Origin of the sequence: Caballeronia sp. LZ065 (genome assembly GCF_031450975.1) — a bacterium.
In the GTDB taxonomy this organism is placed as follows: domain Bacteria; phylum Pseudomonadota; class Gammaproteobacteria; order Burkholderiales; family Burkholderiaceae; genus Caballeronia.
Genome location: NZ_JARUXV010000001.1, coordinates 1409009 through 1520091, shown reverse-complemented (window position 1 = coordinate 1520091; position 111083 = coordinate 1409009). Strand labels below are relative to the sequence as shown.

The window sequence follows — 111083 nt, the reverse complement described above, 5'->3', positions numbered from 1 at the left end:
GCGCGCGGAAGGCCGGAGCCAGGAGATCCTCGAGAACCATCTCGATCGCGAGCGCGTGCGACGCCGCGCCGTGCTCGAAACGCCGCACTTCATGAGCCTGCCGTTCATCCTGTCGCGCACCGACCTGATCGCGACGGTGCCGCATGCGATCGGCTTCGCGTACGTTGCCGAACACGCCTCGATCACGCTCGCCGAGCCGCCGCTCGCGCTGCCGCGCTTCGATCTCAAACAGCATTGGCATCGCAAGTTCCATAACGACGCGCGCACGCAATGGCTGCGTGGCGTCGTCGCCGCCCTGTTCAACGATGAACTCGACGAATGGCCAAAGTAGCCTGCTCTCGGTGGATGATGAATCCCGCTAACATCGCAGTTTTATCGCCCGGCAGGAATGATCGATGGATGCGCTGACCAGTCTGCGGGTGTTTCGCGAGGTCGTCGAGGCGGGCAGCTTCGTGAAGGCCGCCGAGCGCCTCGACATGTCGACCGCCATGACCAGCAAGCACGTCGCGAATCTGGAGCGGCAGTTGGGCGTGCGTCTCTTGAACCGGACGACGCGACATCTCAGTCTCACCGAAGCCGGCAGCGTGTACTTCGAGCAATGCAGCGAGGCGCTCGATATCCTGCAGGCCGCGGAGGCGGCCGTCGGCGCGCAGACGGCGCAGCCCCAGGGCGTGCTCAAGGTGACCGCGCCGGGCTGGTTTGCCAATCCCACTTTCGCTGAACTCCTGGTGGCGTATCAGGCGCGCTATCCGGGCGTGCTGGTGGATCTGCGGCTGGAGAACCGCTTCGTCGATCTCGTCGAGGAAGGTTATGACATGGCCTTGCGGGCGACCTCCGACCCTTCTCCCTCGCTGATCGTGCGACCGCTGTGCAGGATGCCTTTCATGCTCGCGGGCGCGCGCGCCTATCTTGAGCGCCAGGGCCACCCGCGTCACCCCGACGATCTCGCTCGGCACCGCTTGGTGTTGCCGACCTACACCAATATCGAATCGGTGACGCTGAGCGGGCCAGACGGCGCGTTCACCGTCAAGCATCAGGCCGTCCTCAAGACCAACGACACCGCGATGGCGCTGCAACTCGTGCGCGCCGGGCTCGGGCTCGCGTATTTTCCGGCTTGGATCGTGGAACCGGAGCTTGCATCCGGAACGCTGCTGCGGGTGTTGCCGGACTATTCGGCGTTCTCGCCATCCGTGTATGCGGCGTACACCAGCCGCAAGTTCATGACGAGCAAGGTGCGGACCTTCATCGACTTTCTCTCCGACGCGCTGAGCGATCGCCCGCCTTATTAGGATTACTCGTATTCGTGCTTGAGGGCCGACGTGCCATCATCGCGCCGCTTCCCGCAGCGTGCGCGCGACGTGGTGCGTCGCGAGTGTGTCGCGATCTCGCGCAGCGCCGGGACCTTCCCTCACTTCGTCTGTCACGAGGTTTGCGCGACATGGATTTTCCCTGGTTTCCCCTGGCGTTCGGGCTGTGCCTGCTGACGTTCGTGATGTTCGTTTGCCGCACGGTCAATGCAGCTTGCGGCGTTCCGCGCTGGAACGGCGCGCTGTTCTTCTTTGCACTGTGTTGTCTGGCCATGCTGCTGGACTTCGCGCTCACGATGATCTTTGCTTCGGCCAGCTTCTACGAACGGACCGAGTATGAGCGCTACACATCCCGCAGCGACTGGGGTGAACGGGCCGTGACTTACCTGATTCAGTTGACCATCGCACTGGCGCTGGCCGTGCGGTTCCGAAGGCGTCAGCGATTTGCGCGCTGTCGTGCGGCCGGACGTGCGAGGGCTTGCGCGAAGTGTCCGGTGGAGCGACGCGCGCAGTGCAAGCAGCGCGATGTCGTGCAGATCCAGACGTCGGCTTATACGCGGTCGGAGTTGCCGCTGTAGCGGTGGTTGAGCAGTGATTGTTGGTGCGCGTTGAATCGCTATTCCTGAAGCAAATTTCACATCTACAACAGAGACATGCAATGAGACGCCATTCATCTGTCGCCGCCGCGTCGGCCGCGATCATCCTGACCGCATGCGGCGGCGGTGGAAGCGACAACAGCCCGTCCACGCCCGCTCCCACGCCGTCTGCGGCAGGGCTCTATACAGGGGAGACGGACAACAACCGGCAAGCCTCCGTGCTCATTCTGGACGACGGACGCCTGTATTCGATTTACTCCGTCGCGGGCAACGTGAACTTCATCGCCGGCGGGGTCATCGGTGCGGTCGCGTCGAGCAACGGCAAGTTGTCGAATGGCAGCGGCATCGACGACAACCTCGAAGGTCAGGGCAGCAATGCAGTTACGCTCTCAGGCGCTTACTCTGCGAAAGTCTCCATCAACACGACGATCCTTTACGCGAACGGGGCGAAGACCACCTTTGCGGGCGCCTACGATCCGAATTACGACACCGTGCCCATGCAGGCCACGGTGACGGGTACCTTCAAGGGCGAGAGCATGACCAACGGCGGACGCGACCCGAACGTCACGTTGACGGCGGACGCCACCGGGTCGATCACGGGCACAGGCGCGGGATGCACCTTCACTGGGTCGATCAAGCCGCATGCGTCGGGCAACGTCTACGACCTGACGATCAGCTTCGGTGGCGGAACCTGCGCGTATCCGAACGCTACGGCGTCGGGTGTCGCGGTCATGTCTGGAACAACCATGCGCGCGGAACTTCAGACTCTTCAGTCACCGACGAAAGCGGGCGTGCTCTTCGTCGGCGCAAGACAATAAGCAGTAAGTAGCCGTGGCACGAAGGGATGGACCGCGGCCCGCTTGCGGGCCGCCCGCCGCCACGCTACAATCGCCGTTCTTTGCTACACACCCTGCTGCCACGCAGCGCAGTTCGGGATCGTGGCGGAGGGTCAGACGGCAACGCCAGACTTTTCGCAAAGGCAATCGGGGCGTAGCGCAGCCTGGTAGCGTACCTGCATGGGGTGCAGGTGGTCGGAGGTTCAAATCCTCAGTGGCCTAGCTGCTAAGTGATTGTTTCTGCTACGTTTCCTCTCTCCTTCAGTCCGGCTGTTCGATGTGGTCGTTACACATCCGAGGCCAGCATGTGTACCCATCTCATCCGCCGTGGTGCTCGTTACAGCATTCGCCGTCGCGTCCCTTCTGACCTAATCGCCGTCATCGGTAAGCATGAACTTGTGCGCGCCCTCGGCACTGCCGACCGAAGCGAAGCTGTGCGCCGCTGTCGCCTTGAAGGCGTACGCATCGACGCAGAATGGTCGGCACTGCGCGCCGGGACGCCGCAGCCGGGACTGCCTGATCTGCCGCACACAGAAACCATCGTGCCGCAGCCGCACAAGCAACCTGCTCGGACGGGCCGCAGCCTGTCGGAAGTGCTTGCCGCATGGGCGAAGGAACGCCAGCCGCAGCCGCGCACGGTCACGACAGTTACGAAGGTAGTCAACAGGTTCCGGCAGATGGTCGGCAACATCCCGCTCGCCACCATCGAGCGAAAACACGTCGTCGCCTTCAAGAACGCCCTCATTGAGTCCGGGCAAACAGCAGTAAACACCGATAAGCAACTGGTCATGCTTCGGACACTGCTCGCTTACGCCGCGAATCAAGGGTGGATGTCAGTGGACCCTTCGAAGGGAGTCCGCGTCGGTGAGCGGCGTAACGCGAAAGCAGTGCGCCTACCGTTCGACCTCCCAGCACTGAAGCGCATCTTCTCCTCACAGGTGTACACCGAGGGTCATCGTCCCGCAGGCGGCGGTGGGGCGGCGACTTACTGGATGCCGCTGCTTGCGCTTTACACTGGCGCTCGCCTCGAAGAACTCGCGCAGCTTCGTCCGGAGGATGTTCAGCAGTCCGCGTACGTGGATGCCAGTGGCGTGCAGCAAAGTGCGTGGATCCTACGCATTAGCGACATTGGGGAGGGGCAAGAAGTGAAGACCGCAGCTTCTCGCCGCCGTGTGCCGATCCACGCTGACCTTATTTCCCTTGGCTTCATCGAATATGCGCAGAGCGTGCGCGGCGCACGCCTATTCCCGCTGCTCAAGATGGATTCAGACGGACGCGAGGGCGGTCTGTTCGGAAAGTGGTTCGGCAAGCAAATCCGCAAGCTCGGTATCTCGGACAGGCGGATGGTGTTTCATTCGTTCCGACACCTCCTCAAGCACGCGATGCGGGAATGTGGGATCAGCGAGGAAGTCTCCGACGCGATCACCGGCCACACGTCGGGATCAGTCGGGCGTCGGTACGGTGCGACTCTGTACCCGCTTGCACCCTTGGTAGATGCGATGCAGCGTTACCGCGTGCATGGCCTGGTATTGCCTGAACGCTGGCGCGCTTGAGCGACCGCACCGCCGCCCTTGCAGCGTTCGCATGCTCGTTGCATGAGCGAATCCAGGAACCCTCGCCCGCCGCATCGCGGGCAAAGGCGCTCGCCTTCTTTTAACTCTGGCGGTTGCATGATGTAGTCCCTCCTAGCAGCAGCATAGCTTATGAACTGAGGTGCTTCCAGCGCAGGCCGCGTGCCGCAGTGCTCACTGCGTTCGCAGACACACCGAGTTTGCGTGCCAAAGCAGCAGGGCCGTGCTTGCGGCTGTACGGCGTGTACACCGACCGGATGTACCTGACCTGATCGGCAGTCAGCTTCGCATGGGCGCTGCTTTCGCCTCGGCTGTCCGTCCTGTCGCGAGCGCGGTCGCGCTGATTCCCGCTAGGCGTCTTCCACGATAGGTGCGCCGGGTTGCAGCAATGCCGCGTGTGACAGGCACCGTGCGCTGCCTGATGCTCCGGCGTAGGCGCTGGACCCGCAGCCAGTGTGAGTACGAGTCGATGCAATTCGGTTGCGCGGCCCTCGTGTTTCGCGCAGCCGTATCCGTGTCGGTTTCGATAGCCAGTCCAAAGCCAACAGTTCAATTCATTTGTGAGACATCGTGATTCGATGTCCTTAATTGTGAGTCTCTGCAATTGGCGATTCTCCTTATTAGGGCGGAATTGAAAATGAGAAAAGGTTCGTCCAGACTGTCTCCGCTGAGTGGCACGCGACACTGACCTGCCTGCACCCGCATTCGATCAACTATCGGAGAGCAGGTATGGGCACCCTTCAGAAACGTCCGAATGGCAATTGGACTGGCAAGATTCGACGGCACGGCTATCCAGCCCAGTCGAGAACATTCCTTACGAAGAAAGACGCGCAGCGTTGGATCGCAGAGACAGAAGCCGAGATGTCTCGGGACTGCTTTGTGGACACCGCACTCGCTCGCAAGATGCTTTTGCGAGACGCTTTCGCACGTTATGCCGACGAGGTGTCGTCGGGTAAGCGCGGCGCTGCTGATGAGCGAATCCGGCTAACCGCGATGCGACGCGACCCTCTGGCGGATTATTCGTTCTCGGCGTTGAAGCCTTCGGTCATCGCAGCATGGCGACAGAGGCGGCTGCAATGTGTCTCCGGCTCGACTGTCAACCGCGAGATGAACATCCTTCGGCATGTCATCGACACTGCGCGGAAGGAGTGGGACGTTGCGATGCGGATCAATCCATGCGACGACGTAAGGCGTCCGAGATCGAATCCACCACGCGAGCGTCGCCTTCCTGCCGACGAGCAAGCCGTGCTGATGACCGAATGCCACCGCGCACGGTCATGGTGGCTCGCTGCAATGGTCGAAATAGCACTTCAAACAGGGATGCGGCAATCCGAGATTCGTACGCTGCAATGGGAGAACGTCGACCTGGCGGATCATGTCGCGCTCCTGCCCGCCGCTGCGACCAAGACTCTCACCACACGGACGGTGCCGCTCGACACGACATGCATGAAGGTACTCGAAGCGCTGCATCGCAAACAGGGTGAGCCAAAGAACGGGCCAGTCTTTCCTGGCGTCACGCGAAACGCCGTCAAGCTGGCCTTCAGGCGAGCATTGAAGCGTGCCGGTCTAAAGGACTTTCGGTTCCATGACACGCGCCACGAGGCCACATCGCGGCTTACAGAACTTGGATTAAGCCCAATCGAGGTCGCGCAGATTACCGGACATAAGACCCTCTCAATGCTCCAGCGGTACACCCACTTGCGCGCCAAAGAACTCGTTAAGAAGCTCGGCTAGAGAACGCCAGCGCGGCAGCAGCCTCGTGTGAAGCCGCTGCCGCGCCGCGCTTAGAAGACGCCCGCTACCGGGTCGCCAATTACGTCGCCCTGCTTGTTGCCGTACGACGAGTCGAGCGACTTCTTCGCCATACGCTTGCCGAAGCTCGCGGCATCGAGTGTGATGTTCAGCGGCGCGTGATCGCCCTTGCGCATCAGGTTGAGGTTCAGGTGCCCGCCACCGAGGTACGTGCCCCACTGAACGTGATAGTCGTCCGGGTCGAAGTTCGCCATGTCGCCGCCCTTGCCCTTCACGGCATCGCGTGCCAGGCCGCTGATCTCCTCGCGCATCGAGTCCTGATAGAGCTTCGAGTCCTGCGAGGCAGTCGCACCGGGAACCTTCGTCACGAAGTCCTTGAACGTCTGGCCGGGACCGAAGCGCCCCCTGTCCTCCGGGATCAGCGCGCCTGGCACAGCCGTGGCCGAGCCGACGACTTCCTGGTACGCCATGCGCGCCGCGTCATCGTCCGACAGACCGAACGCTGCCTGCTTCGACGCCATGCGGTCAGCGATCTTGCCCGCGAGCATCTGCTTGTTGCCGTCGCTGATGTCCCACGCCGAGAGGTTGCCCTGACGGAACGGGTTCCACCACGGACCCGACTGCTTCTGCACGTACGACAGCGCCTCCTTCTTGTCGAGTGCGCTGGCCTGCGCGAGCTTGCCGCGAGTGCGCTGCGTGCGCAGCATGTCGAACTGCTGCGGGTCTGTGATGTCCGCACCGCTGTCGAGGATGGCGAGGACCGACTCGGCGTTGTCACCGAAGTACGACTTCACCGCGCCTGCGCCGCCCGGACCTTCGCGGAGCTTCTGCGCGATGCTGATAACGTCCTGCTGCTGCGGATTAGCCGGGCCAGTGCCGTCGAACATAGTGCCCATCGTGCTGTTGATGTAGCCAGCCAGCATTGGTGGGTGCATGTCCTTCTCGCGGGCCGTCGCGCTGGCGTGCTGCCAGAACGTGTTCCACGTCGGGTCGTTCTCACCGCCCGCTGCCTTGGCCTTCAGCGCGTCCTGCCACACGCCGTTCAGCAGCGACACCTGCGCGCCTTCCGGGATCGGGATGCCCTTCAGCGCTTCCGGCTTGTCGGAGGCCCATGCGCTCGCCACGAGCGTCTGCCCCTGCTCGAAGTTCAGCAGCCCTCGCTGCGCCCGCTGCAAGGCCCGGTCTTGGCGCAGGTTATTCAAGTCCATCTTCTGCAACGTCTCCGCGATCTTCTCCGGCGCGAACGGCACGGTCGCATCTCCGTTCTTCAGCCGCCAGGCGTCGTTCACCTTCTCCATCTGTGCCGTGGCCGCTGCGTGGCCCTCTGCCGATGTGGCGTACGGACTGACGCCCTGCGTCATGCGGAACTCCAGCGTGTGAACGTCCTCCAGCCCTCGCGTGTTGTCCGGATTCTTCATGGCCCATTGCGCCTCAAGCCGTGGAATCTTGTCCGCAAGCTCGGCCTTCATGCCAGCGTCCAGCGTCTGATACTCAGGCTGCTGCTGGATGGCGCGCACCGCCTGCCAGTTCCCGGTCATCGCGTTCGACACGGTGACATCGCGCAGGCCACGCTGATACGAGGCCAGGTCCATGTTCTCGGGGCGCTGAATCTGCTGCCTGAAGTTCTCATGGGCCTGCGCCACGTCATCGGCCGTCATGTTCGGATTCGCGCCTAGGGTCGCCTGCATCGACTTGGCCGCAGTCGTCGCCATGTTCGTGAAGCCGTTGTAGTTCTGCTCCTGCGTGTACTGTACGTACTGCTGCATGTGCTGCTAAAGCATCTGCGGCATCTGCTCGGCCAGCTTCTGCTGCACCATCGCGTCCGTCCACTGGTCGCCCGTCTGCGGCACCTGAGACATCTTCTGCACGATGTAGCCTCGCACCTGATCCGGCGACTTCTCGCGCAACTGCGGCATGGCCTGCATGAACTGCGTCTGCGCGTCGTTCATCGCAGCGTTCACGTTGAACATCTGCGCGCCCTGCACCGTGGCGTCCGGGCCGTACAGCTTCGTGTACCACGGCTGGTCGTTCTCGATGTCGATGAGCGACTTGCCCTGCGCGGCCTGTGCCATGCCGTCTGCGTACTGCTCCTTCTTGGCGCGGTCGATGTACGGCTGGATCATGCCCTGCGTCAGCTTGTTGAAGCTGTCGATGTCGATGCCAGACCCGAGCACGCCCTGCCGCCGCTGTCCTGCCGCGAACGCGGCGATGTCAGTACCGCCTTGCGCCACCTGCCCGCTGGACTGCGAGCCGCCTGCGGAACCACCGCCGAAAGTGGTGGAGCTTCCGCTCGTGCCGCTGCCCTGCTGGACGACTACACCGCCGTCATTGCCGAGGCTGAAATTAATTCCCATCGTAATCCTTATCGTTAGTCTGTTAGTTAGAACGTTTGGTTGCGCGAGCGATCAGACGTCGCCAGACAGCGTGAAGTTGAATCCGCCGTCGTTACTACTGTTGTCGCTGCCGCCGAGGTTCCAATCGCTGCTGGAGGAGCCGCTGCTGAAGCCGTACTTATTGCCGCCGCTGGCGTTCGTGCTCGTCCATGTGTCGCCTACGGAGTTGACGCCATTGATGATTGCATTGGACGAGTAGTTCTGCGTCTGCCCGACTGTGCCACTGCCGTTGCTGTTGTCCGAGCCGCCGATAGACACCCCAGTGGAGCCGCCGCCATTGCGGAACTGGCTGAAGCCGCCGCCACCCGCCGCGCCCATCAGCGCCATCTGCGCCGCCGTGAGGTCCGGAGACTTCGCGGGTGCGATGTACGTGGTGGGAATCGCCGCCTGGTAGTTCATGTTCGCGACCGTCTCGCCGTAGTCCTGCGACATGATCAGATTCGAGCGCAGACCGCTGTTTTGCATCGCGGCATCGAAGGACACCTGCTGCGTCTTCGTCGCCTGATTGACGCCGAGCCGCGCATTGCGGCCCTTCATCGCAGCGCGCATCATTTCAGAGCTTGTACCACCGACACCCCGCGCCGCGTTGTCGGCGTTGATCGCGCCAAGCGCCTGTGCAGCTTGAATCTGCTGCTCGACGTTGCCTCGGATCATCGAGTCGAGCACGCGAGCCTGATTCACCTGCGCCGTGTTCCAAGCCGAGCCTGCGGCTGCTGCCCGCGTGCTGTTGCCGATTGACCGCTGTGTATTGGCGAGGTTCGCCTGCGCCGCTGCGAAGCCGTTACCGGCCTGGCGCAGCTTGTTCGCGTTGTCTGCCTGATCCTGCGAGAGCAAGTTCGCCGCGTCGGTCTTAGCCGTGTCCACGGTGTTCTGCGCGTTGTTCTGCGCGTTGAGGATCGTGCCTTGGTACACGCCCGACACTGCGCCCGCGATCATCTGTACGAATTGACACATAAGGTTCTCCCTATTTAATGGATTGTTGGCGAAGCGATGACCGGGATCAACCCAATCATCGCGCCCTGTCCGTACCGGGTGAGATAGGTCAGCACCTCCGAACGAGCGGGATGGCCTGGTCGCATGATGACCAGCCCCATGAATTCAGCCAGCTTGGCGACGCCTGCTCCAGGGTCGCAAGTGCGCTCGTTCGCTTCTCTCGCGAGTTCCGCCAACGTGCGGCCTGACGGCATGCCGGAAGGCGCGCCGATGTATTCGATGCTCATAGCTGCTCCTATTAGATAGACCAGCCCGCCAGTCGAAGCAAGGCGATGAGGTCCGGATTCTGTCTGCACAATGCGAAGATGCGCTCGTGCGGTACGCTGGCGAAGTCGGGGTTGTCGATGTGCAGTGACGGGCAGCGCACCGCAAGCCGCCCGGTTGGATACTGCCGCGCCGCCCATTCGCCGCTCTGGTGCTCGATGTATTCGCCTGCCGCCTCTCGGCGTCGCTCCTCCTGCCGGGAGAGATAGCCAGCGCGGGACTGGTTCGCCGTCCACCGCGTGATGCACCGGCCACGTCCGTCCGTCTCGAAATGCGTGCGCTTCCGCTGGCATGTCCAGCACGAGGAGTTGTAGACCCTTCGCCGGGTCGTGCCGCACCGCTCGCACAGCCTGCCATCGAACCACGTTCGGCCTGCGATCAGCGCGTCAATGCGAGCCTGGTATCGAGTCTGCTCGCGCAGCGCCCGCTCGAAGGCGTGATCCGCACGAGCGATCTGGCGGTGGCGCGCCGTCAGCTTCGCGGCGTACGGTGCAATGGACCAAAGCCCGCGCTCGCGGTGCCGCCGTGCGCCCGCTGGTCGCGCCATGTCAGCGCCCGACCTTGCGCGCCGCAATCTCGGCGGTGAAGTAGTCGCGCACCTGCCGCTTGGTGAGAGCAAGCGCCTCCTCGCCGGTCATGGTCCGACGAATGGCAACACGCTGGCAGCAGTCGAGGACGGCAAGGAGGCCGCGCTGCGTCTGTTGGAGAATGCGCTTCTCGGCTGTCATCTCGGTCTTTAGCGCGTCGTCGTACAGTGCGCTCATGCCAACGCGTCCTCGACGCGACGCCAGATCAACGCGCCTCGGATCGTCTTGTGTACGGCGGTCGCTGTCGTGCCGATGTCAGAAACGATGTCTGCGAACCGATCCCCCGCGATGTAGCGATCCAGGATCGTGTCGCGCTCCTCGGCTGTCAGGCTTTCAAAGGCCATGGCACGTTGCACATCGAACGGATGCACACGGAGACGGCACGCGGTTACGTCGAAGCGTTCGGAAGTGTTACCGACTCGTGCTGCGCGAATTTGATTAGGCGTCAACTTAACCATTGCAGTAGCCTCGTCCATGGTCGGCCCTGTGCTTGATGAGCGCGTTATGAGGGTCGGCGGGATCGCGCTGCAAAACCGCAGCGGGGATAAGTTCGGGGCAGCGTGCCACAGCAAGCAGGAAGATGCGGTCCTGATTGTTCAAGGGCTGCTGGATCGGACTACCGCGATGGGTGCCATGCACGGTGAAGGACGGCAAGCCACCGTTGCGAGCGTCGCCTACCAGCGTGATGCCGGTGATCTCGTACTCGCGGACAGCGCGATCATCGTCGGCAGCGCGGATACCATTCAGGTGTTCATTGATAAATGCCGCCTCGGCGGCAGCGGCTTGCAGAATTTCACCCGCCGCTTGCAGGCGCTTCAACTGTGCCACCAGCGGTTCAGCGTCCCGGATAATCCCGCCGAGGTGGATCAAACGGTCGCGTGCCTCCGCTTCTGTGGTGGGCAGCGGGAATTGGTTCTCGGTCTTCTTTGCCATGTGTTACTCCTTAGTCTGTTGGTGGAAGCCCGGATGACGCTCCGGGCGTGCGGTCAAACTCATGCCGTCTTTTCGCCTGCGCTGCGATCTGCTGCTCTCTCAGCAGCCGAGGACTGGCCTGCGCCTACGCGTGCTCGGAAGGCCGCTGCATGACGAGCCAAAGCCTCCTCGTACATACGGACGCGCAATTCGGCGGGAATCGCCTCACCGTCGATGTGGGTCGGCACGTGCTCCATCACCAGTCGATATTCGTGTAAGAGGCCGCCTGCGGGCCGTGCATGCCGCCTCGCCGTACGCCTGCGATCCACGCAGCCGCTTGAGTCGCGACAGTCGCCCATCCGAGGCTGCTTGCCGCAGTAACGATGTCAGGGGGCAGCTTCGCCGCGACGAGCGCGACGCTTGCCGTGTCTCGCGGGTCGATGTGTTCGAGCCGCATGGTGCGTGCAACGCCCTCGCTATCGGTGTACGAGACGGTGCGCGAGCGCAGCAGGTGCGTCTCGCCTTCGATGGTCGTCGTGATGCTGCTTACGGTTGAAATGCTCATTGTTTTCTCCTGTGTGATTAGCCGAGCAAATGTGATGCGATTGCGAACATCGCTTTACGTCCGCGATAGTCGCTGCCTGTTGCGGTCGTTGCCCGTACGCGACCGCCGCTTGCGCGGGCCATGCTCATCTGTTTTCCCATATCCACAATCGCGGCGCGCACGATGTCAGGCGACTCGTGGACTGCGTCGATGCTGGCTTGATCGGTGACTGTCAGGCCATTGAGTTCCGCGAAGCGGATCGGGTCGTCGTACAGGTTTACGCCGTACATCGTCGTCAGCACACGTTCCAATTGATCGTCGTGCGTGATGGCGGACACCGAACCGCCGCCGAGACGCGAACGATTGGTGTTCATTCCATGCCCGCGAGACGGAAGGTTTCCGCCGAATTGCCGAACTTCATTACCTTGTGCGTCCATACGGACGACTCGTGCTCCGCCTGCCATAGTAAAGACTCCTCATTGAATTCTCGTGAAGAAGGCCACGAGTTAGCCTATGACTACTGCTGAATTCCCCTTGCTGCCCCCGTCTTAACGCGAGCAGCGCGCTGTCGCGCCGCCCATGTCGGCAAGCTGCCGGTCAGTGTCTCCACTGCTTCGCGCCAGACGACGACAGCGCCCTTTGACTTGCGCGCCGCCAGCCGGTCGTAGTAGTCGCGGGCGACGACGTTATTCTCCAAAGGATGTGCGATGTTCTTCATGTCTCATTCCTTCGACGCGTTCAGAGCGTCACTTCTTGAGTTCGAACGGTAGCGAGAAGTCAGCCTCGGCCTCTCGCGCCTCCTTGATACGCCTAGCGTGATCCTCGTCGCGGATCATGGCGGGCGTCATGCTGCGGCCATTGACCTCGCGGTCGCTGACCCACTGCCTCCATTGCTGTCGGCGGTTCGTCTGGTTCATGCCGTGGCCTCCAGGCTATACATGCCGCGATGCTTGGTCAGCAGGTCGATTGCCGACAGCAGCGCCGCTTCCTTCGTTCGCGTCAGACGCGGTTGCGGGGCCAGGATCGTTGGCGCTGTGCCACCCCATGCGACGGCGACTTCGTTCTCTGCGTCAACGACTTCGGCCCATTCCGGTGTGCTCGCCAGTTCGTCGGTCAGCTCAACCATCAGCCGTTTGCACTCGAAGCTAAGACCCGCGCCCCGCTGCACAATCAGATCACCGAAGATGCGCCCGGCATTCGGGTCTTCGTTCAGATGCGAGGCCGCATTCGTCTTGCTGCCACTCACCTGCCATTCGACGCCAACCAACGATTCACCGGCCATGACACCGGCCTTACGCAGCGACGGCAACAGTCGGCGGACGTTATCGGGCCGCTTGTTCGCATAGGCCGCGTACCAGTGGCAGAGCTTGTCGAAGCCGGGAGTTACGCCTCGACGCTTGTTCCTGAACTTGAGGCAGAATTGGGCGAACGCTCGCGCCTCGGGCCGCATACCGGTCAGGACGATCTCACGACGCAGCGCCTTCTCACCGATATGGCCTGCGATGGTAATCCCGAGCTTCGGCGCTTCCTGGGCTGTGACGATTTCACCAGTAACCAGATTCACGTAGCTCAGGGCTTCTCGCACCCGGTATCGGGTGATGATGTGACCGTTCACCTTGAGGCCCGTTGAGAGCCGCCGCCACTTCACAGCCGTCTGGAAGACAGCCCAGTCATCTACGGAATCTGTGCGACTGCTGCAAGTGATCAAGTCCGAGAAGCATCGACCGTTCTCGTATAGCGAATTACTGACTCTCTGCATCGATCCTCCTTTTGATAATTGCCGCTAGTGGCCGGATGGGCGCATGAGGCGGCGGGTCTGCATCACGTTAGTCATCTTATTGCGATACCTCGCAAACCATTGATTTACAAGGGTTTTCATCAGCGAAATGTGAGTTATTCCCTCCTACTCCCCTTCGCTGGACACTCACAGGAATCCAGTTCGCTTGATGGATCAGAGCTAGTCGAAGGATCGGCACGTCTCCCGACGTTCCACGCCCCTCGCTGCATACCACTGCCGCCTTCGGTCGGCCTCAATCAGCCTGTCCCGGTCCTTCTTCCGCACTCCCGCCGATGCGGGGCGTAAACGCAAAAAGGCGGGTTCTGCGACCCACCGAAACGCCGTACTGGCAATCTCGACACGTCTAAGAACCCGCCTTCCTACCGACACGAGAGATTGACGTCTCATGCGGTCGCTGCACTGGTGCGGTTCGGGAGAACTAGTCTCGCCAATCAGTGCAGCGGGACGGATTCTGTCAGACGGTTTCCGGGCTGTCAAGCGGTTTCAAGGGCCTCCGAAAGTGCCGCGCCTGGGCGCGCTCCCGCGCCGAGTACGGACGCCGTAGCCGCATGGCCCGCGCTATCTGTCCAAAGAGTCATGCGAATTTGGTCATTAAGCCAAACGCCGACTTTCCGGCCTCGGTTTAGGGCGCGGTTTCTTCGTCTTTTAAGTCGTCCAAAATCGGTCACTAGGCCAGAAACGGAGAAGCCCACACGGTGGCGGGCCTCGTCTCTGGCTGTTGCGGCCTGCGCCGCGCCGATCAATGGGCGTATTCGACGCCTGCTTCCACGTACCGGCAATCCAGCGAGCACTCGCCCGCCGCTTCCGCCCGGATCACCGCGTCGATTGCTCGAAGCTCGTCAGCCTTAGCACCGGTGGCCTCGGCTACGGCCTGCCACGCAGCAGCACCTGCCCACGCTGCCCGGACGGCCCGCAGCGCCTTCTCGCCGTCGCTGGCCGCCGCCGCCCACGGCGCGCCCTGAAGCTGCCAGCCTGCGGTGTCCGCCAGCGTCCCGGCCTCGGCCAGCGCCTCATACCCTGCCTCGCCCGCGTCGGCAAGCTCGCTCGCCCGGTCCTCATAGCCGACATAGAACTCCGCCTGGGCGTCCATGTCGCCCTGCCAGGCCGGGCATACCTCGCTGGAAACGAACGCCCACGACAGCGCACAGTGCTCGGCCATGCTAGCCGGGCGGTGGCCGATCATCTCGGCTTCCTCCTCGGTCGGCTCATCACCAATGGTCATCAACCAGCCCCAATCGACTTCAGCGAAGAATGCGCCCTCGTTGTAAGCCTCGTTCGGCGTGGAAATCATGATGGACGGATCGAAGGTTCCTGCATTGTTCTGGTTCATGGTCTTCTTTTACGGTATCGTGCGAGCGCGCTGGCCCGCGTGGTCAAGGTTGCCCGGTCGGTCTTGGCGGATAGGCCGGGTTGCTACGGTGTGCGGTGCCAGCGCCCTATTCAGCGGATGCCTCCTTAGCCGCCTTCATGATGGTGACGTGCGTAGTGCCGTACTCCTTCGCCAAACCTCGCGCCGTAGCGCCTGCGTCCAGCCGTGCCTTGATAGCGCGCTTCTCCTCCAGCGTGAAGCGCTCCGGCCTGCCACCGATGCGACCCGAAGCGCGTGCTCGCTCCAGCCCCGCGTGCGTCCGCTCCACGATCAGATCGCGTTCGAACTGAGCGAAGGCGGCGAACATGCGGCGCACTAGATCACCGGCAGCGCTCGTCACCTCCTGCACCGGTAAGTCCAAAACGACGACGCGCACGCCTGCGGCGCGCAGGTTCGTCACGGTCGAGTCCACGTCAGCCGCGTTGCGACCGAGACGGTCGAGCTTCGCCACGACCAGCGTATCGCCCGCCTCCAGCTTCTCGAACAGCTTGCGGAACACTGGCCGCTCCATAGCTGGCACGGTGCCGCTGATCGTCTCCGCATGCACTCGACGCGGCTCTACGTCATACCCTGCTTGCCGCGCCGCAAGCTGCTGATTCATGGTGTCTTGATCCTGCGTAGATACGCGGCTGTAAAGGAAGGTGCGCGACATCTTGATCCCCAGTTAGAAAACGTGGATAGAATGCTCGCATGGATAGAAACCGAATGCAAGGAGTTTCTTACCAACGCTACGCGAAGTTGCTAGGTGGATGCTTAACGAACGTTTTCTATCCGCATCGACTGCTGTCTTTGAGCGAACGGCGCATTCTGCTGCGCCTCGCTCGCCAGTCATTCAGCGAGATGAAGGCATGTGTGGCGGCTGTTCGATAGGTCACTGTCACCGGACCGGCGCTCACCCGCGTCCCGGCGCGGGCTGTCACCTGCCGTGCGGCGTCTGCTCAGAGGAGCATTCGTGCGCGCACCCGCGCCTCTTGAACGCGCTCGCGGGCGTACGGGGGCGCAGGCAGGCGCGTGGGCGGCGTAAGTGCCCGCGAATAAGTGGAGCATTTTTCGGGTCGGGCGATAAACTCACCGATCCATACATGAGCCAAGATGAGCAATGGAAGACCTACCAGAACGCCACCGCCGCTGGGTGGCTAATGCATACAGCGGCAAGATCAACGAGTTACATCATCAATTGGCTGTCGTGGTGGCTGCGTGCGACCGGTCACTTCACATGTTCTCTACACAGATGCATGTGCCCAATGAGAATCACCGCAGCGTGACGTTTGGATTTTCAGCATTCTTGAACGCTGTACAGACCCTCAAGGATTCGGTGCAGATCATTACTCGGCAGCAGCTTCCGTGGTCGAAGATAGAAGGTTTGCGTCACGGCAGTTTCATACGCGGTGCTCGTAACGCGACTACGCATGACGGACATCCAGTAGTGGATGGTTGGGCTGACGGGCGTTACTTCGTCCCAGCAAAGATAGTTCGAATCGACAACCGGGGAGACGTGATCCAGATTGAGGCACCGAAAAAAGACATTCGGACCGTATCTCTAGACTTTGCCAAAGACTTCTGTGTGTTGCTGAAGGACACATTGGCCGAAACGGAGAACGTGAAGGACTTGATCGGTACGCCCTTTAGCATCACCGAGCTAGACGAGACTTTTGCGAACTCAACGTTTATACCGGAGTTCGCCGCGCAGCTTTTCTTTAACAATCGGCAGGCGTTCGAAGCCGGTCTCGAAGTGGCGCGGCACGACCCAATCGCTAAAGCAAACAAAAGCCTTGAAGACGCAATTCGATACTGCGAAGCCATGCGGAAAGGGTGACGGTTGCGGCACTGACAGATGGACTTCCGCCCCGTGAATTCGTCTGCTACAATCGCCTCTCTTTGCTACACAGACCGCTTCCACATGGACAGCCGGGACAGTGAGGCAAGGCACAGTGGAATCTCGCAAAGCCTTGCCGGAAGGCAATCGGGGCGTAGCGCAGCCTGGTAGCGTACCTGCATGGGGTGCAGGTGGTCGGAGGTTCAAATCCTCTCGCCCCGACCAGTACAAAAAAGGCTCTCTGGTCTCGACCAGAGAGCCTTTTTCTTTGCCGCTCCAACCTGGCTTGAAAAGAACCCGCTTGGGAATCTGAAGAACCGTTACGTACACACGGCGAGCAAGAACAATGGCGTATAACAAGCTCAACAACCCACGCGCTTTTCCCGGCAATACGAACTTAGGGATGTCGCTTCGAGACTATTTCGCGGGTCAAGCCTTGGCGGGCGACATGGCAGACGATTCCCTGCCGAACGATGCCTCCTCCGATTTCCTCGACGAGCGCGCGCAGCTTTACTACCGTCTCGCCGATGCCATGCTCAAGGCCCGCGCGGAACAGGAAGCGCTCTCCAGCACCAGCGCAATGATGGGCTTCAGCGTCTGACATTCAACCGCCTTTTCGCGGCCGCCGAACATCGCTGCTTCAGGGCTCAATGCTCATACGTTAAGCCAGAGAAAAAGCTTGTCGATCAGCTATTTAAGCTCTAATCTTAACGTGACGCATAAGGATTCGCGCGCCATGCCCTCGACCGTTTCCACGCCCTTGCAATCCGGGCGCATCTCGTCCCATCGACCTTTCTCCCGTCTGCGCGAGGAAGTCTCGAGATGGTTCGATTCCACGAGTCACGCACGCGTTTCGCGCTACGGGCGCATCTATCCCGGCGGCAGCCGCTATGTCTGTCTGAGCGCGCCGAAGCCCGGCGGACGATACGCGCTCTACTTCTTCCATCACGGTGACGACGACTGGCGCATCTATCCGCCCTCGGGCGTCGGGCCGAGCATTGTTTATTGCTCTGTCGAAGCCAAAGTGCCCGCCGTTCGCGCCGCGCTTCGGCCCAAGCGTCGCTTGCCCGCCGCTCTCAAGTTCTAAGTTCCAGCAGGCCCTTAGCTCCTGACCGCAAGCAGCGTCTGCCCGGTGATGGCCTCGTCGATGGCACGCTTGTAGACCTTGGCGACATCCGCGGCGGCAATGCCCTGCGACGGATCCTTGCCCATCGATTGGAGCGTCTCCGCCACCCACCCCGGACTCACCGCGTTCACGCGCAACGTGCCTTGCAGTTCCAGTGCCGCGACCCGCACGAAGCCCTCCAAGCCTGCATTGACGATGCTCACCGCGGCCGCGCCGACCATGGGTTCCTGTGCCAGTGTGCCACTCGTCAGTGTGACCGAGCCACCAGCCTCCACATGTCCGCTCGCGCAGCGCACGAGGTTCACCTGACCCATCAGTTTGTTGGCGAGACTGAAGGCAAAGCCCTCGTCGTCGAGCGCGTCGAGGGGCGCGAACTTCGCCGCTCCGCCGACGCACACCACGGCACCCACCTGTCCCACGCGTTCATACAGGGCGACGATACTCGCCTTATCCGATAGATCGACAGCCACATCAGAGCCCTTGCGGCTTGCAGTGATCACGTCGTGGTGGGGTTCGAGGATCCGCTTGATTTCGGTGCCCAGCAGACCGGTTGCGCCAACGAGCAGTACTCGCATAAAGCCTCCTGAATCGATAGGACGGGATGGGATCGAGCAGGCGTTCATCGTACTGCGCCACTGTGCGGCACGCAGCGCATGGATGAAACACCGCGCTCTGCACAGACGAAAAAATGCCGCGACGAAGCGCGGCATTTCTCTGCTTTCCCGACCCAGACACGTCGATCATCCGCACACGGCCTTCAGCCGCCTAACAGGCCGATCACCTGAAGAATCTCCTTGCGCAACTGATCGACATCCACCGAGGCGTGTGCCGTCTGCGGCTCATTCGACACGCTCTCGCCTTCAGCTTCGTCAGCGCTTGCACGGCCTTGCGAGTCGAGGCGATTGCGCGCTCCATTGATCGTGAAGCCCTGCTCGTACAGCAGGTCGCGGATGCGCCGGATCAGCAGAACCTCGTGATGCTGATAGTAACGGCGATTGCCCCGCCGCTTCACCGGCCTCAGCTGCGTGAACTCCTGTTCCCAATAGCGCAGCACGTGCGGCTTGACGCCGCACAGTTCGCTGACTTCGCCAATCGTGAAATAACGCTTGGCCGGGATAGGAGGCAAGACGACTTTTTCCATCGTCGATCAACCATCTTGGTTATTGATGTCGATTGAAGCGCGGTGGTCAACAGCAGCAGAAAGCGCGGACGATGCCGCATGCTTTCCGTGAATCAGGGATCAACGTGCGAGATCCGTCTCCGCTCCCGTTTCAACCAGCGCCTTCAGCTTCTGACTTGCATGAAACGTGACGACCCGTCGCGCCGCAATGGGAATGGCCTCGCCGGTCTTCGGATTACGCCCGGGACGCTGAGGCTTGTCGCGCAACTGAAAATTGCCGAAGCCGGAGAGCTTGACGCTCTCGCCGCTCTCCAGCGCGTCGCGAATGACTTCGAAGAAAGCTTCGACCATGTCTTTCGCCTCGCGCTTGTTCAAGCCGACGTGGTCGAACAGCATTTCCGCCAGTTCGGCTTTCGTGAGCGTGGGCGTATCGCCGGGCGCGCTCGAGGTCGGGATATCTCGGGTCATGGCGCTGCGCTGCGCCGAAAGAAGGGCTTCGAAATCACTCGAGTTCATTTGGTTCATATCGGTAAAACGGCGCGTAACACGCTTGAGACCTTGGGCGTTGTGCGGATGGGCCACTCCAGAAGAAGGCTATCCACGCAATCGCGCGCCGTGTACTCGAGTCAGACGATCCACCAGTGTCTTGATGGCCGTATCGACTGTTTCGTCCTGAAGCGTGCCGCCAGTATCTTGCAACGTTACACGGAAGGCAAGACTTTTCTCGTGCGCGCCCAACCCTCCGGAAGTATTTGATTTTGGACGAAATTCGTCGAAAAGCGCAACCCTCGTGACGTGCCTGCAAGCAGGTTCCGAGCGGGCGTTTTCGAGCTCGTCGAGCAGCGCCCGAACCGGCACGTTCTGATCCACGACGACCGCGATATCGCGACGCACCGGAGGGAATTTCGACACCTCGGAGGTCGTCGGCAGCGCGCGTTCCATCAACGCTTCGGCATCGACTTCGAAGACGACCGGTGCATGCGGAAGATCATACTTTTGCTGCCAGCGGGGATGCAGTTCGCCGATCCAGCCCACCGCGCGCCCTGCCACTTCAATGCGCGCGGAACGTCCCGGATGCAGCGCCGGATGCTCGGCCTTCACGAAACGCGGCACGACCGGCGCGAACAGCGCCTCGACGTCGCCCTTGGCGTCGAAGAAGTCGACGTTGCGCGTCGCCGCGCCCCACTGCTCCTCGATGACCGGACCATACGCCAGGCCGCCGATCATCTTCGGCTGCGCATAGCCCTGCACGGTGAGTTCGCCCGCCTGCACGGACGCATCGCGATGAAACACGCGGCCCGCCTCAAAGACACGGATACGCTCGGCGCGACGGTTCAGGTTATGGCGCAGCACTTCGATCAGGCTGCCGAAGAGCGTCGTGCGCATGACCGAGAGCTGGCTCGCGATCGGGTTCAGCAGCTTGATGGGCTGCTCGTTGCCGGCGAAGTCCTTCTCCCACTCGGCATCGACGAAACTGAAGTTCACCGTCTCCGAGTAATCGCGCGCGGCAACCGCGTGACGCAGCACATGGATCGAACGACGGGTCTCGTCGGTGCGGCGCATTTCGCTGTGCGCAACCGGCGGACGCGCCGGGATCTTCTCGAATCCATAGATGCGCGCGACTTCCTCGATCAGGTCTTCCTCGATCTCGATGTCGAAGCGATACGGCGGCGGCGTGACCTTGAAGGTATCGCCGTCGCGCTCGAACGCGAGGTTCAGGCGCGTGAAGATCTGCGCGATCTCCTCGGCGCCGATCTCCACGCCGATGATGCGATGCGCACGCGACACGCGCATGGCCACCGGATTACGCTCGGGCACGTTGACGATCTGGTCGTCGACCGGACCCGCCGCGCCGCCACAGATGTCCAGGATCAGGCGCGAGATGATTTCGATGTGCTCGACGGTCGTCGAATAATCGACGCCGCGCTCGAAGCGATGCGCGGCATCGGTCGAGAAGTTGTACTTGCGCGCGCGGCCGCGAATGGCGTCGGGCCACCAGAATGCGGCTTCGAGATAGATGTTCGTGGTATCCAGCGACACCGCCGTGCTGTCGCCGCCCATGATGCCCGCGAGGCTTTCGACATGACGGTCATCGGCGATCACGCCGATGGTTTCATCGAGCTCGACGGTGTTGCCGTTCAAGAGCTTCAGCGACTCTCCCGGTTTGCCCCAGCGCACTTCGATCGCGCCGTGGATCTTGTCGAGGTCGAACACGTGCGACGGACGGCCGAGCTCCAGCATCACGTAGTTCGAGATATCGACGAGCGCGGAAATGCTGCGCTGGCCCGCGCGTTCGAGCCGCTCGACCATCCATTGCGGCGTCTTCGCGTGCGCGTTCACGCCGCGAATCACGCGGCCTGAAAAACGCCCGCACAGGTCCGGCGCGAGAATCTTCACGCGCAGCTTTTCGTCGAGCGTGGCCTCGACTGCCGGCACGTCGAGCGCCTTCAGCGGCGCACCGGTGATCGCGGCGGTTTCGCGCGCGACGCCATACACCGACAGACAATCCGCCTTGTTCGGCGTGAGCTTGATCTCGAAGACGGTGTCGTCGAGATTGAGCGCTTCGCGAATGTCCTGACCGACCGGTGCATCGGCGGGCAGGATCAGCAGGCCGCTGTGATCTTCCGACAGCTTCAGTTCGCGCGCGGAACACAGCATGCCCTGACTATCGACGCCGCGCAGCTTGGCGGGCTTGATCACGAACGGCTCGCCGCCCGCTTCGGCCGGCGGCAGCACGGCGCCCATCAGCGCGACCGGCACCTTGATGCCCGGCGCCACATTCGGCGCGCCGCACACGATGTTCAGTTGCTCGCCCGTGCCGGCATCGACCTGGCAGACGTTAAGCTTGTCCGCGTTCGGATGCTTCGCGACTTCGAGCACCTGGCCCACCACGATCTTCGTGGTGGGCGGGGCGACCGGCCGCAGGTCTTCGACTTCGAGGCCGGCCATGGTCAGCGCGTGCGCGAGTTCGTCGGTGGAGAGCTTCGGATCGACGAAACTGCGGAGCCAGGATTCTGGGAATTGCATGGATGTCTACGTTCGAAATGTTTGGAGTCTCTGGTCCGGCTTCCGCTAGTGCGAGCCGCCGGACGTCGCGGGCGCTGCGTGCGTCAGGCGAACTGGCGCAGGAAACGCAGGTCGTTCTCGAAGAACAGACGCAGGTCCTGCACGCCGTAGCGCAGCATCGTCAGGCGCTCGAGGCCGCTGCCGAACGCAAAGCCGATATAGCGCTCCGGGTCGAGGCCCATGTTACGGATGACGGTGGGGTGCACTTGGCCCGAACCGGAGATTTCCAGCCATTTGCCCGCGTTCTTGCCGTGTTCGAACATCATGTCGATCTCGGCCGACGGCTCCGTGAACGGAAAATACGACGGACGGAAGCGCACGAGAATGTCGTCGCGCTCGAAGAACTTCTTCAGGAAATCGGTGTAGGCGCCCTTCAGGTCGGCAAAGCTGATGTTCTCTTCGATCCACAGGCCTTCGACCTGATTGAACATCGGCGAGTGCGTGGCGTCGCTGTCCACCCGGTACGTGCGGCCCGGCACGATCACCTTGATGGGCGGCTTGTTCATGCGCGCGTAACGCACCTGCATCGGGCTCGTGTGCGTGCGCAGCAGGAGCGGCCGGCCGTCGGCATCCTGGCCGTCGACGTAGAACGTGTCCTGCATCGAGCGCGCCGGATGGTTTTCCGGGCTGTTCAACGCGGTGAAGTTGTACCAGTCGGTTTCGATCTCAGGACCGTCGGCGACATCGAAGCCGATCGAGCGGAACACCTGCTCGACGCGTTCCCACGTGCGCATCACCGGATGCAGCGTGCCGGCGCCGGCGCCGCGGCCGGGCAACGTGACGTCGATGGCTTCCGACGCGAGACGCTGGTTGAGCAACGCATCGGCCAGCGCCTGGCGGCGGGCGTTCAGCGCGGCTTCGACTTGCTGCTTCGCCTGGTTGATGCGCGCGCCTTCGGTCTTCTTCGCTTCGGGATCGAGCTTGCCCAAGCCCTTCAGCAAGTCGGTCAGCGCGCCCGACTTGCCGAGAAAGCGCGCTTTCTCGTTTTCGAGCGTGTTGGCGTCGGTGGCGTGTTCAAAGGCGCTTTTCGCGTCCGCGACAATCTGATCCAGATCCATTGATCCCATCTTCTTAACGTCGAAGTTCAAACAGAGGTTCGGTTTTGCTCATCCACGCCGATCCGCGCGCATGCGATGTGCAAAACCGTCCGACCAACAAAAACGGGGCTCGGTGAGAGCCCCGTTTTCTGCCTTCGTGCCGCCGTCAACAACCCGGCGACGAGAAGGCGAACCACGCAGTACTAATTTCGCAATTAGGCTGCAACGGCGGCTTTCACCTGCTTCACGATCGCAGCAAAAGCAGCCTTGTCGAACACAGCCATGTCAGCCAGCACCTTGCGGTCGAGTTCGATCGACGCCTTCTTCAGGCCGTTGATGAACACGCTGTAGGTCATGTCGTGCTGACGCACCGCCGCGTTGATACGCGTGATCCACAGTGCGCGGAACACGCGCTTCTTGTTGCGGCGATCGCGGTAGGCGTATTGGCCTGCGCGCATGACCGCCTGCTTGGCGATGCGATAGACGTTATTGCGACGGCCGCGGTAACCCTTGGCCAGACGGATGATCTTCTTGTGACGGGCCCGTGCGGTAACCCCACGTTTTACTCGAGGCATGTTGCGCTCCTTTGAGTGTTAGTTGAGGTTAGGCGAACGGCAGCATTGCGCGGACGGAGTTCAGATCGGAATCATGAACGGCCGTGGAGCCACGCAGATGGCGTTTGTTCTTGGTGGTTTTCTTGGTAAGAATGTGGCGCTTGAACGCTTGACCGCGCTTGACGGTACCGCCCGGACGCACCACGAAGCGCTTCGCAGCACTCTTCTTGGTCTTCATCTTCGGCATGAAACTACTCCAGTTTATTAGATGGTCATGGGTGTGCGGCTGATCCTTCCATGCTGGCCAAGACCCCTTCCCGCCCTTCGAAACCCACGCGCCACTTGTTTGCAGACGACTCGGTGAAGAATCGCCGCTTTTCATGACTGGCGTCACCGAGATGACGCCGGCCTGAAACTGCCGGCAATGCCGCGCCAACCGCCATTCGACGGCGCGCGATCCATTGCATGTTGCTTGAGGTTACTTGCCCTTCTTCTTCGGGGCCAGCACCATGATCATCTGACGCCCTTCCATCTTCGGCATCTGTTCGACCTGGCCGAATTCGTCGAGATCCGACTTCAACCGTTCCAGCATGCGCATGCCGATTTCCTGATGCGCCATTTCCCGACCGCGGAAACGCAATGTGATTTTCGTCTTGTCGCCGTCTTCGAGGAAGCGGGTGAGGTTGCGCAGCTTGACGTTGTAGTCACCGTCATCCGTACCGGGGCGGAATTTGACTTCCTTCACCTGCACGATCTTCTGCTTCAACTTCGCCTCGTGTAGCTTCTTCGCTTCCGAGTATTTGAACTTGCCGTAATCCATCAAACGGCAGACAGGCGGAGAAGCCTGCGGCGCGATTTCGACGAGATCCACATCGAGCTGTTCCGATTGACGGAACGCCTCGGCCAGTTTCACGATTCCGAGCGGCTCGTTGTCCACTCCGACCAAGCGCACTTCCGGCGCAGTAATTTCACCGTTGATGCGATGTGACGACTTATCAGTAGCGATGTTACGTTTCCTCTAAAAATTAAAAAACAAGCCGCGCTGCGAGTGACTTACCTGAACGCCCGCACATCCTGCTGCAGACGCTCCAGAAAAGCGTCGACCGGCATCACGCCCAGATCGACACCGCCACGAGCACGCACGGCTACGGTTTGTGCATCACGCTCCTTGTCGCCGACAACCAGCAAATACGGCACCTTCTGCAGCGTGTGCTCGCGTATTTTATAGCTAATCTTCTCATTGCGCAAATCGCACTCGACTCTAAGCCCTTGTTTTTGCAACGATTGGGCCAGATTCGCGGCATATTCTGCCTGACTTTCGGCAATATTGAGCACGACTGCCTGCGTCGGCGCGAGCCACGACGGCATGGCGCCGGCGTGGTGTTCGATCAGAATCCCGAGAAAACGCTCCATTGATCCGACGATTGCGCGATGGAGCATCACCGGACGCCGGCGGCTGTTGTCCTCAGCGACATATTCGGCGCCCAGCCGCTCAGGCAACACCATGTCGAGCTGCAAGGTGCCGCATTGCCACGAACGGCCCAGCGCATCCTTGATGTGGTACTCGATCTTCGGACCATAGAACGCGCCCTCGCCTTCGAGCTCCTCCCATTCCAGACCGCACGCGGTCAGCGCCTCACGCAGACCTTGCTCGGCGCGGTCCCAGGTTTCGTCGCTGCCCGCGCGCTGCTCAGGCCGCAGCGACAGCTTGATGGCGATGTGATCGAAGCCGAAATCCTTGTACACGCTCATGGCCAGCGTGTTGAACGCAATGGACTCGGCGATGAACTGGTCTTCGGTGCAGAAAATGTGCGCATCGTCCTGAACAAAGCCGCGCACGCGCATCAGGCCGTGCAGCGCGCCCGACGGCTCGTTACGGTGACACGACCCGAACTCCGCGTAACGCAACGGCAGATCGCGGTACGAGCGCAGGCCGTGATTGAACACCTGGACGTGACCCGGGCAGTTCATCGGCTTGATGGCGTAGTCGCGTTTCTCGGACTCGGTCGTGAACATGTTTTCACGATAGTTCTGCCAGTGACCCGAGGCTTCCCACAGCGATCGGTCCATGACCATCGGGGTCTTGATCTCGAGATAGCCGGCCTCGTTCACGCGACGGCGCATGTATTGCTCGACCTGCTGCCACAGCGACCAGCCCTTCGGATGCCAGAACACCATGCCGGGCGCCTCATCCTGCAGATGGAACAGGTCGAGTTGCTTGCCGAGCTTGCGGTGATCGCGCTTCTCGGCTTCTTCCAGCATGTGCAGATAGGCTTCCTGGTCTTCCTTCTTGGTCCAGGCGGTGCCGTAGATGCGCTGCAGCTGCTCGTTCTTCGAGTCGCCGCGCCAGTAGGCGCCCGCAAGCTTCATCAGCTTGAAGACCTTGAGCTTGCCGGTGGACGGCACGTGCGGACCGCGGCACAGGTCGGTGAATCCGCCATGCGAGTACAGCTTGATCTCGTCGCTTTCCGGGATCGACTCGATGATCTCGGCCTTGTACTTCTCGCCGATGCTCTTGAAGTACTCAACCGCCTCGTTGCGCGACACCACGCGGCGCGACACCGGCTCGTCCTTCTTGACGAGTTCCTGCATGCGTTTTTCGATCTTCTCCAGATCTTCGGGCGTAAACGGCCGGCTGTAGGAGAAGTCGTAGTAGAAGCCGTTGTCGATGACCGGTCCGATGGTCACCTGCGCCTCAGGGAACAGGTCCTTCACCGCATACGCCAGCAAATGCGCGGTGGAGTGGCGCACGACATCGACGCCTTCCGGGTCCTTGTCCGTGATGATGGCAAGCGATGCATCGCGGTCGATCAGGAAGGAGGTATCGACGAGTTCGCCGTTGAGCTTGCCGGCGAGCGCGGCCTTCGCGAGGCCCGCACCGATCGATGCCGCGACTTCCGCGACGGTCACCGGGTGGTCGTATTGACGGACCGACCCATCAGGCAAACGTACCGAAACCATATCGTTCTCCAGAACGCCGGCGCACGCCAGGCGATGTCGTTTGAGACTTGCCTCACGATTTCACGCGGAAAATCGGGAGACAAAAAAAATGCGGCCCCGCTATCGAGGGGCCGCATTCACTTTTCACACTGACCGCGAAACAATTTGGCAGAAGGCGAATTAGGTCCTCGACTAGCGTCGTTCCGAAACTGTTTCGGTCAACGTTCGACGTGCCATTTTCATTCGCCTTTTGCACCGAGCGCCGCCTGCGCGCCCTTCGCGGTTCGAAAACCCACGAACCGAAATTCGCAAGCCTTCTTTTTCGTTGGTAGGCTCGATTGGACTCGAACCAACGACCCCCACCATGTCAAGGTGGTGCTCTAACCAGCTGAGCTACGAGCCTGAAAGAAGTGAGATTATATGGAGTATTTCGAACCTTGGCAAGGGTTTGCCCGAGGAAACTTCAAGTTTATTCGGCGATCCGCGGATCTTTCGGTGATTTCCGCTTCGGCACGTCAGGCGGAAAACATCGAGCCGGCATGTCACGCACGCCGCGACGCGCGGATCACGCCCGGCACTTCGCCCAGCAATGTGCAGGCGCGCTGGATCTGCGCGGCGCTCGACACTTCCACCGTGAACTGCATGTACGCGACATTTCGGCGGCTCTGGCTCTTCACGCCGATCACATTGATCTTCTCGCGCGCGAACACTTCCGAGATATCCCGCAGCAAGCCTTGCCGGTCGGTCGACTCCACGGACAAATCCACCGGATAAACCGACGAGCCGCGCCCATTCATCACCTCCGCCGACCAGGTCGTGTGCAGCACGCGCTCCGGCGAGCGCTGCGCCATGCGCTTGAAGGTCGTGCAGTCGGTGCGATGGACCGACATGCCTTTGCCGCGCGTCACGAATCCGGCGATCGGGTCCGGCGGCGCGGGGCGGCAGCAGCGCGCCAGTTGCGTCAGCAAGGCATCGACGCCAACGACGAGCACGCCCGTCGACGCGCCATGAGCCACGCTCTGCCCACTGCTGCGCTTCTCGAACTGCTCGGGCGCTTCCGGTTCGGGCTCGGGTGGCGGCGCGTCGGAGAGCGCCTGCTCGATATTGCGCAGGCTGAACTCGTCCTTGCCGACGACCGCGTACAGCTCCTCCGGCGTCTTGAAGCCGAGCTTCGTGGCGAGTTGATCGAGGCTGACGGACGTCTTGCCTTCGCGCTGCAGCGTCTTTTCAACGATCGTCCGGCCCGCGGCGATGGTCTCTGCCGCGTCCGCCGCGAGGAACCACGAGCGCACCTTCTGCCGCGCCCGCGGGCTGTGCAGATAGCCGAGCTGCGGGTTGAGCCAGTCGCGCGACGGACCGCCCTCCTTCACCGCGACGATCTCGACCGTCTGTCCGTTCTGCAGTTGCGTATTCAGAGGCACCATTGCGCCGTCGACACGTGCGCCACGACAACGATGCCCCAGCTCGCTGTGCAGGTGATAGGCGAAATCCACAGGCGTCGCGCCGTGCGGCAGCGCGATCACGCGGGCCTGTGGCGTCAGCACGTAGATGTGGTCGTCGTCGAGGGTGGCGTCGCGCAGATGCTGCCAGCCGCGCTTTTCAGATTCCGCATCGCCTTCGCCGTCGCCTTCTACATCGTCCTTCCAGGCCAGCAGCTGACGCAGCCACGCGATCTTCTCGTCGTATTTCTCGCTCGCGGTCACCTGGCCCGCGTAACCGCGTGCGCCCGCTTCCTTGTAGCGCCAGTGCGCCGCCACGCCGTATTCGGCGAACTGATGCATTTCCTGCGTGCGGATCTGCACTTCGAACGCGCGCCCGTCGTCGCCGATCACGACCGTGTGCAGCGACTTGTAGCCGTTCGGCTTGGGGCGTGAAATGTAGTCGTCGAATTCGCGCGGAACCGGCTGCCACAGGTTGTGCACGATGCCGAGCACGGTGTAGCAATCCTTGATGTCGCCGACGATCACCCGAAACGCACGCACGTCGTTCAGCTCGGAGAAGTCGAGATGCTTGCCGCGCATCTTCTTCCAGATGCTGTAGATGTGCTTCGGCCGGCCGCTCACTTCGGCCTTGATGTGCGCGGTGTCCAGCTCGCGCTGCAAGCGCGCGATCGCCTCGGTCACATAGGTTTCGCGTTCGACGCGCTTTTCGTCGAGCAGCTTGGCGATGCGCTTGTAGGTAACCGGATCCTGGAAGCGGAACGAGAGGTCCTCCAGCTCCCACTTCAGTTGCCAGATACCGAGCCGGTTGGCGAGCGGCGCATAGATTTCGAGCGTCTCGCGCGGCACGTCCGGCGGCGGATCGGTCTTGTGTGCGGCATGAAAGCGCAAGGTCTGCACCCGCGACGCCAGCCGGATCAACACCACGCGAATGTCCTGCGCGAACGCCAGCAGCATCTTGCGCAGCGACTCGACCTGCGCGCGACGGGCGGCCTGCGCGTCGCGGGTATCGGGAAACTCGGCCAGCGTGGCGCGCGAGCTGACCGAGCCCAGCCGCAACAGCTTGCGGACATCGCCGACAAGACGCTGCACTTCCGGGCCGAAGCGCTCGGTGATCAGCTTCTCGGGATCGTCCAGATGCGGCGCCAGCGCGAACAACGCCGCCGCCGCGACCGCGTGCGCATCGACATTGAGCGTCTGCATGATGCGCGCGGTACCCACCGCGTGCTCCGCGAGCAGTTCGCCCGTGGACAGCCGGGCGTCCCGCGCGTGCTCGCGCACGAACGCGAGCGCGTCGTCGATCGACGGCTCGGGCCAGGTCTCGGTGGGAACGGCGGTTTCGCTCATGCGGGAAATGCGACTGCTTCAGCCGATACGAAGGTTCAGGTGCGCTGCGCCGCAACCACAACGACTTCGACGAGGCAAGCCGGATTGGCCAGCTTGGCCTCGACGGTGGCGCGCGGCGGCGCGTTGCCGTCGGCGACCCATGCATCCCACACCGCGTTCATGCCGGAGAAATGCACGAGATCGGAGATATAGATCTGCACCGACAGCAAATGCGCCTTGTCGCTGTTCGCCTCTTCCAGCAAGCGGTCGATGTGACCGAGCACCTCACGCGTCTGGCCGGTGATGTCCTGGTCCGTGTCCTCGGCGATCTGGCCGGCGAGATAGACCGTACCGTTGTGAATCGCGGTTTCGGACAGACGCGGGCCGACGTGATGACGAATGACTGCCATGATGGTTTCCTGACGATGATGGATGGAGAAGGATGATCGATGAAGCCGGGCGGGTCCGGCCAAGCCCGATATTATGCCCCGCTGCTGCCGCCGCCCAGAAAGAACCCTCTGGCAATGGCGATTTGATCCTCGGCAAGAAACGCCGGCGCGTGGCCCACGCCCGGAATCTCGACGCTCGTCACCGATTGTCCCGTTTTCACCATCCGCTCGACGGTTTCGCGCGAGAGCAGATCGGACGCCTCGCCGCGCACGACCAGCACCGGCGAGGCGATGGACGCTACCGAATGCCACAGGAAAGCCTCATACGCGGCCGCCTGCTCCTCGGTCACCGACGAAAAAGGCGTGGCAATGGCCGGATCGTAGTGGAAGGTCCACGCGCCGTCGCGCTCGCGCAGCAGCGGCGTGTTGATGCTGGTCCATTCCGCGTCGCTGAGCGGCCCGAAGGTCGCCGCGAGTTCCGCCGCGCGCCGCACGCCCTCCTCGAGCGAAGCGAAGCGCGCCGGCTTGCCCAGGTATTCGCCGATGCGCCCGAGCGCGACCGGTTCGATATGCGGCCCGACATCGTTCAGCAGCAACTTGCGGACGGGCGAATCCGGGAGTCCGCCGAGCGCCATGCCGATCAGTCCGCCCATCGACGTGCCGAACCAGTCCACCGTCTCCACGTTGAGCCGCGCGATCAGCGTGACCATGTCCGCGACATATTGCGGCACGCCGTAGTAACGCGGATCCGCCAGCCAGCCCGAGAGCCCGCGCCCGACCACATCCGGACACACGACCCGGTACTCGTGAGCGAACGCCTTCGCGAGTTTGTCGAAGTCGCGCGCCGAGCGCGTGAGGCCATGCACGCACACCAGGACGTGCGGGTTCGACGGATCGCCCCATTCCGTGTACGTCATGCGATGCAGGCCCGCCGGGCTCGCACATTGCACGAAGCGCTGGCGCGGCTCGCTCAGGTCCGAGTGAACGGGTTCGACGACGATCGGTGCGGTCATGAAACGGTCCTCGTGAATGAGAGTGCGGGTAGTGACTTGGATTGCAACGATTGTACGGCGCGTCATGCTCACCCGAAGCCCTCCGGAATCCCGCTGGCCGAACGGACGACCCTGGCGCTCCTGCACTGCAAATCGCAAACTGTACAATGCAAAGCGGGCGCAGCCCGAAAGCCGCGCCCGCTCGAGATCCGGCGCTTAAACCGCTTGCCCGCGCGTCACTTCACGCCCGATACATCCAGCGGCGCGCCCGTCTTCCGCTGAATTTCCTCGACCGACACGCCGTCCGCCAGCTCGACCAGCCGCAGTCCGTTCTCGGTGACGTCGATCACGCCGAGGTCCGTGATAATGCGGTCCACGACGCCCACGCCCGTCAGCGGCAACGAGCATTCTTCGAGGATCTTGTGCTGGTCGCCCTTGGCGACGTGCTCCATCAGCACGACCACCTTCTTGACGCCGGCGACCAGGTCCATCGCGCCGCCCATGCCCTTGATCATCTTGCCGGGGATCATCCAGTTGGCCAGGTCGCCCTTCTTGCTGATCTGCATGGCGCCCAGGATCGCCAGGTTGATGTGGCCGCCGCGAATCATCGCGAACGAATCCGCCGACGAAAAAATCGACGAGCCCGGCAAGGTAGTCACGGTCTGCTTGCCGGCGTTGATGAGATCGGCGTCCACTTCGTCTTCATATGGCGACGGGCCGATGCCCAGCAAGCCGTTCTCCGATTGCAGCCACACTTCCATGCCGTCCGGCACATGATTGGCGACGAGCGTCGGCAGGCCGATGCCGAGGTTCACATAAAAGCCGTCCTGCAGTTCCTGCGCCGCGCGCGCGGCCATCTGGTCACGATTCCAAGCCATGATTACTCTCCTTTCGCGCGGACGATGCGTTGTTCGATGCGCTTCTCGGGCTCTGCGTTCAGCACGAGGCGCTGCACGAAGATGCCGGGCGTGTGGATGGCGTCCGGATCGAGCTCGCCCACCTCGACGATCTCTTCCACTTCCACCACCGTGGTCTTGCCGGCCATCGCGCACATCGGGTTGAAATTGCGCGCCGTGCGGCGGTAGATCAGGTTGCCGGATTTGTCGGCCTTCCACGCCTTCACGAGCGCGACATCCGCCGTCAGCGAATGTTCGAGCACGTAATGGTTCTCGCCGAACTGGCGCGTTTCCTTGCCATCGGCGATCACGGTGCCGAAACCGGTGTTGGTGAAGAAGGCCGGAATGCCCGCGCCGCCCGCGCGCAGCTTCTCGGCCAGCGTGCCCTGCGGCGTGAATTCGAGTTCGAGTTCGCCGGCCAGATATTGCCGTTCGAACTCCTTGTTCTCGCCGACGTAGGACGAAATCATCTTCTTGACCTGGCGCGTTTCGAGCAGTTGCCCGAGCCCGAAGCCGTCGACGCCCGCGTTATTGCTGATGCAGGTGATGCCCTTCACGCCGGTGTCGCGCAATGCGGCGATCAGCGCCTCGGGAATCCCGCACAGCCCGAAACCGCCGACGGCGAATGTCTGCCCGTCCTTGACGATGTCCTCGAGCGCGGCTTTCGCGCTGGGATAGACCTTGTTCATCTGTGTGTCCCTTCCATGTGTGAAACCAACTGAGAAACGGCGGTTGAGCGGCTTTGCACCCGCTTTGATCCGTCGGCTTGATGTACCGTCACGACGCTGTCACCCGACGCGCGGACGGCCTGTTGGCGTCGCAAAAGAGTACGCTGCCCGGCTGATCCGGCACAATACGCAAAAATACATAAGTCATTGCCCGCGCGCGTTTGGTTCCCGGCCTCATCGGCCACGCCGCGCCACCCGCCCGGGCGCCCGGATCACATGCCTGCACTGGACTATCAAACCGCGTTTCATCTCGCGCCCGTCGGGCTCGTGCTCTCGCGCGATCGCACGATCGAGGACTGCAACGCGCAACTCTGCGCGATCTTCGGCGCCACGCGCGAGGCGCTCATCGGCCAGTCGTTCGAGGTGCTGTATCCGTCGCCGGATGAATTTGCGCGGATCGACGAACGGATCGCCGCGCATATCAGCCGCGAAGGCACCTATAGCGACGACCGCATCATGAAGCGCAACAACGGCGAACTCTTCTGGTGCCACGTGACCGGCCGCGCGCTCGACCGCGCCACGCCGCACGCAGCGGGCGTCTGGACTTTCGAGGACCTGAGCGCGACGCGGCGGGTCGCCATCGAACTGACGCCGCGCGAGCGCGAGATCGCCGCGCAGCTCGTGACAGGCAAGACCAGCAAGCAGATTGGCCGCGTGCTCGACATCAGCCCGCGCACCGTCGACATCTACCGCGCGCGCCTCATGCGCAAGTACGACACCGGCAACGCCACCGAACTGCTGCAGCGGCTGCTCGGCACCTGAAGACGCGGCCTCACAGCGCGACGGACGCGCCGGTCTCGATCACGCGGCGCAGCGCATCCGGCAGCGGCGCCGACTTGCCCGCGGCGTACTCGATCCATACGATCTTCGCCGCGCCGCGCGCGATCAGCGTGTCGGGCGTATCGGCGCGCACCAGCTCGAAGTGCGTGTCGAAGCTGCTGCGTCCCGGCTGACCCACCGACATCCGGCCGATCACGTCGCCGGGATAGTGCAGTTGCCTGAGAAATTCCATCGACGCGTTCACGATGACCGGCCCCTGCCCCGCGCCGTGGCCGCCGACGATGCCGAGCTGCTCGAACCACGAGATCCGCACCTGCTCCATGTAGCGGAAATAGACGGTGTTGTTGACGTGCCCGAAGGCGTCCATGTCGCCCCAGCGGATCGGCATCGACAATTCGATAACCGTGTGGAAGGTCTGCTCGCTGCTCATTGACTGCATTACCTGTTGCCGTGTGACGGCCTGCTTGACTGGATGGAAGCGCCGCGCTCAGATCGAGAAACCGTCGTCCGCCGAGATCACGGCGCCGTTCATGAACTGCGATTCGTCGGCCGCGAGCAGGAGCAGCAGCCCGTCGAGATCGTTCGGCGTGCCGAGGCGGCGGCGCGGCAGCATCGAGATGAGCTTCTGCCCCTGCTCGGTCTTCCAGTGATGATGATTGATCTCGGTGTCGATATAACCCGGGCAGATCGCGTTGACATTGATGCCGTGGCGGCCCCATTCGAGCGCCATCGACTTCGTCATCTGCACGACGGCGGCCTTGCTCATCGAATAGACGCCGATCTGCGGAAACACCCGCAGGCCCGCCACCGAGGCGATGTTGATGATGCGGTACGCCGGTTTCGCGGCGCCGTTGCCGCGCATGATCATGCGCTTGGCCACTTCCTGCGCGACGAAGAACGCCCCGCGCACATTCGTGCCGAAGACGAATTCGAAGTCGGCGGGCGTGACGTCGGTGAGTTTCTGCGTGGTGGAGACGCCCGAGTTGTTCACCAGAATGTCGATGGTGCCCGCTTCGGTCTCGGCATGCGCCACGGCCGACTTCACGCTCTGGTAATCCGTCACGTCGAGCGAGACCACATGCGCCGCGCCGCCCGATGCCTCGATCTCCGCGCGCAATTCCTTCAGCCGCTCCGTGCGGCGGCTCGCCAGCACCACCTTGGCGCCCGCCTGCGACAGCACCTGCGCGAAGCGTTTGCCCAAGCCACTGGACGCGCCGGTAATCAGCGCGACCTTGCCTTCCAGGTTGATCGAACGGCCCATTGTGCTTCCTTTTCCACGGTGGATTCAGCCTCGACGGCGCACCGGGCGCGCGCCGCCAGTCATCGGCGTCGGCACCGATGGCACAGGCGCCGCCATAATAGTACGTTCGTGCGAATATGACGAGCATCGGTTGCGGGCTGCCGGAGCTTCCCCGACAATACGCGATCCCCGAACCCGAAAGGGCATTCTAAAGTACAGAGGAGCATTGATGACCCCGGCGAGCCTCATCGAGCAGTACGGTCCCCGCGAATCGATGGAATACGACGTCGTGATCGTCGGCGGTGGACCAGCCGGTTTGTCGGCGGCCATCCGGTTGAAGCAACTGGCGGAAGAAAAAGGCGTCGAGATCGGCGTGTGCGTGCTGGAGAAAGGCTCCGAGGTCGGCGCGCACATCCTGTCCGGCGCGGTGATGGACCCGCGCGGGCTCGCAGAACTGATTCCCGACTGGAAGGAAAAAGGCGCGCCGCTCGACGTCGAGGTGACCGAGGACCGCTTCCTGTTCCTGTCCCAGAACGACGCCAAGCAGGTGCCGAACTGGCTGCTCCCCGACAACTTCAAGAATCACGGCAACTACGTGATTTCGCTCGCGAACGTCACGCGCTGGTTGGGCCAGCAGGCCGAGGCGCTGGGCGTGGAGATCTTCCCGGGCTTCCCCGCAGCCGAAGTGCTGTATGCGGAAGACGGCTCGGTGCGCGGCGTGGTCACGGGCAATATGGGCGTGGGCAAGGACGGCCAGCCGACCGAGAACTTCCAGCTCGGCATGGAGTTGCACGCGAGGTACACGTTGTTCTGCGAAGGCGCGCGCGGGCATCTCGGCCGCCAGCTGATCGACAAGTACAAGCTGAACCGCGATGCCGATCCGCAGGTGTACGGCCTCGGCATCAAGGAGCTGTGGGAGATCGATCCGGTCAAGCACAAGCCCGGCCTCGTGATCCACACGGCCGGCTGGCCGCTCGAACCCGACACCTACGGCGGCTCGTTCCTCTATCACATGGACAACAACCAGGTGGTGGTGGGCTTTGTCGTCGGGCTGGGATATTCGAATCCGTATCTGTCGCCGTTCGAGGAATTCCAGCGCTACAAGACGCATCCGTCGATCCGCGCGTTCCTCGAAGGCGGCAAGCGCATTTCCTACGGCGCGCGCGCGATCACCGCGGGCGGGCTGATGTCGCTGCCGAAGCTGAGCTTTCCCGGCGGCGCGCTGGCGGGCGACGACGCCGGCTTCCTGAACGCCTCGCGCATCAAGGGCAGCCACGCGGCGATCAAGTCCGGCAAGATGGCCGCCGAAGCCGCATTCGACGCCGTGCAGGCCGGCCGCCAGAACGACGAACTCACGGCCTATCCGGAAGCCTTCGAGAGCTCGTGGCTCAAGACGGAACTGTATCGCGCGCGCAATTTCAAGCAGTGGATGAGCAAGGGCCTGTACCTCGGCACCTTCATGGTGGGCCTGGAGCAGAAGGTGATGGGCGGCAACGTGCCCTGGACGCTGCATCATCAGCACTGGGATCACGAGATGCTGAAGCCGGCTTCGCAGTGCAAGCCGATCGTCTATCCGAAGCCCGACGGCAAGCTCACCTTCGACCGGCTCTCGTCCGTGTTCATCTCGAACACGAATCACGAGGAGAACCAGCCGGCGCACCTGACGCTCAAGGATCCGAAGGTGCCGGTGGATGTCAACCTGCGCACCTATGCGGGTCCGGAAAGCCGTTATTGTCCGGCGGCCGTGTATGAATTCGTGAAGGCCGACGACGGCAACGAACGCCTGCAGATCAACGCGCAGAACTGCGTGCACTGCAAGACCTGCGACATCAAGGATCCGACGCAGAACATCGTGTGGGTCACGCCGGAAGGCGGCGGCGGGCCGAACTATCCGAACATGTGAGGGCGTGCGGCCGGGTTCCGGCCGTAGGGTTCGACCTATGACAACGGGCGCCAGTGTGGCGCCCGTTTTTCATTGCGGGATTCGAGTCCGCTCGCGCCGCCTGCCTGGACGGCGCCCGAGCCTCATCGCGCGCGGTACCGCGACGCGTGGTCAGGCTTCGAGTCCGCTCGCGCCGTCTACTTCGCGGGCGCCTGGGCCGCGATCTTCGGCGTGCCCACCACGACGTCGCCGCATTGCGCGCGATGCCGCAGCGCGTGGTCCATCAGCACCAGCGCGAGCAGCGCTTCGGCGATCGGCGTCGCGCGGATGCCGACGCACGGATCATGACGGCCAAAGGTTTCGACGGTCGCGGGCGCGCCGTCCTTGTCAATCGACTGGCGCGGCGTGCGAATGCTCGACGTCGGCTTGATCGCGATGGACACCGTGATGTCCTGCCCGCTCGAAATCCCGCCGAGGATGCCGCCCGCATTGTTGGTGGCGAAGCCTTCAGGCGACATCTCGTCGCCGTGCTGCGAGCCGCGTTGCGCGACGCTCGCAAAGCCCGCGCCGATCTCCACGGCCTTCACGGCATTGAGGCCCATCATCGCGTGCGCGATGTCCGCGTCGAGCCGGTCGTACAGCGGCTCGCCGAGTCCCACGGGCACGCCGCTCGCCACCACCTCGATGCGCGCGCCGACCGAATCGCCGTCGCGACGCAGGTTGTCCATGTATTCCTCGAGCTGCGGCACGATCTGCGCGTTCGGCGAGAAGAACGGGTTCTCGCGCACGTGGTCCCAGCTCTCGAACGGAATCGCCACTTCGCCCAGCGCGCTCATGCAGCCGCGCGTCTCAAGGCCGAACTTCTCGCGCAGCCATTTCTTCGCGACAGCGCCCGCGGCCACGGTCGGTGCGGTGAGACGCGCCGACGAACGGCCGCCGCCCCGATAGTCGCGCACGCCGTATTTCTGCAAGTAGGTGTAGTCCGCGTGACCGGGACGGAAGCTCTGCGCGATGTTGCCGTAGTCCTTGCTGCGCTGGTCGGTATTGCGGATCAGCAGCGCGATGGGCGTGCCCGTGGTCACGCCTTCGAACACGCCGGAGAGAATCTCGACCTGATCCGGTTCCTGGCGCTGCGTGACGTGCCGCGACGTGCCGGGGCGGCGGCGATCCAGTTCGATCTGGATATCGGCTTCCGTGAGCGCCATGCCGGGCGGGCAGCCGTCGATCACGCAGCCGATCGCCGGACCATGCGACTCGCCGAAATTCGTGACGGTAAAGAGCGTGCCAAGGGTATTGCCGGACATGAGCGTCGACCTGAGAAAAAAGTGTCGGGGGAAACCGCCATTATGCCAGCGCCGCCCGCAGACGCGCCCTAGCGACGCGCCCCGCGCAAGGCCGACACCACCTCCTGCAGTTGCTGCGGCGTCGCGTCTTCGGGCGCGATGGGCTCGCCCACCGCAAGCGTCAGGCGCGTCATCGCGCCGCGCCGGATCGGCCGCGGCCATTGCGCGTCTTCGTGACGCGAGAACACGCTGCCCCACAGGCCGCGCAGCGCCATCGGCACGACGGGCGCCGGATGGCGCCGCAGAATCTCGGCGATGCCATGCCGGAACGGATTCAGCTCGCCGGTACGCGTGAGCTTGCCTTCCGGGAAGATGCACACGAGATCGCCCTCTTCCAGCGCCTGGGCGCATGCATCGTAGGCGCGTTCGAGCATGGCGGCGTTCTCGTGCGCGGGCGCGATCGGAATCGCCTTCACGTGGCGGAACATCCAGCCGAACAGCGGCGTGCGAAAGATGCGGTGGTCCATCACGAAGCGGATGGGCCGCGGACTTTCGGCCATGATCACCACGGCGTCGACGAAACTCACGTGATTGCACACCAGCACGGCCGCGCCTTGCGCGGGAATGCGCTCGGCGTCGACCAGCCGGATGCGATAGAACGTATGCACCAGCAGCCACGCGATAAAGCGCAGCAGGAATTCCGGGACGAGCGAATAGATATATACGGCGATGACCACATTCAGCAGCGCGGTCGTCAGGAACAACCCCGGAATGCCGACGCCGAAGGACGTAAGCGCCAACGCCATCAGCGCCGACACGATCATGAAGAACGCGTTGAGGATGTTGTTCGCCGCGATGATGCGCGCACGATGCGTGGGCTGGCTGCGCGCCTGGATCAGCGCGTAGAGCGGCACGCTGTAGAAGCCGCCGAACATCGCGAGCAGGAACAGGTCCGCGAGAATGCGCCAGTGCGGCAGCGCGCGCAGGAACTCGCCGACGCCGAGCAGATGCTCGGCCGGCATCATCCGGTGGCTGGCGAAGAACAGATCGACCGCGAACACGCTGATGCCGATGGACCCGAGCGGCACGAGCCCGATCTCCACGCGCCGTTTCGACAAGCGCTCGCACAGCAGGGAACCCGTGCCGATGCCGATGGAAAACGTCGCGAGCAGGACGGTGACGACGTCGGGATCGGCGGACAGCACGTCCTTGGCGAAATTGAAGAACGAGGTCAGAAAGGTCGCGCCGACGAACCAGAGCCAGGAGATGCCGAGCAGGCTGAGGAACACGGTGCGGTCGGATTTCGCGAGCCGCAGGTTGCGCCAGGTTTCCGAGAACGGATTCCAGTTGATGCGCAGCCCGGATTGCGACGGCGCCGATGCCGGCACGAACGCGGCCGCCACCCGTCCGACCACTGCGAACGCAAAGCACGCGCAGGCGAGCAGCAGCGTGCCGTGTTCGGACGCGCCTGCTGCCGCGCCGCCGATGATCGTGCCGATCAGGATGGCGACGAAGGTGCCCATCTCGACCAGCCCGTTGCCGCCGACCAGTTCATGTGAGTCGAGATGCTGCGGCAGATAGGCATATTTCACCGGGCCGAACACAGTGGAATGCACGCCCATCAGGAAGGTGCAGGCGTACAGCAGCGGCGCGCTGTGCCACAGGAAACCCGCGCCGCCGATCAGCATCACGACGATCTCGAAGCTCTTCACGAGGCGCGCGAGCACGGCCTTGTCGTATTTGTCGGCGATCTGGCCGGAGGTGGCGGAGAACAACACGAACGGCACGATGAAGATGGCGGAAATCAGGAACGCGGCTGTCTTCGGATCGACGCCGGAAAAGCGGGCCGCCTGGAACGTCACCAGCGACGTGAAGCCGACCTTGAAGACGTTGTCGTTCATCGCGCCCAGGAATTGCGTCCAGAAGAACGGCGCGAAGCGGCGCTCGCGCAGCAGGCGGAACTGGCTTTCGCCGGCTGCATGCGCACGTCGGGATTCGCGCTCTCGGGTGCGCGGCGGATGGTCGCTCATGTTTTACGGGTAGGTCGGGTATCGGGCGAGGCGGAAAAAAAGCGCGCCGGTCGGGCGCGCTTTTGGGGGCGCGGGCTTCAGGCACGTCGCTCAGGCAAATCGCTCAGGCAAGTCGCTCAGGCAAGTCGCTCAAGCAGTCGCCCGAGCCGTTCCGCGTTCACTGTCCGAAGCTCCGCTGCGAGACGATGACGCGCTCAGCGCGCCTCTTCCTGCTGCTCGGGCCAGTCGCGGATATAGGCCTTCAGCATGCGGTTCTCGAAACCCTGCTCCTCCACCACCGCCTTCGCGACGTCATAGAACGAGATCACGCCCATCAACTGGCGCTTCTCCATGACCGGCAGATAGCGCACGTGATGCTCGAGCATCATGCGGCGGACTTCGTTCACGTCGGTTTCCGGCGTGCAGGTGACCGGATGGTCGTCCATGATCTTGCGGATGGTGGACGTGCCCACCGAGCCGCCGTTGTCGCGCAAGGTCACGATGATTTCGCGAAAGGTCAGCATGCCGACCAGGTCGCCGTACTCCATGACCACCAGCGAGCCGATGTCATGCGCCGCCATGGTGTCGACGGCCTCGCCGAGCGGGGTGTCCGGTGTGACGGTGAAGAGGGTGTTGCCCTTCACCTTGAGAATGTCGCTGACTCGCATGGTTGTCTCCTCGCGAATGGCCGCACGATACCTGCACGATACCTGCTGCGGCCTGAAACGTTGACGCCGCCGGCGTTGCTCGCAGCGTGCAGCCGCGGTGCAAACAAGGTGGCAAAGATGGATCGATGCTATCGGAAAGGCTCGCAAAAGAAAAGGCGAACGACCCGGTAAAGCGCCCGCACTGGCCGGATGGACAAGGCTTTGCGCGGTTTCGGCTGTGTGCTTTGGAGCAGGGATTCGGGCACGTATGTGGCCCGCGCCCCGTTGAGCATCGCGCGGTGGCATTTGCCCTGACGTTCGCCCTGACGTTCGCCCTGACGTTCGCCCTGACGTTCGCCCTGACGTTAGCCCTGACGTTCGCCCTAACGTTCGCCCTAACGTTCGCCCTAACGTTCGCCCTAACGTTCGCCCTGACGTTAGCCCTAACGTTCGCCCTAAGTTTGAACGCCCGGCCCCGATGTTACGATGAAAGGCCCTTGTTCCGCCGCCCGCCGGCACCCTGCGCGCCGGCCGTCCACGATGCCAGCCAACCGTTTCGACACGCTCGCGCTGCACGCGGGCGCCGCGCCCGACCCCGCCACCGGCGCCCGCGCGACGCCCATTTATCAGACCACCTCGTTCACCTTCCGCGACAGCGATCACGCCGCCGCGCTTTTCAACATGGAGCGCTCCGGGCACGTCTACTCGCGCATCTCGAACCCGACCGTCGCGGTGTTCGAGGAACGGGTCGCGGCGCTCGAAGGCGGCGTTGGCGCGATCGGCACCGCGAGCGGCCAGGCCGCGCTGCATCTCGCCATCGCCACGCTGATGGGCGCGGGCTCGCATGTCGTCGCGTCCAGCGCGCTCTACGGCGGCTCGCACAATCTGCTGCATTACACCTTGCGGCGTTTCGGCATCGACACCACCTTCGTCGCGCCGCACGATCTCGACGCCTGGCGCGCGGCCGCGCGGCCCGAAACACGCCTGTTCTTTGGCGAGACGCTCGGCAATCCGGGGCTCGACGTGCTCGATATCGCGAGCGTCGCAGAAATCGCCCACGCGCACGGCGCGCCGCTGCTGGTCGATTCCACCTTCACGACGCCCTATCTGCTGCGCCCCTTCGAGCACGGCGCGGACCTCGTCTACCACTCGGCGACCAAGTTCCTCGGCGGCCACGGGACGACCATCGGCGGCGTGCTCGTCGACGGGGGCACCTTCGACTTCGCGGCCAACGGCCGCTTCCCCGAATTCACCGAGCCTTACGACGGCTTTCACGGCATGGTGTTCGCCGAGGAAAGCACTGTCGCGCCGTTCCTGCTGCGCGCCCGCCGCGAAGGCCTGCGCGACTTCGGCGCCTGCCTGCATCCGCAAGCCGCGTGGCAACTGCTGCAAGGCATCGAAACCTTGCCGTTGCGCATGGACCGGCATGTCGCGAACACGCGCAAGATGATTGAATTCTTGCTGGGTTCTCCGGCGGTCGAGGGCGTGGCCTATCCCGAACTGCCGACCCACCGCGACCACGCGCTCGCCCAGCGCCTGTTGCCGCGCGGCGCGGGGGCGGTGTTCAGCTTCGACATCAAGGGCGGCGTGCCGGCGGCGCGCAGCTTCATCGAGACGCTTACGCTGTTTTCGCATCTCGCGAATGTCGGCGATGCTCGCTCGCTCGTCATCCATCCCGCCTCCACGACACATTTCCGTATGGACGCCGCCGCGCTCGCCGCGGCGGGCATCGGGCCGGGGCGCATCCGTCTGTCGATCGGCCTGGAGGATCCGGACGATCTGATCGATGACCTGAAGCGCGGACTCAAGGCGGCGCAGAAGGCCGCCGAGAATGCCAGCGCCGGCGCACCGCTGGGGAGCCGCGCATGATCATCGATCACCACGGCAAGGCCGCCTACGCCTACACCGGCGGCAAGGCGTTCGACGCCGCGCGGCCGGCCGTCGTGTTCATTCACGGTGCGGAGCACGATCACAGCGTGTGGGCGTTGCAGACGCGCTATTTCGCGCATCACGGCTTCGGCGTGCTGGCCCTCGATCTTCCGGGGCATGGACGCAGCGCCGGGCCGCCGTTGTCCAGCATTGCCGCACTGACCGACTGGGTGATCGGCGTGCTCGATGCGGCCGGCGTGCGGCAAGCGGTCTTCGTCGGCCACAGCATGGGGTCGCTGATCGCGCTCGACACCGCCGCGCGCCACCCGGAGCGTGCGCTGGGTCTCGCGCTGCTCGCGACCGCCGCGCCGATGACCGTCTCCGCGACGCTGCTCGACGCCGCGCGCGAGCACGAGCCGGAGGCCATCGAGATGGTCAACCAGTGGTCGCATTCGACGCTTGCCGCGAAGCCTTCGAGCCCCGCGCCCGGCTTCTGGCTGCAAGGGGCGAACCGGCGGCTGATGGAACGCGTGAGCCTGCTGGGCGAAGCCCTGCTCTTCCATACCGACTTCAGCGCGTGCAATGCCTACGCGGCGGCGCTCGAACGGGCCGCCGCGGTGCGCTGTCCGGTGTGCGTGCTGAGCGGCCGACGCGACATCATGACGCCGCCGCGCGCGGCGCGTCCGCTCGTCGATGCCATGAGAAAAGCCGGCACGGCGGTGCGGACCGTGGAACTGGACGCCGGTCACGCGATGATGACCGAGCAGCCGGATGCGACGCTCGACACGCTGTTCGAGTTCGCGCTCGATTGCGCCCGCGCCGGTCACGGAAAGGCTTGAAACGAACCCCGGAACCCCCGCTTGCGCCGCGCCTGCCGCCGCCGCAGAATGAATCTTGCTGGTGTCGGGAAGCCGGCGCGCCACGCGCCGCAGCATATCAGCCAAGCATGACAGGGAGGCCGTCATGGCGTACACCGCACACGGGGAGCATTTCGCGAACTTCGCCCAGTTCTACCCCTTCTATCTCGAAGAGCATCGCAATGTCGTGTCGCGCAGGCTGCATTTCATCGGCTCGCTCGGCGTGATCGGCTGTCTTGCCATGGCGATCGCCACCGGCGACTGGCTCGGGCTGCCGGCGGCCGTCGTCTGCGGCTATGGCTTTGCATGGGTCGGCCACTTCTTCTTCGAGAAGAACCGGCCGGCCACCTTTCGCCACCCGATCTACAGCCTGATGGGCGACTGGGTGATGTTCAAGGACATCTGCATCGGCAGGATCTCGCTCTGACAGTTCAGGCGGTCTGCCGGGGCAGCGCGGAAGGCGGCGGCTCGCGCAGACGCGCGTCGGTGAGGGCCGAGGCGCGCGCCGCGATCAACGAGCCTACCGTGATGTCCAGCGCGTCGTTTTCGAGCGCGTTCATGAGCGCGGCGCAATCCACCTGCGCGGCATCGAGCTTCAGCTGATATTCGAGTTCCGCGCGATCGATCACGAATTGGTCGAACAGCATCGTCACCGTCATCTGGATCGGATTCGCGATGAGCACGTAGCGCGGCTGGCGCGCGTCCTCCAGCCGGCCGATCCAGCCAAGCGCGTCGAGCCGGGCGATGAGCCGGTTCGAGGTATCGAGATCGCAGCGCGCCATTGTCGAGAGTTGCAGCGCCGTGTAGCCGGGCTTGCCTTCGGCGCGAGCCTCGACCAGCCGCGCCAGGATCTCGAGCGCATCCAGCAGGTCGCTGCCGGGGAAATCGCGCCGGTGATATTGCCCGGTGCGAATGGCGGGCAGCGCCGAGGTCACCATGGCGCCGACCAGCGCGATCATCCAGCACAGATAGACCCACAGCAGGAACACCGGCAACGCGGCGAACGCGCCATATACCGCGGTGTAGGTCGGAATGCGCCGCACGTAGGAACCGAAACCGCGCTTGCCGAGCTCGAACGCGATCGCGGCGATCAGCCCGCCTATCAGCGCATCGCGCCACTCCACCTTGCAGTTCGGCATGAACACGTAGATGAGCGTGAACGCGACCACCGTCAGCGGCAGCGAAACGCCCGTCAGTGCCCATTCGATGACCGGCGGCATCAGGTTGTGCGAGCCCGCGAAGGCGACCGAATGCGCGAACACATAGGACGAGATGGACAGGCTGCAGCCGAACAGGATGGGCCCGAGCGTGATGATCGACCAGTAGACCAGCACCCGCTGCGCGAACGGACGCGCCTTGCGCACGCGCCAGATGACGTTGAACGCGGATTCGACGGTCATCATCGTCATCACGGCGGTCACGAACAGGATGATCATGCCGACGGTCGTGAGCCCCTTCGCCTTCGCTGCGAACTGGTTCAGGTATTTGAAGATCTGGTCGTTGATCTGCGGCGGCATCAGGTGCACCGCGAGAAAATCCTGCAACGATGCCTGGAACGAACCGAAGATCGGAAACGCGGTGAACAGCGCGAACGCGACCGTGGCGAGCGGCACCAGCGACAGCACGCTCGTGAACGTCAGGCTGCCCGCCACCTGTGCGACGCGGTCTTCGCCGATGCGGCGCGCCACGAAGTTGGCGAGACGCCTGACCGCGGCCAGATCGATGAAAGGTGACTGCAAAGGCATTCTCCTCGTCGTGATTTCCCGGCGCATGCAACGGCGGCGGCTCATGTCCGCCTTGCCCCATGCCCGTATTGCCGGCAGAGGGCACGCCCCGGAAAATCGACTCAAAACCTATAATAGCCGTTCACTAAAAAAGCCTTATGAACGACATCCTCGTGCTTTACTACAGCCGCCATGGCGCGACCCGCGAGCTTGCGCTCGCCATCGCCCAGGGCGTCGACAGCGTTCCCGGCATGCAGGCGCGCGTGCGCACGGTGCCGCCGGTGTCCGCGGTCTGCGAAGCGACCCAGCCCGACATTCCCGCCGACGGCCCGCCCTACGCCGAGCTGCGCGATCTCGAAGAATGCGCGGGCCTGGCGCTGGGTTCGCCGACGCGCTTCGGCAACATGGCCGCGCCGCTCAAGTATTTTCTCGACGGCACCACGCCGCAATGGCTCTCAGGCGCGCTCGCGGACAAACCTGCCTGCGTGTTCACTTCCACGGGAAGCCTGCACGGCGGCCAGGAAAGTACCCTGCTCTCGATGATGCTGCCGCTCCTGCATCACGGCATGTTCATCCTGGGCATTCCTTACACGGAGTCGCGCCTCTCAACGACCCAAAGCGGCGGCACGCCTTATGGCGCGTCGCATCATGCGCGCCTCGGCAGCGAATCCGCCAGCCACGGCATCACCGCCGACGAAAAGGCGCTCGCCATCGCGCTCGGCGCACGGCTGGCGCGCACGGCGCTCAATCTCCAACGCGGCGCGCAAGCGGCCTGACGCGCACGATGAACGCACCCGCCGCCGTTTCGCGCCGCCACCCTGCCTATGCTCGCGGCGCGCTCGCGAGCCTGATTGCGCTGATCGTGCTGGCGCTGCTCTGGGAACTCTGGCTCGCGCCGGTGCGGCCAGGCGCCTGGGCACTCGCGCTGAAAGCCGTGCCGCTGGCCTGCGCGCTGCCGGGCGTGGCGCGCAAGAGCCTCTACACGCTGCAATGGGCCGCGATGCTCGTCCTGCTCTATCTCGCCGAGGGCGTGGTGCGCGGCATGACGGATGCAGGCCTGTCCGCGTCGCTGGGCTGGCTCGAAGCGTTGCTTGCGGCAGCCTTCTTCGGCTTCGCGCTGGCGTATGTCGCGCCATTCAAGCGCGCCGCGAAGGATGCGCGTGCGAAGAAAAGCTGAACCGTGCGCTTTTCTCACGCCAGCATCGCCCCGACGTGATGCTTTGTAGCACGATTCCCGACGCGCCGCGCGTGCCTATGCCATTCGGCCGAGGTTCGCGCCGCGCCGCTCTGCGCGATACTCTGCACTACGCCTGAACCCCTTTCCTGCCCAATCGTTCATGACCGCCACCCAAGCTTTCGTTTCCGCCTGCGTCGACCTGCTCGGCGCTTCGCACGTCCTCACCGAACCGCACGACACCGAGCCGTATCTCGTCGACTGGCGCAAGCGCTATCGCGGCAACGCCTGCGCCGTGCTGCTGCCCGCGAACACCGAACAGGTGGCTGGCGTCGTACGGCTGGCGCGTGAATACCGCATCGCCATCGTTCCGCAAGGCGGCAACACCGGGCTGGCCGGCGGCGCCACGCCGGATGGCAGCGGCGCGCAGGCCGTGCTGAGCCTGAAGCGGCTGAACCGCGTGCGCGGCATCGACCCGCACAACAACACCATCACCGTCGAAGCGGGCGTCGTGCTCGCCGACATCCAGTCGCGCGCGCAGGCGGCGCAGCGTCTGTTCCCGCTGAGCCTTGCCGCCGAAGGCAGCTGCACGATCGGCGGCAATCTGGCGACCAATGCGGGCGGCACCGGCGTGCTGCGCTACGGCAACACGCGCGAACTGTGCCTCGGGCTCGAAGTGGTCACGCCGCAGGGCGAAATCTGGGACGGCCTGCGCGGGCTGCGCAAGGACAATACGGGCTACGATCTGCGCGATCTCTACATCGGCGCGGAAGGCACGCTCGGCATCATCACGGCTGCCGTCATGAAGCTGCACCCCGCGCCGGTCGCAAAGGTCACGGCCCTCGCCGGTCTGGCGTCCGCGCAGGCCGCGCTCGACTTCCTCTCGCTGGCGCAGCATCACGCGGGCGCGCTGCTGACCGGATTCGAACTGATGTCGGACTTCTGCATGCGCCTGGTCGGCCGGCATTTCCCGCAACTGCGCTATCCGTTCGAGGCCACGCATGCACAGACGGTGCTGCTCGAACTCTCGGACAGCGAAAGCGAAACCCACGCCCGCGCCCTCTTCGAACGACTGATGGAGGAAGCGCTGGAGCAAGGCATCGTGGAAGATGCGGTCGTCGCCGAGAACCTCGGGCAGTCGCAGGCGTTCTGGTCGCTGCGCGAACACATTCCGCTTGCACAGGCCGAGGAAGGCCTGAACATCAAGCATGACATCGCCGTGCCCATCTCGGGCATCGGCCGCTTCATCGAGGAAACCGACGCGATCATCGCGAAGGCCGTCCCCGGCGCGCGCATGGTGACCTTCGGGCACCTCGGCGACGGCAACCTGCACTACAACGTGCAGGCGCCCGAGGGTGTCGACGGAAAAGTCTTCCTGGTCGAATGCGAAACGCAGATCAACGCCCTGGTCTACGATCAGGTGCATGCGTATCGCGGCAGCATCAGCGCGGAGCACGGTCTTGGCCAGTTGAAAGCCGAGGAAGCCATGCACTACAAGTCCCCGGTCGAGGTGCGCCTCATGCAGGCAGTCAAGGCCGCGCTCGATCCCGACAACCTGATGAACCCCGGCAAGGTCGTGCACTCCGGCGCGGCGCCTGCCAAGGAGAACGGCGCATGAAGATTCGCGTGCTGTCGGACCTGCATCTGGAGTGCGACGAGCCACTGGCGATTCCCTACGCGCAAGCGGATCTCGTCGTGCTGGCCGGCGACATCCACAATCACGCCGAAGGTCTGCGCTGGGCCGCCGAGAATTTCGATTCCGATGTCCCGGTCATCTATGTGCCCGGCAATCACGAGTACTACGACGCCGAATTCGGCGCGATGGAAGCGGCCATGCAGGACGCCGCCCGCAGCGTCGACAACGTGCATTACCTGAACAACGCGTCGCTGGTGGATCGCCGGGGCGCGTGGCGCGTGCTCGGCACGACACTGTGGACGGACTTCGAGCTGTTCGGATCGGGCGAGAGCGACATCGGCCGCGCGCAGGAGGCGTGTACGAAAGTCATGCTCGACTACAAGGGGTTGATCCAGCTTGCGTGGCCGGAACCGGACGGCGAGCCGCGCGCCTTCGCGCCCGACGACTCGCTGGCGCTGCACGAGCAGGCACGCGGCTGGCTCGAAGCCGAACTCGCGAAGCCTTTCGCGGGCCAGACGATCGTCGTCACGCATCATGCGCCCCGGCGCGAGAGCCTCGCGCCGCAGTACGCGGAAGACATCGTTTCGGCGGGCTTCGTCAATCACATGCCCATGCTGACGCGCGCGCCGGTCGCGCTATGGATTCACGGTCATACGCACACCTCGTTCGATTACGAAGCAGACGGCACGCGCGTGGTGTGCAATCCGCGCGGCTACTTCAGCAAGCGCAGCGGCCGGTGGGAGAACGAGCAGTTCGCGTGGGACAAGGTGGTCGAGATCTAGATCAGAGCGGGCGTGATGACAAGACGAACTGAAGGAAGGTAAGCCGAAGCAGCACGGAACCCTGTTGGACCCTGCGGAGGAACGCCATGTGCGGCCGAATCAGCCAGTACCGACTGCCGATGCATTACGCGCAACGCCTGCATCTGAAGAATCCGTTCGTGCTCGTAGATGCCGCCGACCGGCGTCCGGGCTATAACCTCTCGCCGGGCACGCATCCGCTGGGCGTGTATCCGGACGAGTCCATCCGTGCCGTTCACTGGGGATATTGCCCGCCGTGGGCGCTGCAGAAGAAGCTGCCGCAAACCATCAACGCGCGCGTCGAAACCGCGGCAACGAGCGCTTATTTCAAGCATCTGTGGAAGAAAGCGCGCATTCTCATCCCGGCCGATGGCTGGTTCGAATGGCGCATCGAGCCGCGTCCAGGCGATTCCGACGATCCGGCCGCGAAGCCCGCCAAGCAGCCGTACTACATCCAGCGCGCCGACGGCGAGCCCATGTACTTGGCTGCGCTCACGAGCATCATGCGCGATGAAGACGCCGCCGCGGCCGGTGCGGGCTTCGTGATCGTGACGGCGGCCGCCGATGAAGGTCTCGTTGACGTCCATGACCGCCGGCCGCTCGTATTCGCGCCGGCCGCCGCGCGACGCTGGCTGGATCCGGACGCCACGCCCGAGGATCTCACCGCGCTGGTCCGGGCGGATGGCGTGCCGGCATCACAATTCGTGTGGCACCGCGTGTCCACCGATGTCAACCGCGCCACTAACGACGAGCCGCGCCTGATCGAGCCGCTGGAAACGCTGCTGTGAGCGCGCGGCCTGACATCAAGACTTCAATGCCTTTCAGCGCCTGCGCCGCTCGCGGCCGTCGTCGATGCGGATCGGCACGAGACGGCGCTGTGCCTCGCGTTCCGACTGAGCACGCATCGCATTGAACAGGTCGCGCGAAGCCGGAACCACGATCAGCAGCAGCAGTGCCGCAAGGGCGAGCAGAAGTGGCGTACTCATGTGAATGGTCCCCGTAAAAAGTTCGAGTGATCGAAGGCTGAAAATACCAAGCTGCGGACACTTCGTGAGTAAGCAAGTGTTGCGCCGCAACTAATTTCGTAACAGCCGCCCCACCGCCTCAGCTCACTACAAACTCTTTCAGGGAATCGGTATCGGCCGCGAGCGTGTCGGGCATTGCCTCGCGCAGGAATTCCACCCAGGTGCGGATCTTCGCGTCGAGATACTGGCGCGACGGATACAGCGCGTATACGTTCAGCTCCTGCATCGTGTACTGCGGCAGCACCCGCACCAGGGTGCCCGCACGCAAGGCCGGCAGCGCGGATGACGTCGGCAGCACGCCGACACCCATGCCTTCGCGCAGCGCCACGACCATCGCGTCCGCCACGTTCACCGTGAACACCGATGGTCCCAGGCTCACGGTTTCCTGACCGTTCGGGCCGTCGAACACCCAGCGATCCGGCGGAAAGACCGGCGTCATCAGATGCAGGCAGGTATGGCGCACGAGATCCGAGAGCACGTGCGGCGCGCCATGCTTCTCCACATAGGCCGGCGACGCGCACGCGATGCTGAACACCGACCCCAGCCGCGCGGAAACCAGCGCCGAATCGGGCAATTCCGAGGCGAGCACGACTGACACGTCGTAGCCTTCGTCGAGCAGATCCGGCACGCGCTGCGCCAGCGTCAAATCGACCTGCACCGAAGGATGACGCTCCTGGTAGCGCGAGATCATCGGCACGATGTAGTGCTGGCCGAAGCTCGTCATCGAATGCACCTTCAGTTTGCCGGACGGCCGCGCATGGGCATCGCCGGCCTCGGCTTCCGCCTGGTCCACGTAAGCGAGGATCTGCTCGCAACGCTGCAGGTAGCGCTCGCCGGCCTCGGTGAGCGCGATGCGGCGCGTCGTGCGATTCAACAGACGCGCACGGAGATGCGCCTCGAGATCAGAAACGGCGCGCGATGCATACGCGGTCGTCGTGTTCAGATGCTGTGCGGCCGCCGTGAAGCTTCCCGCCTCGACGACCCGCATAAATACGCGCATGTTCTGCAGCGTGTCCATAGCGCTTTCCGACTCAAAGAAACTGGTGATTTGACGAATTGTTGCACTTCTCGCAAGACGGATTATCACACAATCCGTAAAAATGCTTTGCGCCCTTGCGGGTTATTCGACAAATCTTGCAAAAATATAATCACTTCCAAGAGTTTGAACCGAATTTGGGAGTGAATCGTGCGAGGGCGAGTATCACGCAAGACTGTTTCAGCCGCAGTTCTTGCAACTATCTTGATCATCTCCGGGTGTGCCAGCACCGGCCACATCGCGCCTCGCGATTCGCTCAAGGACGCATCAACGCTCGACGTCGGCACGGCGATCCGGCAAGCCAGTGCCGAGGCCCAATGGCCCGCCGAACAATGGTGGCGCGCCTATCAGGACCCGCAACTGGACCAGTGGATCGAGCGCTCGACGAGCGGCAACCCGACGCTCGCAATGGCCGCAGCGCGCGTGCGCGAGGCGCATGAAGCGGCGGGCATCGCGCGCTCGGACCTGTATCCGCATGTCGATGCCGCCATGAGCGTCGCGCGCAAGAACTGGCCGAACAACGACTTCTATGGCCCTGGCCCTTACGCAGACACGACCACCTGGGACGACACGGCGGGGCTGACGCTGTCCTACAACCTCGACCTGTGGGGGCGCGACGAGAACAATACCGAACGCGCACTCGACGTTGCCCACGTGCGCGCCGCCGATGCCCGCGCCGCGCAGCTCGATCTCGAAACCAACGTGGTGCGGGCCTACATCGGCTTTTCGCAGGCTTTCGCGCTGCTGGACATCGCGCAGCAAACGCTCGAACAGCAGCAACATATCGCCGACCATGCGCGCCGCCGTCTGAATGGCGGCATCGGCACGCAGCTCGAACTTAGTCAGGCCGAAGCGCCGCTGCCCGAATACGAGCGTCAGGTCGACATCTACCAGGAAGACATCGCACTCGCGCGCCATCAACTGGCCGCGCTCGCGGGCGAAGGACCGGGCGCCGGCGAAGCGCTGACGCGCCCCGCCCTGTCGCTCGCCACCCCGTTGCCGCTGCCTTCCGCGCTGCCGGCCGAACTCGTCGGCCACCGGCCCGATATCGTCGCGGCCCGCTGGATGGTGGCAGCACAGGCGCGCGGCATCGACGTCGCGAAGGCCGGCTTCTATCCGAACATCAACCTGGCCGCTTCGCTGACCCAGGCCTTCGCGGGCGGTGCGCTGCTGAGCTTCCTTACCAGCAAGGCGTCGGGTTACAGCTTCGGCCCGGCCATCTCGCTGCCGATCTTCGAAGGCGGACGGCTGCGCGCGCAACTGGGCGCGGCATCGGCGCAATACGACGAAGCCGTCGATCACTACAACGCGACGCTGGTCGCGGCGCTGAAGGAGATCGCGGATCAGGTCGTGCGCGTGCATTCGCTCGACACCCAGCTCGACGCGTCGGGCCGCTCGGTCGCCGCCGCGCGCAAGAGCTACGACCTCGCCAATGAAGGCTACCGGCGCGGTCTCACCGATTACCTGAACGTGCTCGTCGCGCAGACGCAGTTGCTCAAGGCACAGGACGGCCAGGCGCGCGTGCGCGCGGCGCGGCTCGCGGCGTATGCAACGCTGACCTCGGCGCTCGGCGGCGGTCTCGACGATCCGTCGAACGGCCCGGAGCAGACCGCGCTCGCGCCGTCTCGGCACATCGGCACGCTCGGCCGGCTGAGCGCGAACGGACCGAAGTGAGGCGGCGCCCATGACCTCCTCCACTCATCCAACCGACGCACGGCACACGTTCATGCAGGCGCTCGCCGACTGGGCGCGCACCGACGGCCTCGCATGGATCTACATCTTCAAGGCCGTGCTGGCCGCGCTGCTGGCGCTGTGGCTGGCGATGCGCCTCGACATGCAGCAGCCGCGCACCGCGATGACCACCGTGTTCGTCGTGATGCAGCCGCAAAGCGGCATGGTGCTCGCCAAAAGCTTCTATCGTTTCTGCGGCACGATGGTCGGGCTCGTCGTGATGATGGTCTTCATCGGCCTGTTCGCGCAGCAGCCGGTGCTGTTTCTGTCGGCCACCGCGCTATGGGTCGGTATCTGCACGGCGGGCGCGGCGCGCAACCGCAACTTCCGCTCGTACGGCTTCGTGCTGGCGGGCTACACGGCGGCGTTGATCGGCATCCCGGCGGCGCAGCATCCGGACGGCGCGTATCTGTCCGCGCTGACTCGGGTTGGCGAGGTGACGCTCGGCATCGTCTGCTCCGGCGCGGTGAGCGCGCTGATCTTTCCGCAGCACGCGGGCGAACAGGTTCGCACCACCGTGCGCCGCCGCTTCACGCAATTCGTCGATTACGTGTGCCGCGCGCTGTCAGGCGCGATGCCGCGCGCGCAGATCGAGCGCACCAATCTGGCCTTCGTCGCGGATATTGTCGGCTTCGAGGCGGCGCGCAGCGTCGCAGTGTTCGAGGACCCGGAGTCGCGCAGGCGCGGTGGCCGGCTCGCGCGGCTGAACAGCGAGTTCATGAACGCCTCGACGCGCTTCCACGCGCTGCATCAGTTGATGAACCGGCTGCGCGAGAACGCATCGGTCACCACCATCGCCGCGCTCGAACCGTTCTTCCGCGAAGTGCCGCCGCTGTTCTCGCTCGCGGGCGAGCCGGTGCGCAACGCCGCCGACGCCGCGCAGGCCGCCACGCAGTTGCGCGCCTATCGGGCCGCGTTGCCGCAACGCGTGCACGCCGCGCGCGCCGGCAGCGAAACGCAACCGGACTTCGTGCCGCTCGAATTCGACACGGCCACGGAACTGCTCCATCGCTTCGTCGACGACATGCTCGCCTACGCCGAAACCTATGCGTCGTTGAGCGCGCCGTCGCACGAACGTGAGCACTGGGTCGCCCGCTATGTGCCGCGCACCAACCTGCTCGCGGCCGCCGTGTCGGGGCTGCGCGGGGCGGTCGTCATGTTCGCGCTGTCGGCGTTCTGGATCGGCACGGCCTGGCCGAGCGGCGGCACGATGGTCCTCAACGCGGCCGCCGTGTGCGCGCTGGCATCGTCGTCGCCGCGGCCGGCCCTGATGTCGGCGCAGATGGCCGCCGGCACGCTGCTCGCCGCGCTGGCCGGCATGGTGGTCGTCTTCGGCGTATTCCCGCATGTGGACGGCTTTCCGATGATGTGCGCCGCGCTCGCCCCCGCCCTCATGTTCGGCGCGTATCTGAGCACGCGGCCCAAGTTTGCCGGCGCGGGCATCGGCTATTGCATCTTCTTCTGTTTCCTGGCCGGCCCGGACAACCTGGTTCATTACGATCCGACTGGCTTCATGAACGATGCCCTCGCGCTGGTGCTGTCGATGATCGTCGCGGCAATCGCCTTCGCCGTGCTGCTGCCCACCGATGCGCCGTGGCTGCGCAAGCTGCTGCTCGCCGACCTGCGCCGTGAAGTGGCGCATGCGCGCCGGGGCCGCCTGCCGCGCATCAAGACGCACTTCGAAAGCCGCACACGCGACCTGCTTGCGCAGATCAACGCCATCGCCGCCGGCCGTGCCGACTTGCAACGCGACGCGCTGCAATGGCTCTTCGCGGTGCTCGAATTCGGCAATGCGGTGATCGACCTGCGGCACGAACTCGCGGCTTCGCCGGAAGATGCTTCGAAGCATTGGCAACGCCCGGTCGAGGCGACCCTCGACGCCGTCGTGCGGCTCTTCGAGCGTCCCGGTCCGCAACGTTTCGACACCGCACTCGCCGCGACCGCACGCGCGATCCAGGACGTGCAGGCGCTGCTGTCCGAAACCGATACGGCGCCCGAGGATCGCCACCGCTTGCGCCGCGTGGCAAGTCATCTGCATCTGGTCCGTACCGCGCTGCTCGACCGCGAGGCACCGTTCGCACGACATGCGTCCATTGATCCAGCCACCCCCGAAGGAGCGCCCCATGTTGCCGCGTAACGTCGCGATCCTCGAAGCCTATGTGCCGACGATCCTGCTGCTCTTCATCGCCGGCGCGGTGCTGACGTGGTTCATCGACCGCGTGCTCGCGCTGACCGGCCTGTATCGCGTGGTCTGGCATCCGGCGCTGTTCCGCGCGAGCCTGCTCGTCTGCATGTGCGGCACGCTCGGGCTCGTGGCGTATCGCTGAGCCAGTCCGTTCAAACCTTCAACCCAGTCCAGAGAGTTGCATCATGGTTCTCAGAAAGATCATCGGCCTCGTGCTGACCCTCGCGATGTTCGCGGTGGCGCTCGTCATCGGACGCGTGCTGTGGGTCCATTACATGGATGAGCCATGGACCCGCGACGGCCGCGTGCGCGCCGACGTCGTCAACGTGGCGCCAGACGTGTCGGGCGCGGTCGTGCAGTTGCCGGTGCGCGACAACCAGTTCGTCAAGAAGGGCGACCTGCTGATGGAGGTCGATCCGTCGCATTACCGGATCGCCGTCGAGCAGGCGCAGGCAAACGTGGCGGCGCGCGCCGCCGAACTGCGCATGCGTCGCGCCGATGCCGCGCGCCGCGCCGACATGGACAGCCTCGTCGTCTCGAAGGAAGCGCGCGACAACGCGCAACAGACCGCCTCGACGGCGGCGGCGCAGCTCCAGCAGGCACAGGCCGCGCTCGATGCCGCGCAGCTCAATCTCGAGCGCACGCGCGTGGTGTCGCCGGTGGACGGTTACGTGACGAACCTGAACGTGTTTCGCGGCGACTATGCGACGGCGGGCACGGCGAAGCTTGCGATCGTCGACAGTCACTCGTTCTGGGTCTACGGCTATTTCGAGGAAACCAAGCTGCCGCACGTGCGCGTGGGCGACCGCGCGTCGATCCGGCTGATGAGCGGCGGCGAACTGCAGGGCCACGTGGAGAGCATCTCGCGCGGCATCTATGACCGCGACAATCCGCAGAGCCGCGAACTGCTCGCCGACGTGAATCCGACCTTCAACTGGGTGCGGCTTGCGCAGCGCGTGCCGGTGCGGGTGGGCATCGATCACGTACCGGACGGCGTGCTGCTCTCGGCGGGAACGACGGCCACCGTGGTGATCGCGCCGTCCATGTAGGGCGGCGCAGTGCGCAGTCCTCGCTGACCGCCCTGCCGATTGTGATATTGGTTGCGCCACCCGGACACTTCGGACGCGGCCGAATCAAGCGGACCACCCAAGCGGACCGACTCAAGCGGAGAATGCGATGAAACGAGGACCGTTCAGCGAAGCAGGCAGGAGACGGCGGCGCATGTTCCTGAGCCGCGCGCACGTGGCGCTGGCCGCGGCCGGCACGCTGGCGGCGTGTTTCGGCATCGGCATGGCGATCAACGGCGGGTTGGAGTTCAACCGGACGAAGGTGTTCACGGGCGTCGGGATCATCGCGGTGTCGACCGTGCTGTATATCTCGATGCTCTTCGTCAAGGACGATCCCGCGCCGCCGGAACAGTGACCGGCGACGGTCCTGCCCGTTGAGTCCGTGTCAGGCCAGCGCCGCGAGCGTGGCTTCCGTCGTATCGACGACCATCAAACCCGCGCGCAATCCCGGCTTCACCTTCGGATTCGGAAACACGATGCGCTCTTCATCGTGTGAAACCCGGTAGCGATAGTCACCGTCCCGGGCCAGTTCGGTGCCCGCTGCGAATGCGGTGAAGTTCGGCACATCGCCTGCCACATTCAGCACGAAATGCTCGCTGCGCTTGTCGATCTGCGCGACCACGCTGAACACGCGCAACGACGCCTCTGCTACTGGGGCGGCTGTTGACGCGCCCGCGAGCAGCCGCCGCAGCGCGTCATCCGCCGCCGCAAAACGCGTCAGATCGTTCTGGCCGAACGGCCGCACCTTGCCAAGTTCCAGCGTGCAAGCCAGCGCGCCCGCATGCTGCGCGGTGAACTGGGTGAACGTAGGCCCCTTCTCGCGATGCAACAGTACCGCCTGAAGACGGGCGTCGCGCAGCCAGTCGAACATGGCGCGCGCGGGCGGCGCGCCCGTATGCGGCAGCAGCGCGAACTGCTCGAACACCGAGGCGCGAATCGCCGTATGCATGTCGATGTGCCACTTGTCGTGCGAGACATCCGCGAAGAACGCCAGCGCCGCCTGTTCCAGTTCCACGGCGCGCGGCGCTTCACGACTGCCCTCGAACTGCGCGTGACGGCCGCTGAACAGCCGGTTCAGATCGTCGTCGGCATAACGCTCGCCCGCGCGCATCGCGCCGATATTGCCAAGAATCACCAGCAGCCGCGCAGCCAGCGGCGCGCGTCCGCTCGCGATATCCGCGACCAGCCGCGTCAGCATCTCGATCGGCGCAGTTTCGTCGCCGTGAATGCCCGCCGATGCCAGCACGCTATGAGACGGTGAATGCTCCGGTTCGAGGCGCAGCACGCCGTCTCCCAACCACGTCCAGCGCACGCCGGAGGCCGCCATGCCGGAACGCGTCGCCGGCGCGCCGTTGCCGAGCGTGAAGCCAAGAAAGTCGTCGAGCATGCGCGAGGAATCAGCGCTGGAAATCATAAAGGGCACCCAGGCCGAGAATGGCCGTCAGTTCGTCGAGCGCCGTGCGCGACTCGACGAGCAATTGTGGATCGGCGAGATCGGCCGGCGCGAGGCGATCGCGGTAATGCCGCTCGATCCACGCGTCGAGCTGCGCGAACAGCGCGTCGTTCATCCACGCGCGCGGGTTCACGGCCGCGCGCTCGGCCTCGTTCAGCACGACGCGCAGGCGCAGGCACGCCGGGCCGCCGCCGTTCTTCATGCTCTCGCGCAAGTCGAAGACCAGCACTTCGTCGATGGGCGACGAACGCGACGCAAGCGCATCCAGATACGCCGCCACGCGCGCATTCTCGCGACATTCCTGCGGCACGACCAGCACTTGCCGTCCATCCGCCGCCGACAGCAACTGGCTGTTGAACAGATACGACGTCACCGCGTCCTCGACGCTCACTTCGTCCGCCGGCACTTCGAGCGCGGTGAACGCGGCGCCGCGCGCATCGAGCCGCGCGCGCAGTGCCTCATACACCGTGTGCTGATCGACGAAGGCCTGCTCGTGGCAGAACAGCGTCGTGAGATTGCCCACCGCGATGACATCGTTGTGGAACACACCGGCATCGATCACGTCGGGCGATTGCTGCGCGAACACGGTCGCGTCCGCGTCCAGGCCATGCAGGCGCGCCACCGCGCGGCTCGCTTCCAGCGTCTGCCGCGCCGGGTAGCGCCGTGGCTGCGGGCCCGCGCCATACTCGCTGCGGCCATACACGAAGAACTCGACGCCCGCTTCGCCATACGTTCGGGCAAAGCGCGTATGGTTCGCGGCGCCCTCGTCGCCGAGCGCAGGCGTGCCGGGCAGCGCGTGATGAATCTGGAAGTGCGCTTCGTCGGCGAAGATCGCGCCGAGCGAACGGCGCGTCTCGTCATGTTCGATCGCGCGATGCAGCTTTGCCGCCAGATTGGCGGGCGTGAAATGCACGCGGCCGTCGGCGGTGTCGGCGGACGGACTCACGGTCGCGGCGTTCGCCGTCCACATCGACGATGCCGAGCTCGCCGCCGCGAGCAGTTCAGGCGCTTCGCGCGCCGCGCGGGCGATCACGCTGGCGTCGTCGCCGGAGAAACCCAGCGCGCGCAACAGCCCTACCGAGGGCCGTTCGAGCGGCGGCAGCACGCCCTGCTGGAAGCCCGCGTCCGCGAGCCGCTTCATCTTGCGCAGCCCTTGGCTGGCTGCGGCCTTCGGATTGGCAACCGATTTTTCGTTGCTGCGCGACGCGACATTGCCGAAGGACAGTCCGGCGTAGTTGTGAGTCGGGCCGACCAGCCCGTCGAAATTCGCCTCGTATGCTGTCGGTGCGTCTTTCAGTGCCTCTTTCGATGCCTGCATCATGAATCCTTCGCTATGACTGCTTGCCGTGCTGGAACTTCGCGTGACATCGCGCGTGACACGGAACTCAAAACCGCATTCCCGGCGAGAGGCTCGCGGGCATTTGCAGCTGCGCGCTCTCCACCGACGCCATCGGATACGAGCAATAGTCCGCCGCGTAGTACGCGCTTGGCCGCTGATTGCCCGAACGTCCGATGCCGCCGAACGGCGCCGCCGACGATGCCCCATTGGTCGGCCGGTTCCAGTTGACGATGCCCGCGCGTATCGTGTGCTGGAAGTGCGTCCAGGCTTTTTCGTCATCGGCGAGCAGGCCGGCGGAGAGACCGTAGGCGGTGTCGTTGGCACGCTCGATGGCTTCGTCGAAGCTGCGGTAGCGCGTGACCTGAACCAGCGGGCCGAAATGCTCCTCGTCGGGCACGTCGCGCGCCTGCGTGACATCGAGGATCGCGGGCGTGACGAAGCCGAGATGCGCGTCGCGCTGCTGCATCGTGAGAACGGGCACGGCGCCCGCCTCGACGAGCCGCCGCTGGGCCTCGACGAGCCGCGCCGCCGCACGCGCCGAGATCACCGCGCCCATGAACGGCTGCGGGTCGTCGTCATAAGCGCCGACGCCCAGGTTTGCGCTCACCTCGGTGAAGCGGCGCAGGACGCGTTCGCCGAAGGCATCGTCGGGCACGAACAGACGCCGCGCGCAGGTGCAGCGCTGACCCGCCGACAGGAACGCCGATTGAATCGTGTGATGCACGGCCGCGTCGATGTCCTCCACCGGCGCGACGACGAGCGGATTGTTGCCGCCCATTTCGAGCGCGAGCACGATCTCGGGGCGTCCGCCGAACTGCTTGTGCAGCAGCGTGCCGGTATCCGAACTGCCGGTGAAGAACAGGCCGTCGATCTGCCGGTGATTGGCGAGCGCCACGCCCGTGTCCTTCTCGCCCTGCACGAGGTTGAGCACGCCTTTGGGCAACCCCGCCTGAATCCACAACGCGACGGTCGCGGCCGCAACGCCGGGCGCGAGTTCCGACGGCTTGAACACCACAGCATTGCCCGCGATCAGCGCCGGCACGATGTGCCCGTTCGGCAGATGCCCCGGAAAGTTGTAAGGCCCGAACACGGCGACGACGCCATGCGGCCGATGCCGCAGCACCGCGACGCCATCGGCCATCGGCGCGCGCTTTTCGCCGGTGCGCTCGTGATAGGCCTGCACGGAGATATCGACCTTGGCCGCCATCGAGGCGACTTCCGTGCGCGCTTCCCACAAGGGCTTGCCGGTTTCGCGGCCGATCGCGTGCGCAAGCGCGTCCTTGTTCTCGTTGAGCAGCGCGGCGAAGCGCTTCGCAATCGCCACGCGTTCGTCGAACGCGCGCGCGGCCCACGCGGGAAACGCGCGCCGCGCCGACGACACCGCACGCTCGACATCTTCCGCCGACGCGCTGTTGCCCTGCCAGACGATGTCGCCATTGCCCGGATTGCGCGAGCCGAACGCCGCGCCCCGGCCTTCCTGCCAGTCACCGTCGATATACAAGTGGTTCGAGATATCCATGTCGTGTCTCTGTCATCGGGGTCGCGAAGGCGAACTCAGCACGCGCACCGCGTCGCCTTCCTTCACACGCAAGGCGGCGGCTTCGTCCGCCGTCAGCAGCAACGTGCCGCCCTGCACCATGCCAACGGTCGCGCCGCAACGGAAATCGTCGAGCAGCGTATTGGACACGAGGCACTTCACATCGCTGTCCGTGTCCGCCCGCGTGCCGATACGCACGCTCGCCAGCACGCTTTCACGCACCGTCCGCAAGTCGCCGATATGGCATTCGAGCACCGGACCGGCGTCGAAGATATCGACGTGATTCTCATAGCGCAGCCCTTCCGCTTCGAGCATCTTGCGCGCGGGCGCCGTGTCCTTGTGCGTCACGCCGACCGCGCGCTGCGCGGTCTCGGGCAACAGGTCGAGATACACCGGATAACGCGGCATCAATTCCGCCACGAACGACTTCTTGCCGTGCGAACTGAGGTAATCCGCTTCGTTGAAATCGATCTGATAGAAATGGGAGCCGACCGCGTTCCAGAACGGCGACTCGCCGCTCTCGTCGAAATGGCCGCGCAACTCGGCGCACAGTCGCTCCGGAAAGCGCTCCGTGAACTGCGCGATGAACATGAAGCGCGAGCGCGACAGCAGCCCGCCCACACCGGCCGTCCGATAACGCGGGCTCAGGAACAGCGAACACACCTCCGCGTAGCCGGTCAGGTCATGCGACATGTTGAGCAGCGACATGCGCGTCCACACGCCCATGTCCTGGCTGGCATGCACGACCGTCGACACGCGATAGTTGTAGAACGGCTGCTCCAGCCCGACTTCCGTTTCAATGCCGCATACGCCCGCCACGTCGCCCGTCGCGGTGTCTTCCATCACGAAGAAATAGCCCGCGTCGAACGGCGCGGCCGAGCCGCTCAGCGTGCGGCGCGCGCGCTCGACGCGCGCGGCCAGCGCCGCGCGGTCCGGCTTGAACGTAGTCAGCCCGGGGCCCGTTTCCTGGGCAAGCGCGAGCAGTGCGTCGACGTCGCCCGGCTGCGTGCAACGCACGACGATCATGGCATTTCTCCCGAAGCCTGATGCAAGGGCACGCAACGCACCGTGTCGCCATCGCCGACGCCGAGCGCTACCCGCGCCGCCGCCGACAGCGCGGCGCCGTCGGCGCGCGTGCCGCTCAGTCGCGCGATCACGCAGCGAAACGCATGCGCGCCGCCCGCCGCGACGAGATAGGGCGCGCCCGCGCCGCCTGGCGTGCCGTCTTCCGCGTTACTCGGGCGCACCGCGCGCAGTTCGCCGGAACTCGCCGACGCGCTCTTGTCGACGGCAAGGGTCAGCACCGGGCCCGCGTCGAAGATATCGACGTAGCGGTCCGGCTCGAAACCTTCCTCGAGATGGATGTCGTAGGCGAGCAGCGTGTGTTCGTTGGGTTCGCCCAGCACGCGCTGCGCGTCGGCGGGCAGGAGCGGCACGTAGAGCGGATAGCTCGGCATCACTTCCGCGATGAACGTGCGGCTGCGTCCGCCCGACTCCGCTTCCACCTGTTCGAAGTCGCGTCCGAAGAACTTGCGGCCGACCGCATCCCAGAACGGCGACGCGCCCGCCTCGTCGGTGACGCCCAGCATCAGCGAGAACACTTCGGTCGAAAAGCGTCGCGGGTTCGCGGCGATGTAGATCATGCGCGCCCGCGACAGCAGATGCGCGGCTGCGGCGTTCTCTTCGTCGCGCAACGATGGATCGATGTAGAAGCCGGTCAAGCGGCTCTTGCCCGTCAGTTCGTGCGACATGGTGAGCGCATGGATCTTGCGGTTCACCTTGAGCTCGCGCGACGCGTGGATCAGCGCATCGTTGCGGAACGCGTGGAACGGCTCGGCATAGCCCGCCGACGCAACGATGCTCGACGTTCCGAGCAGCCGCTTCGTTTCGGTGTCTTCGAGCACGAAGAGATAGAACTCCTCGCCGGGAAACTCCACTTCGGCGCGGAACGAATCTTCCGACAGCGCGACGCGCGGTTCAAGCGCGCGCCGGTCGCGCGGCAAGGAGTGCAGCACTGGCTGCGCGGCGCGCGCCATGCGTTCGAGTTCGTCGAGATCGGCGAGTCGGGCGGGACGGACGAAGCGCATCATCGGCTCCCGTGCTTCACTTGACCGCCGCCGCACTGACCATCTGCTCCACCGCCCGGCCGATGCGCGCGAAACCTTCGTCGAGATCGGCCATCGGCATGATGAGCGAGGGGGCGAAGCGCAGCACGTTCGGCCCGGCGATCAGCATGATGACGCCGTTCGCCGCGGCCGCGTTGAGCACGTCCTTCGCGCGGTCGCGGTACGCATCGTTCAGTTCCGCGCCGATCAACAGCCCGCGGCCGCGAATCTCCCTGAAGAGGCCAAAGCGTTCGTTGAGGCGCGCGAGATGCGCCTTGATCGCTTCGCTGCGCTCGCGCACGCCTTCGAGCAATTGCGGATCGCTGATCAGTTCGACCACCTTCTCCGCGATCGCCGCGCCCAGCGGATTGCCGCCGTAGGTCGTGCCGTGCACGCCCACCTTGAAGTGCGCGGCGATGGCTTCCGTGGTCAGCATCACGCCGATCGGGAAGCCGTTGCCCAGCGCCTTCGCGCTCGTGAGGATGTCCGGTGTCACGCCGTACTGCATGTACGCGTAGAAGCTGCCCGTGCGGCCCACGCCCGTCTGCACCTCGTCGAAGATGAGCAGCGCGCCGTGCTGGTCGCACGCGTCGCGCAGGCCTTGCAGGAAGGCCGAGTCGGCCGGCAGCACGCCGCCTTCGCCCTGCACCGGCTCGACGATCACCGCGCAGGTCTTCGGGCCGATCGCCGCGAGCGCGGCCGGCAGATCGTTATAGGGCAGATGACGAATGCCCTGCGGTTGCGGGCCGAAGCCTTCGGCGTACTTCGGCTGGCCGCCGACGCTCACCGTGAAAAACGTGCGCCCGTGGAACGACTGCGTGAACGAGATGATCTCGATCTTGTCGTCGCCGTGCTGGTCGATGGCATAGCGGCGCGCGAGCTTGAGCGCCGCTTCGTTGGCCTCCGCGCCCGAGTTGGCGAAGAACGCGCGATCCGCGAAGGTCAGGTCCGTCAGGCGTTTCGCGAGACGCAACACCGGCGCGTTGGTGTAGCCGTTGCCGATGTGCCAGAGCTTGTCGCCCTGTTCGTGCAGCACCTTCAGCAGTTCCGGATGGCCATGGCCCAGCGCCGTCACCGCGATGCCGCCGGCGAAATCGACGTAATCGCGGCCGTCCGTATCCCACACGCGCGAGCCGCGCCCGCGGTCGGGCACGAAGCTGGCGGGCGCGAACACCGGCACCATGACCTCGTCGAAGGTCGCGCGGTTCACATTCATCTCGGTCATGAGCTACTCCTTTTCAGGTTCCGCATCGGTATCAGGTTCGATATTAGGCAATCGCGCGGGTTCCGTCTTGCGCGTTCGCGACATGCTTCCACGGCTTTGCCCGTCCGCTCACGCAGCGCCCGGCGGCTCGATCAACGCGCCGCCCCGCGGTTCGTCGGGCGTGCCGCGCTGTTTCTCGATCCAGTTGCGGCGCTCCTCGCGCGGCGTCACGCCGAAGCGGTCACGATAGGCATTCGAGAAATGCGCCGCCGACGAAAATCCACACGCCAGGCTGATCTGCACCACCGATTTGTTCGTGCGCTGCAATTGCGTGCGCGCCTTCGTGAGCCGCAGATTGAGGTAGTACTTCGACGGCATCGCGCCGAGGTATTGACGAAACAGCCGCTCCAGCTGCCGCCGCGAGATGCCGGCGAGACTGGCGATCTCGTCGGTGGTGAGCGGATCCTCGATGTTCGCTTCCATCAGCTGGAGCGCGTCGTTGAGGCGCGGATGCCGTTCGCCGGGCGCGGTGACGAAGGGAATGCGCTGGCGCTCCGTGCCCGCGCGCAATACGCCGATGCCCAGCGAATCCGCGATGCGTTCGGCCAGATCCGGGCCGTGATCGCGCGCGATCATCGCGAGCATGAAGTCGATGCTGGCCTGTCCGCCCGTGCACGTGGCGCGGTCCCGGTCGATTTCGAAAATCTGCTGGCTGACGATGGCGCGCTCGAATTGCTCGGTGAACTGCTGGTAGGTTTCCCAGTTCACCGCGACGCGATACTGCGCGAGCTGTCCGGCCATCGCGAGCCACCACACGCCATGGTGAATGCCGCTCACGAGCGGCGTGCGCGGCGCGACCCGCGCGAGGCTGGCGAGAAACAGCCGGTAGTCGGCGAACTGCTGATAGCGCTCCGTGACGACGATCAGCCAGTCGCAGCGGACGGTGTCGTTGAAGGCGCCATCGGCGGGCAATTGCGCGCCGCCCGACAGCGGCACCGGGCGGCCGTCCCAGGAACAGATGCGCCACTCGTAGAGACGATGCCCGTCGATCTCGTTGGCGAGCGCAAGACTGTCGATGATCGGCGCGATGCCGCTCATCGAGACCGGCGCGAGCGCAACGATAGTCACCTGCCGCGGCGCGCCGGCCCCATTCGCCACGTTATTTGAGGCTGCCCGACAGGAACTGGCGCAGGCGCTCGCTCTTCGGCGCCGTGAGCATGTCCGCGGGCGCGCCTTCCTCTTCGGTGCGGCCCTGATGCAGGAACATCACGTGATTCGACACGTTGCGGGCAAAACCCATTTCGTGCGTGACGACGATCATCGTGCGGCCCTCTTCCGCGAGCCGCTGCATCACCTTCAGCACTTCGCCGACGAGTTCCGGATCCAGCGCGGACGTGGGTTCGTCGAACAGCATGACATCGGGATGCATCGCGAGCGCGCGTGCTATCGCAACCCGCTGCTGCTGCCCGCCCGACAAGTGCGACGGATATTGTTTCTCGACACGCGGCGGCAGTCCCACCTTCTCCAGATATTCACGCGCGCGTTCCTCCGCGTCCTTCTTCGACACGCCGAGCACGTGGATCGGCGCTTCCATCACGTTCTCGATGGCCGTCATGTGCGACCACAGGTTGAAGTGCTGGAACACCATCGCGAGCTTGGTGCGCACGCGCTGCAACTGCTTGTGATCCGCGACGTCGAGATTGCCACCCTTGTCGGCTTTGGTGCGCACCGGCTCGCCATCGACGATGATGCGTCCCGCGTTCGGTCGTTCGAGAAAGTTGATGCAGCGCAGGAACGTGCTCTTGCCCGAGCCGCTCGCGCCGATGATGCTGATCACGTCGCCGGCTTTCGCCGCGAGCGAGACGCCCTTCAGCACTTCGTTGTCGCCGTAGCGCTTGTGAATGTCCTCGGCGACGAGCTTGGTCGCAACGTCCTTGACGGTGGGCTCCAACGCGTTCTCCTCGAGTGATGACAGGGTGGGATGCATGGGATCGGATTCTACCGCTCGCTCCGGGCTGATGAGGTGGCTCATGCACGGCGCGTCCGCACCGCGCCCGCCGGCCGCAGATACGCGAGCCAGCGCCGCTCCGCGTGCCGGAACGCCGCCACCAGCGCGAACGAAATCGCCACGTAGAGCAGTGCTGCCACTCCGAACGATTCGAATGACTGATACGTCGCGGAATTGGCATCGCGCGCGACCTTCAGGATGTCCGGCACGGTCGCGGTGAAGGCGACCGTCGTCGCATGCAGCATCAGGATCACTTCGTTGCTGTACAGCGGCAGCGCGCGGCGCAGCGCGGACGGCAGGATCACCCGCCGGTACATCGTGAACGTGCTCATGCCGTAGGCCCGCGCGGCCTCGACTTCAGCGTGTGGAATCGCGCGGATCGCACCGGCGAAGATCTCGGTCGTGTAGGCGCAGGTGTTGAGCGCGAACGCGAGAATCGCGCAATTGAAGCCGCTGCGGAAGAACGCCTCCAGCAGCGATTGCGTGCGCACGAACTCCAGGCTGTACATGCCGGTGTAGAGCAGGAGCAGTTGCACGTAGAGCGGCGTGCCGCGAAACACGAAGGTGTAGAGGCGCACCGGCGTCGCCAGCCAGCGCTTGCGCGACACGCGCGCACACGCGAACGGTACCGCCGCGCAGAAGCCCAATGCCAGCGACGCCGCCAGCAGCCACAGCGTCACGACGAGGCCCGACGCGCGCAGTCCGTCGGAATACAGGAAGGGGCGCCAGTATTCGGCGAAGATCTGGATCATGGCGTGGCGCTCGCGGATGGGATCGGCGGGTTCAGAGTTCGGCGTGGCGCACGCCGGTCGAGTAGCGCCGCTCGAGCAGCGTCAGAACGAGGTTCGACGCGCTCGTGATCGCGAGATAGATCAGCGCCGCGACCAGGATGAAGAAAAACGTCTTGAAGGTGCTCTTGCCGGCATCCTGCGCCGCCTTGACGATGTCCGCGAGACCGATGATCGACACCAGCGCCGTCGCTTTCACCAGTACCTGCCAGTTGTTGCCGATACCCGGCAACGCGAAGCGCATCATCTGCGGAAACAGGATCCGGCCGAACACGCGCAGGCCGTTCATGCCGTAGGCGCTGCCCGCCTCCAGCTGGCCGCGCGGCACGGCGAGAAAGGCGCCGCGGAAAGTCTCCGCGAAATACGCGCCGTAGATGAAGCCGAGCGTCACGACGCCGGCCGTGAAGGGATCGATGTCGAGCTGGTCCCAGCCCAGTGCATCGGTCAGATGGTTCAGCGCGATCTGGATGCCGTAGAACAGCAGCAGCATCAGCACGAGGTCCGGCACCGCGCGGATCAGCGTCGTGTAGGCGGTCGCGATGCCGCGTACTGGCGCATGGCGCGAAAGTTTTGCCGCCGCGCCGGCGAGGCCGAGCAGCACCGCCACTGTCAGGGAGAGCAGCGCGAGCGCCAGTGTCTCCTTTGCGCCCGCCCACAGGAGCGGACCGAAACCATGCAGGATCACGAGCCGCCTCCTTCGTTGAATGGAATGGCGGCGATGCTCTCAGGACGGCTTCGATTGCTCAAGGCGACCGTCAGTCGCGTGCTGCGACGCAACATGCCGCGCGCCCGGCGGATGGCGGCTTGACGACCCCGTCAAGACGCATGGCGTCACGGCGACAGACAGGAAAACCCGCAGCGCCGCCAACGACGAAAAATGCGCTTTTCAGGTCGCATTTCCGATAGAGGGCGGCGCGCGGCGCACGCTTACTTGCCGACCAGGGCGCGCAGATGCTGCGCCACTTCACCGTTGGCCACCGCTATTTCCGGGCTGTCCTGCAGCAAGGGCAGGAACTGTTCCGCGAAGGCCGGATCGCGCGTACCGGCCCGGAACATGCCGAGCACGGCCTTCGCATGCGCGATGCGCGTTTCGGGCGTGGCCTCGCTGTCGTCGAGGACATCGTCGATGGCGGCGATCAGCGTCGAGAACGGCGCAAGCCAGCGATACGCCGAACCATTGATCACGATCTGCAGGAACTCGCCCGGCGACACCGCGCCGAACTCGGCCTCGTGCCGCGCGCGCAGATGCGCGAGCACGCTGCGATGAAGCGCGAGCAGCGGATGACGCACGTCGCGCAGGAAAGCGGTGGCGGCTTGATCGGTGATGACGGTGTTCGCGGTCATGGTCGGGCCTCGTCGTAGGGAGTTGCACTTCAGGAAGCTCCCTAAATAAGGCCGTTTTGCCCGCGATCAAGCGCCCCGCGTGCGGCCCGCGTAGCGGATGAATTCCGCCGCGGTCAGCGGCGGCGAAAACAGCCAGCCCTGCCCGAACTGCGCGCCGCGCGCATGCAGATAGGCGGCCTGCTCCTCGCGCTCGATGCCCTCGGCGATCACCTGCACGTCCAGCGTCGCCGCCATGTCCACGATGTGCGATGCCACGCTGCTCGACGCCGCGTCCTGGCCGACCGTATCGACGAAGGACTTGTCGATCTTCAGTCCGTCGACGCGGAAATTCTGCAGATGCGACAGGCTCGAATAGCCAGTGCCGAAATCGTCGAGATAGACCGCGTGCCCCGCATGACGGAACGCGCTGATGACGTCCTTGGCGGCCTCGGCGTCGAGAAAGCCGCGCTCGGTCGCCTCGATGCGGATCTGCCCCGGCCGCACGCCCTGCCGCGCGATCGCCGGACCGAGCACGTCGAGGAAACGATGGGTGGTCAGGTCGGGCGCGGAGAGATTCACCGACACGTAGTACTCGCGATAGCGCCGGAGAAAGTCGCCGAGTTCGAGCAGCACGGTATCGAGCACCTGGTCCGTGATGGCCTGGATCAGCCCGCGATTTTCCGCGAGCGGGATGAAATCGTCCGGCCGCACGATCCGGTCGTGATACTTCCAGCGCACCAGCGCCTCCGCCCCGACACAGCGGCGCGTCGCGAGTTCGACGATCGGCTGATAGGCGACGATGAACTGGTGGCGCCGCACGGCGTCGCTCAGCTGGCCGCGCGGCGAGAGCCTGCGGAGAATGAAATACGCCGCCCAGCCCGCCACCAGCAAGCCCGCCGTCACGCCGCCCAGCAGCCAGCCCCACGGCAGCGTGCGCACGCGCTGGCGCCACGGCTGATGCGGCGCGCTGACGACGACCGCCAGCGGCATCGAGGCCGAGCGCCGCACCACGTAAGGCGAACAGTCGCGCACGGGCGGCTTGGTCCGGTACACGGCGAGGACGGCGGCGGTGGCGGCGGCATCGGCGGCGGGGGCGCTCGCGATCACGCGGCTCACTTCCGTATTGATGACCGCGACGCCGTCCACCGGCCCGGCAGGCGCGTCGTGGCTATCCACGTAGAGCGCGGGATCGGCGGCGATGTAGAAGCCGTTGCGCCCCATGACGAGCGACGCCTTCCCGCCCGGCAGCCGGGCAAGGCCGTACCAGGCGAGCAGGCCGTCGCGCGACCGCCAGTCCGGCGGCGGCAGCATGAGACCGCCGGTGACGCCGTCGAGCGCACCCACCGACACCGCGCCCAGCAGCGAGGAACATTGCCAGCGGCCGTTCTGGTCATAGGCGCCGGCGTCGCGCACCTGCGCATGCGCGAGCGCGATGCGCCGCAACTCGGTCAGATACGGCCGCGAGCACGGCGCCGCCGACACCTGCCCGATCTCGCCGAGCGCGCCCGAGAGATGCTGGGTGAGATCCTCGGCGCGCCGCAGCGCGGCATCGGCGAACAGGTTGAGACGCTCGGTTTCCCCGAGCCGCTGGCTGCGCTGGGCGAACAAAAAACCGATTCCCGCCGGCGCCAGCGCCGCAATCACCACGATGACGATCAGGAGCGCCGCCAGCGCCCCACGTTGAGAGTTGTTCATTGCGTGTTATGGTCCGCGGCGCGAGGCAGGCTGATCGCGCGCGTTTTCTCGTTCCCCGACGACAGTGAACCGGCGCTTCGCATGCCGTCACCGCGCAGTCCCGGACAAACGACTTAGTGTAGGGGGCGCGCCCGGCCGCATTCAACGATTTCTTTACCCGAAAGCACACCTTTTTGGTGGGCTTCCGCACGGCTCCCCGGCCCTTTTTTTGCCGCTGTCATGCCATGCGAGAATCGCCGCTGCGAATTTCTCTTTTTTTGCGCTGATCGTTGCGCCGTTCCCGCCATGGCCCGAGACTCCTCCTCCATCCCGCTCGTGCGCGACGCCGCGTCCGCCGACTTCGACGGCATTGCCCGGATCTATGCCCATTACGTCGAGCACGCGCTTGCCACTTTCGAGGAAGTGCCGCCGTCCGCCGACGACCTGCGCGCGCGCCATGCGGCGATTTCGGCCGCCGGCTTGCCGTATCTGGTCGCCGAAGTCGACGACGTGATCGCGGGTTATGCCTGCGCGTCGGCTTATCGGCCGCGCTCGGCGTACCGGCATACCGTCGAGGATTCGGTCTATGTCGCCGATGGCTTTCATGGGCGCGGCATCGGTCGGGCGCTGCTGGAGGCGCTCATCGAACGTTGCGAACGCGGGCCGTGGCGCCAGATGATCGCGGTGATCGGCCACAGCGGCAATGCCGGTTCCATCGCGCTGCACGTGCGGCTCGGCTTCGAGCATGCGGGCGTGCTGCGCCAGGTCGGCTTCAAGCACGGCCAATGGGTCGATACCGTGCTGATGCAGCGCGCGCTCAGTCCGGTTCGTGAGGCCGCCGCGCGACCGCCCGCGCACAGCAGCTAAGATTCGAGCTTTACGTCCCGCGCGATTCCAGCCTTGCCGACTTACACCCTCGCCTCCTCCGTCAGCGCGGAAATCGACATCCGCAAGAGCCGCTTCATCGCGTGCGCCATTCCCGTGGCCAATCGCGACGCGGCCATGCACGAACTCGACGTCCTGCGGGCCGCGCATCCAGGCGCGACGCATGTCTGCTGGGCGCTGCTCGCCGGCGGTCAGTCCGGCATGTCCGACGACGGCGAACCCTCCGGCACGGCTGGCCGCCCGATTCTGGAAGTGCTGCGTCATCACGAGGTGGACGGCGTGCTGGCGGCGGTCGTGCGGTACTACGGCGGCATCAAGCTGGGCGCGGGCGGCCTCGTGCGCGCCTACACCGACGCGATCGCCACCGCGATGCAGCAGGCCGAGCGCGTGGAACGGATCGAGCGCGGGCTGATCGGCATCGAGCTCGACTACGCCGACGAAGCGCGCGTGCGTCGCTGGATCGAGCAGCATGAAGCGGAACTGATCGAGAGCGCGTATGGAATGACGGTGCGTCTCGTCGTGCGCATGGCCGCCGCAGCGCGTGAACCGGCGGCGCTCGAACTGCGCGATTTGACGAGCGGCCGCGCGGGCATCGAGGTGCGGTCGTGACGCAGTCCGCCAGGGAGCCCGGCACCTGTGCCCTCGTCATCGAGCCGGATGGACACTTCATCGCCGTCAGGGACGGTGAGAGCCTGCTCGAAGCCGCGCTGCGCGCAGGCTTGTCGCTGCCGCGCTCCTGCCGCAACGGCACGTGCCGCGCATGCATGTGCCGGCTCGTCGACGGCGTGGTGTCGTATCGCGTCGACTGGCCGGGGCTGACCAGGGAAGAACAGGCGCAGGGCTGGATCCTGCCATGTGTGGCCCTGGCGCGCGGAAACGTGACGATCGATCAGCCCGACACGCGTGAAGCCATCGCCCACACGCGCCCCGTGCGCCCGCGCGGCTTCTGACCCGGGTTTGTCGGTATTGTCGTCTTGAATCAACGATCTACGATTGGATTCCCGGAGCCGGCGCAGGACCCATCCCTGCAAAGGGCGTGCAGAGTGGCTCTCAAAAAGTGTACAATTGCGCTTTGCCCAAAATTCTGGCAGGGCCAGATCAACCGAGATTTCAATGACTAAAGTTCTGCTGAAAGAAAACGAACCGTTTGACGTCGCAATGCGCCGCTTCCGCCGTACCGTCGAGCGTACGGGCCTGATTCAGGAACTCAAGTCGCGCATGGCTTATGAAAAGCCCACCACCGAGCGCAAGCGCAAGAAAGCTGCTGCTGTCGCTCGCCTGCGCAAGCAGATCCGCCGCGCACAACTGCCGAAGAAGTTCTATTGATCGATTGCGGGGCCCTGCCCGCATCGGATCACATTAGTTCGGCATCGTCGCCTGAGTTCGATCGGGTCGCGGTTTCGCGCGGAGAAGGTCGCACGAAAGCTCGCGGAGTGACGCACAGTCTGGTGCGCCCCGGTCGGTGAGAATCGGCAAGATTGCTCAAAGCCTGCATGAGTGAATGCTCATGCAGGCTTTTCGTGTTTCCGGGGGTGGGGATTTTCGAGAGAAAGCGTGTCCACGCGCGGAAGCGGCGCGAGAAGCAACTTGGCCGAAAAGAAAGGCGCTACGCAGATATAGACGCACAAAAGCAAAGAGCCCGGCTTAACCGGGCTCTTTGCTTGATGACTTGGTTGCGGGGGTAGGATTTGAACCTACGACCTTCGGGTTATGAGCCCGACGAGCTGCCAGACTGCTCCACCCCGCGTCTGAAAGAATTAAATTATAGACTGAACCGGGAATCAGAGTCAAACGCTCTTTGCATTCAGTGTCACTGCCGCGGACTCGACCGATTCGTGTCGGCTTGCTGCCTGCTTCCCTGTCGCCTGCGCGGCCCGCTGATGCGCCTTCGAAAGCTTGCCCAGCAAGGGCAGCAGCGCAATGGCCATAACCGCCCCACCCGCCGCCAGCCAGCCCAGTCCGAGAAACAAATGCGTGTACAGCGGCAGCGACTGCGCCGCATCGAGATTACCGGCGGGCATACGTGCGAAGTTCGCGACGACGCTGCCGAGATACTGCGACACGCCCGTCGCGACGAAAAACGCGCCCATCATGAAGCCGCCCATGCGCGCCGGCACGTACCGGGCGATCATCGCGAGTCCCAGGCCCGAAACCAGCAGTTCCCCGAACGAGTACAGCCCGTAGCCGGCCACCATGAACCACGACGAAACGCGCCCTTCCACCGCATAGCGCCCGCTCAGGCCGAACACGAAGAAGCCGATGGCCACGACCACGAAGCCCAATGCGTACTTCGCCGCCACCGGCATGTCGCGCCCGCGCCGGGCCTGACGCGCGTACACGACGGCGAGCAGCGGGCTCAGCACCATGATCCAGATCGGGTTGAGCGCCTGAAACTGGGCCGCGCTCCACGTGAACAATTCAATCCCGCCGATCGAGAACGCCGGGTCGACGTTGCGCAGCGCGAACAGCGTAAGCGACGTCGACATCTGCTGGTAGAAGACGAAGAACAGGATCACCTGGAGCGTCAGGATCAGCGCGGCGATCAGGCCGGCGCGCTCGCTGCGGTCGCAGGTCTTGAGCATGAAACCGAAGATCGCCAGGATCGCGACGCCCGCCGCATACACGCAGGCCACCGCGACTTCCTTGTGCTGCAGGATGAAGACCGTCGACGCCGCCACCGCAAACGATCCCGCGATTACCGCGAACACGCGCGACCCGCGCAGCGGTTCGTCGTCCGGCGCCGAGCCGACGTGTGCGAGCGACCGGCGCAGCAGCGCGAAATTCAGCAGGCCGAGCAGCATGCCGCCGCAACACACGGCGAATGCCGCGTGCCAGCCCCAATGATCCTTGATCCACGGTGTGGCGAGCATCGAGAACGTCGAGCCGATATTGACCGCCATGTAGTAGAGGGTGAACGCGCTGTCGATGCGCGCATCGTCGCCCTCGTAGATGCGGCGCACCAGGTTCGCCGCGTTCGACTTGAACAAACCGTTGCCGACCACGATCACGCCAAGCGACGCGTACATGAAGCCGAGCGTGTCCACCGGCAGCGCCAGCATCAGATAGCCGCCCGCGAGCACGATGGCGCCCGCGATCATCGTGCGGCGCGCGCCGAGCACCTTGTCGCCGATCCAGCCGCCGATCGACGGCGCGGAGAACACCAGCGCAGTGAAGGCACCCCAGGTCAGGTTGGCGTGATCGTCGGCGAAACCGATCTTGTCGATCATGAACAGCACGAGCAACGCGGCCATGCCGTAATAGCCAAAACGCTCCCACATCTCGATCAGGGAAACGGTGGTGAAAGAGCGTGTCTGCGACATACCGGGCGATGAGTTAATCATGAGCAGGGAAATCCTCCGAACAGCGGCAGTTGAAACAGCCAGATGAGATACGCCTTCTTCGGCAGAAAGCACGGCAAGGCATGAATCCGGCTTTCACGGCGATCATGAATGCGCGACATACAATTCAGCGTAAAAGCAGAAGCCGTGATTATTACGGATCACAGATAGTAGCCGTCTCTGGAACAATGACAATCCGCAAAGGGTGAAACGGACAATTTCGGGGATTGATGCGTGAGCAGCGTGCAGCGCAGGCGCGCCGCACGTGTCGAGAGGGATTATTCATCGACCGTCCATTGTCACATCGTTTTACGAATTTATCGGACGACGATGTTCTCGGCTCTCGACACACTCAAAAGAATCGCTTTCGGGCGCGTCAGTTGATTGAAGCCAATCGCAAGCTTATTGCGACTGACGAGTGCCGGATTTTCCGGTGGTTTGTGCACACGGTCACTCGGTAATAGCCCTGTCGCATAAATCTGCGCTTATTCCCAATAACCAGAAGTGATAATCAGGGAATTGCAATTGCAATAAAAAAACATAATCAGGCGGCCGGCCGGCGAACGAAGGCCAGCATGACGCCAAAGCCGATCATCAGCGCACCGCTGATCCGGTTGAACCACACGAAGCCGCGCGCGCCCCGCGACATCGAGCCGAGCCGCGCCCCCAGCAGCGCGTAAATGACAATGGCCACGAGTTCGAGCAAGAGGAAGGTGGCGCCGAGGATGGCGAAGCTGGTTGCGTAGGCGCTTCGGTCGACGAACTGCGGGAAGAAGGCGGTGAACACCAGAATGGCCTTCGGATTGCCCGCGGCCACCCAGAACTCCTGCTTTGTCAGCCGCGCGATGCTGGCGGTACCCGAGTCAGTTCCGGGCTCCGTCACGATCAGCGCCGGTCCCGAGCGGATCAGCTTCACGCCGATCCACACGAGATAGCCGGCTCCCGCGAACTTGATCGCCGTGAACAGCGTCTGCGACGCCAGCAACAGCGCACCGAGCCCCAGTCCGGCGATGGCGATCATGATCGCAAAAGCAACGAGCCGTCCGAACGACGCCCGCACCGACGTGCGCACACCATCGCGGGCGCCGTTCGACAGCGACAATACATTGTTCGGCCCAAAGGCCATGTTGATCGCGAAGCACGCGGGCAAGAAGATGAAGTAGCTTTGCAGCGACATGGGACACCTGCGAGACGGACGGACAGAAACCGTCAAGCTAGCACGCGCGTTCTGCCCGCGAAAGCGTCAGAAACGATGCCGGATGCCCGTGCCGATCATCAACTGATTGCGTCCGCTGGATGGATCGTTGGTGTTGATCACCGCCGGTGCGTTCGAGGAAGCGCGTTGATAGATCGACTCGAGATAGACGTCCGTGCGCTTGGAGAGCAGATAGTCGACCTGCAGCGCGCCTTCGTGCCAGTGCGCGCCGCCGCCATTCGTGTAGACGTACATGCCGGCCAGCATGATGGCCGGCGTCAGCTTGTAGATGCCGTTGATCTCGTAGTTGTTGAGACCGAGCGACGGCGCCAGATCGCCGCTGTCGGCATCGATGACGCCGGAATTGATCGCGCGCGAGAACGCCCCGCTCAGCGTGAATTCGCGCAGCTCGTAACTCATGCCGACGCCGAAGGTGTTCTGCTGCTGCACGTTGGCGGTGAAGACGCTGCCCTGCGTCGTGCCGGGCAGCGTGAGGGCTTCGTAGGCGCCGGTCGTCGTGTTGCCGCGGCCATTGTTGTGCAGATAGGCCGCGCCGGCATTGAAGGAACCGAGCGAATAATTCGCGCCGACGCTGTACGCGCGGTTGTCCGAGAACGCTCCCGCTTCATTGGAAAACGCATACAGGCCGCCGAAGCTGAAACCGCCGTAGGTGGCGCTCGTGTACTTGACCGAATTCGATGCCAGGAACGAATTGTTGGCGTTGTCGTTGTCGAGCACATGCGCGAAGGCCGTGCCGCCGATGTTGCCGGTCAGCGTGAAGGTCTGGAAATAATCGTGGATGGAATCGTACTGGCGTCCGAGGGTCACCGTGCCGAGCCGGTCCGAGCCGATGCCGACGTAGATCGGATGGTCGTTGAGGCCTTCGCCGGTGGCCACCGACAAGCCGCGTTCGAGACGGAAGATCGCCCGGGCGCCTCCGCCCAGGTCTTCGGAGCCCTGCAGGCCCCAGTAGCTGCCGTCGATGGTGCCGGTAGTCAGCCGGTACTGCGAATGACCGCCGACGTTGTTGGTCCAGGCCAGCCCTGTGTCGAGTTCGCCATACAGTTGCACCGAACTCTGCGCCCAGGCGCCACAGGGCGCGCCAAGCAAGGCCGCCGCGATGGACAACGCCCGCACGGCCGCGACCGGCGCGGATGGAGTGAATGGAACGTCTGCTTCGGAGTACAACGACACACCAGGGGGAGCGCTTGGTCGGGTCGGCATGACAGTCTCCGTTGTTTCTCCGTTTGAGAAAGATTGTCAGTTTTGTGAAGAGGCTTGTCAGAAAAAATTCCGACGCACTTGCATCTGTGTCCTGGAACCAACGAACAGTCGTTCTGCGGCTTTTTTTGTCTTGCCGATTCGCCGCGCTTGAGCCTAGCCGACGTCGCCTCCGGCTTGCCGCTAGAATCGACACGCCTTCCCCTTACTAGCCCACTCGTCAAAGCCACCATGCCCTACCCGACTCGCGCCATCCTCACGGGCCATACACGCGGACTCGGCGCCGCGATCGCCGCGCAACTGCTGGCCCAGGATATCGAGGTGCTTGGCCTCTCGCGCACCGCCCATGCCGGGCTTGGCGCCCGCTATCCCGAAGCGCTGAGCCAGATCGAACTGGATCTCGCCGATTTGTCCGCGCTCGCCGACTGGCTCGCGGGCGACACGTTGCTCCGCTTCATGAACGGCGCGCAACAGGTGCTGCTCGTGAACAATGCCGGCGTGCTCGCGCCGGTCGGCGCCCTCGCCGCCCAGGCGCCCGCGCAAGTGGCGCGCGCGGTGAGCGTGAACGTCGCGGCGCCTTTGATGCTTGCGGCGGCCGTCGGCGAATCGGCCGCGCGATCCGGCGCGCAGGCGCCGGAAACGCGCATCGTCCATGTGTCGAGCGGCGCCGCTCGCAATGCCTATCCCGGATGGAGCATCTACTGCGCAACCAAGGCCGCGCTCGATCAGCACGCCCGTGCGGTCGTGCTGGACGGCAACCCGTCGGTGCGCATCTGCAGCGTGGCGCCGGGCGTCGTCGATACCGACATGCAGGCGGAGATCCGCGGCATCGGTCTCGACCGTTTTCCGCTGCGGGAACGCTTCGACGCACTGAAACGCGACGGCCAGCTCGCGACGCCGGAAGAATCGGCGCGCAAGCTCGTGGAACATCTCCTGAGCGATACGTTCGGCAGTCACCCGACCGCCGATGTCCGCGAGTTGCCCTGACGGCGGAAGCGCCCTCTCAGGCCGCCGCGCCCGCCGCGGACGGCAGTTCGAGCGCGGCGCGCGAAAGCGCGTCCGCGCGCTGGTTGCGGGCACGGGGAAGCCACTGGATGCGCGCATCGCCGAGTTGCGCGATGAGCGCGCGCGCATGTTGCGCGTGAGCCGCAAGCGTGCGACTGCCCGCGTGTTCAGGCCCGTTCACGTCATCGATCACGACGCGGCTGTCGCCATGAATCACGACGCCTTGCGCCCGCTCGCGCAGCGCAGCTTCGAGCACCGCGATAAGGGCACGATATTCCGCTACGCTGCTGTCGCCATGGCCGCAGGCGGCGCTGATCTCCACCGTTCGGCCGCAGGGCCCGACCAAGACCCCGCCGATCCCGAGCCGGCCCGGATTCGGCAGCGCCGAGCCGTCGAACCACGCGCGCCATCCCGCTGCGACGGACTCGGGCTCGCGCTGCTGCGCGGCGATCGACCGTTCGGCGCGACGCCTCTCGCGCAATCCTCGCGCTGCTTCATCCTTGCGCTGGGCCGCACGGCGCGCTTCGACGAGCGCTTGCACGGTCTGTCCGGCAGCGGCCTTGGTCAGCGTCCTGAACAGCGCCGCATGTTCGCTGATGGCCGCGCCCCGGGCGAGCCTGCGGCTTTGCATGCGTTCCCGTTTGTAAGCAACGGCCAGCAGTTCCTCGAAATCGATCATGAGACCCGGGCAAAATGAGCGAACGCCGAGCTTAGCAGACCGGTGCGGCGTGGCCGTGCGGCGCCCGTCCGTATGGGTACGGCCGTTGCTGATTCAATGCAGGACCGTCGCGCGCAGTCCAGAAGACGCGGGAGGTCTGTCCGCAATTGAGCCAAGGAGCAGAACATGAATGATTTGATGGGATCGTCTTCCGGCGGCGCGAAGATCGTCGGCAAGGGCGCGGCAACCGCTGCGGGACCGGGACCGGATGTGATGGCGGCCAGTACGCTCGATGGCAATTCGGTGATCAGCAGCGATGGCCACGACGTCGGCTCGCTGAAGGACATCATGCTCGACGTGAGCAACGGGCACATTGCGTATGCGGTGCTGTCGAGCGGGGGATTTCTTGGAATCGGCAATAAATTGCTCGCCATTCCATGGAGCGCGCTCACGCTCGATACGGACAACCGCTGCTTCCGCCTCGATGCAACGGCTGAACAGGTCCGGAATTCACCAGGTTTCGACAAGGACGCGTGGCCGTCGATGGCCGATCACGTATGGGCCAGCACCGTACATCAGCACTACGGGCGCGAGCCGTACTGGGCGACTGATCGTGCGAGAGACGTGAGCCCGTCGGGGGCCATTCCGCCCGAGGGCGTCGATGCGCCCGAAGCGGGTGGAGTCAAGCTCTAGCGGAGCAATCCGACAGCATTCACCGGTCGCCGCGATCAGTCACGCGGCCGTTCGCCGACCTGCATGTTGGTGCCTTCCGTCTCGTCGGTGAGGGCGCGGAGCACATCGGACGCAAAGTCTTCGATGGCGAGATGCCACTCGAGCGTGCCGACGTCGAAGTCGTTCGGATTGCTCTTCCCTTGCGCCCGGCGGATTGCGCCTACCGAGAGACTCAACGCGCGTGCGTGCTGGAAGTGCGGGTCGTCCGAATCGATGAAAGGGAGTTGGTCTTTGTTCATGGTACCTATTACGGTCCGTGCTGACGAAACTTGAGATGGGGCACCCGGTACGCAATCGTTTGCGCGAGGGAATGCCCTGATTCACATGCAAACCTATCTAAACCTTGCCGGAAACTCGGGTGTCGACGCATTCGACATCCTGCGTACCGGCATCATGGTGCGCTTCGTCAGCGGTGGGACTTATTTGTATGACTATCACGTGCCCGGACGTACACACGTGGAAGCAATGAAACGTCTGGCCCTGAGCGGGCGTGGCCTCAGCACCTATGTTTCACGGCTTGGCGCGGAGTATGCCAAACGAATCGCTTAGCTGCTCGAACCACGCATTCTACGCGATGCACAAAACCTTACTTCGTACGAATCGAGCTCAGTCATCGGCGCATGATCGTTTGGATACCCAATGAATATGATGATTGTTCGAACGCGTCCGGAAGGCAAGCATTGTCCGCCGGCGCGGCATGGTCGATGCTGACATTTCCGTAAGCGACGCATCCGCGTCGACTTTCAAGGAGACGGTCATGAAAGCCACTCTCGTCATCGGCGGCGCCCTGCTCGCGCTCTGCAGCGCAACGGCCTTCGCCCAGGACATGTCGCGCGATCAACTCATGCAAAAGCCTCAGCCGATGCAACCCGGCAAGCACGAGTCCGTGCCGATGCCTCACACGGGCGATGCATTACGCGGCGGCGTACCTTCGGGCACATCGGAAAGCGGAACACTGATGCAGCAACGCGAACACGGCATGTCGTCCGACGCGCCTGCGAGCAAGTCGCAATCGACCGGCACCATCAAGCAATGAGCGAAACATGCGCGTGGCGTCGATGATGCACGCGATGCCACGCGACAACAGCCGTCAAGACGTCAAGTTCGCCGGAGCCGATCGTTTGCCTCGCGCTTGATGATGCTTCGCTCAAAACCGCGGGTTTAAACCGTATATACTGTTTTCTCCACACGAACAGGAGAGAACGGATGAGCACACTGCAAACCAAGGCGCCCACCAAGAAAGCCTTCCACTTTCCGAAGAGCGCCGGCGGCAAGACACAGGCAAAAGCAAAGGTGGAAGCCGTCGATGGCACGACCGCCGAAGCCAAGCCAGCAACGGCTCCGGAAACCTCGAACAAGCTCAAAGCCAGCAAGAAGCCGGTGGCGCAGGCCGCATCGGTGAAAACCGCCAGGAAGACTGCCGCCAGGAAGACCTCGGCAACGGCGCCGAAGCAGACCCCCGCTGTTGAAGCGGAAGCAAAGCAGAACGCGGTGAAGGCTCCGCCGAAGACCGAAGCAAGACCGAAGCGCGTGAAAAAAGAAAAAGTCGTACGCGACAGTTTCACGATGCCGAAGTCGGAGTATGCGAAGATCGCCGCGCTAAAGGAGAAGTGCCAGAAAAGCGGTGTGCGCGTGAAGAAGAGCGAACTGCTGCGCGCCGCAATCGCGATGCTCGAGGCAGCGCCCGAGAAACGGTTGATCGCAGCGATCAAGGCGCTCGAGACGGTCAAGACCGGCAGGCCGTCGAACGGCTGAGCCGCATCGATCCTTTTGCATTGACGCCGCTGCTCGGCTTGCCCTTCGGTTTCGACATGCATACACGCATGTTTGCGTGGGCTTTGGAACGAACAGCCGCCCAGACAAAGCAGCCGCAAAAACAAAAGTTCCGCATGGCCGATGACCATGCGGAATCTGATATTTGTTCTGGCGGAGAGAGAGAGTCTGCCCTAATGCGCTGACTTCCTGTGAGACCTCACTTGGGTTTTGCCAGGATCACGAAGATATCCTGTCAGTGCGAGGATTCAAGCACCACCCGATGACGCGCGCACTTTCTTGCGTCAAGATCGTTCCGACCATCACTCAACAACGCGCTTGAGCGATGCATGCCGGCAACGCTGCGCGAGGCACTCGCCGGAACGACATCCGGCAAACGCCATTCGATGACCTGAAAAGACTTGGTACACGCCGCCGAGTCTGAAGCGATGCGCAAAGCATGTGCGAACACGCTTACCGTTTCGAGCGCGTAGAGCGTTGATGCGCTGGCCGCATCGCAAAGTCCCGATAACCCGGCGGGTATAATTTCTTAACCCGAAAAACTGAGCCGGATACGGTATTGCTTCTGACTGAATGAGCGGGACTGCCATTCGATCCGCCGATCGTTCCAAACCAGACGTCATGTCTTTCGCTCATCGCCAGCCTCGGACGATGCCCGGCACGTAGTCGCACTTTCCATAACAAAGGCACTCCACTGCCGTTGCCAGACGATGACAGCGAAGCTTCCCGACAACATGGCCTCATCCGGCAAGAATTCGCAGAGACCCGCGACGCGCGAGCGCCGCGGCACCGACCGGCGTCTTCCTTTCGCGACGTCCCGCAGCGTGAGTCAGCGCGCCGTGTTTTGCGCGGGCATTGCCCTGTTCACGCTGGTCTTGCTGCATCAGGCGGGCGGTTCCGCAGGCGTTGCTGCGGCGCTTGCTTCGTTCGTCGGCGCGCTCGTGCTCGTACAGGCCGGCGAACTCGTGCTGGAAGCCGCGCATGCCGGTTCGCTGAGCGCGCGCTTGCCCGCCGCGTTTTGCACCGGCGTCATGCTGGTCAGTCTTGCCATACTTCCTGTCGTCTGGTTCGCGAATGTCACGGCGGCGACGGCTTTCGTCGTGGTCGGCACCGCGGTCGCGGCATGCGGGTTCTTCAAACGCGGGCGCATGCAGACTCCTGTATCAGCGGCATCCGAAGCCGACTGGACCGATGTCGTCGTCACGCTCACGCTTGCGGCGCTGGTGTGCTGGTTTTGTCGCCATGCGGCGGGCGCGCTTCCTCATCTGATTGAAACCGGAACCCTTCCCGCCTCGAGCGATTACTTCATCCACGCGGGCGTGGTCGCCAAGTTTGGCGATCCGCTCGCCATCGGTCCAAGCGATATCGGGATGTCCGGTTCGCCGCGCGCGTTTTATCACTACGGCTTCTTCATGCTGGCAGCCGCGCTTTTGCCGCTTGCCGGCACGCCCGCGCTCGGACTTGCGACCGCCGCGCTGCTGCCCATCGGATTGCTCGTCGGCGTGCTGGGCCTCTACGTGTTCGCGACGGAACTCGGCGGCCGGCGCATCGGCATGTTCGCGGCTTTGCTGGTCATGTGCCTGCCCGATGCATCGCATTACTGGTTGAAGAGCTGGTTCTACGGATTTCACTGGCTGCTGTTCGCCGCGCCGGGATCGGGCTATGCGACGGGCATCGGGCTCGTGGCGCTGGCGCTCGCCGTGCGCTGGACGAGCGCGCGACCACGCAATGCGTCGTGGCGATGGCCGTTGTTGGCGATGGGCATGACGTTCAGCCTCATCATGTTCCGCGCGCATATGTTTCTGCTGCAAGCGCCCGCCCTCTTCGCGCTGATCACATTCACCGCATGGCCGAGACTGCGCGCGCGCTTCATCGTGATCGTCGTGCTGACGCTCGCCGCGGTCGCAGCCCTGCTCGCGTTCAATACGCACATGCGCGACATCTGGCTCAACTTCTCGCAAACGCCGCAGTTCCTCGACCTCATGCTGAAGCAGTTCGCCACACCGGCACTCGCCGCGACTTACGCGCATCTGTTGAGCCAGTACGGCCGCGTGGCAACCTCGATCATCGGACTCGCGATGCTGACCGTGGCACCGCTCGGCGTCTTCCTGCCGGTCTATGCGGCCGCCGGCGCCCTCCTCGCGCGACGCCACGCATTCCACATCCGCGACGCCTTGCCGTTGCTGATGCTCGCGTGCTACCTGCTGCTGATCGTGTTCGCGCCCGTCGCGTACAACGGCGATTCGTCGGAGTACAAGCAGCGGCACTTCGTGCTGCTGTACCCGGTTTTCGGCGTCTATGCCGTGTGCCTGCTCGCGCGACTGTTCACAAGCGAGACGCACAGCGGCCGCACGCTGCCACTGCGCGCGCAATCGATCGCATTCGTGCTGATCGCGCTGGGATGCGCCGTGAGCGCGTCCGGCTTCAATCCTGCGAAACCATCGTCAGGCGGCGGAGAAACTTTCTACGAGGTGCCGGTGAATCGTGACCTGGTCGACGCCGCGCAGCACATCCGGCGCCACAGCGTGGTCGGCGATACCTTCGCGATTGGCGGCCCGGACTCGAATCAGCTCATCCTCGATTCCGCCACCGTGCTGACGAGCCTCACCGACCTTCCCGCGTATCTGTCGCGCACCGCTTTCCAGTTGACGCTCGGCGGCATCAAGACGCGCATGGCGAAGGAGCGCATCGCGATGATTCAATCGATCGATCGCGCCGAGACACTCGACCAGGCGCAACGCCTGCTGCGCGATGCGCACGTGACGTGGTATGTCGTGCCGCGCGAGCAACCGATGAAATCAGACCCTCGAGGCGAACATGCGTCACACAGGAACGCGGGACTGTTCGTCTACCATGTGCTGCCCAGCACGCCCTGAGCGCGACGCGCCGTTCAATCACCGCCATGAAGAAAGTCGCCATACTGCAATCCAACTACATCCCGTGGAAGGGTTATTTCGACATGATCGCCGCCGTCGACGAATTCGTGATCTACGACGAAGTGCAATTCACGAAGAACGACTGGCGCAACCGTAACCGCATCAAGACGCGCAACGGCGGCGAGTGGATCACGATTCCCGTTCAGCAGGAACGGCTCGATCAGAAGATCAGCGAAACGCGCGTGCTCAACGGGCGATGGGCGGTCAAGCATTGGAAGGCCATCGCGAACAACTATGCGCGCGCGCCCTACTTCGCACAGTATGCGGACGTCCTCGAAGCGCTTTATCGGCAGGCGGGACAGCTTGAATGGCTGAGCGAGATCAATCTGCTGTTCATCCGCACGATCTGCAACTTGCTCGGCGTCACAACGAACATCACCTCGTCGCGCGACTACGATCTCAGCGGCGACCGCGTCGCGCGTCTTGTCAGCGTGTGCTGTCAAGCGGACGCACAGGTCTATCTGTCAGGGCCCGCTGCGAAAAACTATCTGGACGAAGCCCTGTTCGCAGCGGCGGGCGTCGGCGTGGAATGGATGAGTTATGACGGCTATCCCGAGTACCCACAATTGCACGCGCCTTTCGAGCACGGCGTGACGGTTCTCGACCTGCTCCTCAATACTGGCCCGCACTATAAAACCTATATGAAGCAAGCCTGATCATGGATATCTCGATCGTCACTACGTTGTACCGGTCTTCGCGATACATCGAAGAATTTCACCGTCGCATCGCGGCGGACGCGGAAAAGCTCACACAGGCCTTCGAGATCATTTTCGTGAACGACGGTTCGCCAGACGATTCGCTGCACGTGGCGCGCTCGGTGTGCGAGCGCGACTCGCGCGTGAAGGTGCTGGATCTCGCGCGCAACTTCGGTCAGCATCGCGCGCTCATGTGCGGCATCCGGCATGCCGTCGGCGAGCGGGTTTTCATCATCGACGTGGACCTGGAAGAGCTGCCGGAAAACCTCGGGCGCTTCTGGCACGCCATGAACGAGGACCCCGAGACCGATGTGATCGTCGGCCAGCTCACCCAGAAGACCATGCCGCGTTTCAAGGGCACGGCGAGCGATCTGTTCTACAAGCTCTTCAACGCGTTTTCGAGCGTCAGGCTATCCGATCGCGACATCATCGCGCGCCTGATGAAGCGCAACTATGTGGACGCGTTGCTCGACTATCACGAGACCGAGATCTTCCTGCCTGCCGTCTGGGTCGACGCGGGCTTCAGGCAGAAGCGCATCGTCGCGACGAAGACCTTCGACGGCATGTCGTCGTATACCTTCCGCAAGCGCCTCTCGATGGCCGTGGAAGCCATCACGTCGTTCAGCAGCAAGCCGCTCATCATGATCTTCTATGTGGGGCTGTTGTTTTCGGCCGGCGCGACGCTTGTCATCGTTTATCTGCTGATGCAAAAGCTCTTCATGGGCCGCGTATTCCAGGGATGGACGTCGTTGATGGCGGGGCTATTTTTGATCGGCGGTATCATCATCTTTTCGCTTGGCGTCGTCGGCATTTACGTGTCGAAGATCTATCTCGAAGTCAAGGCGCGACCCAATTCGATCGTGAGAAAGATCTATCAGGCCGATCGCGAAGCACCGCAGCGAGATCACGCAGGATGAAGCGCAATGAATGACTTGATCATATTCGGGGCAACCAGTCTGGCCCGGCTGGCGCGCTACTACGCGGAACAGGACATGGGTCAGAAAGTGCATGCGTTTGCCGTCGATCGCGAATACCTGACCGAGGACGAATTCGCTTCGCTGCCCGTTATCGAATGGCAGGAAGCCGTGCGGCGCTTTCCCGCGAATGAGGTGTCGGTATTCGTCGCCGTCGGCTACCGCAACATGCGCGCGCGGCAAGCGGCGTATCAGCGGATCAGGCAAAGCGGTCATGCGATGACGAATATCGTCGCGTCGTCGGCCTATGTGGCGAAGGACGTGGTCATGGGCGAGAACAATATCGTGATGCCCGGCGTCGTCGTGGAACCGGGCGTGGTAATCGGATCGAACAACGTGCTGTGGTCCAACGCCACTATTTGCCACGATACGGTCATCGGCCACCATAACTTCATCGCGGCCAATACGACGCTCGGCGGCGGCGTGTCGCTCGGCGAGCGCAATTTCATCGGCTTTTCGTCGGTCGTGCTGCAAGGGCGGCGCATCGGCGATGACACGCTGATTGGCGCGCAGTCGCTCATCACGCACGATACGGCCGATCTCTCGCTCTACTACGGCAGCCCCGCGAAGCGCATTCGCGCACTGGACGCGGACGTGGGCGTCGTCGTCGCCGATGCATGAATCCACGATGCCCGCCACCTCGAAAACGCTGATGACACACGGCTTGCGCAACGCATTCGGACAACTGCTTCGTTACGGTCTGGTCGGCCTGACGATCAACCTCGCCGGCTATCTGATCTTCGTGCTCGCGACCACGCATGGCGCCGAGCCCAAACTGACGATGACGTTCCTGTATCTCGCGGGCATCGCGTCCGGTTTCTGGGCGAACCGCAACTGGACCTTCAAGGATCGCGGCAACCTGCTGGGGCCGGGCCTGCGCTACGCGTGCGCATATGGGCTCGGCTATCTGCTCAATCTCGGCCTGCTGCTGGTGTTCGTCGATCACCTGCATTACTCGCCGCGCGTGATCCAGTTCATCGCCATCTTCGTGGTGGCGGCCTTTCTGTTCGTCATGCTCAAGCTGCTCGTTTTCATGCAGCCCGCCGCCTTGCAGGAGAAGCACCGATGAAACGATGCCTCGCCTGCCAGCATCTGTTTCCGGCAGCGTCCGACGCCTGCACCCGTTGCCGCTGGACGCCGCCCACGCGCGACGCGCTTCCCGCCTACGCGCCCGCGTTGAGCGATGCCAGCGAAGGCTTCCGCGCCACGCATTTCGCCGAACTCGCCGCGCTCGAATCGGACAGCTTCTGGTTCCGCGCGCGGAATCGGCTCATCCTATGGTCGCTGCGCCGATATTGCCCCGGCTTCGCTTCGTTTCTTGAAGTCGGCTGCGGCACGGGTTATGTGCTCGCGGCGATCGCGCAGGCGTTTCCGCGCGTGAATCTGTCCGGCAGCGAAATCTTCTCGGCGGGACTCGCGTTTGCGGCTTCACGGCAAAACGCCGCGCGCTTCATTCAAATGGATGCGCGCGATATCCCCTTCGTCGAAGAGTTCGACGCCATCGGCATGTTCGACGTGCTGGAGCACATCAAGGAAGATGAACTCGTTCTGCAGCAGGCGCGCAATGCGCTCGCGCCGCGCGGCACGCTGCTGCTCACGGTGCCGCAGCATGCGTGGCTCTGGAGCGCCACCGATGAATACGCGTGCCACGTGCGCCGCTACGCCGCGAGCGATCTGCACGCGAAGCTGCGCGACGCGGGCTTCGAGATCGTGCGCAGCACGTCGTTCGTTTCGTTTCTGCTGCCCGCCATGATGGCGGCGCGTCTGTCGAAAAAAGGCAAGAAGCAGGCTGCAGACGAGGGCGCGGAACTGAGCATGCCGTCGTGGCTGAATCGACTCTTTGAAAACATACTGGCCGTCGAGACAGGGCTGATCCGTGCAGGTCTCAACTTTCCCGTGGGCGGCTCCCGACTCGTGATCGCAAGAAAACTATGACGATTCATATTCCGTTCAACAAGCCGTACATGACCGGCCAGGAACTCGGCTATATCGCCGAGGCGCACGGCAATCTGCATCTGGCCGGCGACGGCATGTTCACCAAGCGCTGCCACGCGTGGCTCGAACAGCACACGGGCGCGCGCCGCGCGCTGCTCACGCACTCGTGCACCGCCGCGCTCGAAATGACCGCGCTGCTCGCCGCGATCAAGCCCGGCGACGAAATCATCATGCCGTCCTACACGTTCGTATCGACGGCCAACGCATTCGCATTGCGCGGCGGCGTGCCAGTGTTCGTCGACATTCGCCCCGACACGCTCAATCTCGACGAAACCCGCATCGAGGCCGCGATCACGCCGAAGACCCGCGCGATCGTGCCCGTGCATTATGCGGGCGTGTCGTGCGAGATGGATGCGATCACGGACATCGCGAAGCGGCACGGTCTGCTCGTCATCGAAGATGCCGCGCAAGGCGTGACCTCGACGTACAAGGGCCGCGCGCTGGGCAGTATCGGCGATCTCGGCGCGTACAGCTTTCACGAAACGAAGAACGTCATTTCCGGCGAAGGCGGCGCGCTGCTCGTGAATGCGCCCGAGTTCGCCGCGCAGGCGGAGATCATTCGCGAGAAAGGCACCGACCGGAGCCGCTATTTTCGCGGCGAGGTGGACAAGTACACGTGGCAGGACATCGGCTCGTCGTTTTTGCCGGGCGAGCTGATCGCCGCTTTCCTGTGGGCGCAACTGGAACAGGCCGGGCGCATCACCGATGAGCGGCTCGAAAGCTGGACTTACTATCATGCGCTGCTCGCCGACCTCGAAACCGAGGGCTGGCTGCGCAGACCGGTCATTCCCGAGCACTGCGCGCACAACGCCCACATGTACTACGTCCTCGTCGCGCCGCACGTGAATCGGCAGGTCGTGCTGGATACGTTAAAACAGGCGGGCATCGGCGCGGTGTTTCACTATATTCCGCTGCATTCGTCGCGCGCGGGCATGGCCGTCGGCCGAGCGGCGGGTGAGCTCGACGTCACCGACGCCCTCGCCGGCCGGCTGATCCGGCTGCCGCTGTGGGTCGGGCTCACGCGCGCGAACCAGGAGGAAGTGGTGGACGTGCTCAAGCGCGCGCTACGTGCAGGCGCGCAAGCGGGCAACGTGTGAGGCGGTCTGGGCGCGTCGAGGTGATGCGTCGCGCGGGCGAGGCCCGCTCAGGCCCGTCGCGTTTCCATTGTCGCGCCTGACTGCTGGGGGGGACAAAAACGAAAAAGCCGCTGATCCTTTACGGATCAACGGCTTTACATTCTGTCCTGGCGGAGAGAGGGGGATTCGAACCCCCGATAGGTTTTACCCTATACACGCTTTCCAGGCGTGCGACTTAAACCACTCATCCATCTCTCCGGAAGTCCGCGATTATACCAAGTTCCCGCCACTGCGCCAGCCCCTACGGATGGCGAATGTAATCCACCAGTGCGCGCGTATAGGCGTCCGGCTTGCGATCCAGCAGACTCACCGCAATCGCCACCGCGAACCCCGCCGGCACGCCGAACACACCCGAACTGATCGGTTCGATGCCCAACCAGCGCGCCCCCGCGAACCCGGTGAGCTGCACGAAGAACGGATACGTCGACACAATGTAGTACACGCACACCACCAGCCCCGCGATCATCCCGGCGACGACCCCGCGCTGCGTCGTGCGCTTCCAGAACACGCCGAGCACGAGCGCCGGGAACAGGCTCGACGCCGCCAGTGAAAACGCCGCGCCCACCAGGAACAGGATGTTGCCCGTATTCAGCGATGCCACATACGACGCGAGCAGCGCCACGCCCAGCAGCAGGATCTTCGAGATGGTCACGCGCCGCTGACTGCTCGCCCCCCGATCCACCATGCAGTAATAGACATCGTGCGAGAGCGCATTGGCGATGGTCAGCAGCAGTCCATCGGCCGTCGAGAGCGCGGCCGCCAGCGCCCCCGCCGCAATCAGCCCCGAGATCACATACGGCAGCCCGGCAATTTCCGGCGCCGCCAGCACCACCATGTCGGGCTGCATCTGGATGCCCGCCCAGCGCACGATGCCGTCGCCGTTCACGTCGCTGATCCGGATCAGATACGGTTCCACGCGCCGCCACTGCGTGACCCATTGCGGCAGATCCGCGAACCGATGCCCCACCAATCCCGTCAGGATCTCGTGCTTGATCAGCACGGCGAGCACCGGCACGGTCAGGTAGAACAGCGCGACGAAGAATAGCGTCCAGCCGACCGAGCGCCGCGCCGACGCCACCGAGGTCGTCGTGTTGTAGCGCGTGAGAATGTGCGGCAGGCTCGCCGTGCCGATCGAAAGACACAGCAGCAACGCCAGGAAGTTCACCTTGTGCACGCGCGGGCTCTCGTCGCCGGCCGACCCCGGCGCGAAGGCTTCGGCCATCGGCACCGGAGCGGCCACGCGTTCGCTCAGCGCATCGCGCTCGCGCGTCCACTTGACCTGCGCATCGGCGGGGTCGCGCGGAAAAGCCGCCAGCTCCCGTTCCCGCTCGTTGATCTCGCGCAGCGGCCCGTTATGCCGACGCAACTCGGCAATCTCCGCCGTCAGCCGCGCATGCTCGACATGAAACGACTGCGGCAACGCGTCGATGCGCTCCTGCACCCGCGCCGCCTGCCGCTGGAAATCGGCACGCACACGCGCTTCGTCGGGCGACACGGCCACCGCCCGCTCGAGCGACTCGACCCGCTCCATCACGCGACCATAGTTCAGTTGCGGAAACCAGCCGAGACCTTCTCGATGCGCGATCATCGACACGGGAATCAGCATCGCGCTGATGAGGATGATGTACTGCGCTACCTGCGTCCACGTCACGGCGCGCATGCCGCCGAGAAACGAGCACACCAGAATGCCCGCAAGCCCGCAGAAGATGCCGATCGAAAACTCGATGCCGATAAAGCGCGAAGCAATCAGCCCGATGCCCTGGATCTGCGCGACGAGGTACACGAACGAACAGAGAATCGCCGCGACGGCCGCCAGCGCGCGCACCAGGTTGCTCGAGAAACGCGTGCCGAGAAAGTCGGGAATCGTGTAGCGGGCGAGCTTGCGCACATACGGTGCAAGCAGGAACGCGACGAGGCAGTAGCCGCCCGTCCAGCCCATCACGTAGGCGAGGCCGTCGTAGCCGCTCGCATAGATGGAGCCCGCGAGGCCGATGAACGAAGCCGCCGACAGCCAGTCCGCCGCCGTCGCCATGCCGTTGAACGCTGACGGCACGCGACGCCCGGCCACGTAGTATTCGACCAGGTCCGAGGTGCGCGATAACAAGCCAATCACCGCATAGACCGCGATCGGCACGAACAGGAACACGTAGCCGATCCACGTGCCCGGTCCCGTCGTGCGCTCGATGCGCTCCATCAGGAAGATGAACAGCAGGAAGCCGAGCGTATAGAGCGCGTAGTAGAGGATCAGCCGGTTCGTGAGCTTCATGCGGCCTCGCCCTGTTCCGCGCGGGCGACGCGCAGCAGGCGCGCATCGGCAAGCTGCATCAGCACGATATAGACGACGATCAAGCCCACATACACCAGGATCGCGCCCTGCGCGCCGAAATAGAACGGCAACGGAAAGCCCGCGACGCGCATGTGATCGACGCGTTGCGCCACCAGCGGCAGACCGAACGAGACGACGAAGCCGATCGTCATCAGCACGGCAATGAGTGCGAGGTTGAAGCGCCAGTACGTGCGATGCGCGCGCGCCATCGCGGCCGAGACGGGCGGCGGGGAAGCGGGCGGCTGGCTGGAGGAATCGGCGGGAGGGGTGGCCATGCGGCTTTTTAACAAAACCGCATGGCATCGGCAATCAGGATCGACCGCGCCGCTCAGTGCGCAGTCGCGAACCTGAATGCATCAGCGTGCTTCGCCGAGCTGGTCGAGGATGGCGGGGTTTTCGAGCGTCGAGACGTCCTGCGTGATCTCCTCGCCCTTCGCGAGCGAGCGCAAGAGGCGCCGCATGATCTTCCCGGAACGCGTCTTCGGCAGGTTCTCGCCGAAGCGAATGTCCTTCGGCTTTGCGATCGGGCCAATCTCCTTGCCGACCCAGTTGCGCAACTCGGTCGCGATCTGCTTCGCTTCGTCGCCTTCAGGACGCGCGCGCTTCAGCACGACGAACGCCACCACGGCTTCGCCCGTCGTGTCGTCCGGACGGCCGACGACCGCCGCTTCCGCGACCAGCGGATTCGCGACCAGCGCCGACTCGATCTCCATCGTGCCCAGACGGTGGCCCGACACGTTCAACACGTCGTCGATGCGGCCCATGATCGTGAAATAACCGGTGGTCTTGTCGCGTACCGCGCCGTCGCCGGCCAGATACAGCTTGCCGCCGAGTTCCTCGGGGAAGTAGCTGGTCTGATAACGCTTCGGGTCGCCCCAGACGTTGCGCAGCATCGACGGCCACGGCCGCTTCACGACCAGGATGCCGCCCTGCCCGTTCGGCACGTCCTGACCGGTTTCATCGACCACCGCGGCCATGATGCCCGGCAGCGGCAGCGTGCACGAACCGGGCACCAGGGGCGTCGCGCCCGGCAGCGGCGTGATCATGTGGCCGCCGGTCTCGGTCTGCCACCACGTATCGACGATCGGACATTGCCCGCGCCCGACGTTCTCGTGATACCAGACCCATGCTTCCGGATTGATCGGCTCGCCGACCGTGCCGAGGATGCGCAGCGTGGACAGGTCGAAGCTCTTCGGATGCACCTTCGCGTCCGCCTCCGACACCTTGATCAGCGAGCGAATCGCGGTCGGCGCCGTGTAGAAGATCGTGACCTTGTGGCGGCCGATCATTTCCCAGAACCGTCCCGCGTGCGGATAAGTGGGCACGCCCTCGAACATCACCTGGGTCGCGCCGATGGCCAGCGGCCCATACGCGATATAGCTATGCCCGGTGATCCAGCCGATGTCGGCCGTGCACCAGAAGACATCGTCCGGCTTCATGTCGAAGGTCCACTTCATGGTCTGCGCGGCCCACAGCAACAGGCCCGCCGTGCTGTGCTGCACGCCCTTCGGCTTGCCCGTCGAGCCCGACGTATAGAGAATGAACAGCGGATGTTCCGCGCCCACCCACTCCGGCTCGCAGTGCGCCGGCTCGTTCTCGACGATCTCGTGCAGCCACGCGTCACGCCCTTCGGTCCACGCGACCTTGCCGCCGGTGCGGCGATACACGATCACGTCCTTGACCTTCTCGCAGCCGCCCGCGGCCAGCGCTTCGTCGGCGATGCTCTTGAGCGGCAGCGCCTTGCCGCCGCGCATCTGTTCGTCCGCCGTGATGAGCGCGACCGCGCCGACATCGACGAGACGCTCGTTGAGCGACTTCGACGAGAAGCCGCCGAACACCACCGAATGCGTAGCGCCGATGCGCGCGCACGCCTGCATCGCGACCACGCCTTCCACCGACATCGGTAGATAGATGACGACGCGGTCGCCCTTCTTCACGCCGCGCTTCTTGAGCGCGTTCGCGAGACGGCACACGCGCTCGAGCAGGTCCTGATAGGTGATGTGAGTGACGGCGCCGTCGTCGGCTTCGAAGATGATCGCGTTGTCATGGCCGCGGCCCGCTTCGACATGGCGGTCGAGACAGTTGTACGACGCATTGAGTTCGCCGTCTTCGAACCACGTATAGAACGGCGCCTTCGTTTCATCCAGCACCTTCGTGAACGGCTTGTGCCAGGCGAGCGTCTCGCGTGCGAGGCCGGCCCAGAAACCTTCGTAATCCTTCTCCGCCTGGGCGACGAGCGCCTGATACGCGTCCATCCCGGCAATGGCCGCGCCCGTCGTTGCCTTGGCCGACGGCGGGAATACGCGTTTTTCGTGAAGAACTGATTCGATCGCAGACATCGACAACCTCTCTGATGGTGTTTCCAAAATCCGCCGGCACCCGCATCGCTGAATGGGCTGCGGGTGCCGCATGTTGTGGGATCCGTCAGCGGAAACGCGCGGCGTTTCCGGACCGGATCCTGTCTCCGTTCTTGTGGCCGGAGCCGCCGTCATGGCGCGCGCGTCCGTCCGTTGCGATGGCCCGCGCCAGGCGGCGCGGGCGCTTGCCGCGGCGTCTCGTGGGGCCGCGGGCATGCCGCATCGACTTCAAGATAAGCCGCTCAACTTACCCGCTTCTTACGTGTATCGGCCAACGAGCACGGGGTATACGCCAAGTCAGCGCCAAGTAAGTGCGAAGTGAGCGCGGCCCGGACATGCGCTCCGCAATCGTAACTGAACTGACCCCCGGTGAGGTATCGGGCCCGGCGCGGCGTGCGATTCTTTTGATCTAAACCCGGGTTTCGGCCGCGCACCCTCTTGCGTCGCCCGCCGCGCACGCACCGCAACGTTCCCGCAGACTGTCACGCCGACGCGCTACAATACCGGGCTTTCCCTGACCGCGAACGTGCTCGAATCCCCGTTTCGCCGGCGCATTGCTTTCGGGTTCAGCCGCCGTTCTCTCCGTCCGTTTCGCATCGACTGAAAAGCCGCCCATGTCCGCTCCCAAGCCCACTCCCGCTTCCGCTCGGCCCGGCGCGATGAAGGCGCTCCCCAGAATCATCTTCATGAGCCGCTGGTTGCAGGTGCCGCTCTATCTCGGGTTGATCGTCGCGCAAGGCGTGTATGTCGTGCTCTTCCTGAAGGAAGTCTGGCATCTCGTCACGCACGCCATGACGCTCGACGAAACCAACATCATGCTCGTCGTGCTCGGCCTGATCGACGTGGTGATGATCTCGAACCTGCTCATCATGGTGATCGTCGGCGGCTACGAGACCTTCGTGTCGCGGCTGGGCGTCGAGGGCCATCCCGACGAACCCGAATGGCTCGACCACGTCAACGCCGGCGTGCTGAAGGTCAAGCTCTCGATGGCGCTCATCAGCATCTCGTCCATCCATCTGCTCAAGACCTTCATCAACCCGGACCAGCACACCTTCCATACCGTGCTGTGGCAAGTGATCATCCACATGGCCTTCCTGCTGTCCGCGCTCATCATGGCGTATGTCGACAAGCTGACCACGCACACGCATCCGCGGCACTTTCACGACGAGTCCTTCTCGCCGCCGCGCAGCGCAACAGACTGAGCGTCAACTGAAGCGTCGCCTGAACGCACACCAGAAAAAATTTCGTCCCCCCAGAGCCTCGAGCCATGACCGTCATCAAACAGGAAGACCTGATCCAGAGCGTTGCGGATTCCCTCCAGTACATCAGCTACTACCATCCGCTGGACTACATCCAGGCGCTCGGCCGCGCCTACGAGCTGGAAGAAAGCCCGGCGGCGAAGGACGCCATCGCGCAGATCCTCACCAACAGCCGCATGTGCGCCGAAGGGAAGCGCCCGATCTGCCAGGACACCGGCATCGTGACGGTGTTCGTGAAGGTGGGCATGGACGTGCGTTGGGACGGTGCGACGATGTCCGTCACCGACATGATCAACGAAGGCGTGCGCCGCGGTTACCTGAACCCGGACAACGTGCTGCGCGCGTCCATCGTCTCGCCGCCCGAAGGCGGCCGCAAGAACACCAGGGACAACACGCCGGCCGTGATCCACTACGAGATCGTGCCGGGCGACAAGGTCGACGTGCAGGTCGCGGCCAAGGGCGGCGGCTCGGAGAACAAGTCGAAGTTCGCGATGCTGAATCCGTCCGATTCCATCGTCGACTGGATCATCAAGACCGTGCCGACCATGGGCGCCGGCTGGTGCCCGCCGGGCATGCTCGGGATCGGCATCGGCGGGACCGCGGAGAAGGCGATGGTCATGGCGAAGGAATCGCTGATGGACCCCATCGACATCCAGGATGTCATCGCGCGCGGCCCGAAGGACTGGATCGAGGAACTGCGCGTCGAGTTGCATGAGAAGGTGAATGCGCTCGGCATCGGCGCGCAGGGTCTCGGCGGCCTCGCCACCGTGCTCGACGTGAAGATCATGGCCGCGCCGACGCATGCGGCCTCGAAGCCCGTCGCGATCATCCCGAACTGCGCCGCGACCCGTCACGCGCACTTCACGCTCGACGGCAGCGGCGCCGCGAAGCTCGAAGCGCCGCCCCTCGACGCGTGGCCCGACGTGACGTGGCAGCCGAACACCGAGACGAGTCAGCGCGTCGATTTGAACACGCTGACGCCGGAGGAAGTGGCCTCGTGGAAGCCCGGCCAGACGCTGCTGCTGTCGGGCAAGATGCTCACGGGACGCGACGCCGCCCACAAGCGCATCGCCGACATGCTGGCCGCCGGTGAAAAGCTGCCGGTCGACTTCACGAACCGCGTGATCTATTACGTGGGCCCGGTCGATCCGGTGCGCGACGAAGCCGTCGGCCCGGCAGGCCCGACCACGGCCACGCGCATGGACAAGTTCACCGAGACGATGCTGGCACAAACCGGCCTGATCTCGATGATCGGCAAGGCCGAGCGCGGCCCGGTCGCCATCGAGTCGATCAAGAAGCACAAGGCGGCGTACCTGATGGCAGTCGGCGGCGCGGCGTATCTCGTGTCCAAGGCAATTCGCGAGGCGAAGGTGCTCGCGTTCGAAGACCTCGGCATGGAAGCCATCTACGAGTTCGACGTGCAGGACATGCCGGTGACAGTGGCGGTCGATTCGAACGGCACGTCGGTCCACAAGACCGGGCCGGCCGAATGGCAAGCGAAGATCGGCAAGATTCCGGTCGCCACGGTCTGAGGTCGATCGACGGTTGCCTGTCGCAGTGGTCAGCTGACAGGCAATCAGTCAGCGAAAGAGCCGGGCACGCGCCCGGCTCTTTTCTTTGACACCGCACTGATCGAGAAGGGTTTTCATTCTCAGTTCGGTCTGGAAAAAAAATTTTCTACTCAACCTTGGCTTTGTCACGCCTAAGGTTTATCTTTCCCACAACCCCACATCACAGACAGGATTCCAAGCCATGCAAGGCGACGCGAAAGTCATCGAATATCTGAACTCGCAGTTGAAGAACGAACTGACCGCGATCAATCAATACTTCCTGCACGCCCGGATGTATCAGCATTGGGGCCTCGAAAAGCTCAACAAGCACGAGTACGACGAATCGATCGGCGAAATGAAGCACGCCGACTGGCTCATCCAGCGCGTCTTCATGCTCGACGGACTGCCGAACCTGCAGGACCTGCACAAGCTGCTGATCGGCGAGGAAACCAAGGAAATCCTCGAGTGCGACCTGAAGGTCGAGCAGATTTCGCAAACCACCTGCAAGGAAGCCATCGCGTATTGCGAATCCGTGCGCGACTTCGTCTCGCGCGAGATCTTCGAAAAGATCCTGCACGACACGGAAGAGCACATCGACTGGTTGGAAACGCAGCTGGACCTGATCGACAAGGTCGGCATCCAGAACTACCAGCAAACCATGATGGGCGATCACGAGTAAAACGTTCATCACGATGCCCGTCAGCGCAGTATCCCCGCTCAACCTGCCCTCACGCGCCACGCTGGACGCGAGCGCGCCGGTCGGCATTTTCGATTCCGGCCTGGGCGGGCTGTCCGTGCTGCGCGCCGTGCGCGCCATCCTGCCGCACGAGCATCTGATCTACGTCGCCGACTCGCTGCACGCGCCCTACGGCGAAAAAACCGACGCGTTCATCGGCGAACGCACGCTGGCCATCGGCGAATGGCTCGTGTCGCAGGGCGCGAAAGCGCTCGTGGTCGCCTGCAATACCGCGACCGCGCAATCCATCGCGCTGGTGCGCGAGAGCCTGTCCATTCCACTGGTCGGCGTGGAGCCGGGCGTAAAGCCCGCGGCGAGCGTGTCCCGCTCGCGCGTCGTCGGCGTGCTGGCCACGGCCGTTACGCTGCGTTCGGCGCGGTTCCAGTCGCTGCTCGACCGCTACGCCGGCGACTGCCGCTTCATCTGCCAGGCGGGGCATGGCCTGGTGCAGGCGGTGGAGCGTGGCGACACGTCGTCGCCCGCGCTCATGGCGTTGCTCGAAAGCTATCTGTCCCCCATACTGGACGCCGGCGCCGACACGCTCGTGCTCGGCTGCACGCACTACCCTTTTCTGGACGGCGCCATCCGCGCGATTGCGGGCGAGCGCCTGCACATCGTGGACACAAGCGTGGCTATCGCCCGGCAGCTCGAACGTCTGCTCGATACCCACGCGCACCGCTCGGACGCTGGATCGGCTGATCTTTTGCCACGCTTCTACTCGACGGCGGACGGCGAATCTCAGCGCCAGCTCGCCGCCGCCCTCCTCAGGCTCGACGCGCCCGTCGAGCATGTCAGCATCCCCTCCGGCCTCCCACGGCTTGCCGAACCCGACATCGCGTGAGGGTTTCTCGCCCGCCGTATGGTTTCCGGCGCGCGCTTTGCCGCGCCAGCTCTGGCTGCTAGCAACAAATCTGCTAACTTGCCTGCTCTGTTACAAAAAACACAGAGGCCCGCTTGCATTGATGCGCAAGTAGAATGATAATAATTCGCATTAACGCAAGCTATCGCGAACGATCATGATTGTCTGTGTCTGCAAATCAGTGTCCGACCGCAAGATCCGAGCATCCATCGCCGAGGGTGTGGACACCTTCGACGAACTCCAGTTTGAACTCGGCGTGGCAATGTGCTGCGGCAAGTGCGAGGAGAGCGTTCGCGACGTGATGGCACAGAGCGGCGTGTGCGCCTCGCGGTGTGGCGTCGAGGCGCGCGAGCATGTGGCGCCGCTGACGTTTTACGAGCGCAAGGCGGCCTGAAGTCGGCCGCAGGTTTCGGCGTCGCGCCTCTGGGGCGGCGCCTGCAGGATCATTGTTTCAGTCTCGCGGTCCGGTTTCCGGACCGCCTCCAGCAAGCCAGGTTACCCTCGAACATCCGGTCCCTTCCAGCTAGCCAAGCACCTCCCCGAGCAACCCCACCCCTGGAGGGAACGATGGAATTGCTGATCGGTTTCGTGGCCACCCTGTTTATTTCATTGCTGATCTTTCGAAAATGACGTCGCCTGGTTGTACGTTTCCCCGTTGCGCCGGATCCGCACCGTTGCTGGACTTCAAGCTGAAACGAATCCGCGGCATGATCGGCATCCATTCACACTGCACCACAAGCAGCACTCAAAGTAGCCAATAAGAATGCAGTCCCCGACCACCACTCCCGCCGCTTTCCAGACGGCGCCGGCATCGAGCGCCAGTCCGCGCGTGATTGCCGCGTGCGCCGCTGTCGTCGTGCTTCATGCAGTCCTGCTCGGCGTCGCGATGACGATGCACAACGAGCCGCCGCCGCGACCCATCGAAGCCAAGTCGATCACCGCGCAGCTCATCAGCGAGACGCCGCAGCCCGCGCCGCAGCCGGTCGCGGTCGAAACGCCGCCGCCGCCCAAGCCGCTTCCGAAGCCCGTCCCGAAGCCGCTGCCCAAGCCCAAGGTCAAGCCGAGGATCGAGCCGAAGCCCACGCCGATGCCCGTCACCGAGGCGCCGTCGCAGATCGCCGCTCCCGCACCGGATCCCACCCCGCCCGCGCCAGCGCAACCGACCCCGCCGCCCACCGCGCCCGCCATCGGCAAGCCGAGCATGGATCTCGCCGCGCCGAAAAACGTCGCGCGGCTGAGCTGCAATATCGCCCAGCCGGATTACCCGGCCATGGCCAAGCGCCGCGGCGAAACCGGCACGGCGACCGTGCGGCTGACGGTCGGCGTGTCGGGAAAGATCGAGAACATCACGCTGCAGAAAAGCAGCGGCTCGTCGCGGCTGGATGACGCCGCGCTCGCGGCAGTACGCAGCAGCGCGTGCAGCCCGTACAAGGAAAATGGCGAAGCGATCCGCGCTACCGCCACCGTGCCATTCGTATTCAGTCTCAGCGACTGACCAGTTTTTTTAGATACAAGGAAAAAGCAATGCAAAACTACGGGATCGCGCACGTCTGGGCGCAAGGCGACTTCGTGACGCGAGGCATCGCGCTCGCGCTGGTCATCATGTCGGTGCTGTCGTGGACCGTCATCATCGTGAAGGCATGGAATGTCGTGCGCCTGAAGCGCCTGACCAAGAACGCCGAACAGGCCTTCTGGCACTCCGACGATTTCAACGACGGCATCAAGAAGCTCGGCAGCCAGTCGTCGAGCCCGGCCGACAACCCGTTCCTCGCCCTCGCCCTCGCCGGCCAGGAAGCGGCGGAACATCATCACCAGACGCAACCGCATCTGCACGACCGCATGGACGTGTCGGACTGGATCACGCGCTGCCTGAAGGACGTGATGGATGAAGGCGTCGGCCGCATGCAGTCGGGCCTCGCGGTGCTCGCGTCCATCGGTTCCACTTCGCCGTTCGTCGGCCTGTTCGGCACGGTGTGGGGGATCTATCACGCGCTGCTGACCATCGGCGCGACCGGCCAGACGTCGATCGATCAGGTCGCGGGCCCGGTCGGCGAATCGCTCATCATGACCGCGTTCGGCCTGTTCGTCGCGATTCCCGCGGTGCTGGGCTACAACGCCCTGACGCGCGCGAACAAGGGCATCGTCACGAAGCTGAACCGCTTTGCGCACGGCCTGCACGCGTTCTTCGTCACGGGCACGAAGCTCTCGTCGACCAAGCGCGCGACGAACGCCACGTCCGACAGCCTGCGTCTCGCGACGCGCGCGTCGTAAGTCCGGGAGGTTCGCATCATGGCCATGAGCCCCTTTGCCGGCGATGAAGATGACGGCATGATGAGCGAGATCAACATGACGCCGCTCGTCGACGTCATGCTGGTTTTGCTGATCATCTTCCTGGTGACGATTCCCGCGATGCATCACGCGGTGAAGATCGACCTGCCGCATGCAAGCAGCCAGCCGCAGGACGAGAAGCCCGCGCACGTGAACATCGCGATTCAGGCCGACGGCACCACGCTGTGGGACGAGCAGCCGGTCGACGAAGCGACGCTCAACGCGCGCATCGCGCAGGCGGCGCTGCAGACGCCGCAGCCGGAAATCCAGTTGCGCGCGGACCGCAAGGTTGCGTACGAGAAAGTGGCGGATCTGATGTCGGCGGCGCAGGCGGGCGGGCTGACCAAGATCGGCTTCGTCACCGAGCAGAAGACCGGCAAGTAACGCAAGCGCGCCCTTTCGAACTTTCGGACGCTGCAAAGTAAAAGGCCTTCATCGTCAGATGAAGGCCTTTTTTTGTGCGCGCTCGGCGCATTCGGGCGAGGCGGTCACTTTGGGTTCGTATAGCCAGAACCAGAAGTCCCGTCACATGCAGCAGCCGTGGTCGACACGGACAGTGCAATCAACCCTATCAGGCTAACTATCAGAGCAGCCGTGAGTTTTCGCATAGGAGCTCCTTAGCGAAAGAGGTTTCAATATACTGCCGCCTCTTGCAGGCATCAATTGAATCTGACCATCGCTCACCCGCACTGCCCCGCCTCAAATCAATGACGCACGCAATTGCGTTCAAACTGTTTCTCGTTCCGGCCGTTCATGAACAGGACATTCTCCAGGGAAGTGCTGTCCGCTGCCGATCGACTCAACCAGAAAATCGACGAACGCGCGCACTGCAGGGACCATGCCTTGTCGCGACAAAAACACCGCGTAAAGTTGCGGCGACGGAAAGGTCCAGCCCGGCATGACCGGCGACAGTTGCCCCGTGCGCAGCGGCGCGCCGTACATCATCTCGGGTAGCGCAGCGATGCCGACGCCGCGCATCACGGCCTCGCGGATCATCGACAGGTCTGCCGTCACCAGACGCGGCTCGTGCTCGAACTCGTGACGCGTGCCGTCCGGCGCGATCAGCCGGTAGACATGGCGGCCGTCCGCGGAGGGCGTGTCGAGCGTGTCGTATTGCGCGAGTTCGGCGGGCGTCATCGGCGGGGCGTTCGACTTCAACAGCGACGGCGCCGCCACCAGCATCTGCTCCGTGCGCCAAAGCGGCCGCGCGACCACATTCGAACTCGCCGGCGGCTCGGAGCGCACGCGCAACGCGACGTCGATCGCATCTTCGAACAGGTCCACCACGCGATTCGTCACGCGCAGCACGACCCGCACTTCCGGAAAGCGATGCATGAAGTCCGGCATCACGGCGGACAGAAACGTCTGCGCGATGGTCACTGGCACGCTCACGCGCACCGTGCCGCGCGGCGAATCGCGCAGGCTCTGCACGACATTCACCGCCGCCTGCGCTTCGGCCAGCATCGCCTGGCAATGCTGGTAGAACAGCTGGCCCGCCTCCGTCAGCGCCAGCTTGCGCGTGGAGCGCTGCAGCAAGCGCACGCCGAGCGAGGCTTCGAGTTCCGAGACGCGGCGCGACAGCCGCGACTTCGAAATGCCGAGCACGCGTTCCGCCGCGGAGAAACCGCCGTGCTCGACGACATGCGAGAAATACATCAGATCGTTCAGGTCGTGCGAGTCAACTTTCATGGTCGATCGGAAAACTCGATAAGGCGCGTTGCTGTGGTTCGTTATCGCCAGCGGGACAATCCATTGCGCCGAGGCGGCTTTTTACGCGAAATGCGGCCCATATAATAGCTCTGTGTTTCAAAAATATCGCTATTCCCCTTTGAACGCTGGATTCACGAAGCGAGACATCATGACCGTCAGCCGCAGCATCGAACGCATCATTCCAGCGACCCGCACCGTCGAAGGCGGCGGGTTCGTCGTGCATCGCCCGTTTCCGACCCGTCTTTTGATGGACTTCGACCCGTTCCTGCTGCTCGACGAAATGGGCCCCGTCGATTACGCGCCCGGCGAAGCCAAGGGCGCGCCGGATCATCCGCATCGCGGCTTCGAGACCGTCACGTACATGCTCGAAGGCGAGTTCGGCCACAAGGACTCGGCGGGTCATTCCGGCACGCTGCTGCCCGGCGACGTGCAATGGATGACCGCCGGCGCGGGCGTCGTGCACAGCGAGATTCCCGCCGAGGCCTTCACCCAGCGAGGCGGGCGTGTGCATGGCCTGCAACTGTGGGTGAACCTGCCGCGGCGCGACAAGATGGTCGCGCCGCATTACCAGGAGATTCCGTCGGCGCGCATTCCGGTCGCGACGAGCGAGGACGGCAAGGTCCGCGTGAAGGTCATCGCCGGCGAGGCGCTTGGTGTGAAGGCGGCGATCGAAACGCGCACGCCGATCCTGTACCAGCACGTCTCGCTGCAGCCGGGCGCGACGATCTCGCTGAACGTGCCGCGCGAGTTCCGCGTGTTCGCGTATCCGCTGTCGGGCACGGCGCTGTACGGCCCGCAGAGCCAGCCGGTGCGCGCCCAGCAGATGGTGATTTTCCGCGACGACAGCGATACGGTCTCGCTCGCCGCCGGCGACGAGCCCGTGGAACTGCTGCTGATCGGCGGTGTGCCGCTCAAGGAGCCAGTCGTGCGCTACGGTCCGTTCGTGATGAACACCGAGGAGGAGATCCGCCAGGCCGTGATCGATTATCAGGCGGGCCGGATGGGCGCGATCGCGCATTGATCATTCAGCGGTGAACATGCAAGGGCGCTGATTTTCAGCGACTCCGGCGCGGCATGAACGGACGCATTGCGTCACAATGGCCGTTCGTTCCGCGCCGTTTTCTTTGGCGCAATTTCACTTTACCGAAACACCCGAGGAGCAGCGGATGGCTCACCCCGTCGTGACCGCCGACATCGGCGCTACCGATTTCCACGTCCGCCTCGCGGACGGCTCGCACGACTGGAACGCCGACGAACCCATCGGCCTCGGCGGCGGCGACACGGGTCCGGACCCGCACTCGCTCTTGCTCGGCAGCCTCGGCGCCTGCACGTCGATCACGCTGAAGATGTACGCGAAGCGCAAGGAATGGCCGCTCGAGGCAGTGCATGTGGAACTGTCGATAGAGAGCACCGCGGCGGGCACGCGTATCGATCGCCGGATCGCGCTGACGGGCCCGCTCAGCGAGGAACAGCGGGAACGTCTCTTGCAAATTGCCAATGCGTGCCCCATTCACAAGGTTCTGTCCGGTCCGATCAACATCGATTCCGCACTGGCGCCGTAACGCGTCGCGGGCACACTGAACGTTCAAGGAAACGTCGTTTTGAATTTCGAACATCTCATCCAGATCAACGATCCGCAGAATCCGCTCGTCCAGTCGCTGACACGCGAGCAATTGTGGGAAGGTCTCGTCCTGCGCGCCGAGCAGCCGCAGTTGTTCGTGCTGGGACTGGACCGCTGCGACATCCTCTCGCGCGACGGCGACAGCATGGAGCGCGAGCTGCACTACGGCCAGGCCGTTGTGCGCGATCGCGTGACGCTCCACCCGCAGTCCAGCGTGCGCTACGACATCCTGCCGACAGCCGAATACGTGGGCGGCTCGCTGACGATGGCGATCGAGGAGCCTGACGCGCAACAGCTCTTCTTGCGCTTCACCTACAGCACGACGCTGCCGGAGCAAGCCAACCCGACGCCCGACGAACGGCAAACGCAGGAAATCGTGAAGTCGGCGTATCGCGAGTCGGACATCGACACCGTGCATCTGATCCGCCAGTTCGCGCACGGCCGGAACGACGACAAACCGCTGCACTAAGCTTCGTCGAGACGCGGCGGCGAATGCTTCGCCGCTGCATCGAGCCTGGCTATCGGAAATTGCGCTTCGATCAGAAAGTCTATTTGCAAATAGGAATAGTTATCATTTACTATAGACCCATCGAATCAACGACCGCACTCTTCCGACATGACCGACCCGCTGCGATCTTCCACGCTCAGGCTGCGCCGCCCGGCTGTTCGCGACGCCGCGATTACCCGCCCGAGAGCGACCACCGTGACTACCGTTCACGTCGCCCACGCCGCGGAAAGCCCGGGCGAGCGGTCGCTGAAAAGCGAAGCGCTGTTGCAGGGACGCAGTCATGTCAGCATCCTGCATAACGGGGAGACCTACCAGTTGCGCGCAACTCGTCTGGGCAAGCTGATCCTGACGAAGTAGCCGAAAGAACAGCAGTAGCACTGTGTATTGTGGGGACCACCTCTCCAAGAGGTGTTTGGCCTTAGCCAGCGAGGACGACTTGCACGCGAGAATTTAGACCCCTTCGTGCAAACACCAGCCAGTCGTCGATAGCAAGCGAAGCCGCTTTTTTTGGTTCCCGCGCGTTTGCGTGATGGTCCACTCGATCAGGCCAGCGCAATGATGATCCATCGAACGGCACGCCCTTCTTCCCGAAGGCGTGCCGTTTTGTCTTTCGTGAAAAACGTCAGACGTTCTCGATACCCAGCGCAGCGATGCCCGCCTTGGCGATCTGCGCATCCTGCTCCGACTTCACGCCCGATACGCCCACCGCGCCCACGATGTCCGTGCCCACGAAGATCGGCACGCCGCCTTCGAGCATCGCGGTCATCGGCGCGCTGAGAAAGGCCGTGCGGCCCTGCTTGATGGTGTCTTCGTAGACCTTCGTCTCACGACGGCCGAGCACGGCGGTGCGGGCCTTGCCCGTCGCCATCTCGACAGTGCTCGCCCCCGCTCCTTCCAGCCGATGCAGATGCAGCAGATGCCCGCCATCGTCGACGATCGCAATGGTCACGTTCCAGTGGTGAGCCTGCGCGTGCGCCTCGGCGGCGGCGGCCATGGACTTGATGTCGTCGTCGGTCAGTACGGGTTTGGTTCTCACGTGCGTTCTCGCGGCCGTCGGTCACGGCGTGGACGGTTTATCGGCTGAAGCCCCAGAACATCAGGTACCACGCGCTGTCCGCTACGGCCAGCGCAGCGACAAACCATACCATCGCGAGGACGCGCGGAACAAGCGTCGTGGCATAGCGCCCCGTCACGCGCCACGCGAGCCACGCGCTCCATGCATTCGCGATGAACAGCAACGTGAGGCGCAGATCCGTCACCCACCAGAGCGGCAGATGCTCGGCGCGCAGCAGCGATACCGTTGTCGCCGACAAGCCCAGGAACACGCCGCAGCCCGCCAGCGGAATCAGCGCGAGCGTCAGGTGATGCAGGCGCGTCGCGCTCATCTTGCCGAGCATGCGCGCGCCCGCCGCGAGCAGCGCGAGCAGCACGGTGCCGTATACGAGCCCCGTCACGACGATATAGCCGATCACCATCGTGCCGTCGAGCCAGGAGAAGACGTCGTTCTGCTCGGGGTAATGCGTGAACAGGAACCACGGCGCGGTGGTGTCGAGCGGCCAGAGAATATTGTGGTCGATCAACCAGCCGGCGAAGAACTGCTTCAGATCGACGAACCACGTGCTGACGGTCCAATGAAACGCGCCGATTGCGATGCCCAGCAGCCCATACAGAATGAGCGCCGTGTCCCACGGGTTCGCGGCCTTGTCGCCGAGCTTCACGACTTCGTCGGCCGGCGAGCGCCACGTGAGCGCAATGGCATCACGATGACCGCTGCAGCGGCCGCACATGTGGCAATCGGCGGCGCCTTTCATGTTGCGCAAGGGCACGAGCGGCGCGCAGTTGATCGGAATCACGCGATGGCCATGCTCGCCCTGCTTGTACGAGCGGCGCCACGCGTCCTCGCTGACCTTGAAGTGGAACGGTGCGAGCCGTGCGAGCAGCGTGAACACGCCGTTCACCGGACACAGGTACTTGCACCACACGCGCTTCTCGCGGCCATACAGCACGCCGATGATCATCGCCCCGACGGTCGAGCCGCCGAGCACCAGCAGCACGGCCTTCGGATATTGATAGACGCTGACCATCTGGCCGTAGATCGTCGTCAGGCCGAACGCGACGAACGGCCAGCCGCCCCAGCGCATCCAGCGCGGAATGGCCCAGCCGCGGCCAAAGCGGCTCGCGAATTCGGTGAGTGCGCCTTCGGGACACAGCACGCCGCACCAGACGCGTCCGAGCATCACCATCGACAGCAGCACGAACGGCCACCAGATGCCCCAGAACACGAATTGTGCGGCGAGCGTCAGGTTGTTCCACAGATGCGCGGAGCCATCGGGCAGCGGCATCACGGCGGGAACGATGATCAGAAGCGCGTACACGGCAACCACGACCCACTGAATCATGCGGATCGCGCTGCCGTGACGTTGCATCCATTGGCCGGCTTGCTGGAGCCGACCGGGTTGGGGCATTACAGAACTCATGCTGGACGGCTTGCCGCCTTTTGTTTTTGCGCCATCTGATGATTCGAACGGCGCAGCAGAAGATAAATGACAATCCAGTACACCGCGTACGCGACCAGGTTCATGCCGGCCGGATGCGCGCGATAGCCCGTCAGTGTAGCGACCAGCGAGCCGAAGGTGCTGGAATCGTCGAGGATCGCGGAGGTGTTCCACACCTGGTTGACGATGACCGGCAGCACTTCCATGTCGATCAGCTTGTCCACTCCGGTCTCGAACAGACCCGCCGCGAGGAACAGCAGCATGATTTCAGTGACGCGGAAGAAGGCGCGCCAGGAGAAGATCTTGCCGCCGAGCTGCAGCACGTAGAAGGTCAGCAACGCAAGACCGAAGCCCAGGATGATGGCCACGTATTGTGACGCGGCGACGTGCCCCGACTGACCGAAGCCGACGCCATACAGAAACACAGCCGTCTCGCTACCTTCGCGCGCAATGGCCAGTGCGACCAACAGCGCGATGCTCCACCAGTGTCCGTCCTGCGTGCTCTTCTGCAGCGACGACTCCATGTCGCGCTTCAGCGTGCGGCCGTGGCGCTTCATCCACAGCACCATCTGCACGATCAGCACGCACGCCACCAGGACCATCGCGGTCTGGAAGTAATCCTGCGCGTCGCCCGACAGCACTTCGGTGAAGCCGATCAGCGCGGCGCCCAGCGCCACCGCCGCAAGCAGGCCGATGACCACGCCGGCCCACAGATAAGGCAGGCCGCGGCGCGCCTGATGGTCGCCGTTCTTCAGCCACGCGTACAGAATGCCGACGACGAGCAATGCCTCGACGCTCTCACGCCATACAATAAAAAGTACCTGCCCCATAACCCAAACCTCCAGCCATTCCACTTCAACCGGTCGCGCTCGATGCATTCGCGCGCGACACGTCCATTACTTGGCGACGATCACGCCCTGCGCGCTTTGATGAAAGTCGTCGAAAAACTTGTATTCGCCCGGATCCAGCGGCGCGATCACGACGAACGAATCCGCGCCCGGCGCGAGCACCTTTTCCTTGCGCAACTGCACGCTCTCGAACTCGGCCGCGCCCTTGCCGATGTTGTGCACCTCGATCTTGATACGCTGCCCCGCCGGCACTTCAATACGCGCCGGATTCAGCTTGCCGTCGTTCATTTCGAGCTTGAACGTGGGCAGATCGACGGCGTGCGCCATGTTCATCCCGGCAGCGGCGGCGCACAGCGACATCGCGATCGCCGCCATCTGGCTTGTCAGTTTCATGCGAACTTCCTGATTAAGTACGCGCCCGGTCCGGGATGCCGGGCGCCACGGACGATCAGTAACCGCCCTTCTTGCCGATGCCCGCGAACGGGAAGTCGTATTCGATCGTGAACGGCTTGAACCACGGACCCACGCCGGTTTCCTTGTCCGTGTGACGGCCGAACGCCATGTGGCCGGTTTCCGTCGGCGGCGCGATGTGCAGCTTCAGGTGGTACTTGCCCGGACCGAAGAGCTTCACGTTGTCGCCGTAGTGCGGGCCGTCGTTCGCGACCATCGCCATCAGGTCGCCCTTGACGGTCTGGGTCGTGCCCACCTTGCTGAGCTCATAGGTCACGTTGAGGTAGGGCATCCAGTCGCCTTCGGCGAAACCGGTCGGGTTGTTCTTGACCGCGTGGATGTCCGCCTCGAGGTGAATATCCGAATCCGACGCCTTGCGCATCATGCCTTCCGGCGCCATCGTGATCGGCTGGAGGTACACGGCGCCCGTTTCCATGCCGCCCTCGATATGCTGCTTGCCAATCGGATATTCCGCGGCCGACGCCGCCATCATTGCCGTAATGCCCGCGGCGGCCACGAGGCCGCGCATCAACGTTGAACCCATAGATACTCCTTGTTGTTATCGACCGGCGCGGGCGCCACGCGCGCCTGCTGCCTGAAAGGCAAGCCGGACATCCGGAAACGATGCGCCGGACGGATGGAAAGTTTCTGCCGGAGATGGGCGAATCGACGTCCACGCTGAGCAGCCCTAGCACAACTTGTGAACGTTAATACGAACCATTCTCAAAGTTTGCCAAGTTTAGCATCGTTCGACACCCGGAACAATTTGAGCGGGCTTACAAACCCAGTACCGACAAGGCTTTTCGCCGCATCGACGGGGCTTGCGACGCGCAAAAAAAACGCGGCTGACCCGCAGGGCCGCCGCGCCTTTTGAATTAAGCTTTGAAAATCACTTACATAAGCCTTACTTATCGCCGGTTCCGGCGACATGGTCGCCTACATTCGCGCCGAACACGCGCTGCCGCAGAAGGGACAATTGGTCGCGGGTCTGCGCCGCCTTCTCGAATTCGAGATTCTTGGCGTGGTCCATCATCTGCTTTTCGAGCCGCTTGATTTCCTTGGCAATCTGCTTCTCGGACATGTCCTCGAACTTCGCGCGCGCCTGCGCTTCCTTCAGTTCGGCGCGGGCATCGTCGGCGTTATAGACGCCGTCGATGATGTCCTTGATGCGTTTCTCCACGCCGCGCGGCGTGATGCCCATCGCCAGGTTGTGCGCGATCTGCTTGGCGCGGCGGCGCTCGGTTTCGTCGATGGCGCGCTTCATCGAGTCCGTCATGTTGTCGCCGTAGAGAATCGCCTTGCCGTTCACATTGCGCGCCGCCCGGCCGATGGTCTGGATCAGCGAGCGCTCGGCGCGCAGGAAACCTTCCTTGTCGGCGTCGAGAATCGCGACGAGCGACACTTCCGGAATGTCCAGCCCTTCGCGCAGCAGGTTGATGCCGACCAGCACGTCGAAGGTGCCGAGGCGCAGATCGCGGATGATTTCCACGCGCTCCACCGTGTCGATGTCGCTGTGCAGGTAACGCACCTTCACGCCGTGATCGGCGAGGAACTCGGTCAGTTGCTCGGCCATGCGCTTGGTGAGCGTGGTGACGAGCACGCGTTCGTGCACGGCGACGCGCGCGTTGATCTCGGAGAGCACGTCGTCCACCTGCGAACGCGCGGGACGCACTTCGATTTGCGGATCGACCAGACCGGTCGGGCGCACCAGCTGCTCGGCCACCTGCCCGGCCTTGCTCTTTTCGTAATCGGCAGGCGTGGCTGAAACGAACACCGCCTGGCGCATCTTGCGCTCGAACTCGTTGAACTTGAGCGGACGGTTGTCGAGCGCGCACGGCAGCCGGAAACCGTAGTCGACAAGATTCTCCTTGCGCGCGCGGTCGCCGTTGTACATGCCGTTCAACTGCCCGATCAGCACGTGCGATTCGTCGAGCAGCATGAGCGCATCGGGCGGCAGGTAGTCGACGAGCGTCGGCGGCGGTTCGCCGGGCATCGCGCCGGAGAAGTGCCGCGAGTAGTTCTCGATGCCCTTGCAGAAGCCGAGTTCCTGCAGCATCTCCAGGTCGAAGCGGGTGCGCTGTTCCAGCCGCTGCGCCTCGACCAGCTTGCCTTGGTCATAGAAGAATTCGAGCCGCTCGCGCAGTTCGTTCTTGATGGCTTCGACGGCGCGCATCACGGTGTCGCGCGGCGTCACGTAGTGCGACGACGGATACACAGTGAAGCGCGGAATCTTGTTGCGCACGCGGCCGGTGAGCGGATCGAACAGATGCATCGCTTCGACTTCATCGTCGAACAGTTCCACGCGCACGGCCATTTCCGCGTGCTCCGCTGGAAAGATGTCGATGGTGTCGCCGCGCACGCGGAAGGTGCCGCGCGAGAAATCGGCTTCGTTGCGCGTGTACTGCATCGCGATCAGGCGCGCGATGATGTCGCGCTGGCCGAGCTTGTCGCCGGTGCGCAGCGTCAGGATCATGCGATGGTATTCGGACGGATTGCCGATACCGTAGATCGCCGACACGGTGGCCACGATCACCACGTCGCGCCGTTCGAGCAGGCTCTTGGTGGCGGAGAGCCGCATCTGCTCGATGTGGTCGTTGATCGACGAATCCTTCTCGATGAACAGGTCACGCTGCGGCACGTACGCTTCCGGCTGGTAGTAGTCGTAGTACGAGACGAAGTACTCGACGGCATTGCGCGGGAAGAATTCGCGGAACTCGGCGTAGAGCTGCGCGGCGAGCGTCTTGTTCGGCGCGAACACGATAGCCGGACGGCCCATGCGGGCGATCACGTTGGCCATCGTGAAGGTTTTGCCGGAACCGGTCACGCCGAGCAGCGTCTGGAACGAGAGGCCGTCCTCGATGCCTTCGACGAGCTTGGCGATGGCATCAGGCTGGTCGCCCGCGGGCTGATACGGCTGATAGAGCTGGAACGGCGAGCCGTCGAAAGTGACGAACTTCGATTCGTCCAGTGCTTCGGGAGAGTCGATGAGAGTGTCGGACATGGAGATTCGATGCGTCGTCGCCGGAGCAAACACTTATTCTAGCGGCTGCCGAAAACACGCGCGGCCCGGCGGATGGGAGCGCGCGGCGGTCGGGACGCACGGCGCGGCGCTTGGGTCCGAAGCAGATTGGGCCCGCACAGCCGATCTCAAGCGCCCTTCTTGCGGCCCTTTTTGACGGCATGCGCGGCATCGGTCTAAATGACCTGTCACGAAAAACACAGGCTGTCGGCCAGGCGACGGCGAAAAAGCCGGGCCGGATTCGCTACAATGTGCGACTGTGCTCGACGGCGGGCAACGGACATTTCTCACAGCGGCGCAGCATGCCGCGCTGCAGGGACCGCCGAAGACGCCACGCGGGCATTGTCCCCGTTCCGGGCTGGCTTCGCGCCAGTTTCGCGCTCGCTGCCTTTCGGGCGCCACTCCGCCGCACCGTCTTTTTCTCACTGCCGATAGATCATGTCTCTTTTCTCTGCCGTCGAACTCGCTCCCCGCGACCCCATCCTGGGCCTCAACGAAGCCTTCAACGCCGACACGCGCGCCACCAAAGTCAATCTGGGCGTCGGTGTCTACACCAACGAGGAAGGCAAGATTCCGCTGCTGCGCGCCGTGCGCGAAGCCGAAAAAGCACGCGTCGATGCCGCCCTGCCGCGCGGTTATCTGCCGATCGACGGCATCGCCGCCTATGACGCCGCCGTGCAGGCGCTGCTGCTCGGCCAGAACTCGCCGCTGATCGCCGCGGGCCGCGTCGTCACGGCGCAGGCGCTGGGCGGCACGGGCGCGCTGAAGATCGGCGCGGACTTCCTGAAGCGCCTGAACCCGAACGCCAAGGTCGCGATCAGCGATCCGAGCTGGGAAAACCATCGCGCGCTGTTCGAAGGCGCCGGCTTCGACGTCGTCAACTACCCGTACTACGAAGCCGCCACGCACGGCGTGAATTTCGACGCCATGCTGGCCGCGCTGAACAGCTACGCGGCGGGCACCGTGGTCGTGCTGCACGCGTGCTGCCACAACCCGACGGGCGTGGACCTCTCGGACGCGCAGTGGAAGCAGATCGTCGAGGTCGTGAAGGCGCGCGAGCTGGTGCCCTTCCTCGACATGGCGTATCAGGGCTTCGCGGAGAACATCGAGGCCGACTCGGCCGCCGTGCGTCTGTTTGCAGCCTCCGAACTGAATGTGTTCGTGTCGTCGTCGTTCTCGAAGTCGTTCTCGCTGTATGGCGAGCGCGTCGGGGCGCTGTCGATCATCACGACCAGCAGGGAAGAGTCGGCGCGCGTGCTCTCGCAACTGAAGCGCGTGATCCGCACCAACTACTCGAACCCGCCCACGCACGGCGGCTCGATCGTCGCGGCCGTGCTGGCGTCGCCGGAACTGCGCGCGACCTGGGAACAGGAACTGGGCGAAATGCGCGACCGCATCCGCGCAATGCGTAACGGTCTCGTCGAGCGCCTGAAGGCGAGCGGCGTCGACCGCGACTTCTCGTTCGTCAATCAGCAGCGCGGCATGTTCTCGTACTCGGGCCTGACGTCCGCGCAAGTCGACCGCCTGCGCGAAGAGTTCGGCATCTATGCCGTCAGCACCGGCCGCATCTGCGTGGCCGCGCTGAACACGCGCAATCTCGATGCCGTCGCGACCGCCGTGGCCGCCGTGCTGAAGTAAGACTGTTTCGTGGACGTCCGGCCGCCCGGGCGGCCGGCCGAAGTAAATGCGGCCAGCGGGGAACGCGGGGGCGCCATTTTTTTAGCCCGGCGCCGTCGCGCGCGGCAGC

117 protein-coding genes and 4 tRNA genes (1 of these 121 cut by a window edge) are annotated in these 111083 nt (G+C 64.0%); 53 read left to right on the top strand and 68 right to left on the bottom strand.

Features of this window, described 5'->3' with window-relative positions:
• From QCE63_RS06960 to QCE63_RS06935, 6 genes are all read left to right on the top strand, one after another.
• Positions 1-331, top strand: the 3' end of a protein-coding gene (locus tag QCE63_RS06960) for a LysR family transcriptional regulator (protein WP_309831821.1). 593 nt of this gene lie to the left of the window's left edge; only the last 331 of its 924 coding nucleotides appear in the window; its start codon lies off the left edge, out of view; the stop codon is at positions 329-331.
• Between the two features lie 64 nt (positions 332-395).
• On the top strand, positions 396-1289 hold the full coding sequence (locus QCE63_RS06955; protein WP_309831819.1) for a LysR family transcriptional regulator: 894 nt from the start codon (positions 396-398) through the stop codon (positions 1287-1289).
• Positions 1290-1438: 149 nt separating this feature from the next.
• Positions 1439-1885: a hypothetical protein gene (locus QCE63_RS06950; RefSeq protein WP_309831817.1), complete on the top strand. Its 447-nt coding sequence runs from the start codon at positions 1439-1441 to the stop codon at positions 1883-1885.
• A gap of 80 nt (positions 1886-1965) precedes the next feature.
• On the top strand, positions 1966-2721 hold the full coding sequence (locus QCE63_RS06945; RefSeq protein WP_309831816.1) for a hypothetical protein: 756 nt from the start codon (positions 1966-1968) through the stop codon (positions 2719-2721).
• Positions 2722-3044: 323 nt separating this feature from the next.
• Positions 3045-4292, top strand: a complete 1248-nt coding sequence (locus QCE63_RS06940; protein ID WP_309831814.1) for a site-specific integrase — start codon at positions 3045-3047, stop codon at positions 4290-4292.
• 747 nt (positions 4293-5039) lie between these two features.
• Entirely contained in the window at positions 5040-6044 is a 1005-nt protein-coding gene (locus tag QCE63_RS06935) for a site-specific integrase (RefSeq protein ID WP_309831812.1), read from the top strand.
• 50 nt (positions 6045-6094) lie between these two features.
• Here QCE63_RS06935 and QCE63_RS06930 read toward each other — a convergent pair whose 3' ends face one another.
• From QCE63_RS06930 to QCE63_RS06860, 15 genes are all read right to left on the bottom strand, one after another.
• Entirely contained in the window at positions 6095-7828 is a 1734-nt protein-coding gene (locus QCE63_RS06930) for a hypothetical protein (RefSeq protein WP_309831810.1), read from the bottom strand.
• A gap of 6 nt (positions 7829-7834) precedes the next feature.
• Positions 7835-8416, bottom strand: a complete 582-nt coding sequence (locus QCE63_RS06925) for a hypothetical protein (RefSeq protein ID WP_309831808.1) — start codon at positions 8414-8416, stop codon at positions 7835-7837.
• 51 nt (positions 8417-8467) lie between these two features.
• Positions 8468-9409, bottom strand: coding sequence for a hypothetical protein (locus tag QCE63_RS06920; protein ID WP_309831806.1), 942 nt, complete (start codon positions 9407-9409; stop codon positions 8468-8470).
• Between the two features lie 14 nt (positions 9410-9423).
• Positions 9424-9675, bottom strand: coding sequence for a hypothetical protein (locus QCE63_RS06915; protein ID WP_309831804.1), 252 nt, complete (start codon positions 9673-9675; stop codon positions 9424-9426).
• A gap of 11 nt (positions 9676-9686) precedes the next feature.
• Positions 9687-10259, bottom strand: coding sequence for a hypothetical protein (locus tag QCE63_RS06910; protein WP_309831802.1), 573 nt, complete (start codon positions 10257-10259; stop codon positions 9687-9689).
• 1 nt (position 10260) lies between these two features.
• Positions 10261-10476, bottom strand: a complete 216-nt coding sequence (locus tag QCE63_RS06905; protein WP_309831801.1) for a hypothetical protein — start codon at positions 10474-10476, stop codon at positions 10261-10263.
• Entirely contained in the window at positions 10473-10757 is a 285-nt protein-coding gene (locus QCE63_RS06900) for a hypothetical protein (protein ID WP_309831799.1), read from the bottom strand. Before QCE63_RS06900 ends, QCE63_RS06905 begins: the two co-directional genes overlap by 4 nt.
• Positions 10750-11232, bottom strand: a complete 483-nt coding sequence (locus QCE63_RS06895) for a hypothetical protein (protein WP_309831797.1) — start codon at positions 11230-11232, stop codon at positions 10750-10752. Before QCE63_RS06895 ends, QCE63_RS06900 begins: the two co-directional genes overlap by 8 nt.
• Before the next feature lie 235 nt (positions 11233-11467).
• Positions 11468-11776: a hypothetical protein gene (locus tag QCE63_RS06890; RefSeq protein ID WP_309831795.1), complete on the bottom strand. Its 309-nt coding sequence runs from the start codon at positions 11774-11776 to the stop codon at positions 11468-11470.
• 17 nt (positions 11777-11793) lie between these two features.
• A complete protein-coding gene (locus QCE63_RS06885; RefSeq protein ID WP_309831793.1) occupies positions 11794-12129 on the bottom strand; it encodes a hypothetical protein in 336 nt (111 codons plus the stop codon).
• Between the two features lie 143 nt (positions 12130-12272).
• Complete coding sequence (locus QCE63_RS06880) at positions 12273-12473, bottom strand: hypothetical protein (protein ID WP_309831792.1); 201 nt, start codon at positions 12471-12473, stop codon at positions 12273-12275.
• Between the two features lie 28 nt (positions 12474-12501).
• Positions 12502-12672 (bottom strand): hypothetical protein, encoded by a 171-nt coding sequence (locus tag QCE63_RS06875; protein WP_309831790.1) that lies wholly within the window; start codon positions 12670-12672, stop codon positions 12502-12504.
• Entirely contained in the window at positions 12669-13370 is a 702-nt protein-coding gene (locus tag QCE63_RS06870; protein ID WP_309831789.1) for a hypothetical protein, read from the bottom strand. Before QCE63_RS06870 ends, QCE63_RS06875 begins: the two co-directional genes overlap by 4 nt.
• A 922-nt stretch (positions 13371-14292) precedes the next feature.
• Positions 14293-14883 (bottom strand): hypothetical protein, encoded by a 591-nt coding sequence (locus QCE63_RS06865; protein ID WP_309831787.1) that lies wholly within the window; start codon positions 14881-14883, stop codon positions 14293-14295.
• A 106-nt stretch (positions 14884-14989) separates the two neighbouring features.
• Positions 14990-15574 (bottom strand): recombinase family protein, encoded by a 585-nt coding sequence (locus QCE63_RS06860; protein WP_309831785.1) that lies wholly within the window; start codon positions 15572-15574, stop codon positions 14990-14992.
• Between the two features lie 447 nt (positions 15575-16021).
• Between QCE63_RS06860 and QCE63_RS06855 the strand changes: the two genes are divergently transcribed.
• The 4 genes from QCE63_RS06855 to QCE63_RS06840 all read left to right on the top strand — a co-directional run bounded on the left by QCE63_RS06855 (position 16022) and on the right by QCE63_RS06840 (position 17825).
• On the top strand, positions 16022-16738 hold the full coding sequence (locus tag QCE63_RS06855; protein ID WP_309831782.1) for a hypothetical protein: 717 nt from the start codon (positions 16022-16024) through the stop codon (positions 16736-16738).
• A 148-nt stretch (positions 16739-16886) separates the two neighbouring features.
• Positions 16887-16963: transfer RNA gene (locus QCE63_RS06850), tRNA-Pro, on the top strand.
• 223 nt (positions 16964-17186) lie between these two features.
• Positions 17187-17339, top strand: a complete 153-nt coding sequence (locus QCE63_RS06845) for a hypothetical protein (RefSeq protein WP_309831780.1) — start codon at positions 17187-17189, stop codon at positions 17337-17339.
• A gap of 135 nt (positions 17340-17474) precedes the next feature.
• Positions 17475-17825 (top strand): hypothetical protein, encoded by a 351-nt coding sequence (locus QCE63_RS06840; protein ID WP_309831778.1) that lies wholly within the window; start codon positions 17475-17477, stop codon positions 17823-17825.
• Positions 17826-17839: 14 nt separating this feature from the next.
• Here QCE63_RS06840 and QCE63_RS06835 read toward each other — a convergent pair whose 3' ends face one another.
• The 15 genes from QCE63_RS06835 to QCE63_RS06765 form a co-directional block, all read right to left on the bottom strand.
• Positions 17840-18439, bottom strand: coding sequence for a short chain dehydrogenase (locus QCE63_RS06835; RefSeq protein ID WP_309831776.1), 600 nt, complete (start codon positions 18437-18439; stop codon positions 17840-17842).
• A 182-nt stretch (positions 18440-18621) separates the two neighbouring features.
• Positions 18622-19005 carry a MerR family transcriptional regulator gene (locus QCE63_RS06830; protein WP_309831774.1) on the bottom strand — a complete coding sequence of 128 codons (384 nt, stop codon included), beginning with the start codon at positions 19003-19005 and terminating at the stop codon, positions 18622-18624.
• A gap of 99 nt (positions 19006-19104) precedes the next feature.
• Entirely contained in the window at positions 19105-19509 is a 405-nt protein-coding gene (locus QCE63_RS06825) for an integration host factor subunit alpha (RefSeq protein ID WP_309808019.1), read from the bottom strand.
• Between the two features lie 69 nt (positions 19510-19578).
• Positions 19579-22011: a phenylalanine--tRNA ligase subunit beta gene (pheT, locus tag QCE63_RS06820; protein WP_309831773.1), complete on the bottom strand. Its 2433-nt coding sequence runs from the start codon at positions 22009-22011 to the stop codon at positions 19579-19581.
• A gap of 83 nt (positions 22012-22094) precedes the next feature.
• Positions 22095-23108: a phenylalanine--tRNA ligase subunit alpha gene (gene pheS, locus QCE63_RS06815; RefSeq protein ID WP_309831771.1), complete on the bottom strand. Its 1014-nt coding sequence runs from the start codon at positions 23106-23108 to the stop codon at positions 22095-22097.
• 194 nt (positions 23109-23302) lie between these two features.
• The gene (gene rplT, locus QCE63_RS06810) at positions 23303-23662 is read right to left on the bottom strand and encodes a 50S ribosomal protein L20 (RefSeq protein WP_008350196.1); all 360 of its coding nucleotides are present in this window, start codon (positions 23660-23662) and stop codon (positions 23303-23305) included.
• Between the two features lie 28 nt (positions 23663-23690).
• Positions 23691-23888: a 50S ribosomal protein L35 gene (gene rpmI / locus QCE63_RS06805; protein ID WP_006052501.1), complete on the bottom strand. Its 198-nt coding sequence runs from the start codon at positions 23886-23888 to the stop codon at positions 23691-23693.
• A 231-nt stretch (positions 23889-24119) separates the two neighbouring features.
• Positions 24120-24647: a translation initiation factor IF-3 gene (gene infC / locus QCE63_RS06800; protein WP_309833713.1), complete on the bottom strand. Its 528-nt coding sequence runs from the start codon at positions 24645-24647 to the stop codon at positions 24120-24122.
• Positions 24648-24694: 47 nt separating this feature from the next.
• A complete protein-coding gene (gene thrS, locus QCE63_RS06795) occupies positions 24695-26602 on the bottom strand; it encodes a threonine--tRNA ligase (RefSeq protein ID WP_309831769.1) in 1908 nt (635 codons plus the stop codon).
• 305 nt (positions 26603-26907) lie between these two features.
• A tRNA-Val gene (locus tag QCE63_RS06790) sits at positions 26908-26984 on the bottom strand.
• A gap of 139 nt (positions 26985-27123) precedes the next feature.
• Positions 27124-29367 carry a bifunctional (p)ppGpp synthetase/guanosine-3',5'-bis(diphosphate) 3'-pyrophosphohydrolase gene (locus tag QCE63_RS06785; RefSeq protein ID WP_309831767.1) on the bottom strand — a complete coding sequence of 748 codons (2244 nt, stop codon included), beginning with the start codon at positions 29365-29367 and terminating at the stop codon, positions 27124-27126.
• 35 nt (positions 29368-29402) lie between these two features.
• Positions 29403-29756, bottom strand: a complete 354-nt coding sequence (locus QCE63_RS06780; protein ID WP_309808014.1) for a RidA family protein — start codon at positions 29754-29756, stop codon at positions 29403-29405.
• 71 nt (positions 29757-29827) lie between these two features.
• Positions 29828-30748, bottom strand: a complete 921-nt coding sequence (locus tag QCE63_RS06775) for an alpha/beta hydrolase (RefSeq protein ID WP_309831765.1) — start codon at positions 30746-30748, stop codon at positions 29828-29830.
• Positions 30749-30963: 215 nt separating this feature from the next.
• Positions 30964-31605 (bottom strand): CoA transferase subunit B, encoded by a 642-nt coding sequence (locus QCE63_RS06770; protein WP_309831763.1) that lies wholly within the window; start codon positions 31603-31605, stop codon positions 30964-30966.
• Positions 31606-31607: 2 nt separating this feature from the next.
• Positions 31608-32312: a CoA transferase subunit A gene (locus QCE63_RS06765; protein ID WP_309831761.1), complete on the bottom strand. Its 705-nt coding sequence runs from the start codon at positions 32310-32312 to the stop codon at positions 31608-31610.
• A gap of 255 nt (positions 32313-32567) precedes the next feature.
• Here QCE63_RS06765 and QCE63_RS06760 point away from each other — a divergent pair, with 255 nt between their 5' ends.
• Positions 32568-33113 (top strand): LuxR C-terminal-related transcriptional regulator, encoded by a 546-nt coding sequence (locus QCE63_RS06760; protein WP_309831759.1) that lies wholly within the window; start codon positions 32568-32570, stop codon positions 33111-33113.
• A 10-nt stretch (positions 33114-33123) separates the two neighbouring features.
• Here QCE63_RS06760 and QCE63_RS06755 read toward each other — a convergent pair whose 3' ends face one another.
• Positions 33124-33561: a thioesterase family protein gene (locus QCE63_RS06755; RefSeq protein ID WP_309831757.1), complete on the bottom strand. Its 438-nt coding sequence runs from the start codon at positions 33559-33561 to the stop codon at positions 33124-33126.
• 57 nt (positions 33562-33618) lie between these two features.
• Positions 33619-34392, bottom strand: coding sequence for an SDR family oxidoreductase (locus tag QCE63_RS06750; RefSeq protein ID WP_309831755.1), 774 nt, complete (start codon positions 34390-34392; stop codon positions 33619-33621).
• A gap of 208 nt (positions 34393-34600) precedes the next feature.
• On the opposite strand from QCE63_RS06750, the gene QCE63_RS06745 reads away from it, so the two are divergent.
• Complete coding sequence (locus tag QCE63_RS06745; RefSeq protein WP_309831752.1) at positions 34601-36274, top strand: electron transfer flavoprotein-ubiquinone oxidoreductase; 1674 nt, start codon at positions 34601-34603, stop codon at positions 36272-36274.
• A gap of 176 nt (positions 36275-36450) precedes the next feature.
• Here the strand turns inward: QCE63_RS06745 and aroC are convergent, their stop codons facing one another.
• From aroC to QCE63_RS06730, 3 genes are all read right to left on the bottom strand, one after another.
• Complete coding sequence (gene aroC / locus QCE63_RS06740; RefSeq protein ID WP_309831750.1) at positions 36451-37557, bottom strand: chorismate synthase; 1107 nt, start codon at positions 37555-37557, stop codon at positions 36451-36453.
• A gap of 68 nt (positions 37558-37625) precedes the next feature.
• Positions 37626-39566, bottom strand: coding sequence for an MFS transporter (locus tag QCE63_RS06735; RefSeq protein ID WP_309831748.1), 1941 nt, complete (start codon positions 39564-39566; stop codon positions 37626-37628).
• A gap of 194 nt (positions 39567-39760) precedes the next feature.
• The gene (locus QCE63_RS06730; RefSeq protein ID WP_309831746.1) at positions 39761-40213 is read right to left on the bottom strand and encodes a CBS domain-containing protein; all 453 of its coding nucleotides are present in this window, start codon (positions 40211-40213) and stop codon (positions 39761-39763) included.
• A gap of 519 nt (positions 40214-40732) precedes the next feature.
• Between QCE63_RS06730 and QCE63_RS06725 the strand changes: the two genes are divergently transcribed.
• The 3 genes from QCE63_RS06725 (at position 40733) to QCE63_RS06715 (ending at position 43345) form a co-directional block, all read left to right on the top strand.
• Positions 40733-42061 (top strand): O-acetylhomoserine aminocarboxypropyltransferase, encoded by a 1329-nt coding sequence (locus QCE63_RS06725; protein WP_309831743.1) that lies wholly within the window; start codon positions 40733-40735, stop codon positions 42059-42061.
• A complete protein-coding gene (locus QCE63_RS06720; protein ID WP_309831741.1) occupies positions 42058-42900 on the top strand; it encodes an alpha/beta hydrolase in 843 nt (280 codons plus the stop codon). The genes QCE63_RS06725 and QCE63_RS06720 overlap by 4 nt, the downstream gene beginning before the upstream one ends.
• Before the next feature lie 124 nt (positions 42901-43024).
• The gene (locus QCE63_RS06715; RefSeq protein ID WP_309831739.1) at positions 43025-43345 is read left to right on the top strand and encodes an Mpo1-like protein; all 321 of its coding nucleotides are present in this window, start codon (positions 43025-43027) and stop codon (positions 43343-43345) included.
• A gap of 4 nt (positions 43346-43349) precedes the next feature.
• Here the strand turns inward: QCE63_RS06715 and QCE63_RS06710 are convergent, their stop codons facing one another.
• Positions 43350-44663 carry a YihY family inner membrane protein gene (locus QCE63_RS06710; protein WP_309831737.1) on the bottom strand — a complete coding sequence of 438 codons (1314 nt, stop codon included), beginning with the start codon at positions 44661-44663 and terminating at the stop codon, positions 43350-43352.
• A gap of 137 nt (positions 44664-44800) precedes the next feature.
• Here QCE63_RS06710 and wrbA point away from each other — a divergent pair, with 137 nt between their 5' ends.
• From wrbA to QCE63_RS06685, 5 genes are all read left to right on the top strand, one after another.
• The gene (wrbA, locus tag QCE63_RS06705; protein WP_309831734.1) at positions 44801-45418 is read left to right on the top strand and encodes an NAD(P)H:quinone oxidoreductase; all 618 of its coding nucleotides are present in this window, start codon (positions 44801-44803) and stop codon (positions 45416-45418) included.
• 8 nt (positions 45419-45426) lie between these two features.
• Positions 45427-45819 carry a DUF2069 domain-containing protein gene (locus tag QCE63_RS06700; RefSeq protein ID WP_309831731.1) on the top strand — a complete coding sequence of 131 codons (393 nt, stop codon included), beginning with the start codon at positions 45427-45429 and terminating at the stop codon, positions 45817-45819.
• Positions 45820-45979: 160 nt separating this feature from the next.
• Positions 45980-47434 carry an FAD-binding oxidoreductase gene (locus QCE63_RS06695; protein WP_309831729.1) on the top strand — a complete coding sequence of 485 codons (1455 nt, stop codon included), beginning with the start codon at positions 45980-45982 and terminating at the stop codon, positions 47432-47434.
• Positions 47431-48234 (top strand): metallophosphoesterase, encoded by an 804-nt coding sequence (locus QCE63_RS06690; protein WP_309831727.1) that lies wholly within the window; start codon positions 47431-47433, stop codon positions 48232-48234. The genes QCE63_RS06695 and QCE63_RS06690 overlap by 4 nt, the downstream gene beginning before the upstream one ends.
• 86 nt (positions 48235-48320) lie before the next feature.
• The gene (locus QCE63_RS06685; protein ID WP_309831725.1) at positions 48321-49040 is read left to right on the top strand and encodes an SOS response-associated peptidase; all 720 of its coding nucleotides are present in this window, start codon (positions 48321-48323) and stop codon (positions 49038-49040) included.
• Positions 49041-49073: 33 nt separating this feature from the next.
• Here the strand turns inward: QCE63_RS06685 and QCE63_RS06680 are convergent, their stop codons facing one another.
• Both QCE63_RS06680 and QCE63_RS06675 read right to left on the bottom strand, forming a co-directional pair.
• The gene (locus tag QCE63_RS06680) at positions 49074-49238 is read right to left on the bottom strand and encodes a hypothetical protein (RefSeq protein ID WP_309831723.1); all 165 of its coding nucleotides are present in this window, start codon (positions 49236-49238) and stop codon (positions 49074-49076) included.
• Positions 49239-49356: 118 nt separating this feature from the next.
• The gene (locus QCE63_RS06675) at positions 49357-50295 is read right to left on the bottom strand and encodes a LysR family transcriptional regulator (RefSeq protein WP_309831721.1); all 939 of its coding nucleotides are present in this window, start codon (positions 50293-50295) and stop codon (positions 49357-49359) included.
• Positions 50296-50463: 168 nt separating this feature from the next.
• On the opposite strand from QCE63_RS06675, the gene QCE63_RS06670 reads away from it, so the two are divergent.
• From QCE63_RS06670 to QCE63_RS06650, 5 genes are all read left to right on the top strand, one after another.
• Complete coding sequence (locus QCE63_RS06670; RefSeq protein ID WP_309831719.1) at positions 50464-51987, top strand: efflux transporter outer membrane subunit; 1524 nt, start codon at positions 50464-50466, stop codon at positions 51985-51987.
• A gap of 10 nt (positions 51988-51997) precedes the next feature.
• Positions 51998-54181, top strand: coding sequence for an FUSC family protein (locus tag QCE63_RS06665; RefSeq protein ID WP_309831717.1), 2184 nt, complete (start codon positions 51998-52000; stop codon positions 54179-54181).
• Positions 54168-54371 carry a DUF1656 domain-containing protein gene (locus QCE63_RS06660; protein WP_309831714.1) on the top strand — a complete coding sequence of 68 codons (204 nt, stop codon included), beginning with the start codon at positions 54168-54170 and terminating at the stop codon, positions 54369-54371. The genes QCE63_RS06665 and QCE63_RS06660 overlap by 14 nt, the downstream gene beginning before the upstream one ends.
• Before the next feature lie 43 nt (positions 54372-54414).
• Positions 54415-55278, top strand: coding sequence for an HlyD family secretion protein (locus QCE63_RS06655; protein WP_309831711.1), 864 nt, complete (start codon positions 54415-54417; stop codon positions 55276-55278).
• 127 nt (positions 55279-55405) lie between these two features.
• Positions 55406-55651 (top strand): hypothetical protein, encoded by a 246-nt coding sequence (locus QCE63_RS06650; protein ID WP_309807985.1) that lies wholly within the window; start codon positions 55406-55408, stop codon positions 55649-55651.
• 30 nt (positions 55652-55681) lie between these two features.
• Here QCE63_RS06650 and astE read toward each other — a convergent pair whose 3' ends face one another.
• The 12 genes from astE to QCE63_RS06590 all read right to left on the bottom strand — a co-directional run bounded on the left by astE (position 55682) and on the right by QCE63_RS06590 (position 68748).
• Entirely contained in the window at positions 55682-56710 is a 1029-nt protein-coding gene (astE, locus tag QCE63_RS06645) for a succinylglutamate desuccinylase (protein ID WP_404990085.1), read from the bottom strand.
• Positions 56694-58070, bottom strand: a complete 1377-nt coding sequence (astB, locus tag QCE63_RS06640; protein WP_309831706.1) for an N-succinylarginine dihydrolase — start codon at positions 58068-58070, stop codon at positions 56694-56696. The genes astE and astB overlap by 17 nt, the downstream gene beginning before the upstream one ends.
• 64 nt (positions 58071-58134) lie before the next feature.
• Entirely contained in the window at positions 58135-59607 is a 1473-nt protein-coding gene (gene astD / locus QCE63_RS06635) for a succinylglutamate-semialdehyde dehydrogenase (RefSeq protein WP_309831703.1), read from the bottom strand.
• 12 nt (positions 59608-59619) lie between these two features.
• A complete protein-coding gene (gene astA, locus QCE63_RS06630) occupies positions 59620-60651 on the bottom strand; it encodes an arginine N-succinyltransferase (RefSeq protein WP_309831701.1) in 1032 nt (343 codons plus the stop codon).
• Positions 60648-61712, bottom strand: coding sequence for an arginine/ornithine succinyltransferase subunit alpha (gene aruF / locus QCE63_RS06625; protein WP_309833712.1), 1065 nt, complete (start codon positions 61710-61712; stop codon positions 60648-60650). The genes astA and aruF overlap by 4 nt, the downstream gene beginning before the upstream one ends.
• A gap of 16 nt (positions 61713-61728) precedes the next feature.
• Positions 61729-62955 carry an aspartate aminotransferase family protein gene (locus tag QCE63_RS06620; RefSeq protein ID WP_309831699.1) on the bottom strand — a complete coding sequence of 409 codons (1227 nt, stop codon included), beginning with the start codon at positions 62953-62955 and terminating at the stop codon, positions 61729-61731.
• Positions 62956-63063: 108 nt separating this feature from the next.
• Positions 63064-64032: a GlxA family transcriptional regulator gene (locus QCE63_RS06615; RefSeq protein ID WP_309833711.1), complete on the bottom strand. Its 969-nt coding sequence runs from the start codon at positions 64030-64032 to the stop codon at positions 63064-63066.
• Positions 64033-64093: 61 nt separating this feature from the next.
• The gene (locus QCE63_RS06610) at positions 64094-64921 is read right to left on the bottom strand and encodes an ATP-binding cassette domain-containing protein (protein ID WP_309833710.1); all 828 of its coding nucleotides are present in this window, start codon (positions 64919-64921) and stop codon (positions 64094-64096) included.
• Between the two features lie 41 nt (positions 64922-64962).
• Positions 64963-65694 carry an ABC transporter permease gene (locus tag QCE63_RS06605; protein WP_309831697.1) on the bottom strand — a complete coding sequence of 244 codons (732 nt, stop codon included), beginning with the start codon at positions 65692-65694 and terminating at the stop codon, positions 64963-64965.
• Positions 65695-65725: 31 nt separating this feature from the next.
• Positions 65726-66415, bottom strand: a complete 690-nt coding sequence (locus QCE63_RS06600; protein ID WP_309831695.1) for a histidine ABC transporter permease HisQ — start codon at positions 66413-66415, stop codon at positions 65726-65728.
• Positions 66416-66657: 242 nt separating this feature from the next.
• On the bottom strand, positions 66658-67074 hold the full coding sequence (locus tag QCE63_RS06595) for a hypothetical protein (protein WP_309831692.1): 417 nt from the start codon (positions 67072-67074) through the stop codon (positions 66658-66660).
• A 66-nt stretch (positions 67075-67140) separates the two neighbouring features.
• Positions 67141-68748 carry an EAL domain-containing protein gene (locus tag QCE63_RS06590; protein ID WP_309831691.1) on the bottom strand — a complete coding sequence of 536 codons (1608 nt, stop codon included), beginning with the start codon at positions 68746-68748 and terminating at the stop codon, positions 67141-67143.
• Positions 68749-69033: 285 nt separating this feature from the next.
• On the opposite strand from QCE63_RS06590, the gene QCE63_RS06585 reads away from it, so the two are divergent.
• The 4 genes from QCE63_RS06585 to rpsU all read left to right on the top strand — a co-directional run bounded on the left by QCE63_RS06585 (position 69034) and on the right by rpsU (position 70938).
• A complete protein-coding gene (locus tag QCE63_RS06585) occupies positions 69034-69594 on the top strand; it encodes an N-acetyltransferase family protein (protein ID WP_309831689.1) in 561 nt (186 codons plus the stop codon).
• Between the two features lie 33 nt (positions 69595-69627).
• A complete protein-coding gene (locus QCE63_RS06580; RefSeq protein WP_309831687.1) occupies positions 69628-70221 on the top strand; it encodes a YigZ family protein in 594 nt (197 codons plus the stop codon).
• A gap of 38 nt (positions 70222-70259) precedes the next feature.
• Positions 70260-70562 carry a 2Fe-2S iron-sulfur cluster-binding protein gene (locus QCE63_RS06575; RefSeq protein WP_309833709.1) on the top strand — a complete coding sequence of 101 codons (303 nt, stop codon included), beginning with the start codon at positions 70260-70262 and terminating at the stop codon, positions 70560-70562.
• Between the two features lie 163 nt (positions 70563-70725).
• Positions 70726-70938: a 30S ribosomal protein S21 gene (rpsU, locus tag QCE63_RS06570; protein ID WP_006999077.1), complete on the top strand. Its 213-nt coding sequence runs from the start codon at positions 70726-70728 to the stop codon at positions 70936-70938.
• Positions 70939-71282: 344 nt separating this feature from the next.
• Here rpsU and QCE63_RS06565 read toward each other — a convergent pair.
• From QCE63_RS06565 to QCE63_RS06550, 4 genes are all read right to left on the bottom strand, one after another.
• A tRNA-Met gene (locus QCE63_RS06565) sits at positions 71283-71359 on the bottom strand.
• 40 nt (positions 71360-71399) lie between these two features.
• A complete protein-coding gene (locus QCE63_RS06560) occupies positions 71400-72953 on the bottom strand; it encodes an oligopeptide:H+ symporter (protein WP_309831685.1) in 1554 nt (517 codons plus the stop codon).
• Between the two features lie 541 nt (positions 72954-73494).
• Positions 73495-74127, bottom strand: coding sequence for a LysE family translocator (locus QCE63_RS06555; RefSeq protein WP_309831683.1), 633 nt, complete (start codon positions 74125-74127; stop codon positions 73495-73497).
• Positions 74128-74193: 66 nt separating this feature from the next.
• Complete coding sequence (locus tag QCE63_RS06550; RefSeq protein WP_309831681.1) at positions 74194-75369, bottom strand: porin; 1176 nt, start codon at positions 75367-75369, stop codon at positions 74194-74196.
• A 228-nt stretch (positions 75370-75597) separates the two neighbouring features.
• Here QCE63_RS06550 and QCE63_RS06545 point away from each other — a divergent pair, with 228 nt between their 5' ends.
• Positions 75598-76353: an SDR family oxidoreductase gene (locus QCE63_RS06545; RefSeq protein WP_309831678.1), complete on the top strand. Its 756-nt coding sequence runs from the start codon at positions 75598-75600 to the stop codon at positions 76351-76353.
• A 16-nt stretch (positions 76354-76369) separates the two neighbouring features.
• On the opposite strand, the gene QCE63_RS06540 is transcribed toward QCE63_RS06545, so the two are convergent.
• The gene (locus QCE63_RS06540; protein ID WP_309831675.1) at positions 76370-77050 is read right to left on the bottom strand and encodes a ribonuclease HI family protein; all 681 of its coding nucleotides are present in this window, start codon (positions 77048-77050) and stop codon (positions 76370-76372) included.
• 165 nt (positions 77051-77215) lie between these two features.
• On the opposite strand from QCE63_RS06540, the gene QCE63_RS06535 reads away from it, so the two are divergent.
• Complete coding sequence (locus QCE63_RS06535; RefSeq protein WP_309831674.1) at positions 77216-77722, top strand: PRC-barrel domain-containing protein; 507 nt, start codon at positions 77216-77218, stop codon at positions 77720-77722.
• Between the two features lie 35 nt (positions 77723-77757).
• Here QCE63_RS06535 and QCE63_RS06530 read toward each other — a convergent pair whose 3' ends face one another.
• Positions 77758-78000, bottom strand: a complete 243-nt coding sequence (locus QCE63_RS06530) for a hypothetical protein (RefSeq protein WP_309831672.1) — start codon at positions 77998-78000, stop codon at positions 77758-77760.
• A gap of 85 nt (positions 78001-78085) precedes the next feature.
• Between QCE63_RS06530 and QCE63_RS06525 the strand changes: the two genes are divergently transcribed.
• Together QCE63_RS06525 and QCE63_RS06520 are read left to right on the top strand one after the other, a co-directional pair.
• Positions 78086-78310 carry a hypothetical protein gene (locus QCE63_RS06525; RefSeq protein WP_309831669.1) on the top strand — a complete coding sequence of 75 codons (225 nt, stop codon included), beginning with the start codon at positions 78086-78088 and terminating at the stop codon, positions 78308-78310.
• A 208-nt stretch (positions 78311-78518) separates the two neighbouring features.
• Entirely contained in the window at positions 78519-78797 is a 279-nt protein-coding gene (locus tag QCE63_RS06520; RefSeq protein WP_309831667.1) for a hypothetical protein, read from the top strand.
• On the opposite strand, the gene QCE63_RS06515 is transcribed toward QCE63_RS06520, so the two are convergent.
• On the bottom strand, positions 78787-79665 hold the full coding sequence (locus QCE63_RS06515; RefSeq protein ID WP_309831664.1) for a hypothetical protein: 879 nt from the start codon (positions 79663-79665) through the stop codon (positions 78787-78789). The genes QCE63_RS06520 and QCE63_RS06515 overlap by 11 nt on opposite strands.
• 579 nt (positions 79666-80244) lie before the next feature.
• Between QCE63_RS06515 and QCE63_RS06510 the strand changes: the two genes are divergently transcribed.
• From QCE63_RS06510 to rffA, 7 genes are read left to right on the top strand one after another with little or no spacing between them, the layout of a single operon-like run.
• Entirely contained in the window at positions 80245-82410 is a 2166-nt protein-coding gene (locus QCE63_RS06510) for a hypothetical protein (RefSeq protein ID WP_309831662.1), read from the top strand.
• Between the two features lie 26 nt (positions 82411-82436).
• Positions 82437-83126 carry a WbqC family protein gene (locus QCE63_RS06505; RefSeq protein ID WP_309831660.1) on the top strand — a complete coding sequence of 230 codons (690 nt, stop codon included), beginning with the start codon at positions 82437-82439 and terminating at the stop codon, positions 83124-83126.
• A gap of 2 nt (positions 83127-83128) precedes the next feature.
• Entirely contained in the window at positions 83129-84082 is a 954-nt protein-coding gene (locus tag QCE63_RS06500; RefSeq protein WP_309831658.1) for a glycosyltransferase family 2 protein, read from the top strand.
• A gap of 6 nt (positions 84083-84088) precedes the next feature.
• Complete coding sequence (locus QCE63_RS06495) at positions 84089-84760, top strand: acetyltransferase (protein WP_309831655.1); 672 nt, start codon at positions 84089-84091, stop codon at positions 84758-84760.
• Positions 84761-84767: 7 nt separating this feature from the next.
• Positions 84768-85208, top strand: coding sequence for a GtrA family protein (locus QCE63_RS06490; RefSeq protein WP_309831653.1), 441 nt, complete (start codon positions 84768-84770; stop codon positions 85206-85208).
• Positions 85205-86074 (top strand): class I SAM-dependent methyltransferase, encoded by an 870-nt coding sequence (locus QCE63_RS06485; protein WP_309831651.1) that lies wholly within the window; start codon positions 85205-85207, stop codon positions 86072-86074. The genes QCE63_RS06490 and QCE63_RS06485 overlap by 4 nt, the downstream gene beginning before the upstream one ends.
• Positions 86071-87231 (top strand): dTDP-4-amino-4,6-dideoxygalactose transaminase, encoded by a 1161-nt coding sequence (gene rffA / locus QCE63_RS06480; RefSeq protein ID WP_309831649.1) that lies wholly within the window; start codon positions 86071-86073, stop codon positions 87229-87231. Before QCE63_RS06485 ends, rffA begins: the two co-directional genes overlap by 4 nt.
• Positions 87232-87378: 147 nt before the next feature.
• Here rffA and QCE63_RS06475 read toward each other — a convergent pair.
• From QCE63_RS06475 to acs, 4 genes are all read right to left on the bottom strand, one after another.
• Positions 87379-87468 (bottom strand) — tRNA-Ser (locus QCE63_RS06475).
• A 43-nt stretch (positions 87469-87511) separates the two neighbouring features.
• The gene (locus tag QCE63_RS06470; RefSeq protein WP_309831647.1) at positions 87512-89536 is read right to left on the bottom strand and encodes a sodium:solute symporter family protein; all 2025 of its coding nucleotides are present in this window, start codon (positions 89534-89536) and stop codon (positions 87512-87514) included.
• Complete coding sequence (locus QCE63_RS06465; protein ID WP_309831645.1) at positions 89533-89871, bottom strand: DUF4212 domain-containing protein; 339 nt, start codon at positions 89869-89871, stop codon at positions 89533-89535. The genes QCE63_RS06470 and QCE63_RS06465 overlap by 4 nt, the downstream gene beginning before the upstream one ends.
• 81 nt (positions 89872-89952) lie before the next feature.
• Positions 89953-91935, bottom strand: coding sequence for an acetate--CoA ligase (gene acs / locus QCE63_RS06460; protein ID WP_309831643.1), 1983 nt, complete (start codon positions 91933-91935; stop codon positions 89953-89955).
• Between the two features lie 632 nt (positions 91936-92567).
• Between acs and QCE63_RS06455 the strand changes: the two genes are divergently transcribed.
• The 8 genes from QCE63_RS06455 (at position 92568) to QCE63_RS06420 (ending at position 99069) form a co-directional block, all read left to right on the top strand.
• On the top strand, positions 92568-93155 hold the full coding sequence (locus QCE63_RS06455; RefSeq protein WP_309831642.1) for a TIGR00645 family protein: 588 nt from the start codon (positions 92568-92570) through the stop codon (positions 93153-93155).
• A 65-nt stretch (positions 93156-93220) separates the two neighbouring features.
• The gene (locus QCE63_RS06450) at positions 93221-94744 is read left to right on the top strand and encodes a fumarate hydratase (protein WP_309831640.1); all 1524 of its coding nucleotides are present in this window, start codon (positions 93221-93223) and stop codon (positions 94742-94744) included.
• Positions 94745-94964: 220 nt separating this feature from the next.
• Entirely contained in the window at positions 94965-95441 is a 477-nt protein-coding gene (gene bfr / locus QCE63_RS06445; RefSeq protein ID WP_309831638.1) for a bacterioferritin, read from the top strand.
• Positions 95442-95454: 13 nt separating this feature from the next.
• Positions 95455-96339: a glutamate racemase gene (murI, locus tag QCE63_RS06440; protein ID WP_309831636.1), complete on the top strand. Its 885-nt coding sequence runs from the start codon at positions 95455-95457 to the stop codon at positions 96337-96339.
• Between the two features lie 175 nt (positions 96340-96514).
• Positions 96515-96751, top strand: coding sequence for a (2Fe-2S)-binding protein (locus QCE63_RS06435; protein WP_309831634.1), 237 nt, complete (start codon positions 96515-96517; stop codon positions 96749-96751).
• A 369-nt stretch (positions 96752-97120) separates the two neighbouring features.
• A complete protein-coding gene (locus tag QCE63_RS06430) occupies positions 97121-97852 on the top strand; it encodes a TonB family protein (RefSeq protein WP_309831631.1) in 732 nt (243 codons plus the stop codon).
• A gap of 29 nt (positions 97853-97881) precedes the next feature.
• The gene (locus QCE63_RS06425) at positions 97882-98628 is read left to right on the top strand and encodes a MotA/TolQ/ExbB proton channel family protein (protein WP_309831629.1); all 747 of its coding nucleotides are present in this window, start codon (positions 97882-97884) and stop codon (positions 98626-98628) included.
• An 18-nt stretch (positions 98629-98646) separates the two neighbouring features.
• The gene (locus QCE63_RS06420; protein WP_309831627.1) at positions 98647-99069 is read left to right on the top strand and encodes a biopolymer transporter ExbD; all 423 of its coding nucleotides are present in this window, start codon (positions 98647-98649) and stop codon (positions 99067-99069) included.
• A gap of 342 nt (positions 99070-99411) precedes the next feature.
• Here the strand turns inward: QCE63_RS06420 and QCE63_RS06415 are convergent, their stop codons facing one another.
• Positions 99412-100374 (bottom strand): LysR family transcriptional regulator, encoded by a 963-nt coding sequence (locus QCE63_RS06415; protein WP_309831625.1) that lies wholly within the window; start codon positions 100372-100374, stop codon positions 99412-99414.
• Between the two features lie 169 nt (positions 100375-100543).
• On the opposite strand from QCE63_RS06415, the gene QCE63_RS06410 reads away from it, so the two are divergent.
• From QCE63_RS06410 to hemP, 4 genes are all read left to right on the top strand, one after another.
• Positions 100544-101416 (top strand): pirin family protein, encoded by an 873-nt coding sequence (locus tag QCE63_RS06410; protein WP_309831623.1) that lies wholly within the window; start codon positions 100544-100546, stop codon positions 101414-101416.
• 145 nt (positions 101417-101561) lie between these two features.
• A complete protein-coding gene (locus QCE63_RS06405; protein WP_309831622.1) occupies positions 101562-101957 on the top strand; it encodes an OsmC family protein in 396 nt (131 codons plus the stop codon).
• 39 nt (positions 101958-101996) lie between these two features.
• A complete protein-coding gene (locus tag QCE63_RS06400; RefSeq protein WP_309831619.1) occupies positions 101997-102485 on the top strand; it encodes an SRPBCC family protein in 489 nt (162 codons plus the stop codon).
• Positions 102486-102632: 147 nt separating this feature from the next.
• The gene (gene hemP / locus QCE63_RS06395) at positions 102633-102881 is read left to right on the top strand and encodes a hemin uptake protein HemP (RefSeq protein WP_309831617.1); all 249 of its coding nucleotides are present in this window, start codon (positions 102633-102635) and stop codon (positions 102879-102881) included.
• A gap of 265 nt (positions 102882-103146) precedes the next feature.
• Here hemP and QCE63_RS06390 read toward each other — a convergent pair whose 3' ends face one another.
• The 6 genes from QCE63_RS06390 to uvrB all read right to left on the bottom strand — a co-directional run bounded on the left by QCE63_RS06390 (position 103147) and on the right by uvrB (position 109318).
• Positions 103147-103560 carry a heme-binding protein gene (locus tag QCE63_RS06390; protein ID WP_309831616.1) on the bottom strand — a complete coding sequence of 138 codons (414 nt, stop codon included), beginning with the start codon at positions 103558-103560 and terminating at the stop codon, positions 103147-103149.
• A gap of 37 nt (positions 103561-103597) precedes the next feature.
• Positions 103598-105001 carry a 4Fe-4S binding protein gene (locus tag QCE63_RS06385; RefSeq protein WP_309831614.1) on the bottom strand — a complete coding sequence of 468 codons (1404 nt, stop codon included), beginning with the start codon at positions 104999-105001 and terminating at the stop codon, positions 103598-103600.
• The gene (locus QCE63_RS06380; RefSeq protein WP_309831612.1) at positions 104998-105849 is read right to left on the bottom strand and encodes an FTR1 family protein; all 852 of its coding nucleotides are present in this window, start codon (positions 105847-105849) and stop codon (positions 104998-105000) included. The genes QCE63_RS06385 and QCE63_RS06380 overlap by 4 nt, the downstream gene beginning before the upstream one ends.
• Before the next feature lie 66 nt (positions 105850-105915).
• A complete protein-coding gene (locus QCE63_RS06375; protein ID WP_309831611.1) occupies positions 105916-106260 on the bottom strand; it encodes a cupredoxin domain-containing protein in 345 nt (114 codons plus the stop codon).
• Between the two features lie 55 nt (positions 106261-106315).
• Positions 106316-106861 carry an iron transporter gene (locus QCE63_RS06370; RefSeq protein WP_309831609.1) on the bottom strand — a complete coding sequence of 182 codons (546 nt, stop codon included), beginning with the start codon at positions 106859-106861 and terminating at the stop codon, positions 106316-106318.
• A gap of 360 nt (positions 106862-107221) precedes the next feature.
• Positions 107222-109318, bottom strand: a complete 2097-nt coding sequence (gene uvrB, locus QCE63_RS06365) for an excinuclease ABC subunit UvrB (RefSeq protein WP_309831607.1) — start codon at positions 109316-109318, stop codon at positions 107222-107224.
• A gap of 456 nt (positions 109319-109774) precedes the next feature.
• Between uvrB and QCE63_RS06360 the strand changes: the two genes are divergently transcribed.
• Positions 109775-110974 carry an amino acid aminotransferase gene (locus QCE63_RS06360; protein WP_309831605.1) on the top strand — a complete coding sequence of 400 codons (1200 nt, stop codon included), beginning with the start codon at positions 109775-109777 and terminating at the stop codon, positions 110972-110974.
• Positions 110975-111083: the final 109 nt, after the last annotated feature.

Excerpts from the sequence above, each read along its gene's own strand:
- QCE63_RS06955 (WP_309831819.1), top strand. The coding sequence starts at position 396 with ATGGATGCGCTGACCAGTCTGCGGGTGTTTCGCGAGGTCGTCGAGGCG.
- QCE63_RS06950 (WP_309831817.1), top strand. The coding sequence starts at position 1,439 with ATGGATTTTCCCTGGTTTCCCCTGGCGTTCGGGCTGTGCCTGCTGACG.
- QCE63_RS06945 (WP_309831816.1), top strand. The coding sequence starts at position 1,966 with ATGAGACGCCATTCATCTGTCGCCGCCGCGTCGGCCGCGATCATCCTG.
- QCE63_RS06940 (WP_309831814.1), top strand. The coding sequence starts at position 3,045 with ATGTGTACCCATCTCATCCGCCGTGGTGCTCGTTACAGCATTCGCCGT.
- QCE63_RS06935 (WP_309831812.1), top strand. The coding sequence starts at position 5,040 with ATGGGCACCCTTCAGAAACGTCCGAATGGCAATTGGACTGGCAAGATT.
- QCE63_RS06930 (WP_309831810.1), bottom strand. The coding sequence starts at position 7,828 with ATGCAGCAGTACGTACAGTACACGCAGGAGCAGAACTACAACGGCTTC.
- QCE63_RS06925 (WP_309831808.1), bottom strand. The coding sequence starts at position 8,416 with ATGGGAATTAATTTCAGCCTCGGCAATGACGGCGGTGTAGTCGTCCAG.
- QCE63_RS06920 (WP_309831806.1), bottom strand. The coding sequence starts at position 9,409 with ATGTGTCAATTCGTACAGATGATCGCGGGCGCAGTGTCGGGCGTGTAC.
- QCE63_RS06915 (WP_309831804.1), bottom strand. The coding sequence starts at position 9,675 with ATGAGCATCGAATACATCGGCGCGCCTTCCGGCATGCCGTCAGGCCGC.
- QCE63_RS06910 (WP_309831802.1), bottom strand. The coding sequence starts at position 10,259 with ATGGCGCGACCAGCGGGCGCACGGCGGCACCGCGAGCGCGGGCTTTGG.
- QCE63_RS06905 (WP_309831801.1), bottom strand. The coding sequence starts at position 10,476 with ATGAGCGCACTGTACGACGACGCGCTAAAGACCGAGATGACAGCCGAG.
- QCE63_RS06900 (WP_309831799.1), bottom strand. The coding sequence starts at position 10,757 with ATGGTTAAGTTGACGCCTAATCAAATTCGCGCAGCACGAGTCGGTAAC.
- QCE63_RS06895 (WP_309831797.1), bottom strand. The coding sequence starts at position 11,232 with ATGGCAAAGAAGACCGAGAACCAATTCCCGCTGCCCACCACAGAAGCG.
- QCE63_RS06890 (WP_309831795.1), bottom strand. The coding sequence starts at position 11,776 with ATGAGCATTTCAACCGTAAGCAGCATCACGACGACCATCGAAGGCGAG.
- QCE63_RS06885 (WP_309831793.1), bottom strand. The coding sequence starts at position 12,129 with ATGAACACCAATCGTTCGCGTCTCGGCGGCGGTTCGGTGTCCGCCATC.
- QCE63_RS06880 (WP_309831792.1), bottom strand. The coding sequence starts at position 12,473 with ATGAAGAACATCGCACATCCTTTGGAGAATAACGTCGTCGCCCGCGAC.
- QCE63_RS06875 (WP_309831790.1), bottom strand. The coding sequence starts at position 12,672 with ATGAACCAGACGAACCGCCGACAGCAATGGAGGCAGTGGGTCAGCGAC.
- QCE63_RS06865 (WP_309831787.1), bottom strand. The coding sequence starts at position 14,883 with ATGAACCAGAACAATGCAGGAACCTTCGATCCGTCCATCATGATTTCC.
- QCE63_RS06860 (WP_309831785.1), bottom strand. The coding sequence starts at position 15,574 with ATGTCGCGCACCTTCCTTTACAGCCGCGTATCTACGCAGGATCAAGAC.
- QCE63_RS06855 (WP_309831782.1), top strand. The coding sequence starts at position 16,022 with ATGGAAGACCTACCAGAACGCCACCGCCGCTGGGTGGCTAATGCATAC.
- QCE63_RS06845 (WP_309831780.1), top strand. The coding sequence starts at position 17,187 with ATGGCAGACGATTCCCTGCCGAACGATGCCTCCTCCGATTTCCTCGAC.
- QCE63_RS06840 (WP_309831778.1), top strand. The coding sequence starts at position 17,475 with ATGCCCTCGACCGTTTCCACGCCCTTGCAATCCGGGCGCATCTCGTCC.
- QCE63_RS06835 (WP_309831776.1), bottom strand. The coding sequence starts at position 18,439 with ATGCGAGTACTGCTCGTTGGCGCAACCGGTCTGCTGGGCACCGAAATC.
- QCE63_RS06830 (WP_309831774.1), bottom strand. The coding sequence starts at position 19,005 with ATGGAAAAAGTCGTCTTGCCTCCTATCCCGGCCAAGCGTTATTTCACG.
- QCE63_RS06825 (WP_309808019.1), bottom strand. The coding sequence starts at position 19,509 with ATGAACCAAATGAACTCGAGTGATTTCGAAGCCCTTCTTTCGGCGCAG.
- pheT (WP_309831773.1), bottom strand. The coding sequence starts at position 22,011 with ATGCAATTCCCAGAATCCTGGCTCCGCAGTTTCGTCGATCCGAAGCTC.
- pheS (WP_309831771.1), bottom strand. The coding sequence starts at position 23,108 with ATGGATCTGGATCAGATTGTCGCGGACGCGAAAAGCGCCTTTGAACAC.
- rplT (WP_008350196.1), bottom strand. The coding sequence starts at position 23,662 with ATGCCTCGAGTAAAACGTGGGGTTACCGCACGGGCCCGTCACAAGAAG.
- rpmI (WP_006052501.1), bottom strand. The coding sequence starts at position 23,888 with ATGCCGAAGATGAAGACCAAGAAGAGTGCTGCGAAGCGCTTCGTGGTG.
- thrS (WP_309831769.1), bottom strand. The coding sequence starts at position 26,602 with ATGGTTTCGGTACGTTTGCCTGATGGGTCGGTCCGTCAATACGACCAC.
- QCE63_RS06785 (WP_309831767.1), bottom strand. The coding sequence starts at position 29,367 with ATGAGCGAAACCGCCGTTCCCACCGAGACCTGGCCCGAGCCGTCGATC.
- QCE63_RS06780 (WP_309808014.1), bottom strand. The coding sequence starts at position 29,756 with ATGGCAGTCATTCGTCATCACGTCGGCCCGCGTCTGTCCGAAACCGCG.
- QCE63_RS06775 (WP_309831765.1), bottom strand. The coding sequence starts at position 30,748 with ATGACCGCACCGATCGTCGTCGAACCCGTTCACTCGGACCTGAGCGAG.
- QCE63_RS06770 (WP_309831763.1), bottom strand. The coding sequence starts at position 31,605 with ATGGCTTGGAATCGTGACCAGATGGCCGCGCGCGCGGCGCAGGAACTG.
- QCE63_RS06765 (WP_309831761.1), bottom strand. The coding sequence starts at position 32,312 with ATGAACAAGGTCTATCCCAGCGCGAAAGCCGCGCTCGAGGACATCGTC.
- QCE63_RS06760 (WP_309831759.1), top strand. The coding sequence starts at position 32,568 with ATGCCTGCACTGGACTATCAAACCGCGTTTCATCTCGCGCCCGTCGGG.
- QCE63_RS06755 (WP_309831757.1), bottom strand. The coding sequence starts at position 33,561 with ATGAGCAGCGAGCAGACCTTCCACACGGTTATCGAATTGTCGATGCCG.
- QCE63_RS06750 (WP_309831755.1), bottom strand. The coding sequence starts at position 34,392 with ATGGGCCGTTCGATCAACCTGGAAGGCAAGGTCGCGCTGATTACCGGC.
- QCE63_RS06745 (WP_309831752.1), top strand. The coding sequence starts at position 34,601 with ATGACCCCGGCGAGCCTCATCGAGCAGTACGGTCCCCGCGAATCGATG.
- aroC (WP_309831750.1), bottom strand. The coding sequence starts at position 37,557 with ATGTCCGGCAATACCCTTGGCACGCTCTTTACCGTCACGAATTTCGGC.
- QCE63_RS06735 (WP_309831748.1), bottom strand. The coding sequence starts at position 39,566 with ATGAGCGACCATCCGCCGCGCACCCGAGAGCGCGAATCCCGACGTGCG.
- QCE63_RS06730 (WP_309831746.1), bottom strand. The coding sequence starts at position 40,213 with ATGCGAGTCAGCGACATTCTCAAGGTGAAGGGCAACACCCTCTTCACC.
- QCE63_RS06725 (WP_309831743.1), top strand. The coding sequence starts at position 40,733 with ATGCCAGCCAACCGTTTCGACACGCTCGCGCTGCACGCGGGCGCCGCG.
- QCE63_RS06720 (WP_309831741.1), top strand. The coding sequence starts at position 42,058 with ATGATCATCGATCACCACGGCAAGGCCGCCTACGCCTACACCGGCGGC.
- QCE63_RS06715 (WP_309831739.1), top strand. The coding sequence starts at position 43,025 with ATGGCGTACACCGCACACGGGGAGCATTTCGCGAACTTCGCCCAGTTC.
- QCE63_RS06710 (WP_309831737.1), bottom strand. The coding sequence starts at position 44,663 with ATGCCTTTGCAGTCACCTTTCATCGATCTGGCCGCGGTCAGGCGTCTC.
- wrbA (WP_309831734.1), top strand. The coding sequence starts at position 44,801 with ATGAACGACATCCTCGTGCTTTACTACAGCCGCCATGGCGCGACCCGC.
- QCE63_RS06700 (WP_309831731.1), top strand. The coding sequence starts at position 45,427 with ATGAACGCACCCGCCGCCGTTTCGCGCCGCCACCCTGCCTATGCTCGC.
- QCE63_RS06695 (WP_309831729.1), top strand. The coding sequence starts at position 45,980 with ATGACCGCCACCCAAGCTTTCGTTTCCGCCTGCGTCGACCTGCTCGGC.
- QCE63_RS06690 (WP_309831727.1), top strand. The coding sequence starts at position 47,431 with ATGAAGATTCGCGTGCTGTCGGACCTGCATCTGGAGTGCGACGAGCCA.
- QCE63_RS06685 (WP_309831725.1), top strand. The coding sequence starts at position 48,321 with ATGTGCGGCCGAATCAGCCAGTACCGACTGCCGATGCATTACGCGCAA.
- QCE63_RS06680 (WP_309831723.1), bottom strand. The coding sequence starts at position 49,238 with ATGAGTACGCCACTTCTGCTCGCCCTTGCGGCACTGCTGCTGCTGATC.
- QCE63_RS06675 (WP_309831721.1), bottom strand. The coding sequence starts at position 50,295 with ATGGACACGCTGCAGAACATGCGCGTATTTATGCGGGTCGTCGAGGCG.
- QCE63_RS06665 (WP_309831717.1), top strand. The coding sequence starts at position 51,998 with ATGACCTCCTCCACTCATCCAACCGACGCACGGCACACGTTCATGCAG.
- QCE63_RS06660 (WP_309831714.1), top strand. The coding sequence starts at position 54,168 with ATGTTGCCGCGTAACGTCGCGATCCTCGAAGCCTATGTGCCGACGATC.
- QCE63_RS06655 (WP_309831711.1), top strand. The coding sequence starts at position 54,415 with ATGGTTCTCAGAAAGATCATCGGCCTCGTGCTGACCCTCGCGATGTTC.
- QCE63_RS06650 (WP_309807985.1), top strand. The coding sequence starts at position 55,406 with ATGAAACGAGGACCGTTCAGCGAAGCAGGCAGGAGACGGCGGCGCATG.
- astE (WP_404990085.1), bottom strand. The coding sequence starts at position 56,710 with ATGATTTCCAGCGCTGATTCCTCGCGCATGCTCGACGACTTTCTTGGC.
- astB (WP_309831706.1), bottom strand. The coding sequence starts at position 58,070 with ATGATGCAGGCATCGAAAGAGGCACTGAAAGACGCACCGACAGCATAC.
- astD (WP_309831703.1), bottom strand. The coding sequence starts at position 59,607 with ATGGATATCTCGAACCACTTGTATATCGACGGTGACTGGCAGGAAGGC.
- astA (WP_309831701.1), bottom strand. The coding sequence starts at position 60,651 with ATGATCGTCGTGCGTTGCACGCAGCCGGGCGACGTCGACGCACTGCTC.
- aruF (WP_309833712.1), bottom strand. The coding sequence starts at position 61,712 with ATGCGCTTCGTCCGTCCCGCCCGACTCGCCGATCTCGACGAACTCGAA.
- QCE63_RS06620 (WP_309831699.1), bottom strand. The coding sequence starts at position 62,955 with ATGACCGAGATGAATGTGAACCGCGCGACCTTCGACGAGGTCATGGTG.
- QCE63_RS06615 (WP_309833711.1), bottom strand. The coding sequence starts at position 64,032 with ATGAGCGGCATCGCGCCGATCATCGACAGTCTTGCGCTCGCCAACGAG.
- QCE63_RS06610 (WP_309833710.1), bottom strand. The coding sequence starts at position 64,921 with ATGCATCCCACCCTGTCATCACTCGAGGAGAACGCGTTGGAGCCCACC.
- QCE63_RS06605 (WP_309831697.1), bottom strand. The coding sequence starts at position 65,694 with ATGATCCAGATCTTCGCCGAATACTGGCGCCCCTTCCTGTATTCCGAC.
- QCE63_RS06595 (WP_309831692.1), bottom strand. The coding sequence starts at position 67,074 with ATGACCGCGAACACCGTCATCACCGATCAAGCCGCCACCGCTTTCCTG.
- QCE63_RS06590 (WP_309831691.1), bottom strand. The coding sequence starts at position 68,748 with ATGAACAACTCTCAACGTGGGGCGCTGGCGGCGCTCCTGATCGTCATC.
- QCE63_RS06585 (WP_309831689.1), top strand. The coding sequence starts at position 69,034 with ATGGCCCGAGACTCCTCCTCCATCCCGCTCGTGCGCGACGCCGCGTCC.
- rpsU (WP_006999077.1), top strand. The coding sequence starts at position 70,726 with ATGACTAAAGTTCTGCTGAAAGAAAACGAACCGTTTGACGTCGCAATG.
- QCE63_RS06560 (WP_309831685.1), bottom strand. The coding sequence starts at position 72,953 with ATGATTAACTCATCGCCCGGTATGTCGCAGACACGCTCTTTCACCACC.
- QCE63_RS06555 (WP_309831683.1), bottom strand. The coding sequence starts at position 74,127 with ATGTCGCTGCAAAGCTACTTCATCTTCTTGCCCGCGTGCTTCGCGATC.
- QCE63_RS06550 (WP_309831681.1), bottom strand. The coding sequence starts at position 75,369 with ATGCCGACCCGACCAAGCGCTCCCCCTGGTGTGTCGTTGTACTCCGAA.
- QCE63_RS06545 (WP_309831678.1), top strand. The coding sequence starts at position 75,598 with ATGCCCTACCCGACTCGCGCCATCCTCACGGGCCATACACGCGGACTC.
- QCE63_RS06540 (WP_309831675.1), bottom strand. The coding sequence starts at position 77,050 with ATGATCGATTTCGAGGAACTGCTGGCCGTTGCTTACAAACGGGAACGC.
- QCE63_RS06535 (WP_309831674.1), top strand. The coding sequence starts at position 77,216 with ATGAATGATTTGATGGGATCGTCTTCCGGCGGCGCGAAGATCGTCGGC.
- QCE63_RS06530 (WP_309831672.1), bottom strand. The coding sequence starts at position 78,000 with ATGAACAAAGACCAACTCCCTTTCATCGATTCGGACGACCCGCACTTC.
- QCE63_RS06525 (WP_309831669.1), top strand. The coding sequence starts at position 78,086 with ATGCAAACCTATCTAAACCTTGCCGGAAACTCGGGTGTCGACGCATTC.
- QCE63_RS06520 (WP_309831667.1), top strand. The coding sequence starts at position 78,519 with ATGAAAGCCACTCTCGTCATCGGCGGCGCCCTGCTCGCGCTCTGCAGC.
- QCE63_RS06515 (WP_309831664.1), bottom strand. The coding sequence starts at position 79,665 with ATGGTCATCGGCCATGCGGAACTTTTGTTTTTGCGGCTGCTTTGTCTG.
- QCE63_RS06510 (WP_309831662.1), top strand. The coding sequence starts at position 80,245 with ATGACAGCGAAGCTTCCCGACAACATGGCCTCATCCGGCAAGAATTCG.
- QCE63_RS06505 (WP_309831660.1), top strand. The coding sequence starts at position 82,437 with ATGAAGAAAGTCGCCATACTGCAATCCAACTACATCCCGTGGAAGGGT.
- QCE63_RS06500 (WP_309831658.1), top strand. The coding sequence starts at position 83,129 with ATGGATATCTCGATCGTCACTACGTTGTACCGGTCTTCGCGATACATC.
- QCE63_RS06495 (WP_309831655.1), top strand. The coding sequence starts at position 84,089 with ATGAATGACTTGATCATATTCGGGGCAACCAGTCTGGCCCGGCTGGCG.
- QCE63_RS06490 (WP_309831653.1), top strand. The coding sequence starts at position 84,768 with ATGCCCGCCACCTCGAAAACGCTGATGACACACGGCTTGCGCAACGCA.
- QCE63_RS06485 (WP_309831651.1), top strand. The coding sequence starts at position 85,205 with ATGAAACGATGCCTCGCCTGCCAGCATCTGTTTCCGGCAGCGTCCGAC.
- rffA (WP_309831649.1), top strand. The coding sequence starts at position 86,071 with ATGACGATTCATATTCCGTTCAACAAGCCGTACATGACCGGCCAGGAA.
- QCE63_RS06470 (WP_309831647.1), bottom strand. The coding sequence starts at position 89,536 with ATGAAGCTCACGAACCGGCTGATCCTCTACTACGCGCTCTATACGCTC.
- QCE63_RS06465 (WP_309831645.1), bottom strand. The coding sequence starts at position 89,871 with ATGGCCACCCCTCCCGCCGATTCCTCCAGCCAGCCGCCCGCTTCCCCG.
- acs (WP_309831643.1), bottom strand. The coding sequence starts at position 91,935 with ATGTCTGCGATCGAATCAGTTCTTCACGAAAAACGCGTATTCCCGCCG.
- QCE63_RS06455 (WP_309831642.1), top strand. The coding sequence starts at position 92,568 with ATGTCCGCTCCCAAGCCCACTCCCGCTTCCGCTCGGCCCGGCGCGATG.
- QCE63_RS06450 (WP_309831640.1), top strand. The coding sequence starts at position 93,221 with ATGACCGTCATCAAACAGGAAGACCTGATCCAGAGCGTTGCGGATTCC.
- bfr (WP_309831638.1), top strand. The coding sequence starts at position 94,965 with ATGCAAGGCGACGCGAAAGTCATCGAATATCTGAACTCGCAGTTGAAG.
- murI (WP_309831636.1), top strand. The coding sequence starts at position 95,455 with ATGCCCGTCAGCGCAGTATCCCCGCTCAACCTGCCCTCACGCGCCACG.
- QCE63_RS06435 (WP_309831634.1), top strand. The coding sequence starts at position 96,515 with ATGATTGTCTGTGTCTGCAAATCAGTGTCCGACCGCAAGATCCGAGCA.
- QCE63_RS06430 (WP_309831631.1), top strand. The coding sequence starts at position 97,121 with ATGCAGTCCCCGACCACCACTCCCGCCGCTTTCCAGACGGCGCCGGCA.
- QCE63_RS06425 (WP_309831629.1), top strand. The coding sequence starts at position 97,882 with ATGCAAAACTACGGGATCGCGCACGTCTGGGCGCAAGGCGACTTCGTG.
- QCE63_RS06420 (WP_309831627.1), top strand. The coding sequence starts at position 98,647 with ATGGCCATGAGCCCCTTTGCCGGCGATGAAGATGACGGCATGATGAGC.
- QCE63_RS06415 (WP_309831625.1), bottom strand. The coding sequence starts at position 100,374 with ATGAAAGTTGACTCGCACGACCTGAACGATCTGATGTATTTCTCGCAT.
- QCE63_RS06410 (WP_309831623.1), top strand. The coding sequence starts at position 100,544 with ATGACCGTCAGCCGCAGCATCGAACGCATCATTCCAGCGACCCGCACC.
- QCE63_RS06405 (WP_309831622.1), top strand. The coding sequence starts at position 101,562 with ATGGCTCACCCCGTCGTGACCGCCGACATCGGCGCTACCGATTTCCAC.
- hemP (WP_309831617.1), top strand. The coding sequence starts at position 102,633 with ATGACCGACCCGCTGCGATCTTCCACGCTCAGGCTGCGCCGCCCGGCT.
- QCE63_RS06385 (WP_309831614.1), bottom strand. The coding sequence starts at position 105,001 with ATGAGTTCTGTAATGCCCCAACCCGGTCGGCTCCAGCAAGCCGGCCAA.
- QCE63_RS06380 (WP_309831612.1), bottom strand. The coding sequence starts at position 105,849 with ATGGGGCAGGTACTTTTTATTGTATGGCGTGAGAGCGTCGAGGCATTG.
- QCE63_RS06375 (WP_309831611.1), bottom strand. The coding sequence starts at position 106,260 with ATGAAACTGACAAGCCAGATGGCGGCGATCGCGATGTCGCTGTGCGCC.
- QCE63_RS06370 (WP_309831609.1), bottom strand. The coding sequence starts at position 106,861 with ATGGGTTCAACGTTGATGCGCGGCCTCGTGGCCGCCGCGGGCATTACG.
- uvrB (WP_309831607.1), bottom strand. The coding sequence starts at position 109,318 with ATGTCCGACACTCTCATCGACTCTCCCGAAGCACTGGACGAATCGAAG.
- QCE63_RS06360 (WP_309831605.1), top strand. The coding sequence starts at position 109,775 with ATGTCTCTTTTCTCTGCCGTCGAACTCGCTCCCCGCGACCCCATCCTG.